This window comes from Candidatus Bathyanammoxibius amoris (assembly GCA_024451685.1).
GTDB lineage: Bacteria > Planctomycetota > Brocadiia > Brocadiales > Bathyanammoxibiaceae > Bathyanammoxibius > Bathyanammoxibius amoris.
Window position 1 is genome coordinate 1 of record JAMXCW010000003.1, and the last position, 115,343, is coordinate 115,343.

General features: G+C 52.3%; 101 protein-coding genes and 1 pseudogene (1 of these 102 running past the window's edge). 59 read left to right on the forward strand and 43 right to left on the reverse strand.

Annotated elements, in window-relative coordinates; all coding sequences use genetic code 11:
• Positions 1–462: 462 nt before the first annotated feature.
• Positions 463–2,217, reverse strand: coding sequence for a beta-1,3-glucanase family protein (locus tag NOU37_02505; GenBank protein ID MCQ4574105.1), 1,755 nt, complete (start codon positions 2,215–2,217; stop codon positions 463–465).
• A 250-nt stretch (positions 2,218–2,467) separates the two neighbouring features.
• Between NOU37_02505 and cobD the strand changes: the two genes are divergently transcribed.
• The 22 genes from cobD to NOU37_02615 all read left to right on the forward strand — a co-directional run bounded on the left by cobD (position 2,468) and on the right by NOU37_02615 (position 26,986).
• Positions 2,468–3,574: a threonine-phosphate decarboxylase CobD gene (gene cobD, locus NOU37_02510; GenBank protein MCQ4574106.1), complete on the forward strand. Its 1,107-nt coding sequence runs from the start codon at positions 2,468–2,470 to the stop codon at positions 3,572–3,574.
• The gene (locus NOU37_02515) at positions 3,571–5,109 is read left to right on the forward strand and encodes a cobyric acid synthase (GenBank protein MCQ4574107.1); all 1,539 of its coding nucleotides are present in this window, start codon (positions 3,571–3,573) and stop codon (positions 5,107–5,109) included. Before cobD ends, NOU37_02515 begins: the two co-directional genes overlap by 4 nt.
• Before the next feature lie 34 nt (positions 5,110–5,143).
• Positions 5,144–6,097, forward strand: a complete 954-nt coding sequence (gene cbiB / locus NOU37_02520) for an adenosylcobinamide-phosphate synthase CbiB (protein ID MCQ4574108.1) — start codon at positions 5,144–5,146, stop codon at positions 6,095–6,097.
• Between the two features lie 10 nt (positions 6,098–6,107).
• Positions 6,108–7,490 (forward strand): cobyrinate a,c-diamide synthase, encoded by a 1,383-nt coding sequence (locus tag NOU37_02525; protein MCQ4574109.1) that lies wholly within the window; start codon positions 6,108–6,110, stop codon positions 7,488–7,490.
• Positions 7,487–8,509 carry a precorrin-8X methylmutase gene (locus NOU37_02530; GenBank protein MCQ4574110.1) on the forward strand — a complete coding sequence of 341 codons (1,023 nt, stop codon included), beginning with the start codon at positions 7,487–7,489 and terminating at the stop codon, positions 8,507–8,509. Before NOU37_02525 ends, NOU37_02530 begins: the two co-directional genes overlap by 4 nt.
• Positions 8,510–8,520: 11 nt before the next feature.
• A complete protein-coding gene (gene cbiD / locus NOU37_02535; protein MCQ4574111.1) occupies positions 8,521–9,615 on the forward strand; it encodes a cobalt-precorrin-5B (C(1))-methyltransferase CbiD in 1,095 nt (364 codons plus the stop codon).
• A complete protein-coding gene (gene cbiE, locus NOU37_02540) occupies positions 9,588–10,241 on the forward strand; it encodes a precorrin-6y C5,15-methyltransferase (decarboxylating) subunit CbiE (GenBank protein MCQ4574112.1) in 654 nt (217 codons plus the stop codon). Before cbiD ends, cbiE begins: the two co-directional genes overlap by 28 nt.
• A gap of 3 nt (positions 10,242–10,244) precedes the next feature.
• The gene (cobI, locus tag NOU37_02545) at positions 10,245–11,018 is read left to right on the forward strand and encodes a precorrin-2 C(20)-methyltransferase (GenBank protein MCQ4574113.1); all 774 of its coding nucleotides are present in this window, start codon (positions 10,245–10,247) and stop codon (positions 11,016–11,018) included.
• Entirely contained in the window at positions 11,008–11,964 is a 957-nt protein-coding gene (locus NOU37_02550) for an ADP-ribosylglycohydrolase family protein (GenBank protein ID MCQ4574114.1), read from the forward strand. The genes cobI and NOU37_02550 overlap by 11 nt, the downstream gene beginning before the upstream one ends.
• Positions 11,965–11,976: 12 nt before the next feature.
• Complete coding sequence (cobM, locus tag NOU37_02555; protein MCQ4574115.1) at positions 11,977–12,702, forward strand: precorrin-4 C(11)-methyltransferase; 726 nt, start codon at positions 11,977–11,979, stop codon at positions 12,700–12,702.
• Positions 12,703–12,888: 186 nt separating this feature from the next.
• Positions 12,889–13,353 carry a hypothetical protein gene (locus NOU37_02560; protein MCQ4574116.1) on the forward strand — a complete coding sequence of 155 codons (465 nt, stop codon included), beginning with the start codon at positions 12,889–12,891 and terminating at the stop codon, positions 13,351–13,353.
• A gap of 7 nt (positions 13,354–13,360) precedes the next feature.
• Positions 13,361–14,488: an efflux RND transporter periplasmic adaptor subunit gene (locus NOU37_02565; GenBank protein ID MCQ4574117.1), complete on the forward strand. Its 1,128-nt coding sequence runs from the start codon at positions 13,361–13,363 to the stop codon at positions 14,486–14,488.
• A 2-nt stretch (positions 14,489–14,490) separates the two neighbouring features.
• The gene (locus NOU37_02570) at positions 14,491–17,610 is read left to right on the forward strand and encodes an efflux RND transporter permease subunit (GenBank protein MCQ4574118.1); all 3,120 of its coding nucleotides are present in this window, start codon (positions 14,491–14,493) and stop codon (positions 17,608–17,610) included.
• A gap of 3 nt (positions 17,611–17,613) precedes the next feature.
• The gene (locus tag NOU37_02575) at positions 17,614–18,396 is read left to right on the forward strand and encodes a cobalamin biosynthesis protein (protein ID MCQ4574119.1); all 783 of its coding nucleotides are present in this window, start codon (positions 17,614–17,616) and stop codon (positions 18,394–18,396) included.
• Positions 18,397–18,425: 29 nt separating this feature from the next.
• Positions 18,426–19,109, forward strand: coding sequence for a precorrin-3B C(17)-methyltransferase (gene cobJ, locus NOU37_02580; protein ID MCQ4574120.1), 684 nt, complete (start codon positions 18,426–18,428; stop codon positions 19,107–19,109).
• The gene (gene cobK, locus NOU37_02585; protein ID MCQ4574121.1) at positions 19,106–19,861 is read left to right on the forward strand and encodes a precorrin-6A reductase; all 756 of its coding nucleotides are present in this window, start codon (positions 19,106–19,108) and stop codon (positions 19,859–19,861) included. Before cobJ ends, cobK begins: the two co-directional genes overlap by 4 nt.
• A gap of 23 nt (positions 19,862–19,884) precedes the next feature.
• Positions 19,885–20,085 (forward strand): type II toxin-antitoxin system HicB family antitoxin, encoded by a 201-nt coding sequence (locus NOU37_02590; GenBank protein ID MCQ4574122.1) that lies wholly within the window; start codon positions 19,885–19,887, stop codon positions 20,083–20,085.
• 621 nt (positions 20,086–20,706) lie between these two features.
• Positions 20,707–23,433: an NB-ARC domain-containing protein gene (locus NOU37_02595; GenBank protein ID MCQ4574123.1), complete on the forward strand. Its 2,727-nt coding sequence runs from the start codon at positions 20,707–20,709 to the stop codon at positions 23,431–23,433.
• A 286-nt stretch (positions 23,434–23,719) separates the two neighbouring features.
• A complete protein-coding gene (locus tag NOU37_02600) occupies positions 23,720–24,367 on the forward strand; it encodes an FmdE family protein (GenBank protein MCQ4574124.1) in 648 nt (215 codons plus the stop codon).
• 102 nt (positions 24,368–24,469) lie between these two features.
• Positions 24,470–25,384, forward strand: a complete 915-nt coding sequence (locus NOU37_02605; protein MCQ4574125.1) for a tetratricopeptide repeat protein — start codon at positions 24,470–24,472, stop codon at positions 25,382–25,384.
• A 132-nt stretch (positions 25,385–25,516) separates the two neighbouring features.
• Positions 25,517–26,023, forward strand: coding sequence for an O-acetyl-ADP-ribose deacetylase (locus NOU37_02610; GenBank protein ID MCQ4574126.1), 507 nt, complete (start codon positions 25,517–25,519; stop codon positions 26,021–26,023).
• Between the two features lie 582 nt (positions 26,024–26,605).
• On the forward strand, positions 26,606–26,986 hold the full coding sequence (locus tag NOU37_02615) for a hypothetical protein (protein ID MCQ4574127.1): 381 nt from the start codon (positions 26,606–26,608) through the stop codon (positions 26,984–26,986).
• A 156-nt stretch (positions 26,987–27,142) separates the two neighbouring features.
• Here the strand turns inward: NOU37_02615 and ybeY are convergent, their stop codons facing one another.
• Genes ybeY through NOU37_02640 form a run of 5 tightly spaced genes read right to left on the reverse strand, consistent with a single transcriptional unit; the run spans position 27,143 to position 31,399 of the window.
• Positions 27,143–27,574, reverse strand: coding sequence for an rRNA maturation RNase YbeY (gene ybeY, locus NOU37_02620; protein ID MCQ4574128.1), 432 nt, complete (start codon positions 27,572–27,574; stop codon positions 27,143–27,145).
• On the reverse strand, positions 27,571–28,560 hold the full coding sequence (locus tag NOU37_02625; protein ID MCQ4574129.1) for a PhoH family protein: 990 nt from the start codon (positions 28,558–28,560) through the stop codon (positions 27,571–27,573). The genes ybeY and NOU37_02625 overlap by 4 nt, the downstream gene beginning before the upstream one ends.
• Positions 28,544–29,413, reverse strand: coding sequence for a phosphatidate cytidylyltransferase (locus NOU37_02630; GenBank protein MCQ4574130.1), 870 nt, complete (start codon positions 29,411–29,413; stop codon positions 28,544–28,546). The genes NOU37_02625 and NOU37_02630 overlap by 17 nt, the downstream gene beginning before the upstream one ends.
• Positions 29,410–30,123 (reverse strand): isoprenyl transferase, encoded by a 714-nt coding sequence (locus NOU37_02635; protein ID MCQ4574131.1) that lies wholly within the window; start codon positions 30,121–30,123, stop codon positions 29,410–29,412. Before NOU37_02635 ends, NOU37_02630 begins: the two co-directional genes overlap by 4 nt.
• Positions 30,116–31,399: an adenylosuccinate synthase gene (locus NOU37_02640; protein MCQ4574132.1), complete on the reverse strand. Its 1,284-nt coding sequence runs from the start codon at positions 31,397–31,399 to the stop codon at positions 30,116–30,118. The genes NOU37_02635 and NOU37_02640 overlap by 8 nt, the downstream gene beginning before the upstream one ends.
• A 223-nt stretch (positions 31,400–31,622) precedes the next feature.
• Here NOU37_02640 and NOU37_02645 point away from each other — a divergent pair, with 223 nt between their 5' ends.
• Positions 31,623–31,826 carry a hypothetical protein gene (locus tag NOU37_02645; GenBank protein MCQ4574133.1) on the forward strand — a complete coding sequence of 68 codons (204 nt, stop codon included), beginning with the start codon at positions 31,623–31,625 and terminating at the stop codon, positions 31,824–31,826.
• A 219-nt stretch (positions 31,827–32,045) separates the two neighbouring features.
• Here NOU37_02645 and NOU37_02650 read toward each other — a convergent pair whose 3' ends face one another.
• Positions 32,046–33,065, reverse strand: a complete 1,020-nt coding sequence (locus NOU37_02650; GenBank protein ID MCQ4574134.1) for a DUF362 domain-containing protein — start codon at positions 33,063–33,065, stop codon at positions 32,046–32,048.
• Between the two features lie 231 nt (positions 33,066–33,296).
• Between NOU37_02650 and NOU37_02655 the strand changes: the two genes are divergently transcribed.
• Positions 33,297–33,860: a cupin domain-containing protein gene (locus tag NOU37_02655; GenBank protein MCQ4574135.1), complete on the forward strand. Its 564-nt coding sequence runs from the start codon at positions 33,297–33,299 to the stop codon at positions 33,858–33,860.
• On the forward strand, positions 33,860–34,657 hold the full coding sequence (surE, locus tag NOU37_02660) for a 5'/3'-nucleotidase SurE (GenBank protein ID MCQ4574136.1): 798 nt from the start codon (positions 33,860–33,862) through the stop codon (positions 34,655–34,657). The genes NOU37_02655 and surE overlap by 1 nt, the downstream gene beginning before the upstream one ends.
• Before the next feature lie 79 nt (positions 34,658–34,736).
• On the opposite strand, the gene NOU37_02665 is transcribed toward surE, so the two are convergent.
• Positions 34,737–35,117, reverse strand: a complete 381-nt coding sequence (locus NOU37_02665; protein ID MCQ4574137.1) for a cytidine deaminase — start codon at positions 35,115–35,117, stop codon at positions 34,737–34,739.
• Positions 35,118–35,134: 17 nt separating this feature from the next.
• A complete protein-coding gene (locus NOU37_02670; protein ID MCQ4574138.1) occupies positions 35,135–35,971 on the reverse strand; it encodes a purine-nucleoside phosphorylase in 837 nt (278 codons plus the stop codon).
• Positions 35,972–36,102: 131 nt separating this feature from the next.
• On the opposite strand from NOU37_02670, the gene amrS reads away from it, so the two are divergent.
• The gene (gene amrS / locus NOU37_02675) at positions 36,103–37,275 is read left to right on the forward strand and encodes an AmmeMemoRadiSam system radical SAM enzyme (protein MCQ4574139.1); all 1,173 of its coding nucleotides are present in this window, start codon (positions 36,103–36,105) and stop codon (positions 37,273–37,275) included.
• Between the two features lie 67 nt (positions 37,276–37,342).
• On the opposite strand, the gene NOU37_02680 is transcribed toward amrS, so the two are convergent.
• Positions 37,343–39,682 (reverse strand): fused MFS/spermidine synthase, encoded by a 2,340-nt coding sequence (locus tag NOU37_02680; protein MCQ4574140.1) that lies wholly within the window; start codon positions 39,680–39,682, stop codon positions 37,343–37,345.
• 515 nt (positions 39,683–40,197) lie between these two features.
• Here NOU37_02680 and NOU37_02685 point away from each other — a divergent pair.
• Together NOU37_02685 and NOU37_02690 are read left to right on the forward strand one after the other, a co-directional pair.
• Positions 40,198–41,103: a hypothetical protein gene (locus NOU37_02685; GenBank protein ID MCQ4574141.1), complete on the forward strand. Its 906-nt coding sequence runs from the start codon at positions 40,198–40,200 to the stop codon at positions 41,101–41,103.
• Positions 41,104–41,121: 18 nt separating this feature from the next.
• Positions 41,122–41,658, forward strand: a complete 537-nt coding sequence (locus NOU37_02690; protein MCQ4574142.1) for an NTPase — start codon at positions 41,122–41,124, stop codon at positions 41,656–41,658.
• Between the two features lie 46 nt (positions 41,659–41,704).
• On the opposite strand, the gene NOU37_02695 is transcribed toward NOU37_02690, so the two are convergent.
• The 4 genes from NOU37_02695 to NOU37_02710 are packed head-to-tail and all read right to left on the reverse strand — an operon-like array spanning position 41,705 to position 44,600.
• Positions 41,705–42,754: a hypothetical protein gene (locus NOU37_02695; protein ID MCQ4574143.1), complete on the reverse strand. Its 1,050-nt coding sequence runs from the start codon at positions 42,752–42,754 to the stop codon at positions 41,705–41,707.
• Positions 42,755–43,528 (reverse strand): FAD-dependent thymidylate synthase, encoded by a 774-nt coding sequence (gene thyX, locus NOU37_02700; GenBank protein MCQ4574144.1) that lies wholly within the window; start codon positions 43,526–43,528, stop codon positions 42,755–42,757.
• On the reverse strand, positions 43,525–43,971 hold the full coding sequence (rpiB, locus tag NOU37_02705; GenBank protein ID MCQ4574145.1) for a ribose 5-phosphate isomerase B: 447 nt from the start codon (positions 43,969–43,971) through the stop codon (positions 43,525–43,527). The genes thyX and rpiB overlap by 4 nt, the downstream gene beginning before the upstream one ends.
• A 2-nt stretch (positions 43,972–43,973) precedes the next feature.
• Positions 43,974–44,600: an L-threonylcarbamoyladenylate synthase gene (locus NOU37_02710; GenBank protein MCQ4574146.1), complete on the reverse strand. Its 627-nt coding sequence runs from the start codon at positions 44,598–44,600 to the stop codon at positions 43,974–43,976.
• 241 nt (positions 44,601–44,841) lie between these two features.
• On the opposite strand from NOU37_02710, the gene NOU37_02715 reads away from it, so the two are divergent.
• A complete protein-coding gene (locus NOU37_02715) occupies positions 44,842–45,591 on the forward strand; it encodes a hypothetical protein (GenBank protein ID MCQ4574147.1) in 750 nt (249 codons plus the stop codon).
• A gap of 196 nt (positions 45,592–45,787) precedes the next feature.
• On the opposite strand, the gene NOU37_02720 is transcribed toward NOU37_02715, so the two are convergent.
• The 9 genes from NOU37_02720 to NOU37_02760 form a co-directional block, all read right to left on the reverse strand.
• Positions 45,788–47,209, reverse strand: coding sequence for an FAD-binding protein (locus tag NOU37_02720; protein MCQ4574148.1), 1,422 nt, complete (start codon positions 47,207–47,209; stop codon positions 45,788–45,790).
• Positions 47,210–47,471: 262 nt separating this feature from the next.
• Positions 47,472–49,061 (reverse strand): FMN-binding glutamate synthase family protein, encoded by a 1,590-nt coding sequence (locus NOU37_02725; protein ID MCQ4574149.1) that lies wholly within the window; start codon positions 49,059–49,061, stop codon positions 47,472–47,474.
• 257 nt (positions 49,062–49,318) lie between these two features.
• On the reverse strand, positions 49,319–50,032 hold the full coding sequence (locus NOU37_02730) for an iron-containing redox enzyme family protein (GenBank protein ID MCQ4574150.1): 714 nt from the start codon (positions 50,030–50,032) through the stop codon (positions 49,319–49,321).
• Positions 50,033–50,110: 78 nt separating this feature from the next.
• Positions 50,111–50,806, reverse strand: a complete 696-nt coding sequence (locus NOU37_02735; protein ID MCQ4574151.1) for an iron-containing redox enzyme family protein — start codon at positions 50,804–50,806, stop codon at positions 50,111–50,113.
• 33 nt (positions 50,807–50,839) lie between these two features.
• On the reverse strand, positions 50,840–51,529 hold the full coding sequence (locus NOU37_02740) for an iron-containing redox enzyme family protein (protein ID MCQ4574152.1): 690 nt from the start codon (positions 51,527–51,529) through the stop codon (positions 50,840–50,842).
• A gap of 198 nt (positions 51,530–51,727) precedes the next feature.
• On the reverse strand, positions 51,728–53,101 hold the full coding sequence (locus NOU37_02745; GenBank protein ID MCQ4574153.1) for a sigma-54 dependent transcriptional regulator: 1,374 nt from the start codon (positions 53,099–53,101) through the stop codon (positions 51,728–51,730).
• A complete protein-coding gene (locus tag NOU37_02750) occupies positions 53,098–54,192 on the reverse strand; it encodes an ATP-binding protein (GenBank protein ID MCQ4574154.1) in 1,095 nt (364 codons plus the stop codon). Before NOU37_02750 ends, NOU37_02745 begins: the two co-directional genes overlap by 4 nt.
• Before the next feature lie 774 nt (positions 54,193–54,966).
• Positions 54,967–55,509 (reverse strand): hypothetical protein, encoded by a 543-nt coding sequence (locus NOU37_02755; GenBank protein ID MCQ4574155.1) that lies wholly within the window; start codon positions 55,507–55,509, stop codon positions 54,967–54,969.
• A gap of 175 nt (positions 55,510–55,684) precedes the next feature.
• Positions 55,685–57,196 (reverse strand): cytochrome c family protein, encoded by a 1,512-nt coding sequence (locus tag NOU37_02760; protein MCQ4574156.1) that lies wholly within the window; start codon positions 57,194–57,196, stop codon positions 55,685–55,687.
• Between the two features lie 458 nt (positions 57,197–57,654).
• On the opposite strand from NOU37_02760, the gene NOU37_02765 reads away from it, so the two are divergent.
• The 18 genes and pseudogenes from NOU37_02765 to NOU37_02850 all read left to right on the forward strand — a co-directional run bounded on the left by NOU37_02765 (position 57,655) and on the right by NOU37_02850 (position 79,350).
• Positions 57,655–60,237, forward strand: a complete 2,583-nt coding sequence (locus NOU37_02765; protein ID MCQ4574157.1) for a methyltransferase domain-containing protein — start codon at positions 57,655–57,657, stop codon at positions 60,235–60,237.
• A 106-nt stretch (positions 60,238–60,343) separates the two neighbouring features.
• Positions 60,344–61,312, forward strand: a pseudogene (locus NOU37_02770) (DUF3179 domain-containing protein).
• 3 nt (positions 61,313–61,315) lie between these two features.
• Positions 61,316–61,939, forward strand: coding sequence for a TIGR04282 family arsenosugar biosynthesis glycosyltransferase (locus tag NOU37_02775; GenBank protein MCQ4574158.1), 624 nt, complete (start codon positions 61,316–61,318; stop codon positions 61,937–61,939).
• A gap of 15 nt (positions 61,940–61,954) precedes the next feature.
• The gene (locus NOU37_02780; protein MCQ4574159.1) at positions 61,955–62,794 is read left to right on the forward strand and encodes a phosphate ABC transporter substrate-binding protein; all 840 of its coding nucleotides are present in this window, start codon (positions 61,955–61,957) and stop codon (positions 62,792–62,794) included.
• Positions 62,795–63,544: 750 nt separating this feature from the next.
• The gene (locus NOU37_02785) at positions 63,545–64,096 is read left to right on the forward strand and encodes a cytochrome P460 family protein (GenBank protein MCQ4574160.1); all 552 of its coding nucleotides are present in this window, start codon (positions 63,545–63,547) and stop codon (positions 64,094–64,096) included.
• 38 nt (positions 64,097–64,134) lie between these two features.
• A complete protein-coding gene (locus tag NOU37_02790; GenBank protein MCQ4574161.1) occupies positions 64,135–64,656 on the forward strand; it encodes a cytochrome P460 family protein in 522 nt (173 codons plus the stop codon).
• A gap of 363 nt (positions 64,657–65,019) precedes the next feature.
• The gene (locus tag NOU37_02795; GenBank protein MCQ4574162.1) at positions 65,020–65,898 is read left to right on the forward strand and encodes a prephenate dehydrogenase/arogenate dehydrogenase family protein; all 879 of its coding nucleotides are present in this window, start codon (positions 65,020–65,022) and stop codon (positions 65,896–65,898) included.
• A 5-nt stretch (positions 65,899–65,903) separates the two neighbouring features.
• Positions 65,904–68,771, forward strand: coding sequence for a phosphoribosylformylglycinamidine synthase subunit PurL (purL, locus tag NOU37_02800; protein ID MCQ4574163.1), 2,868 nt, complete (start codon positions 65,904–65,906; stop codon positions 68,769–68,771).
• A 164-nt stretch (positions 68,772–68,935) separates the two neighbouring features.
• Positions 68,936–70,651, forward strand: coding sequence for a formate--tetrahydrofolate ligase (locus tag NOU37_02805; protein MCQ4574164.1), 1,716 nt, complete (start codon positions 68,936–68,938; stop codon positions 70,649–70,651).
• 195 nt (positions 70,652–70,846) lie between these two features.
• The gene (gene purQ, locus NOU37_02810; protein ID MCQ4574165.1) at positions 70,847–71,635 is read left to right on the forward strand and encodes a phosphoribosylformylglycinamidine synthase I; all 789 of its coding nucleotides are present in this window, start codon (positions 70,847–70,849) and stop codon (positions 71,633–71,635) included.
• A gap of 17 nt (positions 71,636–71,652) precedes the next feature.
• Positions 71,653–72,213 carry an NAD(P)H-dependent oxidoreductase subunit E gene (locus NOU37_02815; protein MCQ4574166.1) on the forward strand — a complete coding sequence of 187 codons (561 nt, stop codon included), beginning with the start codon at positions 71,653–71,655 and terminating at the stop codon, positions 72,211–72,213.
• 3 nt (positions 72,214–72,216) lie between these two features.
• On the forward strand, positions 72,217–73,911 hold the full coding sequence (locus tag NOU37_02820; GenBank protein ID MCQ4574167.1) for an SLBB domain-containing protein: 1,695 nt from the start codon (positions 72,217–72,219) through the stop codon (positions 73,909–73,911).
• 2 nt (positions 73,912–73,913) lie between these two features.
• A complete protein-coding gene (locus NOU37_02825) occupies positions 73,914–74,567 on the forward strand; it encodes a hypothetical protein (protein ID MCQ4574168.1) in 654 nt (217 codons plus the stop codon).
• 37 nt (positions 74,568–74,604) lie between these two features.
• Positions 74,605–76,332, forward strand: coding sequence for a single-stranded-DNA-specific exonuclease RecJ (recJ, locus tag NOU37_02830; protein MCQ4574169.1), 1,728 nt, complete (start codon positions 74,605–74,607; stop codon positions 76,330–76,332).
• 25 nt (positions 76,333–76,357) lie between these two features.
• Positions 76,358–76,828 carry a YbaK/EbsC family protein gene (locus NOU37_02835; GenBank protein ID MCQ4574170.1) on the forward strand — a complete coding sequence of 157 codons (471 nt, stop codon included), beginning with the start codon at positions 76,358–76,360 and terminating at the stop codon, positions 76,826–76,828.
• Between the two features lie 14 nt (positions 76,829–76,842).
• On the forward strand, positions 76,843–77,889 hold the full coding sequence (gene selD / locus NOU37_02840) for a selenide, water dikinase SelD (protein MCQ4574171.1): 1,047 nt from the start codon (positions 76,843–76,845) through the stop codon (positions 77,887–77,889).
• Positions 77,890–78,081: 192 nt separating this feature from the next.
• Positions 78,082–78,843 (forward strand): protein-L-isoaspartate(D-aspartate) O-methyltransferase, encoded by a 762-nt coding sequence (locus tag NOU37_02845; GenBank protein MCQ4574172.1) that lies wholly within the window; start codon positions 78,082–78,084, stop codon positions 78,841–78,843.
• Positions 78,844–78,951: 108 nt separating this feature from the next.
• On the forward strand, positions 78,952–79,350 hold the full coding sequence (locus NOU37_02850) for a hypothetical protein (GenBank protein MCQ4574173.1): 399 nt from the start codon (positions 78,952–78,954) through the stop codon (positions 79,348–79,350).
• A 12-nt stretch (positions 79,351–79,362) separates the two neighbouring features.
• On the opposite strand, the gene trmD is transcribed toward NOU37_02850, so the two are convergent.
• The 9 genes from trmD to ccsA form a co-directional block, all read right to left on the reverse strand.
• The gene (trmD, locus tag NOU37_02855; GenBank protein MCQ4574174.1) at positions 79,363–80,070 is read right to left on the reverse strand and encodes a tRNA (guanosine(37)-N1)-methyltransferase TrmD; all 708 of its coding nucleotides are present in this window, start codon (positions 80,068–80,070) and stop codon (positions 79,363–79,365) included.
• A 22-nt stretch (positions 80,071–80,092) separates the two neighbouring features.
• Positions 80,093–80,362 carry a 30S ribosomal protein S16 gene (gene rpsP, locus NOU37_02860; protein MCQ4574175.1) on the reverse strand — a complete coding sequence of 90 codons (270 nt, stop codon included), beginning with the start codon at positions 80,360–80,362 and terminating at the stop codon, positions 80,093–80,095.
• Between the two features lie 19 nt (positions 80,363–80,381).
• Positions 80,382–81,731, reverse strand: coding sequence for a signal recognition particle protein (ffh, locus tag NOU37_02865; protein MCQ4574176.1), 1,350 nt, complete (start codon positions 81,729–81,731; stop codon positions 80,382–80,384).
• Positions 81,732–81,881: 150 nt separating this feature from the next.
• Complete coding sequence (gene murA, locus NOU37_02870) at positions 81,882–83,171, reverse strand: UDP-N-acetylglucosamine 1-carboxyvinyltransferase (protein MCQ4574177.1); 1,290 nt, start codon at positions 83,169–83,171, stop codon at positions 81,882–81,884.
• Positions 83,155–84,072, reverse strand: coding sequence for a peptide chain release factor N(5)-glutamine methyltransferase (gene prmC, locus NOU37_02875; protein MCQ4574178.1), 918 nt, complete (start codon positions 84,070–84,072; stop codon positions 83,155–83,157). The genes murA and prmC overlap by 17 nt, the downstream gene beginning before the upstream one ends.
• A gap of 119 nt (positions 84,073–84,191) precedes the next feature.
• A complete protein-coding gene (gene prfA, locus NOU37_02880; GenBank protein ID MCQ4574179.1) occupies positions 84,192–85,283 on the reverse strand; it encodes a peptide chain release factor 1 in 1,092 nt (363 codons plus the stop codon).
• Between the two features lie 16 nt (positions 85,284–85,299).
• Positions 85,300–85,554, reverse strand: coding sequence for a 50S ribosomal protein L31 (gene rpmE, locus NOU37_02885; GenBank protein ID MCQ4574180.1), 255 nt, complete (start codon positions 85,552–85,554; stop codon positions 85,300–85,302).
• A 92-nt stretch (positions 85,555–85,646) separates the two neighbouring features.
• Positions 85,647–87,146 carry a cytochrome c biogenesis protein ResB gene (locus NOU37_02890; GenBank protein ID MCQ4574181.1) on the reverse strand — a complete coding sequence of 500 codons (1,500 nt, stop codon included), beginning with the start codon at positions 87,144–87,146 and terminating at the stop codon, positions 85,647–85,649.
• Positions 87,147–87,209: 63 nt separating this feature from the next.
• Positions 87,210–88,097 (reverse strand): cytochrome c biogenesis protein CcsA, encoded by an 888-nt coding sequence (gene ccsA, locus NOU37_02895; protein ID MCQ4574182.1) that lies wholly within the window; start codon positions 88,095–88,097, stop codon positions 87,210–87,212.
• A 511-nt stretch (positions 88,098–88,608) separates the two neighbouring features.
• Between ccsA and NOU37_02900 the strand changes: the two genes are divergently transcribed.
• Complete coding sequence (locus NOU37_02900; GenBank protein ID MCQ4574183.1) at positions 88,609–88,989, forward strand: hypothetical protein; 381 nt, start codon at positions 88,609–88,611, stop codon at positions 88,987–88,989.
• A gap of 141 nt (positions 88,990–89,130) precedes the next feature.
• Here the strand turns inward: NOU37_02900 and NOU37_02905 are convergent, their stop codons facing one another.
• Complete coding sequence (locus NOU37_02905; GenBank protein ID MCQ4574184.1) at positions 89,131–90,384, reverse strand: hypothetical protein; 1,254 nt, start codon at positions 90,382–90,384, stop codon at positions 89,131–89,133.
• 472 nt (positions 90,385–90,856) lie between these two features.
• Here NOU37_02905 and panC point away from each other — a divergent pair, with 472 nt between their 5' ends.
• The 4 genes from panC (at position 90,857) to lgt (NOU37_02925) (ending at position 93,979) form a co-directional block, all read left to right on the forward strand.
• Positions 90,857–91,753, forward strand: a complete 897-nt coding sequence (panC, locus tag NOU37_02910) for a pantoate--beta-alanine ligase (GenBank protein MCQ4574185.1) — start codon at positions 90,857–90,859, stop codon at positions 91,751–91,753.
• Positions 91,754–91,764: 11 nt separating this feature from the next.
• Positions 91,765–92,133 (forward strand): aspartate 1-decarboxylase, encoded by a 369-nt coding sequence (locus NOU37_02915; protein ID MCQ4574186.1) that lies wholly within the window; start codon positions 91,765–91,767, stop codon positions 92,131–92,133.
• A 44-nt stretch (positions 92,134–92,177) separates the two neighbouring features.
• Entirely contained in the window at positions 92,178–93,029 is an 852-nt protein-coding gene (gene lgt, locus NOU37_02920) for a prolipoprotein diacylglyceryl transferase (protein ID MCQ4574187.1), read from the forward strand.
• 98 nt (positions 93,030–93,127) lie between these two features.
• Positions 93,128–93,979, forward strand: coding sequence for a prolipoprotein diacylglyceryl transferase (gene lgt, locus NOU37_02925; GenBank protein MCQ4574188.1), 852 nt, complete (start codon positions 93,128–93,130; stop codon positions 93,977–93,979).
• Between the two features lie 450 nt (positions 93,980–94,429).
• Here lgt (NOU37_02925) and hflX read toward each other — a convergent pair whose 3' ends face one another.
• The 8 genes from hflX to nusA all read right to left on the reverse strand — a co-directional run bounded on the left by hflX (position 94,430) and on the right by nusA (position 103,285).
• Entirely contained in the window at positions 94,430–95,740 is a 1,311-nt protein-coding gene (gene hflX, locus NOU37_02930) for a GTPase HflX (protein ID MCQ4574189.1), read from the reverse strand.
• Between the two features lie 82 nt (positions 95,741–95,822).
• Complete coding sequence (locus NOU37_02935; GenBank protein ID MCQ4574190.1) at positions 95,823–96,578, reverse strand: YebC/PmpR family DNA-binding transcriptional regulator; 756 nt, start codon at positions 96,576–96,578, stop codon at positions 95,823–95,825.
• Between the two features lie 19 nt (positions 96,579–96,597).
• Positions 96,598–98,121: a tetratricopeptide repeat protein gene (locus tag NOU37_02940; GenBank protein MCQ4574191.1), complete on the reverse strand. Its 1,524-nt coding sequence runs from the start codon at positions 98,119–98,121 to the stop codon at positions 96,598–96,600.
• A gap of 22 nt (positions 98,122–98,143) precedes the next feature.
• Positions 98,144–99,016, reverse strand: a complete 873-nt coding sequence (hisG, locus tag NOU37_02945; GenBank protein ID MCQ4574192.1) for an ATP phosphoribosyltransferase — start codon at positions 99,014–99,016, stop codon at positions 98,144–98,146.
• Complete coding sequence (gene rbfA, locus NOU37_02950; protein MCQ4574193.1) at positions 99,016–99,372, reverse strand: 30S ribosome-binding factor RbfA; 357 nt, start codon at positions 99,370–99,372, stop codon at positions 99,016–99,018. Before rbfA ends, hisG begins: the two co-directional genes overlap by 1 nt.
• Positions 99,373–99,378: 6 nt before the next feature.
• Positions 99,379–99,660, reverse strand: coding sequence for a DUF503 domain-containing protein (locus tag NOU37_02955; GenBank protein MCQ4574194.1), 282 nt, complete (start codon positions 99,658–99,660; stop codon positions 99,379–99,381).
• A gap of 39 nt (positions 99,661–99,699) precedes the next feature.
• Positions 99,700–102,009 (reverse strand): translation initiation factor IF-2, encoded by a 2,310-nt coding sequence (infB, locus tag NOU37_02960; protein MCQ4574195.1) that lies wholly within the window; start codon positions 102,007–102,009, stop codon positions 99,700–99,702.
• Positions 102,010–102,037: 28 nt separating this feature from the next.
• On the reverse strand, positions 102,038–103,285 hold the full coding sequence (nusA, locus tag NOU37_02965; protein MCQ4574196.1) for a transcription termination factor NusA: 1,248 nt from the start codon (positions 103,283–103,285) through the stop codon (positions 102,038–102,040).
• A gap of 455 nt (positions 103,286–103,740) precedes the next feature.
• Here nusA and NOU37_02970 point away from each other — a divergent pair, with 455 nt between their 5' ends.
• Positions 103,741–104,334: a 1-acyl-sn-glycerol-3-phosphate acyltransferase gene (locus tag NOU37_02970; GenBank protein MCQ4574197.1), complete on the forward strand. Its 594-nt coding sequence runs from the start codon at positions 103,741–103,743 to the stop codon at positions 104,332–104,334.
• 215 nt (positions 104,335–104,549) lie between these two features.
• Here NOU37_02970 and NOU37_02975 read toward each other — a convergent pair whose 3' ends face one another.
• Positions 104,550–105,749, reverse strand: coding sequence for a PQQ-binding-like beta-propeller repeat protein (locus NOU37_02975; protein ID MCQ4574198.1), 1,200 nt, complete (start codon positions 105,747–105,749; stop codon positions 104,550–104,552).
• A gap of 50 nt (positions 105,750–105,799) precedes the next feature.
• Positions 105,800–106,927 carry a PQQ-binding-like beta-propeller repeat protein gene (locus tag NOU37_02980; GenBank protein MCQ4574199.1) on the reverse strand — a complete coding sequence of 376 codons (1,128 nt, stop codon included), beginning with the start codon at positions 106,925–106,927 and terminating at the stop codon, positions 105,800–105,802.
• Between the two features lie 163 nt (positions 106,928–107,090).
• Between NOU37_02980 and NOU37_02985 the strand changes: the two genes are divergently transcribed.
• From NOU37_02985 to NOU37_03010, 6 genes are all read left to right on the forward strand, one after another.
• Positions 107,091–108,110 (forward strand): DUF1573 domain-containing protein, encoded by a 1,020-nt coding sequence (locus NOU37_02985; protein ID MCQ4574200.1) that lies wholly within the window; start codon positions 107,091–107,093, stop codon positions 108,108–108,110.
• Positions 108,110–109,468 carry a hypothetical protein gene (locus tag NOU37_02990; GenBank protein ID MCQ4574201.1) on the forward strand — a complete coding sequence of 453 codons (1,359 nt, stop codon included), beginning with the start codon at positions 108,110–108,112 and terminating at the stop codon, positions 109,466–109,468. The genes NOU37_02985 and NOU37_02990 overlap by 1 nt, the downstream gene beginning before the upstream one ends.
• Positions 109,469–109,742: 274 nt before the next feature.
• The gene (galT, locus tag NOU37_02995; GenBank protein MCQ4574202.1) at positions 109,743–110,762 is read left to right on the forward strand and encodes a galactose-1-phosphate uridylyltransferase; all 1,020 of its coding nucleotides are present in this window, start codon (positions 109,743–109,745) and stop codon (positions 110,760–110,762) included.
• Positions 110,759–112,204, forward strand: a complete 1,446-nt coding sequence (gene glgA / locus NOU37_03000) for a glycogen synthase GlgA (GenBank protein MCQ4574203.1) — start codon at positions 110,759–110,761, stop codon at positions 112,202–112,204. Before galT ends, glgA begins: the two co-directional genes overlap by 4 nt.
• A gap of 2 nt (positions 112,205–112,206) precedes the next feature.
• Complete coding sequence (locus NOU37_03005) at positions 112,207–114,333, forward strand: DUF1926 domain-containing protein (protein MCQ4574204.1); 2,127 nt, start codon at positions 112,207–112,209, stop codon at positions 114,331–114,333.
• Between the two features lie 267 nt (positions 114,334–114,600).
• Positions 114,601–115,343, forward strand: the start of a protein-coding gene (locus NOU37_03010) for a GAF domain-containing protein (protein MCQ4574205.1). 1,855 nt of this gene lie beyond the right edge of the window; 743 of the gene's 2,598 nt are visible here — the first part of the coding sequence; the start codon lies at positions 114,601–114,603; the stop codon falls past the right edge of the window.

The window sequence follows — 115,343 nt, forward strand, 5'->3', positions numbered from 1 at the left end:
GCAGTTGGTATCAATCCATTGATTATTTTTTTAAATGTTTTATTCATTTCAGAAACAGTTAGAAGGTAGCCTCCGGCGCATAAAGAAATGCTAATTGTTATTGCACTAATCGTAAAGGAGAAACCTTTAAAAAGCCCTGAGGGCGTCCAGGCTTAAAGGAAGAACTTGCGTGTCCCCCCTACACGGAAGCAGTAATCAGGAGCTTTAGCCTTGTCTCCTATTTTTATTGATTCTTCGTGGACAACGTCCGTGTATGCTTCCGCACGACCCCTCTTGTTGTAAATGTCCCAGCCGAGGAGTTTAAATAACTGATTGATAAATTCCAGCCGAACCCGGGTTTCGTTGTACCGGCCAGATTTGTACGCTTAGATATTTCTAAAATATAAGCTGCTGGTCAAGGCTAACCAAGCAGCTTTTTTATAACTGCAAAAATTTAAAAAATTATATGCCAGCAGGAGATCCTTAAGGCCCAAAGTCTGCGGGAAATACAAGCTGGAAGAACGTTTTTGTAATAAGCACACCGGCTCCGTTTTCCCAGTCGTTTGGATTTAGAACTTTTCTATTAACTATATCGATATTTAATAATTTACCTAGATGTTTCGAAAATTGAATATCTGTAAATTGAGGTAGTCCTACAGATGGAATATTATTTACAGTATCAGGAATTACATACTCGGGTTGTTGGTTCTTATTGACATATACAAATCCTAGATTGGTTATTACTTGCGGAGGTATTCCTAATGTTGTCAGGTAGTTATGGTTTGGCCATGTTATAGGTGTTGAACCATCTGATCCTGTGAACTTCCATATATGTAAAATTACAGGTTCACCTGGAGGAATTGTTATCGATGAACTTCTCTTATAAAGATCGTCGTGGGCCAATCCGTAATTCCTTCCGTTAATACTCCATTGATGTACTGTTTCTGAATAACGGTTATACTGATTGGCATTGCTGCCTTCAATGTCCTGGTAGTAATTCCATGGAAATCCTGCAATTCCTCCAAATGTTTTGTCATTCTGGCCCCACAGTCGCGGATTATATAGAACACCTCTGTTGATTGCAGTCTCAATGAGAGCAATAAATCTTCCAGCTGCGTTATTAGGTTCTGTCATTGCAGTAGATATTACATTTATACTTGAAAAAGCATTTTTTCCTGTTCCTCCACCTATTGTAAATTTTGTACCATTAGCTTTAAATGACAGAGATCTAGAACTTGAATCCCAGCTAAAATCTGTAAATGTCCATTGGCCTGAACTAATAGAAAGGCCTTGTGAATTAGTAATAAACTGGGGAAAACCGACATCCATTGCATTATCTAGTACTGTTGTATTGCTTGGCAAATAGTTCTTATTTCCCGCTTGTGTAGGAGCTAATGCCCTTACAATAGTACCGCCATCTCTAATTATTGCCCCTGGTGAGTTGAATGGTGACGGTAGATTTACAAATTTTCCCATTATAAAGTCTCTAGGTATATCTCTCCAGCCAGTTTTTCTTGTTTTAAATTCCAGGGCCATAGGTATGCCAACGGCATCAACTGCAGAGATATCCCAGATACCGCCGGTGTTATATTCAAAAAAGTCCCAAATCTGCGTTGAAGTTAAGCTGGGTACACCTGTCGGCACGAAGGTAGTCACAAAAACATTACCAGACTTAATTCCAGGATCAATTAATGATATGGAGTCAGTTGATCCTGTGATTTTGTGTCTATTATTGGGACCAAGTGTTGTAGATCCCCATGTAGGTGGATTTGTAGAAAAATCCAGCCATTTATTATTATCAGCTCTTTTAACAGAAATATATAGAACTTTCCCTGACTGATTATCTATACTGAGTGTGTTTGATGAACTTGCCTGTGCATCATCAGCAGTGATGTTGCTGAGGGGAGTGAGTTCGCCGGGGGTAGGCGTGATGGGAGCAGCGATTTTGCCGGCGGGAGTGAGTTTGCCGGGGGTAGACGTGAGGGGAGCGATTTTGCCCTCGGCAGTGAGTTTGTCGGGGGTAGGCGTGAGGGGAGCGATTTTGCCCTCGGCAGTGAGTTTGTCGGGGGTAGGCGTGAGGGGAGCGATTTCGCCCTCGGCAGTGAGTTTGCTGGAGGGTATGTTTTGCGCTTCAACCAGTTCAACAGGTTGGGACAAGACAACGACTACAACCGCGAGAATCACCAATATAGCAGTTGGTATCAATCCATTGATTATTTTTTTAAATGTTTTATTCATTTCAGAAACAGTTAGAAGGTAGCCTCCGGCACATAAAGAAATGCTAAGTGTTATTGCACCAATTGTAAAGGAGAAACCTTTAAAAAACCCTGAGGGCGTCCAGGCTTGAAGCGAGAAGAATCATACCTGATTAGCCGGCGAAACCCCTTGCCTGATATCCGTAGCAGTAACTGCGTTGACTAACTATGACCTGCCTATATAATGTGCTGTAAGCACTTTTCGTGTATTCATGCGTGAGGGGTATGAACGGGTGACACATATTTTTGACGGCCACGGTGGCAAGATTGCCCAGGCGTGCGCGGCGTACGGGCTCAAGGCCGATGAGATTATAGATTTCAGTGCGAACATCAATCCGCTTGGTTATTCCCCTGACCTGCCGAAGAAGATTGCCCTGGAATTCGGGGCTATTCTGCATTATCCCGACATAAATGTCTCCAGCCTCAGAAGCGCAATCGCAGGGAAAATCCATCACAAAGAAGAACAGGTGCTGGTGGGGAACGGCTCGACCGAGTTTATTTATCTCATTCCGCGCGCCCTTAGACCGGATACCGGCCTGGTGTTTGAACCCACTTACAGCGACTATGCCCGCGCGCTCAGGAACTCGGGGGCGCGTGTTAAAGAAGTTATGTGTGACGAAGAGACGTTTAAATGCGACTTTAACCATCCCGCCCTCGCCGGTGCGGAGATGGGCGGAGGCACAGTTGTTACGTACCTGTGCAACCCCAACAATCCCACCGGATACCTGACAAGACGGGATGAGATATTATCACTGGCCGGGCGCCTTCCCTCAATGTATATCGTCATAGACGAGGCCTTTATGGACTTTGTGGAGGGGAATGACGACTTCAGCGTACTTCCTGACGCCGGCGGGGTGAGAAACATCATCGTCCTGCGTTCCATGACAAAGTTCCATGGGTTCCCGGGGCTCAGGCTGGGTTACATGGTGGCACATCCGGAGGTGATAGAACGAATCAAGGCGGTCAAGGAACCCTGGACGGTAAACACATTGGCGCAGGTTGCGGGACTGGCGGCCCTGGAGGATAGACGCCACATAACCAGGAGCAGGGAATTTGTATCCGCCGAAAAGGATTTTTTGTATCAGGAGCTTTTAGAAATAGACGGTCTCAAACCGCTGCGTCCAAGCGTGAACTTTATCCTCGTCAAAATAACCGATGAAGGCCTTACGGCACGGGAGCTTCAGGAGGCCCTTATCAGGATGGGGATACTCATCCGGGATTGCTCCAATTTCAAGGGGCTGGGTAACAGGCACTTTCGTGTGGCGGTCAGGAACCGTGAAGAGAATATGCGGCTGCTGTCCTGCCTTGAAACCGTCCTCAAGGGGTTAGCGGTAAAATGAGCGCCAGAGCGATAATGATACAGGGGACGGGTTCGAGCGTCGGTAAGAGCCTGATAGCAAGCGCGCTGTGCCGTATATTTAAAAGAGACGGCCACAGGGTCGCCCCCTTCAAGGCCCAGAACATGGCCCTGAATTCTTACGTGACCCGCGACGGCGGCGAGATGGGGAGGGCACAGGTGGTTCAGGCCGAGGCCGCCGGCATTGAGCCGTCAGTAGAGATGAACCCCATCCTGCTGAAGCCCACGGCCGATACGGGTTCACAGGTAATTGTTATGGGCAGGGCGATAGGGAATATGACGGCAAAGGAGTACTTCGCCGCAAGGGGAGAGATGCTCAATACGGTTACCGGGGCATATAAGACCCTGAGTGAAAGATACGACATTATAGTGATAGAAGGCGCGGGCAGCCCTGCGGAGATAAACCTGAAAAACAACGATATAGTGAATATGAAGGTGGCAGAGCTGACCGGCGCACCTGTATTGCTGGTGACGGATGTGGACAGGGGCGGCGCGTTTGCCTGGATAGTGGGCACGCTTGAACTGCTTCGGGAGGACGAGAGGGCCAGGCTAGGCGGCTTTATCTTTAACAAGTTCCGCGGTGACCCTGCGCTCATCAAAGACGGGCTGGAGATGCTCGAATCACGAACGGGCCTTCCCGTTTTAGGGCTCATACCGTACCTGAGGGATATTGGTCTGGACGAGGAAGACTCCGTCTGGCTGGATGACCGCCGTAATACCGGTAAAGGCGGACGGAACGGGGACGACGTTGACGTCGCGGTTATCAGGCTGCCCAGGCTCTCTAACTTCACAGACTTCAATATCCTGGGAAAAGAGAAAGGCGTGGGGCTAAGATACGTGGATGACCCGGCGACACTTGGCCAGCCGGATTTAATAATCCTGCCAGGCACGAAGAGCACGATTAAGGACCTTCAATATATAAGGAAAAAAGGTCTGGCACAGGCAATAACCAGCCGTGCCCGTAACGGTGCGATGGTAATGGGCATCTGCGGCGGGTATCAGATGCTCGGCACGGGTATTGAAGATGCGGGGCTTGTGGAGTCCAATCAAAACTACACCGAGGGACTTAATCTCCTCGACGTCTCTACCAGATTTTTGAAGGATAAGCAGACCTTTCAGGTCAAGGCCGTTATGGACGAGCATGGCCCCCTCCCGTTCCAGGTGGACGGTGTGCTCAGCGGTTACGAGATTCACATGGGAGACTCGGAATGCCGCAGTAAACCGCTGCTCAGGATAATAGAGCGCGGCGGCAGGCCGGTTGATATCGCTGACGGCGCGGTGTCGGCCGACGGCCGGGTGATTGGCACGTACCTGCATGGACTCTTCGATAATGACGAATTCCGCCGCCAGTTAATTAACTATCTGAGGGGCACGAACGGCGTGGCGCAAGAAGACAGCGAAATACAGTTGTCCTCACAGGCCCTGAAAGAGGAGGCGTACGACCGGTTGGCCGACGTCGTGCGGGATAATCTTAGGATGGACGTTATCTACAAGATGCTGGAGGCGAAGCGTTCCTGATGACTATCGCTACGAAGGGAACAAGGAAGAATAGATGCTAGAGGCAGCGACGCTCCCGCTACTGGTGGCCTTTATAATTGACCTGGTTATTGGAGATCCGCGTGGCATGCCCCATCCGGTCAGGGCCATCGGCAGGGTAATAGAATGGGCCGAATCTCCTCTGCGCAGGCTGCCCTCGGAGAGGCTTTCGGGTATTATCCTGACCGTCTCCGTAGTGTCGGCCACGTATTTCTTAACCTCCTGGGTGTTATCCACGTCCAGCCATTACGGTCTGATGTTGTATTTCATTGTCGCCAGCATCACGATTTATTTTACAATATCGGTGAAGTCACTTGCGGACGAGGCGAGGGCCGTCATCTCGGCGCTGGAGACGGGAGACATAATTAAGGCCCGGCAGAGGCTTTCCCGTATAGTGGGCAGGGATACAGAAGACCTTGACGAGTCACAGGTGGTCAGGGCCTGCGTGGAGAGCGTGGCAGAGGGCACCGTAGACGGGGTCATATCACCCATCTTCTACGCCGCACTCGGAGGACCCGCCGCGGCCATGGCGTATAAGGCGGTAAACACGCTTGACTCTATGGTGGGGTACCGCAACGATAGATATCTGAGATTCGGCTGGGCATCAGCCCGCCTGGATGACCTCGCAAACTACGTACCCGCACGGATTTCTCTCCGGCTGATTGCCATAAGTTCTTGTATATGCGGTAAACCGTTTTGGGACTGCATATGCATAGCCACGAGGGACGGACGCAGACATCCCAGCATAAACAGCGGCATACCTGAGGCGGCGTTCGCGGGGGCGTTGGGTGTACAGCTTGGCGGGCCGAGCACCTACGGGGGCGTAGTGTCCGATAAGCCCCTTATTGGTGAGCCGAAGAACGCGCTTAATATTGATAGGATTAAAGAGGCCGTAAACGTGGCCTATGTGGCCTCCTTTCTGGCGCTTGGGTTGGGACTTACGTTAAGTGCCATTGTCGTCATAGTCTAGAGATGAATATATGTCAAGACTCCCCCGGATACTGATAGCCGGCACGCACAGCGGGGCTGGTAAGACCACGTTCACGCTGGCCCTTATGGCGGGGTTGAGGAAGAGGGGCCTCAGTGTCCAGGGGTTCAAGACAGGGCCTGATTATATAGACCCAAGCCACCACACCGCCGTCACCGGAAGGCCGTCGCACAATCTCGACACCTGGATGATGGGTGGTGACGCCTGCCTGGAGAGCTTTTCGCGTGCGGCGTCAGATGCAGACGTATCCGTCATTGAGGGTGTTATGGGACTCTATGACGGGCACAGGGACGGCTCCGGCACGGGCAGCACGGCCGAGATGGCAAGGCTCTTGCGCGCGCCGGTTATCCTGCTGGTGGATGCCAGAGGTCTGGCGCAGAGCGTTGCCGCCCTGGTCATGGGGTATAAGGAGTTTAACCGGGAGACCCCCCTCGCCGGTGTCATACTGAACAACGTTTCCGGTAAAAAACACCTCGAATTCCTTAAGGCCCCCATTGAAGGGCACTGCGACCTGCCTGTACTCGGCTATATGGAAAGAGACAGAGGGTTGACCATACCGGAGAGACATCTTGGCCTCATACCTCACAGCGGGGGCGCGGTCGACGCCGCTTTCTACGCGGGGTTGGCGGAGCTACTGGGAGGTGTGGACGTTGAACGCATCGTGGATATCGCAGGCTCGGCCCCGGAGATACCTTCGCCTGCGGTGGAGACTCCCTGTCGTCCGGGCGACAGGGTTCCGGTTCGCATGGCCCTGGCCAGGGACCAGGCATTTAGCTTCTACTATGAGGACAACCTGAGGCTTTTGAGGCAGTTTGGGGCCGAACTCATACCGTTCAGCCCGCTCAAGGATAGGACACTTCCGCCGGACATTGACGCCATATACATAGGAGGTGGTTTTCCCGAACTCTATGCCGGAGAACTTGAATCAAACGGCGCCATGAGAGAAGCGATGCGCGCGGCCGCCGGTGACGGGGTGGTGATATACGGCGAATGTGGCGGCATGATGTACCTTCTTGAAAGACTGATTGACTTTGAGGGCAGTTCATTTAAGATGAGCGGTATACTCCCGGGCACTTCACAGATGACCAGCAGGAGACAGGACCTGGGTTATGTCAGCGTAAAATCTCGAAATGATAACATCCTCTGTAAGAGGGGGGAGACCTTCAGGGGACACGTATTCCACTGGTCAACCCTCAAAGACATACCGGAAAGCACTAAATTTGCTTATGAAATCTCTAAGCCGGGCGAGGAAGGAAAACCCGACGGGATTCTTGGAGACAATATCCTCGCGTCGTACACGCATACGCACTTCGCCGGTAGACCGGAGATGGTTCTAAGACTACTTACTTCCGCAAAGAGGGCGAACAAGGTATGAAGACGGCAGTGGTGGTTGTCGCCCACGGCAGCAGGGCAAAGGGTGCCAACAAGGAATTTTTCGGCGTAATAGAGGGGTTGAGGGCCATGGGCAGGTGGGATGAGGTGGAGCCCTCTTTCCTGCAGTTTAATGAACCAGGCCTTGCCTCCGCGGTGGAGGGAGTGATTAAACGAGGCGCAAAAAAGGTAATGGTCGTCCCCCTGTTGCTTTTCCCTGGCAACCACATGCGGAAGGACATACCCGAAGAGATAGAGAAGCAGAGGTCGAAACACCCCGGCGTAGAAATAGTAGTAACAGAACACCTGGGCATTGACGGCAGGACCACCCAGATGGTGGTTGAAAGAATAGAAGGCGCGAGCGATAACGGGAGGGCCGCCACGGGTACGAAATACACGCAACTGAAACCGCAAGAAATAGAGCAAGAAAGTTTCAGGATACTCAGTGAGCTGGTAGACCTGGAACAATTCCCCGAAGACTTCAGGCCCGTCGTACAGAGGATAATCCACACCACGGGAGACCCGGAACTGGCCAGGACGCTGGTATTTCATCCCGATGCGGTGAGTTCCGGCATTGAGGCCGTAAGGGCCGGCAGGCCGATTTTGACGGACGTCACCATGGTTCAGACGGGGATAGACAAAAAAATTCTTTCCCGTTTTGGTGTGGAAGTAATTTGCAGGATATCGGACCCCGAAGTGGTGCGGGAGGCCGAGTCCGCGGGAAGCACAAGGGCGGCCGCCGCAATGAGGGCCGCCGCCGACGCGGTCTCAGGGGGCATAATAGCCATTGGTAATGCCCCGACTGCCGTAATGGAGGTCGTAAGGCTTGTAAATGAGGGAAAGATAAACCCCGCCCTGATAGTTGGTGTGCCGGTCGGGTTTGTGGGCGCGGTGGAATCAAAGGAAGAGCTGGAGACGGTACCCGTACCTTTTATCACAAACCGTGGCAGGAGGGGCGGGAGTACTGTGGCCGTAGCCGCGGTAAACGCCATTTTGCGGATGGCCCGGGAGGAAAGACCCTGAATAAACCGCGGATTAGTCCTGGTTACGGCTTTACTACCGGCACGTGCGCCGCGGGGGCGGCACGGGCGGCGGCGCTGGGGCTGACCACGGGTTCCGTGCCCGGCAGTGTGGAAGTGGTTACCCCTTCAGGTGTAGTCGCAAGGCTGGAGGTGCTGGAAGAAGAATTTAGACCGGGAGAGTTTGTCCGGTGTGCCGTCAGGAAAGACGCGGGAGATGACCCTGACGTTACCCACGGGTGCCTTATAGTCGCCAGGGTAGAACAATGTCAGGAAGATGGTGTCGTGATAAACGGTGGCGATGGTGTGGGCAGGGTAACCAAACCCGGGCTCCGGATGCCTCCGGGAGAAGCGGCCATAAACCCTGTACCGAGAGAGATGATAAGGGCGTCGGTAAGTGAGTTCATTCCGGAAGGTATGGGCCTCAGCGTTACCATTTCCGTACCGGGCGGGGAGGGGATAGCGGAAAAGACGTTTAATCCCAGGCTGGGCATTATAGGGGGTATCTCCATAATAGGCACAACGGGCATTGTACGTCCAATGTCACAGGAGAGTTTCAAGACTTCCCTTGTATGTGCCCTGGATGTGGCCGGGGCTATGGGTTACGAGACGGTCGTACTCGTGCCCGGGAACCTGGGGGAAAAGGCGTTTCAAAAGACGTTCAAGGTGGCTCCCGAACAGGTCGTGCAGATTGGCAATTACCTGGGGTTTATGCTCATCGAGGCAAGGAAGAGGAAATTCCGGAGGATAATACTTGCGGGCCATCCCGGCAAACTTGCCAAATTCATCCGCGGCGACCTGGATACGCACAGCATGAAGTCGCCGCCGGCCATGGACGCCGTCATCAAAATTCTTGAGGAAAATGGTCTGGAGAAGTCTATTATTGAGGTTGTCAAGGACTCTCCCACCGTAGAGGGCATAATCCAGCAGTTAAAAAAATGTGATAAACTCTTTATGATGGAGCATGTTGCAAATATAATTGAAGAGAAGGCGAGAGACCTTCTTGGCCCGGGTGTGGAGACGGGGGCGGTGCTCTTCGACATGCAGATGAGACTTACAGCTATTTCGAAAGGGGCGGGGGATTGGCAAAAAAGCCTGCAAACAACGTAGCCATAATAGGCTGTGGTCCCGGCAGCATAAGCTATATGACGGTGGGGGCCCTCAAGCGCATCAAGGAGGCGGACGTGGTTGTGGGCAGCCGGAGACTCTTAAACCTGTTCCCAGAGGTGAGGGTCGAAAAACTCGTCCTTGGCAGAAATTACAGGGTCCTGCTGGGTAAGATAGAAAGACTCAGCGCCAGAAAGAAGGTTGCCGTGCTTGTCAGCGGTGACCCCGGCTTCTTTAGTTATGCGAAGCTGGTTGTTAACAGACTGGGAAAAGAACATTGCGATATAATACCCGGGATAAGCTCCGTTCAGCTTGCCTTCGCCTCAATAAGGCAGCACTGGAGCGATGCCCGTTTCATAAGCCTTCATGGCCGTAAGACGGAATTGAATAGCCTGGTAGAGGCCGTCAAGGCACATGACAAAGTGGCCGTCCTTAACGACACTGCAATGAGCCCGAAGATTGTATGCCATGCCCTGAAGAGGGGCGGTGTAAAAGACAAAAAGGTCTATTTGTGTGAAAACCTTTCGCTGGGAAACGAAAAGGTTAAAGAGTACGACCTCTCATCCCTCAGCAGGGCAAATGCAGACGGTATAAACGTGATGATTTTTGTCTCAGAAGGCTGCGCTTGATCTATGTCCTCCCCCACGCTAGGTAATTTCTACGGCATCGGTATCGGCCCCGGAGACCCGGAGTTGCTCACCCTCAAGGCCCTGCGCGTCCTCAAGGAGATAGACGTGGTGTTCGTCCCCAAGGCGGGCATCAAAGAGGAGAGTATGGCGCTGGAGATCGTACAGCCGATAATAAACGGTAAAAAAGTGGTGGAAAAGGTCTTTCCCATGATAAAGGATGCGGATAAGCTGCAGGAGTTCTGGCTTGACGCCGCCGGGGCGATTAGGGACGAGTTGTCCAAGGGAAGGAACGTGGCCTTTCTTACGATAGGCGACGCGCTGACCTTCAGCACGTATGTATATCTACTGCGGTGCCTTAGGGAGATGATCCCTGAGGACAACATCCACACCATACCGGGTATCACGTCATTTAACGCCGCGGCAAGCCTTGTGAACCTGCCCCTCGCCCAGAGAGGCGAAAAAATCGCCGTCATACCTGTGTCTGACGACGTGGAGGAATTGAGACCCGTCTTTAAGGACTTCGACACCGTAGTCCTCCTAAAAGTGGCGAAGAGGCTGGACAAGGTAATAACGCTCCTTGAGGAGACGGGCCTTGCCGGGACGTCCATATTCGCCTCGCACGTGGGGCTTGCGAATGAGTACGTTTCACGCGACGTCAGCACGCTAAAGGGCAGCGGCAAGGGCTATATGTCCGTAATAATCGTCAAGACACACCGGAAGCATAGCCACCGTGAAAATACAGGTTCTACAAGAGCTGCGAAAGGCAATGGTGACTGATTCCATCGAAACAGAAGACAGGTTTATCGGTTCCGTACTGGGGGTGGCCATTGGCGATGCCATGGGGATGCCCTTCGAAGGCTGGTCCCCTGACAAGATAAGGGAGCACTGGAAGGATAAGGTCTTCCTGTCGGCATCACCGCGCAGGGGGCTGGGACCCGGCCAGTATACAGACGACACGCACATGACCATCTGCCACCTGAAGAGCCTTATAGATTCGGGTGGGTTAGAGCCGGAGGACGCCGCGCGAAAATTCCTTGAGTGGTTTGATTCGGGTGACCTCAGGGGAATAGGCGCGGCTACCGCGTTGTCAATGAAAAGACTGAAACAGGGCCGCTCCTGGCAGAAAAGCGGGGCAACGGGGGAGTACGCCGCGGGCAACGGCGGTGCCATGAGAATCGCCCCGGTGGGGCTGTTTTACTATAACGATATATCCGCACTGAAAGAGTCTGTCCGGCAGGCAGTAGTGATAACACATGATAACACGGAGGCCGTGGCCGGCGCGACGGCGGTGGCCTATATCGTGGCAAGGGCGGCCAAAGGGGACCTTGACCTTGACCTGGACACCCTTATAACTGACACAAGGGAATTTATCGGGGACTCAACAGTATCAGAAAACCTGGCCAGGGCGGAGGCACTCTTAAAGGATAATGCCACTAACGAAAAGGCGCTGCAGGTGCTGGGCACGTCCGGCTATGTTGTGGAGACCGTGGCAAGCGCGGTGTTTTGTTTCCTGTCCTCACCCCGCGATTTCAAGAGCACAGTGGTTAATGCCGTCCTGGGTGGACTGGACACCGACACAACTGCCGCCGTTGCCGGCAGCATGAGCGGGGCCTTTAACGGAAAGGACGGGATCCCCCGGGACTGGGTCGATGGTGTTGAGGACGACGAGCGGCTTACTTCTATGGCCAGGAAACTCTATAAGGTCTCCAGAAAAAACCAGTGAAGGGAGGGATGCATGAAGGTCTACTTTATAGGCGCTGGCCCCGGAGACCCTGAACTGCTCACCGTGAGGGGGAAAAAGATACTTGGCAAGGTCGGCTATTGCCTCTACGCGGGCTCCCTGGTTAATGAAGAGATATTAGGGTACACAGGGCCGGGCGCGAGGCACTATAACACACACGGCATGGGCCTCGAGGAGCAGCTAAAGGTGATAAAGGAGGCGCAGGAAAGGGACGAGGACGTAGCCCGGCTGCACACGGGTGACCCGTCTATTTACGGGGCCATCCAGGAACAGATGAAGGCGCTGGACGATATGGGTATTGCTTATGAGGTGGTGCCGGGGGTCAGCTCCTTTGTGGCCGCGGCAGCCAGCCTGAAACAGGAGTTAACACTCCCCGGTGTCTCGCAGACCGTAATTATTACCAGGGTGGAGGGTGAGACACCCGTGCCTGCAAAGGAATCCCTTAAAGTGCTCGCGCAGTCAAAGTCCACACTGTGTATCTTCTTGAGCGCAGGCCACGTAGAAAAAATAGTTGAAGAACTCCTCCCGTCATATGGCCCGGACTGCCCCGTCGCCGTGGTCTATAAATCCACGTGGAAGGAAGAAAAGATAGTGCGCACCTCTCTTTCAAGGCTGGCGGAAGACGTAGAACGTGAAGGCATAAAAAAGACGGCCCTCATCATAGTCGGGGAAGTGCTGTCGAGGGACTTCGAGAGGTCCCGGGTCTACCAGTCCCCCTAAGAAATCCCCCCTCCCAAATACCTGAATCCTTGTGCCACCCGTCACGTATATTGCACCCGGATAAATAGTTGCATATTATGCAACTATTTGTTATGATTTAACTAAATAAAGCCCGCCGCTTGAGGGGTTCCCGGGCGGATTTTCAGACCAATAAATGTCCTCTATCAGGACACGGGGGTGCCGCTTGTGAAACAAGAAACCAAAACCAAACGGAAGACCAGCCTGGACAGCTTTGTAGAGGAGATAAACCTGCTCATCCTGGAGTTGGGAAGAGATCCGGAATCCTCATCCATCCTTACCTTTGACCAGGAGGCCCTTCTGGCCTTACTCAGGTGGAAGGACAAGATGTCGCTCAAAGACATAAAGACCCAGCTAAACATAAACACCTTTCAGGCGTCACGCCTGCTGTCCTCGCTGGAGAACTATATTGAGGGGAAAAGCAGGGCACCGTTGATTATTCGCGAGGTAAATGAGCAGGACAAGAGGCAGTGGGATATATCCATGTCTGACATCGGCCGGCAGGTGCTTATGGAAGAACTCCACAGGAGGAAGCTCAGGGTCAAAAAGCTTCTCAACCCTCTGACCCAGGAAGAGAAGACCGACTTTATGTCAATAATCGAAAAGATGCTTGCCTCCATGAGACAAGGGTAGACACAAAATGCCGAATACCAAATATTTCATTACAACTTCGAGCAAATTATTCCAACCGGGCGCAATAGTGCTTGTGATTGTCTTTGCCATAGTTCTGCCGGCTGTGGCCGTGGGGGAAAAGAACGGAAGAGTATACCCTGTAGAGGTGTTTAAGGCGATAACACAGGACATAGTATATATGGAAGAGACAACGGGGTCGTTTTACGCCGAGGCCGACGTGGACATACGGAGCGAGGTGGACGGAATTGTAAAGGAAATACTCTTTGAAGAAGGCAGCAAGGTAAAGAAGGGCAAACTCCTCATTACGATTGGGGACGAGAGGTACCGTTTTAAGGAAGAGGAGCACAAGGGCAGGGTCCGGGAGGCGGAAGCAGACCTGGTACTGGCCAGAAAGACGCTTAAAAGGATAAAACAGCTCTATGAGGAAGGGGTCGTATCCGGCCAGGAATATGACGAGGCGGTTAGCGGCGTGAAGCTAAAAGAGGCCAACCTGAAAGCCACCCGTGCAGCCCTTTCCCTGGCGGAAGACGAGCTTGGCGATACCAGAATTTATGCCCCGATATCCGGAACAGTGAGCAAGAAGTTTATTGACGTCGGAGAATACGTTAGCGAGGGTAATACCGACCTGCTGAACATAGTGGACATCAATCCCATAAAACTCGAGTTTACCGTCCCCGCAAAATACTACTCTTATGTGAAGACCGGTCAGGAGGTAAGCGTTTCTGTAGAGGCCTATCCCGGTGAAGAATTTGTGGGCACGGTATATTATATCAATCCCAAGACCGTAGTAGAGACAAGACGGTTTCAATGTTACGCAAAGATACCGAATCCCGACGACAGGCTGATTCCGGGGTTTTTTGTACTTGTCAAGCTGCCGGTTGCCTTACATCCGGACGCGGTGGTGGTCCTGGAGGAGGCCCTGCTCAGTGAGGAGGGCATCAGATATTGCTTTGTGGTGGAGGACGGGCGCGCCGTAAAGGTCGTTGTTACTCCCGGAATCAGGTTAAAAGGGGGTATGGTGGAAATATTAAAGGGGCTGAAGGCCGGTGACAGTGTGGTAGTAAGGGGGCAGTATGTGTTGTCTGCTGGAGACAGCGTTGAGCCGAAGCCGTTCAAGGCCAATGAAGGAGCATAGCGGTGTTTTTACCCGACCTCTGTATAAGAAGACCCGTATTCACCGTAATGATAGTCTCTGCGATAGGCGTCTTTGGAGCAATCGCCTATTTCATGCTCGGTGTGGACCAGTATCCCAAGATAGATTATCCCTATGTGGTGGTACAGACCAAACTGAGAGGCGCCAGCCCGGACGTCATGGAGCTGGACGTCACCGATCCCCTTGAAGAAGAGATAAACACTATACAGGGGATAAGAAACCTCACGTCCAAGAGTTCTGAGGGCTTCTCGGAGATAACGGTAGAGTTCAGACTGGACAGGGACATAGACGTTGCGGCGCAGGACGTGCGCGACAAGGTCGCCATAGCCCTGGAGAAGCTTCCGAAGGACGTTGAGCACCCGATAGTAGACAAACTGGACCCCTCCGCAAGCCCCATCATGTGGATAGCCGTACAGGGCAACATGCCGATTAAAGAGATAAGCGACTACGCCCACTACGTCCTGAAACCCAAGTTTCAGGTCCTCCCCGGCGTGGGCCTGATTATTGAGGGTGCCTCCCGCAGGAAGGCAATGCGAATCTGGCTCGACCCCAACCGCCTGAAGGCCCGGCAGATAACCGTAGAGGACGTCATTGACGCCCTGCGCAGGAAACACAGCGAGGTGCCCGGCGGGAAGATAGAAAGAGGGTCTGTGGAACTTTACATAAGGACCCTGGGGGAGTTCAAGGACGCGGAGGATTTTAATAACCTTATAATAGACTACCGTTCGGGCGCCCCCATAAAGTTAAAAGACGTCGGCTTTGCCGAGTTTGGAATGGAAGACCGGAGTATGGTAGGCCGGTACCGTTATGCCCCGGGGGCCATAGAGCCGGCTGTGGGCCTTGGCGTAAAGAAACAGTCGGGCGCGAATACCGTAGCCGTCTCCAGAGAGGTAATGAGGGTTTTTAAGGAGGCCAGAAAACACATGCCCGAGGGCATGTCTATGAACATTGCGGTGAACCGCGGCGACTTCATCGTTGCGTCCATAAATGACGTGCAGTATGCCATCCTTTTTGCGATATTAATAACCGGACTTGTGGTGCTGTTTTTCCTGCGAAATCCCGTTGGCACATTCATAGTCTTCCTGGCCATACCGGTTTCGTTCTTGGGCACCTTTACCGTGATGTATTTCCTGGGTTTTACGCTCAACAATATGACCCTGCTGGCGTTGAGCCTCGCCGTTGGTGTGGTGATAGACGACGCGATAGTGGTTCTGGAGAGCATATTCCGGCACAAGGAAAAAGGCCTGGAGCGTTTTGAAGCTGCCAGCAGAGGGGCGGGGCTGGTGGCCTTTGCGGTTATTTCCACAACGATAGTGATGGCGGCGATGTTCATTCCGGTGGCCTTCCTGGGCGGTATAGTGGGGAGATTCCTTTATGAGTTTGGAATTACCGTTTCGGTGGCCGTATTTGTCTCGACGTTTGTCGCGCTCACACTGACCCCGATGCTCTGCTCGCGCTGGCTGAAGGTCGGGGGCAAGCGAAACAAGGTATTTGTCTTCTTTGAGCGCATGTTCCTGGCGCTTGAGCGCGTTTACGTAAAGGCGCTTGGCTGGTCCTTACGGTGGAGGTTTATCATATGCATAATTGCTGCCGCAAGCCTGACGGTCGGCATATTTTTTGCGGGTCTTGTTGGGAGGGAGCTGGTGCCCTCGTCGGATACGGGGCAGTTTATGGTAAGCGTGAAGACGCCGGTAGGCTCGTCACTGGACTATACCGACAGTATGATGAAAAAGATCGGATATGTCCTTGACGAGACGCCGGAGGTAAAGTCGTTCTTCTCCGCGGGTGGTTTTGGCGGGGGGAACAAGGGTATCTTCTTTGTGCATCTTGTGCCAAAGTATGACCGTACGCGTTCACAGGGTGAGATTATCGCCGGACTGAGAAGACAATTTGCCGGGGTCCCGGGTGTCTTCGCGTTTCCTCTGGAGTTTGAGCGAAGCTTCGGTGCCGGGAGGGGCGCGGCGCTGGAGTTTTCCGTTTCCGGTCCGGAACTCACGGAACTGGAAAAGCTGGATGTGGAGTTTCAGGAAAGGCTTAGCAAGATACCCGGCATCGTTGACGTGGATTCTGACCTGGAACTGGGCCGGCCCATGGTTTACGTAAACATAGACCGCGAGAAGGCCGCGGACCTGGGTGTGGACGTAACCGGAATAGGTAACGCTATCAGGGCCATGATGGGCGGCGTAGAGGTAGTGGAAGCCAAATACAAACACGCAGGCAAACGATACAACACAATCGTAAGGCTCGCCGAACAATACCGGGACCTGCCACAGCACATAGGCGAGCTGCACCTGAGAAACAAAGAAGGACGTATTGTCGGGTTAAAGGACCTTGTGAGTATAGAAGAAGCAACCGGGTTCAACGTTATAAACAGAAGGAACCGGCAGCGCTCTTTTGTGATATCCGCGAATCTCGTTAAGGATGAAAAGACCCTGGGGGAAGCGGTCAAAGACGTTAATGAGATTGCCAAAGAAATACTGCCGGAGCAGTACATCATGGCCTTTTCGGGAAAGGCGGAGACGTTTAAGGAGTCTTTGCGTACTATAATATTTGTGCTCGTGCTGTCTATGGTTATAACCTATATGGTGCTTGCGTCCCTCTTTGACAGCTTTATCCACCCTTTAACCGTAATGGTGGCGTTACCCCTCAGCTTTGCGGGCGGGTTCGGCCTGCTGCTGGTCACCGGGAACACCATCAATGCATACAGTGTAATAGGTCTAATTCTGTTGTTCGGACTGGTTTCAAAGAATTCAATATTACTTGTGGACTACACCAATAGGCTGCGGCGCGCGGGCAAGGACGTCAGGGAGGCCATACTGGAGGCCGCGGAGACAAGAATGCGCCCTATCCTCATGACGGCCTTTTCGACTATGTTCGGGATGCTGCCAATTGCCATCGGTCTAGGCTACGGCGCGGAGGCGCGGGCCGGCATGGGTGTGGTAGCCGCGGGCGGGATGTTCTCTTCTATGTGCCTTACACTGCTTGTGGTGCCGGTATTTTATTCCCTGCTTGATGAACTTGTACAGATTACAAGACGTTCGAAACGCAAAAAACCTAAAAAACTAAAAAAGGCCGCCGCGGCCGCGTCTACTGCAAAGGAATAATAAATGTCCCTGGCGCTTATAACACTCTCGGAAGAAGGCCTGGAAGTCGCAGAGCGGCTGAGACCGGCCCTGGGAGAAGATGTTGACCTGTTCGTAACGGAAAGATTCAGCAAGGACAAGCCGCGCACAAAATCTTTCTCCAAGGGTATTCGTGCCCTTGTAGCCGAAATCTTTGATAAATACGACGGCCTGGTATTTATTATGGCCCTGGGCATAGTGGTAAGGGCAATTGCCCCGCACGTGAAGGACAAGCTCACGGACCCCGCGGTGGTAGTGGTGGACGACGCCGGACGCTACGCCGTCAGTGTGCTGTCGGGACACGAAGGCGGCGCAAACGACCTCGCCCTGAAGGTGTCCAATGTCCTCCACGCGGAGGCGGTTATAACAACGGGTACCGAGGCGAAAAAGGACCTGGTAGTCGGGGTGGGTTGCAAGGCCGACGTCTCTTCGGAGGCCGTTAAAGAGGCCATAGTGTCCGCGTTACAGTTTTGCCATATGCCGCTTGAGCGGGTGAGACTTGCGGCTACTATAGACGAGAGGGCGCGCGTGCCCGGCCTGGCCGAGGGCGTTCGAGAACTGGGAATACCCTTGAAGATAATCTCAAAAGAAGAGATAAATACGTGTGCGAAGGAGTTCAGCAGGTCTGAGTTCGTTAAGGAAAAAATCGGCGTCTGGGGCGTCTGTGAACCCGTGGCGCTGCTGGCGGGGAGGAGGACGAAATTAATACTGAAAAAACAGAAGTATCCGGGGGTAACCGTAGCCGTGGCCCAGGAAAACTTTTCGTAGTAGGCATCGGTCCCGGCTCAGCGGACGATATGACCCCCAGGGCAATTGAGGCGCTCAGGGCGTCTGACGTCATCGCCGGGTACAAGACATACCTGAAGCTGATAAAGGACGTGATAGGTGATAAACCCGTGCTGAGTTCAGGCATGGGAGAAGAACGGCAGAGGTGTGAGGCCGCGCTCAAGGAGGCCGCGGAGGGCAAGGTAGTGTCCATCGTGAGTAGCGGCGACCCTGGGGTCTACGGCATGGCCGGACTTGTGCTGGAGCTGGCCGGGCGTGTGAACCCCAAAATCCCCGTTGAAATAATCCCCGGTATCCCCGCGTCCTCTGCCGCGGCCGCGCTCTTAGGGGCGCCGGTCATGCACGACCACGCCGTTATCAGCCTGAGCGACCTGCTCACCCCCTGGGATTTGATAGAAAAGAGGCTGCGGCTTGCGGTCGAGGGGGACTATGTCATTGTGCTATACAACCCCAGGAGCTCACAGCGGACCTCTCAGATAGAGAAGGCGCAGCAGATAATTATGGAGAAGAGGCCGGGGTCACTGCCCGTTGGCATCGTGAAAAATGCCGGAAGAACGGGACAGGAGATAGCTGTGACCACCATCTCCGAGATGCTTAACCATACGATAGACATGACTACTATAATCATAATCGGCAACTCCACCACGTTTGTCTCAGATAATTTCATGGTAACAAAGCGAGGCTATAAGCTGTGATACTGGTAATGTCAGGCACTGCCGACGGCAGGGAGATAGTCCGCAGGCTGCACGATGCAAAGGTAAAAGTCATTACCACCGTTGCCACACCGTACGGCGAGGAGATTTTTGCGGGGATGGGACTCGGCCACCTCTGTGTGAAGGGCAGGATGGACGGGGACGAGCTGGTCCGATTCATCGATGATAACGGCGTGGACACCGTCATAGACGCCACACACCCCTACGCCGCCAACGCCTCCCTGAACGCAATGCGGGCCTGCGGGGAAAAGGGCATCAGGTATATCAGGTTCCAGAGAGAGGCCACGCCACTACCGGAATCCCCCCTCATACACGGAGTAGACGGCGTAAATGAGGCCGTGGAGGCGGCGGGTAAGCTGGGCGGCAGGATACTCCTCACCACCGGGTTTAACAGTGTAAAGGATTTTATCAGGCTGCGGGACGGTGGCAGTCACGAGATAATCGTCCGCATCCTCCCCATGCCGGAACATATCAGCAGGTGCGTCGAGATGGGAATCTTACCAAAAAACATCCTGGCCATTCAGGGCCCGTTTTCCAGGGAATTTAATATAGTAAACATCCGCGACTTCAGCATAGACGTCGTCGTCACCAAAGACGGCGGCAGAGAGGCCCGGACCCGGGAGAAACTCGACGCCTGCCTTGAGTGTGAAATTCCAATAGTAATCATCCACCGCCCTGTGCTAGACTATCCCTGTACATGCTCAAGTATAGAAGAAGTTATGGAGCTTGTTTAGGAGATTATCGGGAGGTATATCTTATGAAACTCCATGTAGTGTTGGAGAAAGACGAAGCGGGTTACTATGTGGTGGAGGTACCTGCGCTGCCGGGTTGTTTATCGCAGGGCAAGACGAGTGAAGAGGCCCTGGAAAACGTAAAGGAAGCTATCGATGGCTGGCTGGAGGTAATGGAGTCCAAACATACCTTTGACACGTCTAAGGCGATAGAGGTTGTTGTTTAATACCGCTCAGACTGTGCTCCGGCCAGGAGGCTGTTAAAAACGTAGGGACAGGGCTTGTCCCTGTCCGTTCTCGGACAGCCACGAGGGCTGTCCCTACACAAAAGCTTTTCCCTCAAATTGTTACTTTAAAGTCATTAGTGGGTGAACAATAATGACACTTGAGTTTCCCATTATGATTTGTGTAGGTAACCCCGTCGATAAGACCCCTACCTCGAGACCAACGCCCCCCTTGATAATCATCCACCGCCCCCGGCTGGACTATTCTATAACGTTTTGAATCTACATTAGCTTGTAAACTGTATTTAAGCCATGAACATGTTTTGCTGGAAAACCCATGTTGTTACCGCAGTAACATCCCGGAATTGTGTTGCAAACAAATAGAGCTACATGCCTATAAAAAGCTTCTTCTTTTCTCATTGACATTGCGAAAGCACATTGTATAGAATCAACCCGCATATACCAGAACAACGTAAGTGTGTGTATATGATACGAATGTAGTATAAGTAGTGTGTTTTGTGTGGCAGAAGAATATTTAGGCGGTGATACATGAGTATACAATTTAATCGTAGAGATATTGGGTATACAGTCATTTCACGGTTTGAAGAATCTTTTAGATGCTTCTTGTCAGAGAAGCTTCCTATTCATAATGTAAATTACGTAGAGGGTATTCCACCTGGAGTTATAAGTAAAATCAAGGATCGAATATCAAGTGCTGATTATGAGGAAATAGGTGATTTGCTTGCAGAGACAGATTTTCCAGACTTAAAGGAAATCGTATGCTACAAAGACATGTATCGAAAACACTTTCCAAATACTGGCTTCTCAGCAAAAGAATTCTCTAATGTAATGGATGAGCTGTACGGTTTGCGATGCAAGATTGCTCATGTTAGAGGGTACTTTACAAGTTTAGACTTGGACAAATTATTAGAAAACACAAGAAAAATAGCTCGTTATTTAGGTTCTGAAAAGACGGCATTTGCTAACTTTGTTCGAGACATAGAGGAACATCCAGAAAAGGTTGTAATTAGGATACCACCGGGATTTACCATTGATTATTTGTGTAATATCGGAATACCTAATAATGTTCCCACGCCAGATTACGAATATGAAGGTGGATTTATTGGAAGAGAAGAGGACATTAAAAAGGTAATGCAATTATTAGAAGGGAGTCTCCATCGAGTAATTACAATCTCTGGAGCTGGAGGAGTTGGCAAGACAGCTCTCGCTTTACGGGTTATTTATTCACTTGTTCAACAGCCAGTTCACAAGTTTGATGGTATTATCTGGATGAGTGCAAAAGAAGAATCATTATCTTATCTAGGAATTGAAGATATAGAGCCGACAATAAAAAACTACGAACAGCTATTAGACACGATCTTTTGTGTTATGGGCTTTGGGGAGCCGAGCGATTCTGTAGAAAAGAAGGGAGAGGATATTCAGGCAATCTTTGATATGCATAATTGCATATTAGTTGTTATCGATAATTTGGAAACCATTACTGATGAGCGTACAATAAACTTTGTCCTTGACCCACACCCAAAAACAAAGGTTCTTATTACAAGCAGAAAAGGATTAGGTCAGGTTGAGAGGCGTTATGAACTTAGACAACTTAAAGAAAAAGAAGCTATTCACTTATTCCGTCAAATTTCTAAAGACAAAGGATTGGGTAGTCTAACAAGGCTCGATGATAAAACTATTAGAGCGTACGTGAATAAAGTATGTTGCTATCCGCTGGCTATCAAGTGGGTGATTGGGCATGTAGCAATGGGGAAGGATATTTCTAGTATAATTGATGCTGTCGGAGAAACAACTAGTGAAATTTCTCGTTTTTGTTTTGACCATATTTATGGCGAGCTTTCATATTCCTCAAAAAAAATACTTTGTGCTTTAAGTTCTTTCGACGAACCTCCTCAAGCCGGAGTGTTGAAGTATGTGACAAATATCGAACAGAGAGATTTTGAAGATGGAATCCAAGAATTAATACTAGTGTCCTTAATTGTACCAGAACCATATAAGGGTGAACAAAATCAGATTTTGACACGATATGTCTTGTTATCTCTAACTCGTAGATACATACGAAAGCAAATAGATAGGGATTCTTCTCTGAAAAGGGAAATTGAGGAGAAGTTGCAAGAAGTTCAAGCAACTGTTGAAGAAGCAGAACGCGCGAAAAAACAATATCGCTTCAGTTTGTCAAACTTGGGGGCTATTTCAGAAGAAGAAAAGGTTGCCGCAATGATTGTACAAACTGCTTTCCAAAAATACCAAGCAGGGAGATATGCTGATGCTGTTGATGATTACAAAAGAGCTCTGGGCATTGCTCCTGGCTTTGCTTCTTTATACAGAAACTGGGGGGTAATGGAATCTCAGGAAGGCCATTCCGTTGAAGCGGATAGACTGATGAAGAAAGCAGCACAACTTAATCCTAATGACCCGCAGATTTGGCTTACGTGGGGCAACATGAAAAGAAAGGGGGATAGAATAAAAGAGGCATTAAGCTATTATGAAAAGGCATACAAATTATCTCCCGATGACTATGTAATACTTAATGCCTTGGGGCAAGCTAAATGTCGCTTAGGTGAACATTCGGAAGCGGATAAATTGTTTGGGCGAGCTTTAAAGAAGGAAACTACAGGCTCAGCTAGACGTCATGAAATAATAAACCGCACAAGTATGGCTGAAAACCTTAAGCGATGGTCTGAGGAGCTAAAAAAAGACCGAAAGCATACGGAAGCCGAAAAGAAGTTGAAGGAGTCCTTACAACAGATTGAAGCAGCCGTAAAACTAGATGACAGTGATTATAGATCATTAGATATGCGCCGCGAGATTCTAATAGAGCTAGGCTACTTCTATAAAGTAAACAACACAAATTTAGCGCTACAATATTTTAAACAGGCTATTGTTAATAAACCTTCAACGTATAAAGAAAAAAAGTGTACCGTCATGGCGAGTTTCCAGGCATCACAAATATATTTCAGAAAAGGAGAACTTGATAAGGCAAAAGAGATGCTTCCAGCAAAGTTGCTTAAATATGTTAGAGACAAATCAGATAAAGATCGTGAACTTAAAGATAAACTCGAGGACTTCTACGCTAAACTATACGAAGTACATAATGTGTTGAGAGGCAAAATAATATCAGTAGATGAAACCAGAGGTTTTGCCATAATTGAGTTGCTTCATGTTCCTGGTAATACATATTTAGCTCATATTGAGGAATTTTTACCAAGGATTTGTGATCTTACGGAAGAGGCCTGTGGTAAAATTGTAACTTTTATTCCGGAAGAAGTTAGACAGGGAGATAGTGTAAAGAAAACTGCTAGCAACATTAGATTCATAAAGGAAGAATAGGAAAGCATTTTTCAACATTGAAAAGAATCTTATTGTATTTCATTCTATACTTACTCATAATTGTTAAGGTAGTTCCCAGACGTATGACTACGTATTACACTCCATAACCTTTCCTTGACCAAATAACCCGCCCGTGTTAGAATCTTTAACTCTTCTGGCCTCGTTGGGCCTGTACCTCTGTAGAGAAAGGATTTCCGCCCCGATGGCAAGCTTCCGCAGTGTGAAGATAGTTGTGTTAAGTCTTTTAGTCATCTTGACTTCTACGTGGCACCCGGGAGGTGTGTTAATGGCCGTTGAAACCACGAAGTTTAATAAAGATTTCTTTGATGAAGTAGAGCCCATAAAATTAGAAGACCCCCTCGCGGTAGTGCTCGGGGCGATAGATAAAGGCGAGCCGCTGGTCTATACATACGGTGACGCCGTAAAGATGGCGGGCCACTCATGCCCTGCCATTTCCGGGACGTACAAGATGACACAGCTGGCGCTCAAGAAGCTTTACCCGGACAAGAACCCGGTCAGGGGCGAGATAAAGGTCAAGTTCAAGGGCGGCGTTGAGGATAAGGTGAACGGCCCGGTGTCCCAGGTGGTGACTTTTATAACCGGCGCAGCGCCGGAAAGCGGTTTCAGCGGGCTTGGCGGCGGCCGCTACAACAGGAAGAACCTCCTCACCTTCGACGCGAGCCAGGAACCCCCTGCGGACTGTATATGCTCGGTGGAATTTGAGCGGATGGACACGGGTAAGAAGATAGAGATAACGTATTCAAATTACATGCTAGGCGGCAACCCAAAGATGGGTGCGCTTATGCCGAAGGCCGTGACCGGGAAGGCCACGGACGAAGAGCAGAAGGAGTTCGGAGAACTCTGGCACGAGAGGATAAAGACCATCCTCTTTGACCCGCCGGAGGGTATGTTCGTTATAAAGGAGCTGAATTAGTTTTCCACCACAGGAGCAAGTCAATAACGCGACGCTGGCGGTTTTCCTGGACCTGCGGGAATCTTGAGCGGGCCCGGCCACCACAATAAAACGGATATGAACATGAACACGAGAAGAGTTACTATATTAGCTGTCATCGCCGCTCTGCTTCTGGGGCTAATCGAGCCCTGTTATGCCGAGGTTGGTGCGGTGGACAATTTCCGCGTCGGGCTTGAACTGCTGAAAGAGAAGAAGTATGGCGAGGCAATCACGCAGTTTAAGACGGCAACTGAGAAGGATCCCTCAAAGGCGGAATACTATCGAAGGCTGGGCCAGGCCTACGCCAAGAACAGTATGTGGGAGGAGTCCATAGGGGCTTACACAAAGTGCATCGAGCTCGACCCGAAGAACGTGCAGGTCTATAACAATCTCGGGGTCGTGTATGCCACGCTGGGAAAGCCGAACGACGCGATTACGATGTATGAGAAGGCCATGGCGCTGGACCCGAACTACGTTGAGGCGTACAATAATAAAGCCGTTGCGCTGATGAGCGGGGCACGTATGGAACGGGCGCAGAAAGAGCTTGAGAAGGCGCTGAAGATAGACCCAAACCACCCGCAGGCCCATTATAATATGGGGATCATTCAAGCCAGGAAAGGTTGGCCTGATAAGGCAATGGAGGAGTACAGAAAGGCCATTGAGCTTAACCCGGAGTACGCGGAAGCCTACAACAACCTGGGCATACTACTGGAAGACATGGGAAAAGAAGAAGAGGCCGCAGCACAGTGGAAGAAGGCGATAGAGGTCAGGCCTGATCACGTCGACGGTTATTACAACCTGGGCGCGTTCTATTTCAACCGGCAGATGTATGCGGAGGTACTGCCTGTATGGCAGAGTCTAGTGGAACTGCAGCCGGATAACCCGTGGGCACATTGGCGGCTGGCCGCGGCATACGGCAGGCTGGGAATGGTTGAAGAAGCGAAGAAAGAGATAGAGATATTTAACAAAACTGCGCCGCCGGCGGACCAAATAAGATAACTCACCGGAGATGGACAGGGGAAGTCAGGAGTCCATCCTATTTCTTTATAAATCCTATCGCAGGGACATTACACATTAGCCACTGACTATGGTTATTGTCCGTATTAATAACGATACGGGAGTGGTAAAGACATGACGGAAATTACGATTAAACAGGGGGATATAACGAAGGAGGCGGTGGACGCGATAGTGAATGCGGCCAATAAGCCGCTTCTTGGCGGTGGAGGCGTGGACGGGGCCATACATCGTGCTGCGGGGCCGGAGTTGCTTGAGGAGTGCAGACCGCTTGGTGGTTGTCAAACGGGTGAGGCGAAAATCACAAAAGGCTACCGCCTGCCCGCGAAACACGTGATACACACCGTTGGCCCGGTTTACGGGCGGTCTGGAGGTAATGACGCGGAACTCCTGGGTAATTGCTATACGAACAGCCTCCTTTTGGCCAGGAAGCATGGTCTTAAAACCATTGCCTTTCCCGCCATATCTACCGGAGTTTACGGCTACCCGAAGGAAGACGCGGCGCAAGTCGTTTATGATGCCATCAACAACTTTATTTCCAAAGACGATTCTCTGGATGAGATTAGTTTTGTACTGTTCTCAGGCGATGATTTGAAGTTGTACGAGAAGGTCTTCAAAAAATGAGTAAGCAGGGTAACTGCTGTCATACCACTTGATTAGGAAAAGCAGGCACTCTGTTTCCAGAGTAACCGGAATAATAAGGGTGTTGTGTTGTCTTCGCAAGGTTTCTAATTTTTCTGACCTGCCCAGCAGAATTTCTTTCATTTTCCGCTTCCAGGGTGGTCGTGGTCAGGCCACTTGAGCGCCAGTCAAGGCCGGGAATGCGGTGGAACGACTGGAACCAGAAGGATTTAGAAAATCTAGCCAGCCTCTCGTCCGGGCCCGTTTACCCTGCTTCAACGGTAGATATCCAGACTGAAATGCGGCTGCGGGCATTGCAGTTAATGGGAAAACCGCCCAATTCCCTCTTTTTAATAAAAACATATATGTTCTTGACATTTTTGACAATTCATAGTAGTTTTCCTGAGTTGCAATCTCTGAGGGTCTATACCGCATTTGGCAAATAGGAAACACCGTGCGGCAACAACGATATACAATTTTCAATACCTGGTGTCATGAGTATTACATGCTGCAAGGCAAGGTCCGGGGCAGCGTTCCGGCGCCGGTGGACATAGCAAGATTTCTAACTTAAGGAAGGGGAAGTAAATGGCAAAGAGTACGAAGTTGCAGATCGGCGGCTGGAAGCTTGTGTTTATGCTTCTCATTACGTGGCTTACCCCGTTTTCGGGGCTTGGCAACCTGATCTTCTGCTGGCGCGATCGGCATTATAGAGATAGGGCGGTGATAGCTCTCGCTGTCGCCGTTGTTGCCAGTTTAATTCCGCACGCTGTGCTGGGAGGCATGGGATGGACGTTCAGCCATATCTTCCGGGTCGTCTGGGTTGGTATGAGCGTATGGATGACATTTGACGCCATCAAAGTATACAAGCTGTGCCATGCGCAAAGAGGCGTTACCGGAAAGACTGCCGCAACAAAACCCACTGTGTCAAAGTCCAAGAAGAAGGCAAAGAAATCCAGGACAAGATAACCCGTTGCCGGTAGATTAGGAAGTATATTGGCGGGACGCGCTTAACGTTGCCGGGAACGTTGGGGCAGTATTAACAGAAACTACGGTTGTATACCGTTGAGATAATGTGCCGCAGGGTGCATGTCTTACAGTGCAGGACTCTATTTAAGGCATGTGTTAAACGGCTGCAACTGTATATCCCAGCCCTGAGAGTATGTCCCTCTCCAGAAGGTGCATCGTCCTGGCGTTTTTTTTGTCCTGGTCGTCATAACCCAACAGGTGAAGTACCCCGTGGACTACGTACAGCATGACCTCCCCCTCAACATCAGTTTCTGCCCCGGCGGCGTACTCAACGGCTACGGGCACACAGACGGCTATCTCGCCGTTTATGCCTTTTGCGCCCGTGTCGAGGAGAAAGGACAGGACGTCGGTGGGCTCTTTGTGGCCGAGAAATCTTTTGTTGAGCTTTGTCATCTCGTCTTTATCTACGAAGGCGATGTTGAGCTCAGCGTCCATGTTTTCACGACGCAGGACCTCCTTCACCACTTCCCTCACCCGCCGTTTCTTTATGGGATGGGCGTCTTGCAGGTTGGTTACAGTTATTTTCATGAGGTCTCTTCATGCGAGCCGTATGCGTCTACTATATCCTGCACAAGCCTGTGGCGTACTATGTCTCTTCGCGTCAGGTAGACAAAATCTACACCGTTAACGCCCTTCAGTCTTTGCTGCACGTCAATAAGGCCGGAGGGCTCACCGGGCGGCAGGTCTACCTGGGTGATATCGCCGGTGGCCACCACCTTCCCTTTCACCCCAAGCCTGGTCAGGAAGGTCTTCATCTGCCTTATCGTGCAGTTCTGTGCCTCGTCGAGTATTATGAAGGAATCGTTGAGCGTCCGGCCCCTCATGAAGGCGAGTGGAAGGATTTCTATTATCTCGTTTTCTATGTATTTCCTTACCTGTGCGGGTGCCATCATGTCCTCGAGTGCATCGTAAAGGGGCTTGAGAAAGGGGTTCACCTTCGCCTGTATGTCGCCGGGCAGATAGCCCAGCTTTTCACCGGCCTCGATGGCAGGTCTGGCCAGCACGATCCTTTTCAGGGCACCCATCTTGATGGCTGAAAGGGCCATGGCAACGGCCATATAGGTCTTCCCCGTACCGGCAGGACCGATACAGAATACCAGGTCGTTGACCCCTATCGCCTCAACGTATTTGGCCTGGCCCTCAGTTTTCGGCCTTACAGAAACACCCGTTATAGACACCTCTAGAGGCTTTCTGGCGGAAATGGGCGGTCTTCCGCTTTCGACGGTGTCTATTACCTCCGCAACAGTTTTTGACTCAAGCACACCTTGCCGGCGTACTATATCTATCAGAAGACCGAACACCTCTCCGGCCTTTTTCACCTGCGCCTCTTCGCCGTCTATCTTAAGAAGGTCGTTTCTGGCGGAAATCTTTAGACCCAGCGCGCTTCGTATCAGGCGAAGATGTTTATCGTGGCTTCCAAACAGGATTGCGGCCTGTTCAACGTCCTCCAGTTCTATAGTCTTTTGGATGGACTTATCTTCTTTACCCGGCTTTAGGCTACTGGAGTTTTGCAAGGTGTTGATTCCAACTATAAAACAACAGGAGGAAATAATAACCCGCGGGCAAGCTTACCAGAACACCGTCTATCACGTCTAGAGTGCCGCCAAACGATGGTACAAGATTTCCGGAGTCCTTTACGCCCGCGTCTCTCTTCAGCATGGACTCTGCCAGGTCTCCACCTATTGAGGCGACGGCTATCAATAACCCGAACGGGACGGCCCACGCCAGCGGTAAGATGCTGATCTGTGGGACCAGATTCCAGGCCACGGCGATTACTATGCAGGAGAGTATACCGCCAATAACGCCTTCCAAGGTCTTATTGGGGCTGATGGTTGGGAAAAGCCTGTGCTTGCCGAATTCTTTACCTATAAAATAGGCCCCAATGTCCGTACACTTGGACATGAGAATGATGCCAAATAGTATAATCAGCCCCTTACCTCCCGGCAGGTAGCGGATGGCCATGGAAAAGGACAGGAAGAAGAATACGTACAGCGTCCCAAAGATGGTAATGGACACGTTTTCTATGATGTGTTTCAGGTCTCTCTTTACGCCTTGCCAGAGAAACAGCCAGCAGACGAAAGCAAACATGAGAGTAAGATTTAGAGAGATACTACCGCGGGTTCTTGCTTCGTACCAGCAGGTTGCAAAGATAAGTATACCGCCCACAACACCGGAACGTCTAAACGGGTCGAACCCTTTATTAGCGGCAATTCCGTATAATTCAAGTAACCCTACGGTGCCAATCACAATAGTGAGGCATCCAAGGCCGATGTCTGTGTCAAAAACGAAGTCCAGGTACAGGATGCCGACGAGTGCCGCCATCATGGCTGTGCCGAATACTATTCTCGTTCCGTGTGAGGAGCTCACTCTATAAGGCCGCCGAAGCGTCTCTCCCTCTTACAGTAGTCTCTAATGGCTTCTTCCAGGTTCTCCTTCCTGAAGTCCGGCCAGCACACCGGGGTTACCCAGAGTTCGGCGTAGGAGATTTCCCATAGAAGGAAATTACTGACTCTCATATCTCCACCCGTCCTTATGAGCAGGTCCGGGTCTCTCATGTCTGACGTGTACAGATGATGCTTGAGGCACTTCTCGTCTATATCGTCCAGGGACAGCTTGCCGTTTGCCACGTCGCGGGCAATATCCCTGGCGGCGTCTACGATCTCCGCCCTGCCTCCATAGTTAAGGGCGAGGCACAAGATAGTACCGGTGTTCGATGTACTCTCTTCTATATTTATGGAGATCTCTTTCCGTATGTCCTTTGGGAGGCCTTCGATCTGACCTATTACCGTGAAGCGGATATTATTCTCCAGAATGGTTGGACGCTCACGAATCAGGTAACGCTTGAGAAGCCGCATCAGTATGGCGACCTCGTATCTCGGGCGTGACCAGTTTTCTTTAGAGAAGGCATATAAAGTAAGTTGTTCTATATGCTTCTTGGCGCATTCGGTTGTTATCTCTCTAACCGATTCAACCCCCCGGATATGACCTTTTATCCTTGTGAACCCGCGGCGTTGAGCCCAGCGGCCGTTGCCGTCCATGATTATAGCAATGTGCCTGGGCTGGTTATTTTCAATCATGGGAGATGCGTATGATTTGTTTACGTTCCGGTCCTACCGAGACCATTCTTATTCTAAGTCCGACAATTTTCTCAAGAAAGCGTATGTATTCCCTGGCCCTTTCCGGCAGCTTGTCCGCTTCGGTAATTTTCGAGGTGTCTTCCAACCAGCCCGGTATTTCTTCGTATACCGGTTTACAATCGGGCAGGAGTGTAAGGTCAGAGGGAAACGTATCATAGGTATGTTTGTTGATCTTATATGCCACGCATACCTTTATGCTTTCCAGGCTGTCGAGTACGTCCAGTTTTGTGAGTACTGTGGAGTCCGCAGCGTTGATGGTTACGGCATAACGCACGGCCACGGCGTCAAACCATCCGCAGCGTCTTGGCCTTCCCGTAGTGGCCCCATATTCCGTACCCCTTTCCCTTAGCGCCTCACTCAGTTCCTTTTCCGCCTCTGTGGGGAACGGACCGCTTCCCACCCTCGTGGTGTAGGCCTTCATAACGCCGTATATGTCGTTTATATACCTTGGAGAAATGCCTGTCCCGGAAGACACACCGCACACACTCGGGTTGGATGACGTGACGTAAGGATAGGTGCCGAAGTCTACGTCCAGCATGGTTCCCTGGGCTCCCTCAAAGAGTATCCGTTTAGACTGTTTTATGGCCGCGTTCAAGAAAACAACGGTGTCGCAGATGTAAGGTTTTAGTTCTTCTGCATACTTGACATACTCCTTGTATATTTCCTTCCAGGACAGTGGTCCCGCTTCGTAGAAAGTCTGCAGTATAACGTTCTTCTCTGCGACAATTTCTTTGAGTCTATTCTTGAAATGTTTGGGATGATAGAGGTCTACTATTCTCATACCCGTCCGTGACATCTTATCTGCATAGCAGGGGCCGATTCCACGCCCGGTCGTGCCTATTTTTTCGTCCCTCTTTCCGGACTCCGACTCAAGGTCAAGAAGCTTATGGTACGGAAAGACCACGTGCGCACGGTCGCTAACAAACAACTTATCTTCAATAGGGATGTTGTGCTTTTTGAACTCTTCGAGTTCCACAAGGAGCTGGGCCGGGTCTAAAGCTACCCCGTTAGCTATTACGCACTGCTTGTTGTGGTGCAAGATGCCAGAGGGCAGCAAGTGAAATATGAACTTGGTCCTGTCCAGCACGACAGTATGGCCGGCATTACTGCCGCCCTGGTACCTGACAATAATATCGTAGGCATCGGCAAGGATGTCAATAATCTTACCCTTGCCTTCGTCGCCCCACTGGAGACCAATCACACAGGTGTTGGACATTTAGACGGCCCGCCTATTAGTTGTAACGTTAAGTATTGTAAGCCCTTACATGTAATATATCAAAATTATAGAATAACTACTCTGAATTGTCAATAATAAACACAGTTGGCTTTTCGTTGAAGTGGCAGCAGAGAGCGTGTATGGTGTTATGTTGGAACAAGGGAACGTACTCGCAAAAAGGGGAATAACTATGGAGTCTGGAGAACTACTGAGGAGAGAAAGGATGCGAGAACTACAGCGGATGGCCGACCGGGTATGTTCACTCATAGTTGGTTCAGACTACCCGAGGATAGACATAGAGATAGAGAAGGCCAGGGTAAGGGACAGATGCGAAGAACTATATCCCGACAGGATGGACCTTTACGATATGATTTACGAGAGCCGTTTTGAACGCCTGTGGTACCAGTTTAGAGAGGCAAGGGAGTAACACGGATGGGAGGGATACCGGCTAAATGCAGTGCCCTTAAGGTGGCAAACTCCCCGCTGTTCGGGTGGTGGTGCAACTGGATATGTGGAGGCCTGACGGGGGGTAGGCTCTGCAGCCCGTGGTGCTTAGTAGCAGAAAGGTACGGTATGTGGACACTGGTCTTTACCTTACCCATACCGGTGGTAGCGTTTTATCTGATGTATCGTCTTCTAATGTAGTTCAGGTCTGGATAAGCTCTATCTTTTCGGGATCATCTTCCCCAAGGCCTAAGGCGGCAGCGGTGTTGATATACTTGGGCTCGCGTTTCACCTGTTTCAGGGTGGGAAGCCCCACCTCTTTCCTCCTGTCTTCAATGATGTTGGCACTGATGCGGTCCAGGGCCACCGGGTCTCTGCCCATCAGTATACCGCCGAAAGGCCATGACCAACGACGTTTAAACGCCGGCCCGCCGTTACACTGGGCCACGAGAGCGTCACAGATGATAAGTCTTGACTTATCTCTTATGTAGGGGTGGGTATTCAGCTCGGCAATGTAAGGGTTGCAGTTGTTATCGTGGTATTTATTGGGGTTGTGGATTACGCCGTAAAAATTCTTCATTGAGACTGATACGCCTGAGAGGTCGTGGTCCTTGAGAATGGGTACGTTTATGATGGCGTCGCAAAGCCTGGATACTATCTTGCTGAAGCAACTGCCGACGCTGCCGGCCATCTGGAGCCGCGGGTCATAGCCGCCACCCGCAAGCGCGTCCGTGCCAAAACTTTTGAGCCCGCCGCCCTTTCTTATTGTGAACCCTGCCGCCGCCAGTTCTTTGTTGGTCCTGTCAAAGATGATAATGCGGTCATCCCTTATACCGGCTGATTTCAGGCCCTCCACAATGGCCTCCACCAGGGCTACGTGAGGGGAAAAGGGCTTCTTGCCCAGGCAGTTGAGTTTTATGCCTATCATCTCTTTTGGCTTGAAGAGGGTTGACCAGGCTTCAGGCGCGGTACGCACCCCGGTAATCCTCATCACGCCGTCGTCTACGGCCTTCCGGAGCAGTTCCGCATTTGCCCTGCCGCCGCTGCCCAGGAACTTATTGGAACGGCACAGGATCACCTCCGGTTTTAGTATGGAAGACGTTCCCGCGGTATCGAGGCTTGAGGCGTAAACGTGGCCGGGTAGGAAGTGGTTGAGAGAACAGGCAATACCCACGCCAAGCGCGTCTCGCAGAAATTCCCTTCGGGTCTTCTCGCAGTTCAACAGCCCGTCCTCGCATTCAAACTGGCTTAATCATGTTGAGGCTTGATAGATACGTCGTGTTCAGCCTTCGCGGATTATTGCCTGAAAATATTATAAATGCGCGTTTAAGAACTGTCAACAACACTATACCCGGTCCCACATTGTAAACGGGAGTTGTTTTCTGTTGACCGTGTTGGGTGTTCCTGCTAGAATCCGCAAAACACGGATTCTCTTCAAGGAAAGCAACCAACCGTGACCCCTATTGTTTACCTTCTCTGCTTGGTTTTACTGTGCGGGTGTGCTCATTACGTTGGAGATCTTGAGATTATCGAGGAGTTGAGACACCCGACAAAGTTCCCGGACATCAACAAGCCCGAAGTGCTGAACATCACACAAGTGCTGGCAACGAACCGGCTTGGGGAAGGTGACAAGATAAAGCTGGTACCACTGGGAGAGACAAAATACACAAGCGTCCAACTGATGCTGGTGCGAAGCGGTGTCTCGGTGCCGCCCCATCTGCACAAGGACCACGACGTGGTCATACATGTAAAGGGGGGGAGCGCTATAATAATAATGAACGGCACGCATTACTTTGTGAAGGAGGGAGACATAATCCTTGTGCCCCGGAAGACATGGCACGAGGTCAGGAACACGGGCGAAGAACCTTTTGCAATGGTAGACGTCTTTTATCCGCCCTACCAGGGAGAGGACATAAAGTTCTTTAAAACGAGAGAGAAAGATAAGAAGAAAATAAAGAGGGAGTTGGAGCCTAGAGAGGTGCCTTCAAGTGCGAGTGGACAGGGGCACGGTCATTAATGCGGATATTACTGACAAACGATGACGGGATTTACGCAACGGGCATAGCGGCCATAAACAAGACGCTTAGGGAGATAGGCGACGTGGTGACGGTAGCGCCGGAGGCGGAACAGAGTGGGACGGGTCATTCCATAACCTGGGCCCATCCGCTGCGGTACCGCAAGGTCTATGCGAAGAATAAGTTCTTCGGATATGCCATCAGCGGTTCACCCGCCGACTGTGTTAAGCTGGGAGTTATGGGCATTATGAAGGAATTGCCTGACCTCGTTGTCTCAGGGATAAACCTGGGGGCGAACGTGGGGATACACGTGCTTTACTCCGGGACTGTTGCTTCCGCCATCGAGGGCGCGATACTGGGCATCCCGTCCGTGGCCGTGTCGGTTGATGTTTCAGGATACACGGATCTCGAGTACGCGGCTGTTGTTGCTAGGGACATCATAAAGGAAATAATGAAGAACAAGCTCCCGAAGTGTACGCTCATAAACGTGAATATCCCGTCTTTAAGACGGGAAGAAATTAAGGGGATCAGGTTTACCCGTCAGTGCACACACGGTTTTGAGGAGAGTGTTGATGAACGCAAGGACCCCGGGGGCAGGACGTACTACTGGCTGGTGGGCGGTATGGAAGTGGCCGTGGAAGAAGAGGGTACGGATATACAGTCGATTAATGACGGCTACATATCCATCACGCCCCTGCGCTATGACCTGACGGACCATAATCTGCTTAAGAGCATAAGCTCATGGAACTGGAAGGCTGTGGAAGAAGACGTTTGTAAATTTAAGGGGATAACTAAATAGCAGTAAGAAGCTTTTATCAGAAAAGACATTTCTGCTATATGTCAAGTGGCGTATGCACGTTTAGAGCGTCAGGGTGAGGCTAGAAACTCTGCCTGTTAAACGGCATTGGCAAGAGTTCGGAGAGTTTCAGTTCTTTCTGTTCCCCGGGGTTTGCAAGGATGATGACTAAATCCCGGGAAAATTCCGAAAGCACCTGTCTGCACGCCCCGCAGGGCGGTGTCAGCTCCCCGGCCTCGGTAAATATGGCCAGTGCCTCGAAGTCCGTTGCCCCGTCCGCGACGGCGTTGTAGATGGCCGTTCTCTCCGCACATACGGTAAGGCCGTAGGAACAGTTCTCGATGTTGCACCCCAGGTAAACCTTGCCGGACCCTGTCCTGACGGCGGCACCCACCGCGAAGCGGCTGTACGGGCTGTAGGAACGCGTCCTTGCCTCCCGTGCCTGTTTTACCAGCTCATTCATGTTTTTCCTGCCTGTCTCTAGTCGAAAACGTCTGTGCTTGAAATGATCATCTCCCTGAGCAGTTGGAATGCCCCGGTCTGTACTTCGTTCATGACGACGTGAACCTCTTCCTCCGTCAGTTTCTGTGGCCCGAGTCCCGCGGCCTTGTTTGTTATGCAGGAGAGGCCACAGACCCTTACGCCCATCTGTCTGGCAGCGATGACGTCTGTCACGGTTGACATACCGACCGCGTCTGCCCCCATCTTCCCGAACATCGCTATCTCTGCGGGTGTCTCAAAGCTGGGACCGCACACGCCCAAATATACACCCTTCTTGACCTTCATCCTGAGGGCCTTTGCGGCGTTTGTCGCCATTTTTATGAGTACGGGGTCATAGGCCCTCGTCATATCAGTAAATTGGTCCCCAATCCTGTCATCCTCCACGCCTGTTGCGGGACTTTGCATAGTCATGTTTATATGATCAGTAATCAGCATTAAATCGCCTTTTTTGAACCCTCGCTTTATACCACCGGCGGCGTTGGTCACAAAGAGCGTCTTTATCCCCAGATGGCATAACACCCTTACCGGATGGGCCACATCCCGGGCTGAAAGCCCCTGGTAGAGGTGAAACCTCTCGTTCAGGCAGGCCAGCGGCATTTCACCAAGCTTTCCTGTTATCAGCGCCCCGTTCTCTTTTTTGCGGTGTTGAGGCAGGAGGTGCGGTATGTCACGATATCTTATTGTAGTGGACGGACTTAGCTGTTTCGTAAATTCCTGCCACCCGGTGCCGAGTATAACCCCCACTTTTGGCCTGTCGGAGGACCGGGATCGAATATACCTAATGGATTCCTGTAGTTGTTCATAGAGATCTGTCATATTGCCGGCAGATTGTACTCCGCGTGAACTGGAAGTAAAGAGAGAAATAAATGTTGCCTTTCAGCCAGACAGCGATAATAATAGAGTGGTAGATTTCTGGCGTAGTACTGAGGTTGTGGAAGGAAATAATAATGAAGAGAAGTAGCTCGGTCTCAAGAAGGGATTTTCTCAAGGCCGGGATAACCGCGGCGGGCGCGATGTGTATGGGTTGCCCAGGGGTGGCCCTGGCGGCCTCGGAATCAGCCGCCGGCGCCATAATAACCGGCCAGAAGGACGGCGAGTTCCCGCTCTACGAGGCGATGTACTATAAGAAGCTGGAGGACGACCGGGTAGAGTGCGAGCTTTGTCCCAAGGCGTGTCAGGTGGCTGACCTGGAGAGGGGCTACTGCGGCGTTAGAGAGAACCGCGGCGGCACGTACCACACGCTCGTCCACTCGCGCGTCTGCGCGTTACATATTGACCCTATCGAAAAGAAACCGTTTTTCCACTATCTGCCAGGCACCGATGCGGTTTCAGTCGCTACCGCGGGCTGCAACGTGGAGTGCAGGTTCTGTCAGAACTGGCAGATTTCACAGTTCCGGCCCGAACAGGTGGACAGCATAAAACTCACCCCGGAAGACGTCGTGGAACATGCAAAAATGCGCCACTCTCCCACCATCGCATACACATACACGGAACCGGTCATCTTCTATGAGTTTATGTACGACACGGCAAGGGTGGGGAGAGAACAAGGGATTACCAGTGTGGTGGTGTCAAACGGTTATATAAAAGAAGAACCCCTCATCGAGCTGTGTAAGTACCTTGACGCGGTCAAGATTGACCTCAAGGCTTTTAGCGAGAAATTCTACAAAGAGACCTGCAGCGGGGAGCTTAAACCCGTGCTGGAGACCCTGGTGACATTGAAAAAACTTGGGATGTGGTTCGAGATAGTGGTACTCATCGTGCCCACCCTGAACGACAGTGAGGAAGAAATAAAGAATATGTGCGCGTGGGTATATGCGGAACTGGGACCTGACGTACCCATCCATTTCTCGCGCTTCCATCCCACCTACAAGATAAAGAACCTTCCGCCCACCCCCGTACCCACGCTGGTCAGGGCACGGGGCATTGCCCAGGAGGCCGGTCTGAACTATCCGTATATCGGCAATGTATCGGGTCACCATGGCGAGAGCACTTATTGCCCCGATTGCAAAGAAGTAGTCATCAAGAGAGTGGGCTACACCATCATCCGCAACACCATAACGGACGGCAAGTGCGGCAACTGCCGTCATCCCATCGCCGGCGTGTGGGAGCTCAAGGGCTAACGCTTCATCTGTGGATTCTACAAACTCGGCATACGCCTCAAGCGGATCACTCCGCGGACATGGAGTATCAGGACGGCTTACGGGCAGTCCCCATTTTAATAACCAGCGCGGAAAGCAGAACGAGACTGGCGACGTTGAGGGCTGCGACGATTACACACGAGCCAGTTACACCCATGATGGGTACCAGGACTATTCCCGTTAGCGCCGCCCCGGCAAACGCCCCCAGGTGGTCGGCGCCGTCTATCAACCCCGCCGTCCGCCCGGAATCCCTGTCTTCATCCAGATATATACGGCTCGCTATGGGAAACTCAAGGCCGGTAATGACGCCGGGGATTATTATGAGTACCATAAAAAGAACGGCGGATTCGGCATGCAGAAAGGGGTACCACTTGATAAACGGAATAATAACCAGGGAGTACGCCACCATACCACCCACGATATACATAAGAATCCTGAGCCAGTCGCGCTGTTTTTTGAGTATCACGGTATTGCTGATATAAGCGCCGATGGCGAGGCCCATCATAAACAATGCCACAATAAGACCTATCATCTCGTAGACGTAGCCATAGATGTTCTGAAAGGCGAATATCAATATGATTTCGAGGGCTATTGCGGCGAACCCGGTTGTGGCGATGGCAAAGATGCTGTTGAACTTTTTCTCTCTTGAGATATTGCCGTGCGTAAACTTTGTGGTGGAAAGTCTTATCACAAGGAACACCCCAATGGCGGCCAGGAAGTACCACAGCTTCAGCATGCCCAGAGACCTCAGGACCCCCTGCAGCTGCCCGCCGGAAAACTGGTCCCACAGCAGCAGGTTGTAGAAGTAGGTGACGGGTTTTGAGTCGGTGTTTATTGGCAAGACATCTTTTCTGCTGTCCAGGCGTTCTTTCATGAACTTGACCTGCCCGGGTTCCAGATAGGGCAGGAAGTGATATTGAGAGAACACGGTCGTCTCTATGTTACGCCCGTTATACCTTGCGATTAGCGTATCCAGGTCTGTAGTTATCACGTCCGGCTCCGAGGAGGCAAAATAGTAGTTTGTCTGGCCGGGTGTTACTATCACGTACGGAAAGACCTCCAGGAGGGTTTTATATATAGAACCCGTATAGCTCCCCACCACCTCGCCAAGATATACTACGGCGGAGCCGATAGAGGCTACCAGTACGCCGTCCGGTTCAAGCAGCTCTTTCACCTCCTCAAAAAATTCTCGCGTATAAAAGCGGTTCAGTGCGGCGGTCGAGGGGTCGGGGACGTTAATGAATACGAGGTCGTATTTGTATTTACCCTTGGCGGTTTTCACGAAATAGCGTCCGTCTACCGGGAATACCGTCACCCTCTCGTCGGCCAGCGCGGCCCTGTCCTCCCCGGAGAGATACGGTCTTGTAATCTCCAGGAGTTTTGGGTCCAGTTCTATATAATGGACCTCCTCAAGGGGATATTTGAGCATCTCGCTTATCAGACCACCGATGCCGCCGCTGATAAGGAGTATGCGTTTGGGGGATGGATGCTCTGAAAGTATCAGGTGGGCCATGGGCCCGTACTCATACAGGTTCGGAAACGCGAACGCGTACTGCCCGTTGTTGTATACACTGTACTGGTCATGCTCCTTGCCGAGTACGATATTCTGGTACCTGGAATCCACGGACTCAATCAACTTTATGTTCGGGTTAAACGACTCCCACCTCTTTTCAACAAAGAACGACTCCAGCCGGCTAACGCCGCCGGAGAGGATAAGGGACAGCGAGACGGCCAGGAGTGAGATGGTCGTTCCCAGCAACACCTTTCTGGACGGGAAGGTCCGGGTAAGGAATGTGAGTATGAGCAGGTTTGTCAGGACCACGGCGATGAAAATTGCCATAATCTCATACGAAGCGGCCCTGGGAGCCAGTACAAAGGTAAACACAACCCCTCCTATGAGACTGCCGATGGATTCCAGTATATACACCGCCCCGATGTCCGTAGCTCCGCCGCGGGTAAACCCCTTGAAGACGGACACGGAAAATGGAAAGATAAACCCGATGACAAAACTGAACGGCATGATGATGAGCGGTGAGGACCATATAAGCGACAGGATGGAGATCTGCTGGCCGTAGGGCACGTGGATTATGTATCTAAGCAGCCTGATAATCGACACCTGCACCGGCAAAAGTAGGCACAGTGCAAGCAGGAGGAACAGGAAAACGACAAGGCTGTTCTCGACCTTCCTTGTCAGTTTTGCGCCTATGCCCGCCCCGATGGCCACACCGAGGAGCCAGGCACCGAATATCACCCCGAGGCAGAGCTCGTTTCCGTAGAATACTACCAGTAGCTCCCTTACCAGCAGCACCTGTGCGATAGTGGCATGGGCGCCGATGAGGACTACCGCCGCTATCAGCGGAAACAAGGTCTTTTTGCCATGAGACGACATTGTATCTTTATACCAGGTATTCCAAGAAACGCTTGTGGCGGGTGAAACCCAGGATGGAAATTTCTGCCCTTTTGGGTCCGGGAACTGCAGGTGCATTCATATTGCGGGGTGCGGCCTTATGGATGAGAATGTACAGACATTACTGTTGCCCCAGGTTTCCTTTTGCCCCCTGCGGTTCCTGCGGGCCTTTTATTAAATTAGGCCACTCCATGGTTTCGGTCCTGAAGTTGAGACCCTCCTCCTCTTCAGATCCTTGAATACAGCCCCCGGAGGCGAGCAACAGGAACAGGCTTAATATCATTGTGAGTTTGTACATTTTCTTGTGTTCTTAAGGCCAGAAAGTATCACATTTCATACCTAAGTCAAATGAAATCTATTTACGTCTTGAATTTGTATAATATGGTGCCTATTCTAAAAGTATGCAGTGCCTTTGAACGTGCATGCACCTCTGACAACGCGTGTACGAGGTACAGGCAGGCACACAGGACAAATTCCACCTGATAAAGGGGAAACCGTTGCCACCCGTTAAAGTGCCTTCATGTTGGAAAGAACTTGTAGAGGATATCCACCGGGTAAAGGGTGTGGTGGTAATACTGGGGGCTTCCGATACGGGCAAGACCACACTGGCCTTCTACCTTGCCGGAGAACTCCTTAAGAGGCGTAACAGGGTCTCCATAGTCTCTGCCGACGTGGGTCAGTGTGCGTTTGGACCGCCGGCCACGATTAGCATGGCCATGCTGGAGCCGGGCGCAAAATTCCTGCAAGAGGTTCCCGCGCACTCGATGTACTTTGTGGGTTCGACGTCGCCTGTGGGCCACTTCCTGCAGACGGTGGTGGGTGTAAAAAAGCAGGTGGAGCGGTCGCTCCGGGAGGGTGCTGAGGTTGTGGTCGTTGACACGAGCGGGCTTGTATCGGGGGGCGCGGCCTGGGAACTGAAATCCCACAAGATAGAACTTGCCGGGGCCAGGTGTGTGGTGGCTATCCAAAAAGAGCGGCGGGAACTGGAGGACATCCTGCTTCCTCTTGAACGCAGGGGTGGCATCAAATTACATCGCCTTCCGGTATCAGAGCACGCGAAGGCCCGGTCGTACGAGCAGCGCCGTGAGTATCGGCGCCAGAGATATGAGGAATATTTCAGGGACGCGGGGATGAAGTCCCTGTCGCTCAAAGACGTAAGTCTTGTTAACCCTTACGACATGGCAATACAAGAGGGGGACAGTAATACCCTTAGAAGGCGGCTGGTGGGTCTCAACGATTGTGACAATTTTTCCATAGCCCTTGGTATCATCGAAGACGTAGATTTACAGGGTGGTACTATCAGGCTGGAGACACCACTCCGGGCGGCAAGGGATGATGTTGGATTGATAAGACTCGGCTCTGTCGTTATAGAAGACGGCTGGTATGACCGTATGGTCAGGTAATAATCTGAGAGACATAGTATGCTGGTCAAAAACATACTGATAACCGGCAGGCCGGGTGTGGGAAAGACGATGGCGATTAAAAGGATACTATCCGGCTGCAACGTTAAACCGGGCGGATTTTACACAGAGGAGATAAGGGTAGGCGGGGAACGCAAGGGTTTTACGGTAAAGACGTTTGACGGGAAGAGCGGCATCCTTGCGCATAAAGACAACAAGAACGGTCCCAGGGTGGGAAGATACGGCGTGGACCTGGAAAGCTTCGAGTCTACGGCCCTCCCGGGGCTGGAAGACGCAATCAATAGTAGAAGGCTTGTGATCATAGACGAAATAGGCAAGATGGAACTGTTTTCCCGCAGGTTTAAGGGCCTGGTGTTGGAGGCACTGGATGGGCCTGCGCCCGTCCTGGGGGTCATTACCGAGTCCGGAAACGGGTTCATCAGAGACATCAGGCAAAGAAAGGACGTCAGACTCTACAGGATTACCCCGGCGAACAGAGACGGCATAATCCCGGACATACTAAAATGTCTGGAGGAGCTTATGGAGACCGGGGAATAATGAGGATGTTTTCGCGGCAACTGTCCCTGCGGTATACGTCTCTTTGTTAAAGGCCGTATCTTTCCTTCAAGGTGGTGGACACCTCATGGGTGAGAGACATGGCCTTCTCGGACTCTGCAACGGTGAGGGTGCCCGTGCCGCAGCTGGGTGTTATGAGCGAGTTCTGCAGTACGGTCTGTTTATCAATCCCCTTTTGGGAAAGATAGTCCAGCCCCTTCTCCATCCTGGCGACAAGGCTGTCGGAGTTTATGTCCTGCAGGGCGTCTGCGGTGGTGGGGGCGATTCCCCATGCGAGTATGCCGCCACGCCCCACGAATTCCTGGATGTTAGCGGAGTACGCAAGGACCTTGTCCATAAAGATAAAGGCGTCAAAGCTGAGTATGTCGAGCTCCGTACCGAGTACCATGTCCCAGTCCGTATTCCCGCAGCAGTGTATGGCCGCCATCGCGCCCCGCGACTTAACGGCCCTGAATACCTCGTTGAATGAGCTGGTGACCGTATCCCGGCTGACAGTCGCGAACGCCGAGCCCATGCAGCTCAGAAACGGTTCGTCGGCGAATATTATAAGGGGCAGCTTGAACCTTGAGAGGAAGTCTATCTGCCATCGTGCCTTGAGGCACAGGAGCTTTATGACGGCGTCGTTGAAGGTCGGGTCAAAGAGTGCCGCCGTTCCCTCTGCGTCCTTCAGGTTGGCTGCCAGTGTGATAGGCCCGACGATTTGCCCCTTGAGGGCCTTGATATGCTTAAATTCCGGGAGATGTTTTTCCAGCGCGTAAATGCCGGCTGCATAGTCCGGCGATATGCTGAAACCGCTCGCGTCGTTGCTGGAGAACTTCTCGTGAAGATTCTCCAACTCAGCGACGTCATCGTGAACCTCAAGATAGAACCGCTTCTCCTCCGGAACCAGATGGAAGAACGGCATCCCCTCGGTGTACTGTACGCACATCTCTTCCTGTATGCCCCTTTTCGGAAGTTGCGGCCAGCACGGGATTTCGGGGAGGGTCTTTAGGATAAGCCCGAAGGCGGCGTCCGGGTCGGCATGGGGGAAACTCCCTATGGCTGTGGCGGCACAGTTGGCTCTAAAGATGTCGGTCATTTACTGAAGGTTCCTAAATTCCTCTCTTACTTCATCGATTTTGCCGCAGGTGAGCGGGCCTTCACCGCACGGGCCCCGCACGCAGGACGGGCCGGCATTGCCAAAGATGGATGGCGCAATCCCCCTGACAATGCGCAACATCTCTATGGCCATTTCTCTTATCTCCCATTGGGCACGGTTACAGCACCGGACCTTAAAAAAGTGAAGCAGTTCGCGTGCGTTCATGGTGATAATGATCTTTGTCTCAGCCGCGTTGGGAAGGAGGAAGCGCGCGTCCTCATATGTAGACTCCCCCCGGTCACCCAATGCCTCTAACAGCTCATCGTACCATGCCTGAAGCTCTGCCATTTTTTCCTCAAACCACTCCTTTTTCCCCGCCTCGATTACGCTGGGAGGCACGATGAAATCGAACGACCCGCCGCCTTTTTTGGAGTGTTTGCCCACGTAACGCTGGCTCTGCTGTGAATAGGAGGCCAGTCTGTGCCTTACGAGTTGATGTGTGCATGCGCGGGATATACCCTCTACGCCGAAGCTGAATGCTATGTGCTCTATGGGTGACATATGTCCCATGGAGATCAGTTTCGCGACGAATTTGTGTTGGTCCCTTTTCTCGATTTTCTCCCTTAATTCTTCGACGGTAGACGGGCTGTAGCAGAGTTTTGCCGCCTGCGCGACAAGTTTTTCCGGCTCGGGGGTGTGTGTAAGCAGAACTACTTTGAGCTGGGCGCCTTTTTGAAGGGCGGGACTGGCTTTAGAGGTTGTAGACGGGGTCATGACCCCTCCAGGTCTGTTATCTTTTGTACCCTTCTGGCATGCCTCTCTCCCTCAAACTCCGTGTCGAGCCATACCTGGACTATCTTTGTCGCCATAGCGGCCGGCGCAATCAGGTCGGCGCCAAGGCATAAGACGTTGGAGTCGTTATGCCTGCGGCTCATCTCTGCGCTGTAGAGGTCGTGAGCCACTACGGCCCGAACACCGTTAATCTTGTTGGCGGCAAGTGACATGCCTATACCCGACCCGCATACCAGGATGCCGCGGTCACATTCCTTACGTGATACGGCCCTGGCCGCCTTGGAGGCAAAGTCAGGATAGTCGACCGATTCTGAGGCGCTGTTCGTGCCGTAATCGACTACGGTATGATTATGTTGTGACAACAGCTGGCATAACATCGTCTTAAACTCATATCCCCTGTGGTCTGATGCGACCGCTATCTTCACCGTTAATTTACCTCAACCTTTGTACTAAGACAGTTTATGATTCGCTCTTCCGGGATAGCGCCTTCACGGAGCACAACGCAGGAATCCTGGGAGACCTTAACTACGGTGGACGGGGTCTTTATTGTGCTTGGGCCGCCGTCCAGAATTATTGCCACCTTGCCGCTGAAATATTCCCGGACCTTTTGTGCGTCCGTTGCGGGCGGGTTGCCGGACACGTTTGCGCTGGTGGCGACCAGGGGGACCCCTGCCTGTCTCACCAGGTCTTGCGCGACTTTGTGTCCCGGGAACCGTATGCCTATGTCACTTTTACCTGTGTTGGAGAATACGATAGTGAGTGGTCCGGGCCAGAATTCCTTCATCAGGATTGTGGCATAAACGGGCACGTTTTCCACAAGGTTCCGGATATCATCCGGACTTGAGATGAGATGTGCAAACTCTTTCCCGCGTGGCCTATGCTTGACGTCGTACAGCGTCGCTACGGCGTCACGGTCCCGGGCATTGGCCCCGATGCCGTAGACTGTCTCTGTGGGAAAGGCAACCAGTTCGCCTTTCCTCAGGGCCGCGGCGGCCTTATTAATGTTGTCTCTGTAATGAGTTATATCTTTTGTGTCAAATAATTTAGTATGCATCTTAAAAAAATTATATCACCTTCAGCGGGCAATATCAACCTTTCTTGAAGAAGGACACCGGTACAGTTGACGTGTGGGATGTTATTTGTTAGACTTGCCTTGGATTAGGGATTTGTCAATGATTTTTGGTGGATACAGTGTTACGTATGCGGTAAGACCATTTCCTTCTGTTTCTTTTTTAGTTATTTATCCTCATGTTTAGAGTGTTGGAAGGAAGAAACCTTCCTGTGCGGCCCGTAGGATGCCTGATACCTTCAACCCCGATTACAACTGGCTAAAGACATGGAAAGAAAACACCTCACCCCCGACCATCTTTTACGGTAGTACTCCAGGGCTTGTGCCTGAGATAAAAAAGGCGGGTTTGGTGCCCTTCAATGAAGGAGACGGTCTCTTTATGGGTGGTGTTCAAGATGCCCTCTCCATGGCAAAAAAGCTCAGAGACGGGCGCTGTATAGAATTTGCGGAGATTCTCCTTTTGGAACATTCAGAGAGGCCCAGACCCCTTCAACTCACCTTTAACTATTACCTTGCGCTGCAACAGCTCGAAAGACGGGCACGCAAGCTCAAGGCCCTTCAGTGGCTCTATGAACTCCTGTTTGAGCAATTGAAAAAGAACGCCCCGTTTCGACCCACGGAAACGGAAATCAAGAAACTGAATAAGAATGCTGAGGAACTAAACTCAGTTCAGTCAGACAATCGGGGTGTTATAGTCTATCTTGGTACAGACCTTAAGAAATGCGACACCCTGCCCCCGATAATGAAGGACAAAAAGGAACTCCGCCGCGCGATAAAGGGCAAGAACCCCTTGTGCAGCATCTGCGGGCCCAAGGATAAAAAGTGGCGAAAGCTCTCAAAAGACGAACTTGAGACCTGCATAGAGACGATGGTGAGAGGGAGTGAAGATTTCGAAGGTCTGGGGAGTGAGATAACAACCTCGGAGACCATCCCGCCGTCTGACATTCTCGAGCTTAAGTACGTCCAGCTCCAGTAAGCCTATTCCGATACGTGAATTCAGTGCCATGTGTCATTCTGACCTGTTTTTGTAGCGGTCGAGCTTGCTCGACAATTCGTAGGGGTGATCCACCTCAGGTTGGAAATCCGCCATTTTTGGGGCGGGCGGACGGTCGCCCAAACAGGGCAGGCGCAAGACCTGCCCCTACTCTGCCACTACAAAAAACTCTCTGCCCTTAAGACTCAAAGATTTTTCCGGGGTTCATGATGTTCTTGGGGTCTATCAGCTTTTTCAGCGACTTCATCAGCTCCAGTTCTACGCGTGGAATCTCCCACGGGAGGTGCTTTGCCTTTGCCGTGCCGATTCCGTGTTCCCCGGTGATGGTGCCGCCCAGAGAGATTACCTTCTCCATGATGCGGTCCAGCATCTCATCCACCTTGGCCTGCTGTTCGTCCCCCTCCCCGTAGAGGAAGTTGATGTGAACGTTGCCGTCGCCTATGTGGCCGAAGCATGCCGTATCTATAGAGAACTCTTTGGCCAGGGCGTAGGCGGCCTCGGAGACCTCCTTTACCTTGCTCCTCGGGACACAGACGTCTTCATTGAGCTTTCTGCCGGAGACCTTGAACAGGGCCGGCGATATGACCCTCCTGACGGCCCACAGGGCCTCACGCTGCTCCATGTCTTCAGTAACGACCGTATGGAACGCGTTGTTCTTCTTACACGCCTCTTCTACGCGAAGGCGCTGCTTCCTTACTACCTGGGAGTCACCGTCTACGTCCACAAGGAGCAGGGCCCTGGCTTTCTCTGGTATCTCTACTCCGCCGTAACCTCTGATGGAATTGATGCATATGGTGTCCACGAACTCAAGGGTCTTTGGGATTACGCCTTGTTCCAGTATTATCCCGTCGGCCGCGTCCATGGCGTCGCCCGTAGAGTGGAAATAGGCCAACACGGTCTCCAGCTTTTCCGGAAGAGGTATGAGCTTAACCGTTATCCCGGTAAAGATGCCGAGGGTGCCTTCTGAGCCGACAAACAGCCTTGTAAGGTCGTATCCGGCCACGGTCCTCCAGGTCTTCTTGCCAGTGTTTATGACCCTCCCGTCCGGCAGGACAACTTTGAGCGAAAGTACGTAGTCGCGGGTAACCCCGTATTTTATACCCGCCATACCACCTGAGCACTCCGCCACATTGCCGCCCAGTGTGGAGAATTCGGCGCTGCCCGGGTCCGGCGGATAGAACAGCTTATGCTTTGCAACCTCATCCTGGAACCGCCTGGTTATCACGCCTGGCTCCACGGTGGCGATGAGGTCCTTCTCGTTTATCTCCAGGATGCGGTCCATTCTTGTTGTGTCCAGCGCTATTCCGCCATAGACGGGTATAGACCCGCCAGAAAGCCCCGAACGCGCCCCGCACGGGTAAATCGGTATGGTATTCTTATCGGCCACCTTGACTACGGCCGACACCTCTTCCGTGGAGGAAGCCTTGACAACGACGTTGGGCAGGGCCCTCTGCCGGGTTGCGGTTGCGTCATAGGAGTAGCACACGAGTGTCTCTATGTTGGTGAGCACGTGCTCCTTACCCACCGCGCGTATGAGCTCGCCCAGGACGTCCTGTGACAGCGTTCGTTCCTTTAGTTTTGGCATAGACTCTTTTATCATCTCCAGGGACTCTCCTCGCATGATATCAAATTTCACGTCCCGTGGAAACTACCTTAAACGAATAACGTGAGGCTTCGGCTCCTGCGGTTATGTGGAACGGAAACGATGTACCCTGACCTTATACGGGTATAACATAAAAAGGGGGGGGCAACGTGGCCGGCACCAAATAATGTAACGTTCCGGTGTCTTGAAAAAAAAGATGTGCGCGGGACTCTCTATCCCGCACACATCTTCATTTGTAAAAAGGAAGAAGTCGGATTCCCTAAGCGCCCAGGATTCTGGTTGCCGCTTCCTTATCGTAGTCCATTACAAACGGGATTCCTGATACGTCAGCGGCCTCCATTGTCAGGGCGAATATGTCGTCACGGGTAATATTTTCGAGGGAGAGGCGCCGTGAGCCCGCCATGAGCTGCCGGAGCCCCGTGGCAAGCCTCTGATAGTAGGAGTATACGCCCAGGCCGGAAGCGGGTATCTGGTCGCCGTTCCCGCCGAATTCCTTCTGAACGGAGTGATGATAGTAGAACACCTCTTCAACGCTCTTTCCGTACGGCTCAGAGTTCTTGGGCTGCTTCCCGGTCCCTATGAGCTCACCCTGAGTCTTGCCCACCATGGCGGCGCAGATAGTTGACCTGGACATGCCCACGGCCTTTATATATGGAGAACAGAGCGCAAAGGCCTTGTAAATCTGATCTTCCATGGTAATGCCGCCGGCGAGAATTACGTCGGGGACGTACTTATTTTTCTTGGTAAGCCTGTCGCAGTACTCGTGGAGAAGCGAGGCAAGATACACGGTAGGCACTCCCCACTCATTCATCATGCGCCACGGACTCATACCGGTGCCGCCGCCGGCCCCGTCTACGGTCAGCACGTCTATCTCGGCCTCTGAGCAGAACCTCAGGGCCCTTGCCAGGTCAGCCGGGCGGTAGGCGCCCGTCTTTAGGAATACGTACTTTGCCCCCTTATTTCTCAGGTCTTCCACGGTTTTAATGAACGTCTCAATAGATTTATCAATGTCTTCGGAGATGGTCCCTATTCTCGTGTGCCTTTCAAATCCCTCGAAGGCGCCCTGCTGAAAGGATTCTATGGCGATGGGGTCTTCCGGGTCCGGTATGACTACGTAGCCGCGCTTCTTTAGAAGCCGTGCCTTTTTAAGGTTTGTTATCTTTACCTCTCCACCGATGGATTTGGCGCCCTGTCCCCACTTTAGCTCGACGGCGTCGGCGCCGAGCTTGCTCATGGCATACTCAAACACTCCGAGACGAATGTCCTCGTCGTTGGCCTGGACACAGAAAAAGCCGTAGCCGTCTCTCTGCCATCGCTTGAAGATGTCTATCCTCCGTTGGAGTTCCGGGCAATGTGTGACCTTCTCGTTGCTGTCGAACTCCGTGGTTGAGTCCATGGCGCAGACGTTTTCGCCGATCACCACGCCCGTACCGCACATTCCGGGCCCAGAGCCAATCCCCTCAAAGTGCTCGGCGGCTATCTTTGTGGAACCCACTCCTGTTACCACAAACGGCAGTTTCATTTTGAGGCCCTTGTCTCTGCCGAGTCTTGTCTCCAGGTTTACATTGGTAAACTTTTCGAATCTTGGGTCGGCCGGTCCGGCTATCGTGCCGGTTATATTGAAGTGATGAAAATCAACGGGATATTCTTTTTGTGCGGCAGTGGTCATCTTGCCGAACGGCATAGGATATATAACCTCTGGACCCCTGAACGATGATTTCCCTATCTCACAGTAGCCTGGACAACCGTCAAGACAAATCGTGCACATACCACTGGTAGGAGTAACATCGTTGGGCGTCCTATTCCTCGTACCCGTAGCTATCGCTCTGTTGGGCAACGATATGGCCATACTTTAATTCCTCCTTTTATTCATAGACAGAATTAGGCAAGTGTCTGTATATGAAAGCTAAGTTGCCATCAAAATATTGGTACATATAACAGTATAGGCCTCCCTACCAGCTATACAAGAAACATTTGCAAGTGACGTAAACAGCTTAGCGCCACGTCTTTGCATAGTTAACCCAGAAGTAACGGGACGTTAGAATCTAGCATAAAAACAAAAAAAGGCAAGAGGAAAATACGTTTCCCCTTGCCTCCCACCAACCTTCATGTTTGACCTGTAAGTGCTTGTGTACAGCATACCTTCTCGAGCCCATCCCATAATATGGTCCTGATGTCCAGTATTTTCTTTGCTCCGCGGGAGATGAGCTGCTGGCCCTCTTCGGTGTTGGCATAGGGTTTTATAGCCCTTTCCATGTTTTTTCCGTGCTCCACGTCCAGCTCGATATGGGCCTCGAAGAAAAAGAGGTCGTCCTTGCCGAATTTTCCGCTCTTCTTCAGACCCGTAAATATCGGCTTGTAGAAGTATGGCACTACGGCCTCCGTCCCCGGTCCCAGAGTTCCCATGGATTCAAGGTAGTGACCGAGCCTGCAGGTGAAGAGATACTCGTCAATAAACGCCCTTGTGCAGGGCAACGCATCGGTTTCTTCCAGGCTCTCCATGTCAACACCCGCAGCCGCTGCAAACCTCCTGAAGAGGTTAGGGTGGCTGCCTTCGCTCCAGTCGAGTCCGACCTCATCCCAGAGGTTTTGGACTAACGGCCTTCTGGCCTCCTCATAAGGGATGTTAGAGACAACGGCGGCCAGGTATCTTGTGAACCACCTGGAGAAAAGGTAATACTGCTCGGCAAACGTCTTTATACCCTGTGGGGTGACGTCGCCTGCGGCAAACTTCTTCAGGAACGGATGTCCTTTTACCGCCACATGGTTCTGGCATTCAGCATTCAGTTCCTTGAAGAATTGCTCAGGTGTTCTGGCCATTAAGGTGCTGCCTCTTCTTACCAGTTGTTTCTACACACAGATTGAACAACCAACGGGCAAACGGGTGCTCCCCGGGGGTTACAGGCAGCAAGCCCTTTCCAGGCCGCTCCAGAAGACCTGCCTGGCGTCCAGCATGTACTTTGTCCCGCGCCTCATCAGTTCCTGGTGTTCCGGGTTATCGGCATATGGCTCCATCGATTCCCATATGTTTTCGCTGTGTTCCACGTCCAGGGTGATGTGCGCGTCAAAAAACAGGAGGTCTTCTTTTTTGTACCCTAACTTTATAAGGCCGTCGAGGATGGGTCTGTAGATATAGGGCACTATGTACTCGGTACCGGGGCCGAGTGCGGCTATGGCCTCGATATAATGTAACTTGGGGAGGTTAAAGTATCTCTCCACGAAGAGTGACGTCTCTGGAAGCGGCACCACGTGCCCGAGATCGGCCCCAACGGCGTTACAGAAACTCCTGAATATGTTGGCGTGCACAAGTTCCAGGTCCATGTCACGCTGCTCTTCACTCCTGCCCCCATATTCCTCATAAAGGTTTTTTATGAGGGGTTTTCTGGCAGGCTCGTCAGGTATTATGCTAATAAGCATGGCCAGGTACATAGAGAAATTCCGTGAATACTGATAATATTGCTCCGCAAAAATTCTCGGACCTTCCGGTTTGAGCTTTCCTTCACCAAATTTTTTGAGGAAAGGGTGGTTCATGGCTGGATGAGCATGAACTTCTTTCTTTAAAGACTCTAGAAACGCATTTGCAACTTTAACCATAAATCAACTCTCCTTTTCATAAAAGGCTAAAACCTATCCACAACAAGCTCTCTCCAGGCCGTTCCACAAAACGGTTCGTGCACTGAGGACGGTCATAGCGCCCTGCCTTATCAGTGCTTGATTCCGTTCGCTCCTGGCGTATTCAAGAAGGGCCTCTTTTATGTTTGCGCTGTGTTCAACGTCCAGGGTTATGTGGAGGGCGAAGAATTCTATGTCCTCCTCCTTCAGGGAGGGTTCCTTCTTTAGGCCCTCGTAAATGGGCCGGTAGATATACGGGACGATGGATTCCGTGCCGGGGCCTATAGCGCCCAGCGCCTTTAGGAAATGTCCTCCCTGACAGATATAGAGGTATTCGTGTATGAAGAGGTGCATTTCCGGAAGTGGCTCGCATTCTTCAACCTCCCGCGAATCCAGGCGCAGGGCCTTCATAAACCTGCGAAATATGGCGGGGTGACTATTATTCGTGTTTCCCTCGCCATACTCTTGATAGAGATTTTTTATAAGAAGGGTTCGCGGACGTTCATCCGGAATGTTCGCCACTATGGCGGAAAGGTATCGGCCGAACCAACGGGAATACAGGTAATATTGCCGGGCAAATATCCTTATCCTGTCCAGAGAAAGCTTGCCTTGTCTGAACTTCTCGAGAAAGGGGTGATTGAGGGCCGGATGTTCCCTTATTTCCTCTTCCAGCGTCTCAAAATAATCTAATGCAGTTGATTCCATAAGCTTCATTGTCCTTAATCATTAAGCTATTGCCGTGCCAAAGTTTTCGCCGAAGGTATAACTATTGCTGTTACAATATGTTAGTGATGCTTTTGGAAAAGACGGGAAAGATGGAAAAGTGATGGTCTGGCGGTAGAATAGAAAAAATTTCGCCTTTTTCGGCCTGGACGGCAAGATTCGCAGGAAAAATTTGCGGAATCAGTCCTTATCCTCCTCCTTCTTCTCCCACTCTTTTACCTTATAGTCCACCTTGCGGGCAGAGACCCCAAGGAGCTTGGCCGCATCGGTCTTATTGCCGCCGGTTAGCTCCAGCGTCTTCAAGATAACCCTTTTTTCCACGTCCTTTAAAGGGGTGCCTATGTTGACCTGCAGAACCGGGGCGGTTGCGGGGCCGCTAGTTACGAGGTTGGGGGGCAGGTGTTCGGGTCCTATGATATCTTTCTTGCACAGTACGACCCCCCTTTCGATGGTATTTTCAAGCTCGCGCACGTTACCGGGCCAGCTGTAGGCCGCCAGGAGCTTCATCGCCTCGGGTGATACGCCCTTAATTTGTTTGTTGTTTTTTTGCGCGTAGCGTATTACGAAGTAGTCTGCGAGTAACGGTATGTCGGCCTTTCTTTCTCTGAGAGGCGGTATACTCAGGTTGATTACGTTGATTCTGTAATACAGGTCTTCTCTAAATCTGCCTTCCGCAACTTCTTTACTAAGGTCCTTGTTGGTTGCCGCGACGAGTCTGACGTCTACCGCACGTGTTTCTTGTCCCCCGACCCTTTCAAATTGACCCGTCTCTGTTACCCGCAGGAGCTTTGTCTGCATATGGGTACTCATTTCTGAGAGTTCGTCAAGAAAGAGGGTGCCCTGGTGTGCCAGCTCGAAGCGTCCCTTACGGGTATAGAGTGCCCCCGTAAAGGAGCCCTTATCATGCCCGAAGAGTTCACTCTCAAGCACGCCCTCTGCAAGTGCCGCGCAATGCAAGACCACAAATGGCTTATCCTTTCGTGTGCTGGACCGGTGAATGGCCTGTGCCACCATTTCCTTGCCGACCCCGGTCTCACCGTAAATCAGCACTGTGGCGGTTGAGGTAGCGACATCACGGATTGTCCGAAATACCTGCTGCATTTCCGGGGTTTTACCCACGAACTCCGGGAAAGGTAATTTCTTTTCCAGATGCGCCTTCAGCTCCTCATTATGTCTTAGAAGCTCCTGCCTTTCTCTGATTTTATTAAGCGTTTGTTTCAACGTGTTAATGTTCAGCGGCTTTGTCAGGTAATCCTCCGCCCCCTTTTTTATGGTGGTGACGGCGTTCTCAATGGAACTGTAGGCGGTCATGACCACTACGGGCAGGTCACCATCCTTCTTCTTAATCTCGTCAATAAGTGAAAGGGCCCCCATTCCGGGAAGCTTCATGTCGGCGAGGACAATGTCATATTGCTGTGTATCAAGCAGGGCCAGGGCCTCATAGGCGGAAATGGCCCCGCTGGCCTCAAAGCCTTCTTTTTGCAATAGCTTCAGAAGACCGCTTAAGGAATTCTTGTCGTCTTCTACTACCAGTATTCTTGAACCTGGTGTCATCCTGGCGTATTCTCCAGAGGCAATTCTATCACGAACTCGGTACCTCTACCATCAGAGTTGCATGAAAGAGTGCCTCCGTGGGACTGAATTATATTATATGAGAGTGGCAGGCCGATGCCAGTACCGCCCTTCTTGGTGGTAAAGAACAGCTCAAATATATTGTCTTTCACGTCTTCAGGGACACCGCGCCCCGTGTCCTTGCATATCATCTTGACCGCGTTGCCGTCCCTGGCGGCCCGAATCGTCAACGTGCCACCGTCCGGCATCGCCTCGAAGGCATTAATGACTATGTTAAGCAGTGCCTGCCTGAGTTTCTCCTTATCAACCATTACCGCTGGAAGGTCCTGTTCTACGTCCAGGCGAATTTTGACGCCAATAAGGTCGGCCTGTGGCATTACCAGTTGTACCAGGTCCTCCAGCAAGGGTTCCAAGGCCTCCTTCTTGATTACAAGGTTGCCCGACCGGGAGAATTTGAGGCAGTTGTCTACCAGCCCTGTCAGCCGCGCCACCTCTTCCTTTACTTTAGAGACCATTTCAGGTATCTCGCCCCGGGAGGCCTCCTTATGTGACGATATTTCCTGTTCGAGGAGCTGCATCTGTATCTGGATGGCGTTAAGAGGATTTTTCACCTCATGGGCAAGTTCCGAGGCAAGTTGTCCCAGTGAGGCAAGGGTCTTGGTGTGCAGGAGTTCTTTAGAATATCTTTTCTTCTCGCTTGTGTTCTGGAAGGTGGTGACGATGTATTCTACCCTACCTTCATCGTCCTTTATGGGGAAGACCGTAGCCTCTACCCAGCACTCCCCTCCGTCGTCCAGATTTATCAAAAACTCCCTGGTTACCCTCGGCACCTCTCCATTTATTACCCGGAAGCCAGGGCAGTCTTCATCCTGTATACATTTTCCGCTGGACGTATGACATCCAAAGATCAGGTCGCATCTCTTTCCCCCTATATCTCTCCAGTGCCAGCCGGTAATCTGTTCAAAGGAGGGATTTACGGCGACAATCTGCCGGTCGCTGTCCTGTACCATCAGGCCAACCCCCGCGTTTAGCCATACCGCCCTCAGCAGGTTGACATCCCAGCCGCTCGCCATAGATACTCCTTATTGAAAAGCGCATTATAGCCTATATATGAAAGGACTTGCAACAGAAACATAGCGTAATCCCTGGGCCTGTGAATCTTACTGGCAGGCGACGAACTTCTCGCCCAATCCGTCGTATTAAGGGGTTTTCCATTTTAGTGGAGGCAGGTCTGCCCACCCGAAGTGGAAATGATTTGTATCGCGCGTATGGTTGCTCTTGTCATTGCGAGGGGCGTAGCCCCGAAGCAATCTCATGAAGATTGCGGACAGGTTTAAAAACCTGTCCCTACGTCGGTTTCACCGCCTCAGTGTAATTCTTCGCAATTTAGTGTGTAGCGTGGCAGCTTGCTGCCACGTTAAAACGTTGGAGCAAGCTCCAACGCTACATTAAATCAACGACCATATCGAAGACTCGCCACGTTGTTGGGCCAGAAGGTCGTTGTCCACCCTCTTCCCCCCGTCAAGGGGGAGGGTAAATGCATACGGGAATACAGGATGCAGGGGCGTGATCCACCAGAGGCGAAACGTGCCCCTACAGTGCGGTACCTTTATTGTCATTTATTTGACGCGGTGATGCCGTATCTTGTGTGCATGCGGCACGCCAGCGGTTACGCGGAATCCGTCGTTGATGGAAGGGTTGTATTGGCCGGACGCGGACTTACGGAATTCCCAGCGGGGCAGTAGAAGAGGCCAACGCATCAACCGCGCGGCCCCCCGCCGTTTAGATGACGAAATCTCTCCGGCCGGGGTTTTTGGTTACAAAGGGAATGTTTAGATATATTTACCTCAGTCCATAACCTCGAAGCCGAAGGTATAGACCTTGATGTGTTCTCCAATCTCCAACGGCAGGGTTAACTTGATCCTTGATCCCCCCGCATATTTCAAGGGGTATATAAGGACGTCCTGAAATCCGGAAGGGAAGGGTTTAATGTAGTCATTATATGAGGCACCCGCAGGAATTGTGGAGGGGTCTATATGGGGGTGTGTCGTAGTTGCATGGGCCGTCTTGGTGCGCACCGTATCCTGGTCCTCTGCGCTGTTGATTACCCAGTGTGTGGCGCCCTCCGGGTCTCTCAAGATAATCTCGTCCCAGATTATAGCGATAGGCCCCTGCGTCTTATTCGTTAGGCCGAAGTCTATCCTTCTCTGCTGGACAATGAAGTAGATATCAATATTGTCGTCGCTGAATTCAAGCTCATCGCTGTGTATGGGTTTGGTAAGTCTTATGGTTTGTTTGCCCGGGGCCTTTTCTATTCCCGTGCAACCCGACGTGAAAGGTAAGGACAGTAGGAAGAGAAGAAGGGCAAAGGTTACGCGTTGGTTTTTCATATCCGTTGGCATTCCATATCTACAAGCCATGCCACCCCTTCGCAGAAGAGGATACCAAAGTTGTGCCGAAAAGCAAGCGAAATCCTGCCACGGTCCCGCAGGCCATGCGAAATCGTGCGTGGGACTATTGTCCGCGCTTACACGGTTTTGCGTGGAGAACGGACAACGGCCCTGTTCAATTCGCGGTGGCTTTTGCCTCGGCCACTGTGGCAGTGGCCTCCGCCATGTCAACAACAGGGATTACGGGCGCCTTGTCCCCCAACAGTTCCACCGCCAGCCATTGAGGCGCGCTCCTGTAATGAAGCACTGCCTTTACCTGTAAGGGCAGTTTTGCATCACTGGGCGCCAGGAAGGCGTATTTCTCAACCATCTCTCCTTTCGGGGGGATTCGGTAGTCGGAGATGATGTGGTCGGCCTCCCAGACCTTGTAGGTGGGTTTTCCGTCCTTGTTGCCGAAGACGGTGTGATATAGAACCGCGTCTTCATCAATCTTGCCGTTCTCGTCCAGCTTACCGGAGTGATAGACGTTTTTTCCGCCGGCGTCCGTCACAGCCACCTCAAGCCATACCTGCCGCACCTCTGTGAGCCCGGTAGGGATGTAGTGGCCCGCACCCACGTTCTTCACCATGACCCGGAGTTTCAACAGCTCGCCCGGCTTTATGTCGGAGGGTGGTAAAATTTCCACTGTGGCGGCGTTTTTGAGCCTGTCCTCTGCCATCTTCTGTCTCTCCGGGTCCTGGGCGGGCGGGCCGAGGATGAGGCTGGTACCGCCGACGTAATAGTGTGTCCATATATGCGGCCTCTCTATACCCCCCACGTGCTTTGCTGCGGCAAACCCCGGGTTGTCCGGCCTCTCGGTAGCACCCGTGGCGGGCACCCCCGGTCTCTGCCGCATGTGGCAGTCCTGACAGTGCACGGCAGTCTCAGGGTCGCCTGTATTGTAGGGACCGAGCCGCCACTCCGTGTAGGTCTGTTCCACGGCCAGCCTGGTTCCCGCGTGAGAGACGTCGTGGCATGAGCCGCAGAATTCCGACCGTGTATGCAGCTCGGAAAATTCCGTCTTATGCTGTGTCTCGGGGCAGTTCTTGAAGGGTCCGCGCTTTGTCCCGAAGTCCATCTTCGCCGCGTCTCCGGGGTCAACTATAAAAGGGGCGTTGCCTATGCCGGTGGTGGCCTTTATGGAATGGCAGAAGTCGCAAAATATGTTTTCCTTACTTGCCTCAGCCGGCATTGCCGGTTGGCCGGTCTTCCACTCCCCGGAGGTGAAACCCACAGGATTGTGACAACGGACACAGGAGTCCAATGCCGCCTTCTCCATCTCGCCCTTGGCCTCCTTGAGGCCCTTTTGGTACAGGGCCTGAAACAGGGGGTCATACCACGCGTATGCGTGTGTTGAACCCTTCCACTGCGCGAATATGTCCGTGTGACATGTCCCGCATATCATTGGCACAAAGAACCTGCTCCCCGGCATTTCCCCCCGGCCTGTGATGGAACCGTCAGTAAGATTAGCCGGACGGTCACGTTTGGGCAGCTGCCAGCTCGGCGACCATTCCTGCGCGCAGAGTTTTGCCGTGAGACCCGCTAACACAAGCCCCGCAAGCACAAAATAAAGAACAGGTCTTCCCTTTATCTCAAACAGATTTCTAAGACGCCGCATAGTTTGTTGACCCTCACGTTTGTTCTTCATAAGCTGCAATCTGTGATAGACCCTAAAGAATCATTTTTATAACAAACTGCATGTAATTGCAACTTTTAATGATAACGAGGTTTCCGGGGAAGTAGCAAAAGAATACATAACGACGCCACGGATTGTCATTGCGAGCGAAGCGAAGCAATCCCGTATTTTCTTGTGGAATCGAATTATGAGATTGCCGCGTCGCTTTCGCTCCTCGCAATGACAGCTTTCTCTCCCATTTTTCAGCGGTGTCGTAATATATATAGCTGGAGCCCATCGTGCTTCATGGGCCTGTTGCGGGCCTATAACACCTCTTTCGCAGCCCCCTATATTTCATTTGAAATCCAGGAACAAAATGTTAGATACTATACATACTTTATTCATCTAACAACTTCAGTCTGGCCGGGAAGTATGGTTTGTATAGTGGAAACGTATAAGCGGCTACTGTGTGTCAAGTGGGCAGGTATAATATGAGTAATTCGATTTCGATAAAGGTACTGGGTACGGAAACCGTCTTACACGCACCCGCGTTCTACCGCACGCAGACGGGTTCAAACGGGGACGCGGTGCTTATAGACCCGGAGGGGCCGAACTGGATGGTGACAGGCGCGGCCGGGGCAGAGATTTTGGCGTCGTTTGACGGAACGAAGACGTTTGGTCAGGTCGTCGGCGAATATTCCGCCGGAAACGGCGTGGACATGGCGAAGGCGTGGCTTGACGTCCACACACTTACAAGAGACGCCCTCCGGCACGGATTCCTGTCCGGCTCCGTGTTTGACGTGACATCGTATGGGGGCAGGTATGCCCACCTTTCTTTAGACCGGCTGAGAGAGCTGTGGATACATACCAACAATTCATGCAATCTTTCGTGCACCCACTGCCTGGTCGATTCCTCACCCTCAGGGGATAAGGGACTTTCAACCGGGACGATAATGCGCGTCATGGACGAGGCCCGTGAACTTGGCGTCAGACAATTCTATTTCACCGGAGGTGAACCCTTTCTAAGACAGGACATTTTTGAACTCATTGAACACGTACTTGGACATGACGATTCCACGCTCACCATACTCACAAACGGGACGGTACTCGATGAGAGGAAACTGAAAAGACTCCAAAAATTCCCGGTCTCCCGCCTGCGTTTGCAGGTCAGTCTCGACGGCTCATGCCCGGAGATAAACGACCCCATCAGGGGCGAGGGCAGTTTTCACAGGATTATTGATAATATCAAGCGGACGGTTGAGAGCGGCCTGAGTATCACGGTCTCGACGGTAATAGCGCCGAGCAACGCGGAGGACGTCTGGCAGGTCACAAAGCTGCTGGCGGAGCTGGGCGTGCGCAATCACCACCTGCTGTTCATGCATCACAGGGGACGGGTGTTGGAAGACATGGATACTTCCCGACCGGTACCCGCATCAAAACTCATCGAATCCATAAGAAAGGCCAAAAAGGTTGCACTTGAGACCGGGATAATAATTGATAACCTGTCTTTTATTCGAATGCGAGTGGATTCGCCGGCCTTTACCCGTTACGACCTGAGTAACGCATGCTGGGATAGTCTCTGCCTGTACTCCGATGGAGAGGTGTATCCGTCCGCCGCCCTTGCGGGTTACCGTGGCCTGTCATGTGGAGATATAAACGAAAATACCTTAAAGGAGATATGGAAAAAATCCCTCATTTGTAGGCAGTTCAGGCAGGCTACCCTGCGTGATAAACCCGTCTGCGCAGAATGCCACCTGAGATTTATATGCGGGGGCGGCGACATAGAACATTCATATCTCTACTCCGGCCGGAACGGGGACAGAGACAGCCTTTCCATTTCTCTTTCAAAAATGGACCCCTACTGTGAGCTGTACAAGGCGCTGATACTCGATACCATGCACGACCTTTCAGACGCAGCCAGGGCGACGGCTGTTAATGACAAGTCCGGCTTTAACGCGCCTGTTGTGTTCAGGGGTATGGGGGAAGGCGCGGCCTCGTGCAATGAAGGCGGGTGCGAGGGAAATGATAATGATGATGGTAACAGTGGCAGCGGCGGGGGCAGCGGCAAAAAATTTCAGGTGAGGACGCTCAGTTCAAATTGCGTGCTTTCTATAGGCCCTGACGCGCCAAGACATGCGGTGCGCGAGTTCTACGCGCGTGCCGCTACGGACCCGGACGAGGGGCTCTGCTGTGCCCAGGTTTTTTCCGCCGATGACGTGGCTCATATACCGAAGGGGGTACTTGAACGGGCCTATGGATGCGGAGGCCCGGTCGGCGTGGCAGGGATAGCCGGGGGGGAGAAGGTCCTGGACCTCGGTTCAGGGGCCGGCATAGACTGCTTCATGGCGGCAAAACAGGTTGGGCGGAGCGGAAAGGTAATCGGCGTGGACATGACAGACGAGATGCTGGATACCGCCAACAGTTTCAAGGCTGAAGTGGCAAGGAATCTGGGTTATGACGTGATAGAGTTCAGGAAGGGGTTTTTGGAAGAAATCCCCGTCGAGTCAGGGTACGTGGACGTAATACTCTCGAACTGTGTGATAAACCTCTCGCCGGATAAAAAGCAGGTCTTCCGCGAGATGTGGAGGGTGCTCAGGGACCATGGCCGGATTGTGGTGTCGGACATAGTTTGCGACAGGAAAATCCCCGAACGCCTGCGCGCAGACAGGCTGTTGTGGGGACAGTGTCTTAGCGGGGCCCTTACGGAGGAAGAATTTCTGTGCTTTCTCGAACAGGCCGGTTTCTATGGCACCCAGATACTTTCCAAGACCTTTTGGAAGGAGGTGGAGGGTTACAGGTTCTTCTCTGTGACGGCAAGGGGCTACAAATACGAAAAGCGGGCGGAGTGCGCGTATCAGGGCCATAGGGCCGTTTACCTCGGCCCCCAGAAGGCGGTCATAGATGAAGAGGGCCATCTCTTTCCCAGGGGTGAGGAGGTAGCGGTCTGCACGGATACCGCGGAGAAACTCAGGCAGCCCCCGTACTCAGGCCGTTTCGTTATTATTGATCCAACGGACAATGCCCCCCTCGATTTTGTCTGCGAACAAGATTCGGATAGCAAGTGCTGTGGATAAAAAAGACACAAAAATCCCTTACGTGTGTATTCTGGGCCTATGTGCGGCATTTCTAGGCGGCCTGCAGTTGTATCAGGCCGTGGCCCGGGGCGTCGAGGTAGACCCCATGGAGATACTTTCAGTCTTGCCTGAAGACGCTATTAGGTCGATAGATAACCCCAAATTCGTCTCTGGTGAAAAGGCAGATAAGCAGATGAGAGAAGACGAGCCGGTAATCGGCCTGAAGATGAACAGTGAGATGAAGGCGTATCCCCTCTACGTCTTGAGTGCTCACGAGATAGTAAATGATGTTATTGCAGAGAAACATATTGCCGTCACCTGGTGACCGCTGTGCTTTACGGGTGTGGTCTACATCCGTGACAGAGTAAATGGTGAACCCCTTGAGTTTGGTGTCTCTGGCAAACTCTGGATGAATGCACTGCTCATGTACGACCGGCAGACCCACTCCCTGTGGAGCCATATTACAGGCGAGGCCATCGATGGCACATTAAAAGGAGAGGTCTTGAAATCATTGCCATCTACACATACCACCTGGAGGGAGTGGAAACAGGCAAATCCCTCAACGGTAGTGTTGTCAAAAGGCGGCTTTTTGGGGAGAAAATATGATATCGACCCCTACCAGGACTATTATGCCGATGATAAGAGGGTCGGAATGGTACCCCTGCGGCATCCAGATGAGAGAATACACCCTAAGGAACACGTGGTGGGGGTCAAGATTGGTCCAGCGGCCAGGGCCTATCCATTTTCATACCTGGATAAATCCCCAGTGGTCAACGATGAGGTATATGACAGGAGGCTTGTAGTAGTCTTTTCGAGGAAAAGCAAGACAGCCACCGTCTTCGATAGAACACTAGGAGAAGAAATCCTAACCTTCAAAGAGAGGGGAAATTCAGCTTCAGGCGAGTTGTTAATTGCGGATAACGAAACGAGCAGCCTATGGCATGGCCTTACGGGGGAGGCGGTAGAGGGTGAACTCAAGGGTCAAAGGCTGGAGCGGATACCCAATATGGTATCTTTCTGGTTTGCGTGGAAGGACTATTTCCCAAATACAACAATATTTCAGGATGAGAGATAGGCGATGGCGATAGGAAATGTCCTTATGATATTTGTGAAATACCCGGAGCCCGGAAAGGTGAAAACCCGCCTTGCCGGGACACTCGGCAAGGAAGCGGCCGCCCGCCTGTACAGGCGCATGGCCGGGGATATTATCCATCGCCTCAAAGGGTGCGGACAATATGAGACGGTTATATTCTTTGACCCGCCCGAAAGGGCCTCAGACGTGCGGGACTGGCTGGGCGACGACCAATGCTATATTCAACAGTCGGGAGGAGATTTGGGTGAGAGGCTATCTAACGCCTTTCGTACCGTCTTCAACTCTGGTGCCGGACGGGCCGTAGTGGTCGGCACTGACTGCCCGGACGTCACACAGGACATTGTTACCAGAGCCCTTCAGCATCTTCGGGAAAAAGACGTGGTAATCGGCCCGGCCGAAGACGGCGGATATTACCTGCTGGGGCTTTCGAGTCATGCACCCGGAACATTCGACTCGATAGACTGGAGTACCGGCAGGGTCTTTCAACAAACAACGGAAAAGATAAAACAACAGGGCCTGTCGTTCGTAACCCTGGAGCCGCTGAAGGACCTGGATGAGTTCTCGGACATATCCCCAGCTCATCTTCATCTGTTGAAACAAAGGACGTAAGAGAGAAAAACCTTGATGGTAATTCTCCTTAGAAATATTGTTGCCGCGCTGCTTTTTACGTCCTGTTGCTATGGTGAACCAGGTAGTTCAGGGGGCACTATATCCATCTCCGGTTCCACAACCTGCCTCCCGGTTGTCAGTAGGGCCGCCGAGGAGTTTATGCAAAAACACCCACAGGTAACGATAACGGTATCTCCTGGTGGCTCTGGGGTTGGCGTAAGCGCTTTGGCCAAGGGGGCAGTCGACATCGGTATGACATCCAGAGACATTAGTGAAAAGGAGCAAAGAGAATACCGGGAAGTAGACTTCTTTCTCACACCCTTTGCCCGTGATGCGGTGGTCCCGGTAGTATCCTCAGAGGTCTATGAGGCGGGGATAACCCATCTATCCGTATCCCAAATCGGGGATATTTACAGTGGACAGTTAAAGAACTGGAAAGACCTTGGAGGCCCTGACAGGGGAATCCTGGTAGTGGACAAGGAGTCTGATAGGGGGACCAGACACGTCTTTATGCAGGCCATCTTTGGCGATAAATATGCAGCCCCAGGAGCTACTATAGTAACAGGCCCTAACGATGATATGCAGATGGCCGTTGCCACTAGCGGTGCGGCAATCGGGTTTCTTTCCCACGCATGGATAAACGCCAACGTAAGAGGTCTGGGAATCAAAGTGGGGGAAGAGGTAATCTATCCCACAACTGCCGATGTCAGAGGCGGACATTTCCCCATATCCCGAAATCTCTCCTTTGTTACAGATGGCCCGCCAAAGGGAATGGCCAAAGAATTCATGGACTTTGTTCTAAGCCCTAAGGGGTTTAGGATAATCGTCGGTGCGAATCTTGTACCTCTAGAATAAAACCTCTCTCCGGTACAACACACTCCAGATTAAGACAGCATATAGACGCTGCATTCTTGTATTGCACTGTTGCAATTTTCAAAAAGTGCAATATTAAGTCCTCATGAAGAAATATAAATTGTGATTGGCATAATGGAATAAAGGGGTGGTTGCATGGACAACAAGGCACAGCTTCTACATAGGAAAAGGTACGGGATAAGGACAAATAGAAGGGTCCGTACATGTCTGATGTGCGGAAAGGGATTTAGGAGTGAAAGCCCTCATAATCGTAGGTGTTACCACTGTAATAACCGCGTAGAGCAAGCCAGGGAGAGTTCGTATTATGAGCCGAACATTTATTCTATTGAAGGAGATAAGAGAATAGATTCTTTCAGTACTGACCAGGGGTGAGGTCGCTTCTCTGCGAATGGTCTTTTGTGATTGTTGCAAAACTTGATTTTGTTGAGTCCATGTCCTCTCACCGGCCTTACCGCCCGGCCCTCGGTATAGACAAGGCATTGGAGGAAATCCAGCAAAACAGGGGAGTTCTTTATGACTCTAATGTGGTGGATGCCTGCGTGAGACTTTTTACCATGAAAGGGTTTAGGTTCGAATAAGAGACCTCTGTAAAAGCATTTAAGCTGCTACGTGTTTCTTGCATTTGTAATGGCCTGGATAATTTCCTTATAGAAGGGAGAGTTGAATTGCATTAAGTACAAAAAGGCTGTCCCGTGATGTCGGATTTAACAATCTTTTACTAGGAGACTAATCATGAAGCTAAAACCTTTATTTATTCCAATTTTACTTCTGGGTTTTTTCTTTCTTTTTGTCCTATCCTGTGCTAAACGTGAGGAGCCAAGAGCGGTTTTTGTTGCACCACGTGCCCCAGCAGCGGACGGAAAGGCACTGTGGAGTTACATCACAAAAGACTCGCCTTACACTGAATATCAGTTCTGGCCCGGCAAGACGGCACTTTATAAGGGTACTATGCCCCATGGGGCCCTGTTAAACCTCTATGTAAATAACAAGGCTCTTAGGGCAATAAATAGGGCCATAAAGAGGAAGGCTGGAGTCATAGCCATGCCCAATGGCTCCATCATAGTCAAAGAGAACTACAAGCCTGACAAGACCCTTGCCGCTATTACTGTGATGTACAAGGTGGCCGGCTACAATCCTGAGGCCAGCAACTGGTTCTGGGCCAAATACTCCCCGAAGGGTGAGATAGCGATGGGGGGAAAGGCAGCAGGCAAGGTGCCCATGTGTATCGAGTGCCACGGAATGAAAAAGGCAAACGGTTACATAATGACTGAACATCCGGGATGAGGAAAACAAAGGACTTACTATTACTGGGAGACTAACATATGAAACCAAGGTCATTGTTCATGTCATTTCTGCTTCTGGGGTTTTTATTTCTTCTTGTAACCTCTTGCGCCGTTAAAGGTGTACAGAAAAAGGTTGTGGTTGCACCCGGCGCTCCGGCGCCCAACGCGGAGGCGCTCTGGAAGTACATCACGAAGGACTCACCTTATACGACGTGGCAGTTCTGGCCGGGTAAGGAGGCGTTTTATAATGGTACCGCGCCTCATGGGGCCCTTCTGACCCTGTACGTCAATTTTGAGGCGCTCGATTCGGCAATACGGCAGGCCAAAATCATGGCTAACGGCTCCATCCTGGTCAAGGAGAACTATCTGCCCAACAAGAAGTTATTATCCATTACGGTAATGTACAAGGTAGAGGGCTGTGATGCTGATTGTGGCGACTGGTTCTGGGCGAAATACACCCCGAAGGGCAGGGCATTGATCTCAGGCTCCCCTCCCATGTGCATAAAATGCCATAGAGAGAGGAAACACAACGACTATATAATGACCGAGAATACCGGGTAAGTTGAAGGACGCGCCTGTGTATCGGTAAAATGATACCGGGCGCCCTGTCCGCGCGAATCTCAGAAAGGAAGGTCGATAAGCAGGAGGCCGTGAAGTAAACAGAAGAAACATTTGAGAAAGAGACAGTAAAACTGCCGGAACGTCGCTCAGGGGGCGCAGACGACTGGTTTGAGTGGGTGCCGCGCTGAGGTCCCGCGGCACGAGTCCTGTCGCAGAAGCGGTCTCCCAAATTATCAACCTGCCGGAAAGCATGCCGAATTGACCTGAAGTACGCTAAAGTTATTGACAAAAGGCCGTTTGTGTAGTATTTGATGGGGCTTTTTCGTAATCGTAATAAACGCTTTATTTGTATGTGTAGTAGCTATGGCAAGAAAGACGACAAAGACGACAAAGAAACTCGGTACGGTTTGCATCGTAGGGCCCGGCCTGATAGGCGGCTCTATTGGGCTCGGCCTCAAGAAAAGGAGGCTTGCCGGAACCGTAATAGGTGTAGGCCATCGACGGGTATCCCTGACGAAGGCCGTAAAGATGGGCGCCGTTGACCGTACCACGCAGGATATAGGGAAGGGCGTATGTGATGCGGACATAGTAATCCTGTGTACGTCAGTACGGCTGATTCCCGAGATGGCCGCTGCGGCCATCCCTGCCATGAAGCACGGGGCCGTTTTAACAGATGTGGGCAGCACGAAGGGACAGATAGTAGAGCTAATCGAGGGTATGGCAGAAGAAGAAGGCGTAGAGTTCATCGGCGGCCACCCTGTCGCCGGCTCTGAGCAGAGGGGAGTGGCGGCGGCAAGAGCCGGCCTGTTCGAGGGGGCCGTCTGCATACTGACGCCCACCGGCCAGCACGCACGCGCCCTCCGGAAGATAAAATCCCTGTGGCGCGGGCTGGGTGCCAGGGTACACGTTATGACCCCGGACGAACACGACCGCACGCTTGCAGCGACGAGCCACCTGCCGCTTCTCCTGGCCGCCTCCCTGGCTAACACGGTGGATGAAAAGAAATTACCATACTGCGGGCCCGGAGTCCGCGACATGACGAGGATTGCGTCAAGCGACCCCGAGCTGTGGCGCGACATATTACTCCAGAACCGCCATGAGGTTTTGGGCGTATTGAACGTGTTCCAAAAGGAGCTGGACTCTCTAAAATCCGCAATAGACGGAAGATGGTCACGGGTACTGTCCGCCAAGCTTATGCGTGCCAAACGCCTGAGAGATAAGATCGCGCATAAGGTTAAATAACTCTAATGACACATACCAGGATAGAGATATTTCAGAAACCGGAACTGCCGGACCACGCGGGCGAAGAAATCCTCGCTGAAATTCACTCGCTGGGCATCCAGACAATAGAGCAGGTGAGGACAAAGGACATATATCTTATTGAAGGCGAGCTTTCTGATAGAGACATAGAGAAGATATGTACGGAATTGCTCGCCGACGTTGTTGTCCAGGACTACGCCTTCAATTCACACCGCCCGTCACCCGGGAAGGAAGCCGGGCACACCATTGAGGTGGTCAGAAAGCCGGGGGTTATGGACCCCGTCGAGTTTACGGCCATAAGGGGAATAAAGGACCTGGGACTTGAGGTTAAATCCCTGAAGAGGACCAGGCAGTATGGGCTCAAGGGCAGGCTGACCGGAGAGGAATTGAGTGATATAGCTGCCAGGATACTCTCGAACAGCACTATCGAGGACGTGTTCATTGATTCAAAGGAGATACCACATACCAGACCGCCCCGCGATTATGTGTTTAAGAAGATAAGCGTTCCGTTGCTCGGCGCCTCTCCTGAGGCGCTGGTTGAGATGAGTAGACAAAGACAGCTGTATCTGAGTCTTGAAGAGATGTTGTCTGTTCAGGAATATTTTAAAGAAGCCGGCAGGGAACCCACCGACATTGAACTGGAGACCATCGCGCAGACCTGGTCCGAGCACTGCATGCACAAGACCCTTCGCGGGCTGGTGGAGTATAACGGTGAAATTATAGACAATCTGCTTAAAGAGACCATAATGAAGGCCACACGTGAGCTGCGCAAGCCCTGGTGCATGAGCGTGTTTGAGGACAACGCGGGTATCATAGAGTTCAACAAGGATTATGGTGTTTGTTTTAAGGTGGAGACCCACAATCATCCGTCAGCCATAGAACCTTATGGCGGGGCAAGCACGGGTATAGGCGGGGTTATACGGGACATACTGGGCTGCGGCCTTGGTGCTAAACCCATTATGAATACGGACGTTTTTTGCTTTGGACCGCCGGACATGCCTTACGACCGGGTACCCGGAGGCGCCCTGCATCCAAGGCGTGTCTTTAAGGGCGTAGTCCGGGGTGTCAGGGATTACGGGAACCGGATGGGCATCCCTACGGCAAACGGAGCCATCTTCTTTGACGAAAGGTATGTTGGCAATCCACTGGTCTTCTGTGGCAATGTGGGTCTCATACCCAGGGAAAGGTGCGAAAAAAGGGTGCTGGCGGGCGACCTGATAGTGCTGGTAGGCGGCCGGACCGGCAGAGACGGCATACACGGCGCCACTTTCTCCTCTGTAGAGCTTACAGATGAATCCGACACCGTCTCAAGCGGTGCTGTTCAGATAGGTAACCCGATTACGGAAAAGAAGACAACCGATTTGCTGCTTGAGGCGCGAGACAGGGGTCTCTTCCGTTCCATAACCGACTGTGGCGCGGGCGGCCTGTCGTCTGCGGTAGGAGAGATGGGTAAAGACCTGGGTGCGGTCGTTGACCTTGACACGGTCCCGATTAAGTACCGGGGGCTTTCGTACTGGGAGATATGGGTCTCAGAGGCGCAGGAGAGGATGGTGCTTGCCGTACCGCCACAGAACGCCGAGAGGCTTATCAGCCTTTTTGATTCGGAAGACGTGGAAGCCACCGTGATTGGAAGCTTTTCCAGCGATATGACGCTTACACTCAGGTATGAGGGTAAGGTCGTGGGAGAACTGGATATGGAATTCCTGCACGAGGGGCTTCCTCGTGTGGTACGAAAGGCTGAGTGGACGCCGGAACGTCATCCGGAACCTGACCTGCCTGAGAAAAACGACTATACGGAAGATCTTTTAAAGATATTGTCCTCGTGGAACGTTTGCAGTAAGGAGTCTGTTATCAGAGAGTACGACCACGAGGTGCAGGGGGGGTGTGTGCTTAAACCCCTTCAGGGTGTCAGGAACGACGGGCCGGGAGACGCCACCATCGTTACGCCCATTCTGGGTTCAAATCGCGGCGTAATTGTCTCTTGCGGCATGAACCCTAAATACGGCGACATAGACCCCTACCACATGGCCGCCTGTGCGATAGACGAGGCCCTGAGACAGATAATATCTGTGGGCGGCGACCTCAAGACGACAGCCCTGCTGGACAATTTCTGCTGGGGTAATACCCAGCTGCCCGATAGACTTGGAGGGCTTGTAAGAGCGGCACAAGCCTGTTATCATATGGCCCTTTATTTCGGGACGCCGTTTATCTCAGGAAAGGACAGCTTAAACAACGAGTTCAGCGCGGGTGGTGATACTATCTGCATACCGCCGACATTACTCATATCGGCCATATCCGTAATGGAAGACGTGAGGAAGGCGGTATCTATGGACGCGAAGACGCCCGGCGACCTTATAATTATGGTTGGGCCGACGAGGGCGGAACTGGGCGGTTCCCACTATTACCACATACACGGCCATGTTGGTAACGAAGTTCCGCGTGTAGACACGCACAAGGCGAAGAATATCATGGACGCCCTTTCAAAGGCGTCCGGGAAGGGACTTGTCAGGGCGTGCCATGACTGTTCAGAGGGAGGTCTTGCGGTTGCGGCGGCGGAGATGAGCTTCGCTGGCGGGCTTGGCATGGAACTGAACGTAAAAGGGGTGCCTGCGGAGGGTGGTGCGATGAGAGATGATACCATCCTCTTTTCCGAGTCACCCTCGCGGTTCGTGGTAGAGGTGAGTCCGGAGAACTATGAGGCCTTTAAGCGTGTTATGAAGGCCGTGCCCTGCGGTTTCATAGGCAAGGTAAGGGGCGATACGGTCTTTATTGTAAGAGGTTCGCGCGGAAGGCCAGTAATCTATACCGACATACATCGTCTTAAGGAGGCGTGGCAGGCGCCGCTGAGACGGTAATCAATAAATGGTAAGGTTTTTGTAAAGGTCTGTTTGATTTGCAGGTGACGATAGAGACGGTTTTTTGCCTGACAGGCGCGGTATCGGAGGTGCCTGTCCGGCGGCCGGAGTAGTTAAGTAAGGTGTTTTCAAAGGTTACAAGGCGATCAACTGATGGAGAAAAAATGGCAAACAAAGTCCCAAGCGACATAGAGATAGCACAGGCGGCAAAGCTTAAGCCCATTCAAGAGATAGCCGGTTCACTGGGGATACAAGATGACGAGCTGGAGTTCTACGGGAAGTATAAGGCCAAGATAAATCTGAGTATCCTGAAAAGGCTGGAAAAGAAACCCAACGGGAAGTATATAGACGTAACCGCTATAACGCCCACGCCGCTGGGCGAGGGCAAGACTACCACCACTGTCGGCCTGGGCATGGCCATGAACAGGATAGGCAAAAAGACCATAATCGCCATAAGGCAGCCTTCACTGGGACCCGTCTTTGGAATAAAAGGCGGTGCCGCCGGTGGCGGTTATTCTCAGATAGTGCCCATGGAGGATTTCAACCTCCATCTGACGGGCGATAATCACGCCGTATCCGTCTCTCACAACCTCCTCAGCGCCTTTATTGACAATCACCTGATGCACGGCAATAAGATGGGCATAGACCCGTATAGCATAACCTGGCCCAGGGTGGTTGACATAAGTGACCGCGCGCTCAGGCACATAATAATAGGCCTCGGCGGCAAGCTGAACGGCGTGCCCAGGGAGGCAGGTTTCGAGATCTGTGTCGCATCCGAGGTGATGGCCATACTGGCCCTTGCCACTGACCTCAAAGACCTGAGGCAGAGGATGGGCAGGATAGTCATCGGGAGCACCCGTGACGGAAAACCCGTTTCGGCGGAAGACCTGAAGTGCGCCGGAGCGATGACTGTGTTGATGAAGGACGCGCTTAACCCCAACCTGCTCCAGACCGTCGAGAACACGCCCGCGTTCGTACACAGCGGCCCGTTCGGCAACATCGCACACGGCAACAGTTCCATCGTGGCCGACCAGGTGGCGCTCAAGTGCGCCGATTATGTGGTGACCGAAAGCGGGTTTGGCGCCGACCTCGGCGCGGAGAAGTTTATGAACATAAAGTGCCGCTATTCGGGCCTCACGCCGAACGCCGCCGTTATCGTGGTTACCATCCGGGCGATGAAGATGCACGGCGGTGTGGGCAAGATAGTGGCCGGAAAACCCCTGCCGGACGAACTCCTCAGGGAAAACGTGCCGGCGGTCGAGAAGGGCTGCGAGAACCTTGTCAAGATGATAGAGACCATGAAGGGCTTCGGGGTGCCCGTAGTGGTGGCGGTAAACGCATTCCACACGGATAAAAAGTCGGAGATAGAGGCCGTGAAGGCGATATCGAGGGAGCACGGTGCCGAAGACGCCGTTGAGTCAAACCACTGGGCGGAGGGCGGAGCCGGCGCGGAGGAACTGGCCAAGGCAGTAGTCGCCGCCGCTGAAAAACCCTCGAATTTCAAGTTCCTCTACCCCCTGGACGCGAGCATTGAGGAGAAGATGGAGACCATCGCCACAAAGGTATACGGTGCTGACGGTATAGACATTATGCCCGCGGCGAAGAAGAAGATAAAACTGTATAACGGGTGGGGAACGGAGTATACCCATATGCCCATATGTATGGCAAAGACCCACCTGTCGCTGTCACATAATCCGGCGCTCCTTGGCAGGCCCAACGGCTTCCGCGTGCCTATCCGTGACATAAAGGCCTCCGTCGGCGCGGGCTTCCTCTACGCGCTTCTTGGCGATATGAGGACCATGCCCGGTCTCCCGTCCAAACCAGCCGGAGAGAACGTCGACATCGACCTGAAAACTGGCAAGATAACCGGCCTGTTCTAGACCATTCATACACAAACCATCCGTTGTTGATTAACGGCAGGGGCGGAGTTACCCCGCCCCTGCGTCATTGCCGGTACCACCTGTATACCCGATAAACCCTCAAGAAGAAATTCGTTTGAAAAAATGGCGGTTCATGGTATATTTAAGATTTAACGTACCGCCCTGAAAGGGCTGTCAGAAAAGGTCTTACGTTGCATGTCAAAGGTAAAGGCCCTGGTACTTCGCGCGGCCGGAACTAACTGCGATCTGGAAACGGAGCACGCCCTTAAGAAAGCCGGGGCAGAGACCCAGCGTGTCCATATAAATAGGATCCTTGAGAAGAAGGACGAGATACTCCGCGACTACCATATATTAGTCCTGCCGGGCGGGTTTACCTACGGCGACGATATAGCAGCGGGAAAGATTTTGGCCAATCTCCTCCGGTTCCACCTGGAGGAGAACGTGAAGGAGTTTGTCCGGGACGGGAAACTTATCCTGGGCATCTGCAACGGATTTCAGGCCCTTGTGAAAGGTCGCCTGCTGCCTGCCCTGGATGGCGGCGGCGCACAGGAAGCGACCCTTACGTTTAACGATTCAAACAAGTTTGAGACCCGGTGGATATACCTCAGGGCCTGCTCCGGGAAATCGGTGTACGTAGAGGAGGGAGAGGTACTCTACCTCCCCGTTGCCCATGCGGAAGGCAAGTTTGTCACAAGGGATGATGAGACGCTTGAGAGATTGAAGGGTTCCTCTCAGATAATCTTTAAGTATGTAAATGAAAAAGGGGAGAGTGCAGGGTACCCCTGCAACCCTAACGGGTCTGTGGATTGTATAGCAGGGGTGTGTGACCCGACCGGGCGCATAATGGGGATGATGCCCCATCCGGAGCGGTACGTAGAACCCGCACAACATCCCCACTGGCAGAGAGTGGGCCTTGAGAAGGAGCCTCACGGAACGCAGATATTTAGAAACGCGGTAAAATACGTCAGAAAAAACATTCTATAAAGGAAAAGCACGCAAGGATGAAGAAGGAGATACTAACCAAGGAACCACCGATTGTCCTGGAGACGCTCCAGAAAGAACTTGCCTCTTATGACCGCAAGATTACGTCCGGGGACCTGATAAACCTTCTGCAGAAGACGCAGGACGCTTACGGCTATCTCCCCAGAGAGGCCCTTGAGTACATGTCCGGAGAGACCGCCATCCCCATGGCGCGGATGTTCGGGGTAGCGACGTTTTACACCCAGTTCTCGTTCACACCCAAGGGTAAGTATACCGTCAAGGTCTGTACGGGTACGGCCTGTCACGTCCGGGGTTCTGACAAGGTTTTGGAGGAAATGGAGCGCAGCCTCGAAGTAAAGGAAGGTGAAACCAGCAAAGACTTGAAATTCACCTTGCAGTCTGTTGCCTGCGTCGGCACCTGTGCCGTGGGGCCGGTGGTGGTAGTGGGTACCAGCGTCAAAAGCGGAGGGTCATGTTGTGATTCGCCGCTTGGACAAAAGGTGGCGCTCGGCGATAAGTTCTACGGGCAGGTTGCACCTGAAAAGGTGGAAGAGATACTGGAGAACTACAGAGAGGCGTAGCAGATGGAAAGACTTGATTCCATAGAAGCACTCCAACAATTAAGGGACAGACTCAAGAAGGAAGAAGAAGCCGACAAGAGGCCCACGGTGGTAGTCTGCGGCGGGACGGGTTGTGAAACCTTCGGCGGTCACGCCCTCTTTAGCGCCTTCGAAGACCTGGTCGAGAAGCGCCAGCTCCACGACAGGGTCAGGGTGAAAAAGACAGGATGTCAGGGCCTCTGCGAGAGGGGTCCTCTGGTTAATGTCTGGCCTAACAACATATTCTACCAGAAGGTAAAGGAGCAGGACGCCACCCGGATACTTGAAGAGACGGTCCTTGAGGGTGGTGTTATTCAGAAACTACTTTATACCGACCCCGACACAGGCCAGAAGGTCGTATATCAACAAGACATACCTTTCTACAAGAAGCAGGTACGGATAGTATTGAAACTTAACGGCGTTGTCGACCCCACGAATATTGAGGACTACATCCTCTTAGGCGGCTACGCCTCATTGGCAAAGGCGCTGACAAAGTGTTCGCCGGATGAAGTGATTAAAGAGATAACGGATTCCGGCCTCAAGGGCAGGGGCGGTGCCGGGTTCAGTACCGGAACGAAATGGGGATTCGTCCGAAACGCCCCCGGAGACAAGAAGTATATTATATGCAACGGTGACGAGGGTGACCCCGGGGCCTTCATGGACAGGTCTGTACTGGAAGGCAATCCGCATTCCGTAATCGAGGGGATGCTGATAGCGGCCCACGCCATCGGCGCGCAGGAGGGCTTCTTCTACGTACGCGCCGAGTATCCACTCGCGGTTAACAACATTGGAATAGCCATACAACAGGCCAATGAGCTGGGCCTGCTGGGCAAGAATATACTTGGCTCAGAGCTGAGCGTCGACTTAAAGATAAAGAAAGGCGCCGGTGCGTTTGTCTGTGGTGAGGAAACGGCACTGATAGCCTCTATAGAGGGCAAGAGAGGCATGCCTCGCACGCGCCCGCCCTTCCCGGCGGTCTCGGGGCTGTGGGGAAGGCCCACCTGCATAAACAACGTGGAGACGCTTGCCAACATCCCTGCAATAATTGAAAACGGTGCGCAATGGTTTAGCGGCATCGGGACGGAAGGCAGCAAAGGTACGAAGATATTTGCCATGGCGGGTAACGTGAGAAACACAGGTTTGGTGGAGGTCCCCATGGGCACCACCTTGAGGGAGATTATCTTTGACATAGGCGGCGGCATCGCCCGCAAGAGGGGTTTCAAGGCCGCGCAGATTGGCGGTCCGTCGGGCGGATGTATACCCATGGAGCATCTGGACACACCGATTGATTACGGTTCCCTTCAAAAGGTGGGGGCCATAATGGGCTCAGGGGGCCTGATTGTCATGGATGAAAAGATGTCCATGCCGGGGATGGCCAGATATTTTATGAATTTCATACAGGACGAGTCCTGCGGAAAATGTGTACCCTGCAGAGTGGGCACCAGAAGGATGCTGGAAATCCTTAACCGTATTAACGATGGAAACGGAAGGGATGGAGACGTGGAGTTACTGGAAGAACTCGGTACTCAGGTAAAAGACACGTCCCTGTGCGGTCTGGGACAGACCGGCCCGAACCCCGTCCTGGCGACGATAAGGTATTTCAGGCATGAGTATGACGCCTTGATTAAGGGTGAGGATCTTGAGAAGGCCGAAAAAGCGCCGGTAGTCTCAAAGGAATAGCGATGAAGACCATTTCAATAGCGGGTACCGGCAGTGAAGCCGGCAAGACGACCGTTGGAGTCTTTATTATAAAAGCGTTAGAGAACGTCTGCGCGCTGAAGGTCACCGTCCGGCATGAAGGCTCATGTCCCATAGAAAAAGACAGTTCCTGCAACGGTTGTTCTTCCGAGGAAGGCTCGCTGTTTACGATAATTACCGACGAAGAGGTTCTTGGAGAGCCGGGCAAGGACACAGCCAGGTATATTGAGGCGGGGGCCAAAAAGGTAGTATGGCTTCAGACCGAGTTGGATTGTGCCGGAGAGGGTATACGAAAGTCCCTGAACGTATTTGATAACGGAGACAGCATACTGATAGAGGGGAACAGATTTGCCGCCGTCGGAGAGGCGGACCTGGCGATAATGGTTGTCCCTTCCGATTTGAGAAAGATAAAGCGCTCGGCGAGTGAAGTGTTAGAGAAGATAGACGTCTTCGTTATAAACAGGCGGCGCGGCACCCCGGAAGAGACCATTAAATCCACAAAGTCGCGCTTGGTGTCCATGGGATGCAAGGCGCCTGTAATAGTTCTTGACCCGCATGAGCCGGAGCCGGGCGCACGTGACACGTTACTGGCCATGGTCAGAGGGGTCATTAGCCCGCCGGCCGGCGTGGCTGTGTAAGAGCCTTTTGTTCTTACACACATAAGCCGAGGGTGAGATGAAAAAGAGATGGACATACGATCCTCCTGACGGCGAACTTCTGGACCGTCTTGTCTACAACCTCCGCATCTCACCACTGCTTGCACGGCTGTTGGTCAACAGGGGGATAAACGACCCTGATTCAGCGCACGCCTTTCTTCAACCGAAGATGACCCACCTTTCAAACCCGCTCGAATGTCCGGAGATGGAAAAGGCTGCCAGGCGGCTGGTAAAGGCCGTGAAAGCGGGTGAGAAGATAGCCGTATACGGCGACTATGACGTGGACGGCGTTACCGGTACCGCACAGCTCCTGCTGTTTTTTGGTCTCCTCAAGGCCAATACGACCTGGTACATACCTCAAAGGATAGACGAAGGCTACGGGCTTAACCATGACGCGATAGAGAGATTGAAATCGGAAGGGGTTGACATAATAGTTACCGTGGATTGCGGTATTACATCCATAGCTGAGGCGGACAAAATTAGGGCTGAGGGTATAGACCTTATAATCACCGACCACCATGAGCCGGGAAGCGAACTTCCCGTTGCACTGGCCATAGTAAACCCAAAAGTGCCTGACTCCGGCTATGCGTTTAAGGAGTTTTCGGGCGCGGGTCTGGCCTTCAGGCTGTGCTGGGCCCTGGCGGAGGTTTTATCGCGTCAGAGAAAGGTTGCGCCGCAGTTCAGGGAGTTCTTGCTGGAGGCTATGGGATTGGCGGCGCTTGGCACCGTGGCGGATTCGGTCCCGCTTATGGGTGAAAACCGCGTCATCGTGAAGCATGGCCTTGAATTCCTTAGCAAATCCGCTCAGCCCGGAATCCAGGCGCTTAAGGAGGTTTCAAACCTCAGGGGCCCCAGGCTTACCACGAAGGACGTGGGGTTTATACTGGGCCCCAGACTGAACGCGGCGGGCAGGATGTGGGACGCCGCCTTCAGCCTGGAGTTGCTGACCACAGAGCATTCTGAGAAGGCAAAGAGGCTTGCGGTACACCTGGAAAGATACAACCGTGAGAGACAGAAGATACAGGCGGAGATGCTTGACTCTACCAGGGAGAAGATTGAAAACGAGATAGACCTTGACTCGACCAGAGTAATCGTCCTGGAGAGTGAATCCTGGCATCCGGGGGTAATCGGGATTGTCGCGTCGCGTTTGGTAGATGAGTTTTACAGGCCCGCGATTATGATAGCCATACGCGGGGACGAGGGGCTTGGCTCCGCCCGTTCAGTGCCTGGATTTCACCTTCCGGTGGCGCTGGAGGCGTCCAGGAGCAAACTTATATCTTTTGGTGGACATTCACAGGCCGCTGGGCTTAAAATAAAGAGAGAAGACGTGGGCGACTTTAGACACCTTGTGAACAAATATGCCTTTGCAGATATGAAGGAGGAAGACCTTCAACCCACGCTTCATACAGACGGCGAGCTGGCGTTCAGAGGTATTTCGGTTTCAGGAGTTAGGGAACTGGAACTCCTCGCGCCACACGGCGTGGGCAATCCTGAACCCGTTTTTGTAGCCAGAGACCTGCGGATAGTTGGTGAACCGTGCAGGGTAGGCGGCCAGTCCGGCCGGCACCTGAGCTTCTATCTGCGGCAGGGAGACGTTTCGTTCAGGGCCATAGCTTTCTCTATGGGAGAGATGCTGGCTCAGGCTAAGCAACATCCCGGGCCGGTATCTATCGTTTTTGCTCCTAAGATTTCATATTGGAGAGACGAGGCCGTGGAGCTTGAGATAAAAGACATTCGGTTCGATTAGCCTGTTGGGAAGGGGGTGAAACAAGATGACTATTGCACGGAAACTGAAGGACTACCTGGGTGAGAATAAGACAGAGTATAAGGTGAGCACGCACCAGGAGGTGTATACGGCTCAAGAAGTGGCGGCGAGCCTCCACGTCCCGGGTAAAGACGTTGTCAAGGTAGTGATAATCAAGACCGGGGACAAGTGCGTCATGGTGGTACTGCAGGCCGACCATAAAGTAAACGTTGACAGGGTGCGTACGGCGCTAAATGACCCGGAAGCACGGCTGGCGACGGAGGGGGAATTTAAGAACCTGTTCCCTGACTGTGACGTCGGGGCAATGCCGCCGTTCGGGAATCTGTATGACGTGGGAGTGTACGTGGACAAGTCCCTTGCCGAGGACGAGGATGTAATCTTCCAAGCTGGCAGTCACGTCGAGACTATCACAATGAAGTACGCCGATTTTGAGCGTCTGGTCGGTCCGGAGGTGGTTGATTTCGGAAAACATCTATAGGAGGATAAAATCTTATGGCGGAGAAGAAGCGCCTGACGGATTATGCCACCTGCGGGGGCTGAGCGGGCAAGATATCCATGGAATGCATGGAGGGTATACTGGCCGGCCTGCCGGATTTCTCCGGCGGTAAGTTACTTGTAGGCCCTAAAACCCTTGATGATGCCGGAGTGTTTCAGGTAAGCGGCGAGCTGGCGCTTGTACAGACACTCGATTTCTTCACACCCATAGTTGACGACCCCTACGACTACGGTCAGATAGCGGCCGCCAACGCCCTTAGCGATGTCTACGCCATGGGAGGGAAGCCTCTCACGGCCATGAACATCCTGACCTTTCCCGTGCGGGAGGTAGACACCTCTACCGTTGCGCGGATATTGAAAGGCGGGGCGGATAAGGTGCGCGAGGCGGGCGCCGTGATCGTCGGTGGTCATACCCTGCAGGATTCTGAGATAAAGTACGGACTCTCAGTCACCGGAACGGTCCATCCTGAAGGGATAGTGAAAAACTCCGGTGTGAGGCCGGGCGACGCAATCATCCTGACAAAACCCCTTGGGAGCGGGCTTATCATATCCGCCCTTAAGGCCGGTGAGGCCGATGACGCGGAAGTGGCGAAGATGGTTGCGGTGATGAAGAGCCTTAACGGGGCCGCCTCCGAGGTGATGGTTGAGGTGGGTGCGAGTGCCTGTACCGATATCACGGGCTTTGGCTTCATGGGCCATGCCTATGAGATGGCCACGATGAGCGGCGCGACGCTGTGCTTTTGGGCCAGTAAGGCCCCGTTGCTGCCGGGCTGCCAGCGACATGCAGAAATGGGTCTGATGCCGGGTGCATCAGTGCTTAACAAGGGATACCTTTCGGATAAATGCAAGCTTGAGGGGGACGTCTCGGAAGACCTGCTTGAGGTGCTCTTCGACTCCCAGACCTCGGGCGGCCTGCTGATAGCACTCCCCGCAAACAGGGCGGAGCTGTGCCTCAAGAGACTTAAGGAAGAGGGCGTTGAAGACGCCGCCGTGGTCGGTGAGGCGGTGGAAAAGGGGCAGCACCCGCTTGTAGTAAGACCTTGAAGGTCCCTCTGTGCACATTATGGTCATGGTTACGGTCATGATGATTATGGACGACAGACACCCATGCCATATCATGCCCCGCGCAGGGCATGCTCCGACGTACCGTGCCACTACTGAGGCCCTCGAAACCGAAGGCTCGACTACTACAAAAATAAGATATTTGAGTTGAGATTCTTGCGGAGGTCCGGCCCCGTGAAAAACGTATTAATGCGAAACGAGCTCAAGGTAATACCGTACATATTTATAACAGTCGTTTTTTTGTTCACCTGTCTGGAAACGGCATGCGGGGTCAGGGAAGACCTAAGTGGTTACAATGATGAGACGTATGCGCGGGAACGGACCAGGATGGTGGAGAGACAGATCAAGGCCAGGGGCGTTATTGACCCCCGTGTGATAAAGGCCATGCTGTTTGTACCCAGACATCAGTTTGTCCCCGAGAGACGCAGGGCGTACAGTTACCAGGACAGGCCCCTCCCCATAGGTTCCAGCCAGACCATCTCCCAGCCTTATATCGTGGCCTTGATGACAGAACTACTCGAGCTGGACGGTGCGGACGTTGTGTTAGAGATTGGCACGGGCTCCGGCTACCAGGCGGCCGTGCTCGCCGAGATAGTGAACAAGGTGTACACTATCGAAATAAAGGAGGAACTGGGACTCTTGGCCAGAGAGAGGCTTGCGGAGATGGGGTATACCAATATAGACGTCCGCATCGGGGACGGCTACAACGGACTCCCAGAGGAGGCCCCGTTTGACGGTATCATCGTTACTGCCGCGCCCGACCATATTCCCGCAGCCCTTACCAGACAGTTGAAGCCGGGGGGACGGATGGTCATTCCTGTCGGCACGGCGTACGAGGGCCAGTATTTGATACTGATAACAAGGAAAGAAGACGGGCAGCTGCAGAAAAAAATGATTATCCCCGTACTGTTTGTGCCGCTGTTAAGGGAGGAGTGATCAGGTTCACTTCCGGTACAAAACGGGATAAGATATTGTTAGGGAAGCATGCATGTGCCGGTGGCCCTGCCGGGCATGTCAGTATAAAATCTGTGTATCGTGAGTACGATGAAGTTATATTTTGTCTATTCTCTTCAATTTACGGCCATCCTCTTATGGGGTGTCTTCCTGTCGTCCTGCAGCCAGTACGTGGTCCCCAGAGACGTTGTAGGCCCCGCGTACATCGAGGTGAGCCCGCATGAGATTATAGCAAGCGGTGGGTCGTTCCAGACCATATGGGTTAAGGTGCTGGACGCTGGGCGTAATCCAGTTCCTGAGGTACAGGTTCATGCAAGAAGTGACACGCCGGCCCGGGTTATGGTAAGCCCGGAACGTTTATTGACAAACGGGGAAGGAGTAGCGGTGTTCACCGCGAGCGGAATAAGCCGTTTTCCGGGTACGGCTCACATCATCTTTGATGCTGAGGGGCTCTCTGCCAGCGTGAAAACTGATTTTCTTGTGTGGTAGATGGCTGGCCGGTTATCGCGATGTAGTTTCCCGGTTCAAGTCTTTTCGGAATAAATCAGGTCTCTTTGTGCGCGTACGTTCTCTGGCCTGCTCCTCACGCCAGCGCTGTATCTTCTCATGATGTCCTGAAAAAAGCACGTCAGGCACCTTCTGGCCCCTGAACTCTCTCGGTCTGGTGTATTGCGGGTGCTCCAGCAGATTATCGTTAAATGATTCAATCTCAGGCGAGTCTTCGTCGCCCAGTACCCCGGGTATCAGCCGTACCACCGAGTCAATCACTGCCATCGCGGGAACTTCGCCCCCGCTCAGTATATAATCACCGATAGATATCTCCAGGAAGTCAAAGCCCTGCCTTATCCTCTCGTCAAACCCCTCGTAGTGTCCGCAGACCAGCATGAGCCGGGTTTCTTCGGAGAGTGCTTTTGCATCAGGCTGAGAGAATTTTTTACCCTGGGGTGTAAGCAACACCTTTCTGGCAGGTTCGCTGGACGCCTGTTCCACCGCCTCGATAGCCCTGAAAACAGGCTCGGGCATCATCACCATACCGGGCCCTCCCCCGTACGGCCTGTCGTCCACCTTCTTGTGTTTATCCAGCGTGTAGTCCCTGATGTTCCAGAGATGATAACTTACCAGGCCATTTTCCTGTGCGAGCCTGAGTATACTGTGCCCCAGGACACCACGAAACATCTCCGGAAACAGGGTTAAAATGTCAATGCGCATTTTAGAACCGGCGTTTGTGGTTTTAGGAGCCGAGCTTTATTTTGCTGCGGGAGATACCGTGCCTCTTCAGGATGACGGCAACCTTCTCCGTGGGTTGCGCCCCCACGCTCAGCCAGTACTCAATCCGCTCCTTTTTGAGTACTTCCCTCTTCTCGATGTCCTTTTCCAGTGGGTCGTAATGGCCCACTTCTTCAATGGCCCTTCCGTCCCTCTCTTCGCGGGCATCAAAGATGCCTATCCTGAAAAAGGGCCTGTTCCTGCGGCCCATCCTCTTCATCCTGATTCTTACCACTTCGTTCCTCCTTGGTTAATTATCCCTTTTTACCTCTTCCAAAGACTGTTGGAAGACCCATCTTGGGCATGCCCATCCGCATTGGGCCGCCGGTGACCTGCTTCAGCATCTTCTTCACGAACTTGAACTGTTTGAGGAGCTGGTTCACGTCTTGAATGGTGGTGCCGCTGCCCCGGGCGATTCTCGCCCTGCGGTTCCCCCCGATGATGTCGGGTTTCAGCCTTTCCGGCCGGGTCATGGAACGCATTATCGCCTCTATCCTGTTCATCTGGCGGTCATCTACGTCAAGTCCGTCGAGCTTACCGCCCATCCCCGGTATCATGCCGATAATCTCCTGCAGCGGGCCCATTTTTTTTATCTGCTGAAGCTGGTCCATAAAGTCCTCAATCGTGAGGGCGTCGTCCTTTATCTTTCTGGCAAAGTCCTTTGCCTTTTCCTCGTCCGTCACCGCCTGGGCCTTTTCGACCAGGGTTACCACGTCACCCATGCCGAGGATCCTGGAGGCCATGCGGTCCGGGTAAAACTCTTCCAACCTGTCAAGTTTTTCACCGACGCCCACAAACTTTATAGGCTTCCCGGTGACGGCCTTGATGGAGAGCGCCGCCCCGCCGCGCGTGTCGCCGTCGAGCTTTGTCAGTATGACGCCGTCAAACTCGAGGCTAGAGTCGAACTCCTTGGCGCTGTTGACTGCGTCCTGACCCGTCATGGCGTCACACACGAAGTAGATATGGTCGGGCTCAAGCCTGTCTCTGATTTCCTGCAGTTCGTCCATCAGCTCCTCGTCTATGTGGAGCCGGCCGGCGGTATCCACCAAGATTACGTCCAGGGAGTTGTCTCTGGCATAATCAACCGCCTTCTGGCATATTGCTATTGGCTGCGCGGAGTCCTCGGAATACACGGGTACGCCCAACTGCTTTCCCAGCACCTTTAATTGTTTTATGGCGGCGGGTCTTTTCACGTCGGCGGCCACCATAAGCGGTTTTCTGCCCCTGGACGTTACCAGTTGCGCCAGTTTCGCCGTGGTTGTGGTCTTACCGCCGCCCTGAAGGCCCACCAGCATCACCACCGTCGGGCCGCCTTCCTTAAAGGTCAGCGTGGGGCCCACGGGACCCATTATGTTCACAAGCTCGTTATGGATTATCTTTACTATCTGCTGACCGGGCGTGACGCTCCGTATGACCTCCTCACCCTCGGCCTTCTCAGAGACGCGTTTAATGAAATCTTTTACCACGCGGTAGTTGACGTCGGCCTCAAGCAGGGCCGTTCTTACTTCACGGAGGCCGTCCCTGATATTTTCCTTTGACAACCGCCCCCTTCCGCGGAGCTTGTCAAATATACTCCCTAATGTGTTGTTGATAGATTCAAACATGATATACCTGTTACCCCTGCAAAATCTCAATACCTGCCTGTACACAGGTCACAACGCTAACCCATTATACATAACCGACTTGTGTGGCACAACCCTAAAAGACTTGCTTTAGCGCAGACACTACTTTTAGCAGCATAATTGCAGTATTTGCTAATATTGCTTACTGTCTGCTACGCGTTTGATTTTTGCCCCCAGTGTGGTGAGGCGTTCTTCGAGACGTTCGTAGCCGCGGTCGAGGTGGTAGATGCTGAGTACCTCTGTGGTGCCGCCCGCTGCAAGCCCTGCCACAACTAGACTGGCGGCGGCCCTCAGGTCTGAGGGTACGACCTGTGCCGCGGAAAGATGGGGAACCCCGTGCACGATTGCGCTGGGGCCTTCCTTCTGGATGTTGGCGCCCATCCTGTTAAGCTCGGCTATGTGCATGAACCTGTCCGGGAACACCTTCTCGGTGATAACGCTCGTTCCCTTCGCAATACTAAGCAGCGACATAAACTGGGGCTGCAGGTCTGTGGGGATTCCGGGGTAGGCCGAGGTAGTGACGACCGACGCCGCCAGGGACCCGCCTTTCACGCGGCAGCTGCTGGAATCCGTACTGGCATCCACGCCTATCTCTCTCAGTTTGTCCATCACTGCGCTTAGATGGTCGGGCTGGAGGTTCTCTACGGTTACGTCTCCTCCGGTGATGGCGCCGGCGATAAGGAGTGTGCCAGCCTCTATCCTGTCGGGTATGATATGATGCTTGACGGGTTTCAGCTCTTTTACGCCGTCTATCACTATGCGGTTTGTGCCCACACCGTGTATCTTTGCGCCGGCCTGCACCAGGAACTTTGCCAGGTCCTGTACCTCCGGCTCGCGGGCGGCACTCTCTATGATCGTCGTACCCTCTGCCAGTGTGGCGGCCATCATGACGTTGCAGGTGCCAAGTACGGTGGGGCCGTTGGGTCCGCCCAGATATATTTCCGTCCCTTTGAGCCGCGAGGTATATGCCACGACATAGCCGTCTTTTAAGGATATTTCAGCGCCCATGGCACGAAGGCCCTTGAGGTGGAGGTCTATGGGCCGCTGTCCTATGACACAGCCTCCGGGGAGTGCGACCCTTGCGGCACCGCGCCGGGTAAGAAGCGGGCCCAGGACGCAGATCGAGCCCCGCATCTCGTTCACAAGTTCGTAAGGGGCGGTTACCCTGTCGACCTCTACCGTGCCTACCTCTACAGAACCATCTTTATGATGCTCTACCTTGAGGCCCAGATGGGGCAGTATCTGCTCCATAATGCCGACGTCTGTCAGCTTGGGGACGGCCTTTATGTGGGAGGCTCCCTTCGTCAATATACAGGCCGCCAGGATCGGCAGGGCCGCGTTCTTCGCCCCGTTAACGCCTATATTGCCCTCGAGACGATGCCCGCCTTCGATTACTATCTTTTCGCTAACTAGATCTAGCAATTATTACACGCTCTGTATGATTGAGGTCCTTAACGGTATTCATGTCCCTGAAATGTCCGTTCTTGTATATAAGGTCTTTTACCGGGGCGGCCTGACCTTCTCCCAGTTCCATAATGAGCCAGCCGCCGGGCCTTAGCCACCTGTGGGCGCCGGCTGCTATTGCCCGGTAGCACTGAAGCCCGTCTGCGCCCGCGACCAGTGCCCCCGGGTCTTCATAATCCCTTATCTCCGGCTGGAGTCCTTCAAACTCGCCTTCGGGCACGTAGGGCGGATTGGATACAAGAAAATCAACCTGCCCCTCCAGCCCGAGTCTTTGAAAGGCGTCGTAGAGCGAGCCTCTATGAAAAGATATCCTGTCCTCCACGGCGTGTCTCCTGGCGTTGAGCCTTGCCAGCTTCAGGGCCTTGGGAGATATGTCGGACGCATAGACCAACAGGTCCGCGGCATCCCGGAGGCCTGCGGCGATGGATACGGCTATGTTGCCGGAGCCCGTACCGATGTCAATTATCCTCAGCTTCTGCCGGGTGTCAGCCCTTTCCAGGACGGCCTCTACGAGCAGTTCAGTCTCTGGCCTTGGGACTAATATACCCTTTTTTATCAGAAAATCCAGGGACATGAATTCCACATGTCCGGTAATGTATTGTAGTGGTATACGGCGAGCCCTTCGGGCGAGGAGTTTGCGGAAGCGCTTCAGGTCTCCGGTCTCAACGGGTTCTGTTAGCCTTGTATAGAGTTGGGAACGGGAGACGTCCAATATCGTCGCCAGCAGCACCTCGGCGTCCAGGCGGGGTGAATCCACACCTGAATTGCGCAGCACAGTCGTGGCGTCAGCAAGGACATTTTGAAGGCTTGTTGACGGCTTTTCAGTCTTTTTCTTCTGAATAAGCAGAGGATGGCCCACGTTGACAGAACTGTACAGGGTGATAAAAAGATTGCCGGGAAAACGGGTACAACAACTTTATTCCGGGTGGGTTGAGGGTTTTATTTTCCACGTGTTACGCTGGGATTACTTGCCGGAGTTTATATGGTGGTTGCCAACTGCCTTAGCTGTTCCTCCTTTTCGTACGCCAGGAGTTTCTCTACAAGTTCGCCCATCTGGCCGAGCATCACGTTCTCAAGGTCGTAGAGCGTGAAATTTATCCTGTGGTCAGTGACCCTGTTCTGGGGATAATTATAGGTCCTTATCTTTTCGCTCCTGTCGCCGGTACCTATCTGCACCCGGCGGGTCTGTTCCCTGGCGGACCTCTGTTGTTCCTCGGTGTGCTCGTGGAGACGGCTTCTCAGGATGCGGAGGGCCTTTGCCCTGTTCTTATGCTGGGACTTTTCGTCCTGGCATCTGACGGTTATGCCCGTGGGGATATGGGTCATCCTGACGGCAGAGCTGGTCTTGTTTACCTTCTGGCCGCCGGGCCCGGACGACCTCATGGTCTCAACCTTCAGGTCTTTCGGGTCTATGTTTATCTCCACGTCCTCTACCTCGGGCAATACGGCCACCGTGGCCGCAGATGTGTGAACCCTTCCCTGTGTCTCTGTTGTGGGCACCCTCTGGACGCGATGTGTCCCGCTCTCGTGGCGCAGCTTCTGGTAAACCCCCGGACCGGTTACTGAAAAAATTATTTCTTTGAAACCGCCTAAATCAGTGGGACTGCTGTCAAACACCTCTACCTTCCAGCCGGAGACCTCGGCGTATCTGGAGTACATTTTGAACAGGTCCGCGGCGAACAGTGCGGCCTCGTCACCGCCGGTGCCGGCGCGGACCTCCACTATCACCCCCTTGTGGCTGGTACTCTCCTGAGAAAGAAGAAGTTTCTTTATCTCCTCAACCAGCCTTTCTTCCTCCGTTTCAAGCGTTTTTAGCTCGTCTTCAGCCAGGAGCTTCAGCTCTGCGTCGCCTGCGTTTTCGGACAGGACCTTTCCGGCCTCTTCTTTACGTTTGAGGGTCTCCTGCCACTGGACGTACTTTCCAACTATCCTGGAGAGGCTCCCGCGCTCCTTCATGTAGGCGCTGTATTTAGCCGGATTCGACATGACGGCCGGGTCTGACACCAGTTCCTCCAGGTGCTTAAACCTGTCGTGCATGGAGCTTAATTTTTGCAGTAATACTTCGTACATGATGTTCGGTCTTTATTTATGTTGCTTCTGCTTTGCCTGTTTCCGCGGCCTCCGGGGCTGCCTCGGCCTTCTCCTTTATTTTATACCTGCGCTTGAACCTCTCCACCTTGCCCGTGGTGTCTACCAGCTTCTGTTTACCGGTGTAAAAGGGATGGCATTTGGAGCAGATCTCTACCACTATTTTGGGCTTCGTAGAGCGGGTCTTAAACGTTTCGCCGCAGCCACAGAGTACGGTTGTCTCTATGTACTCTGGATGAATATTTTCCTTCATCTGTCTTTCCTCAGGTCAAAAGTTCATTTTAGCAAAATATACTATACCGGGCAATATGCAAATGGCGCAAATTGTCTTTGGTCTTGTGTTTGTCATAGTGTGCCCTGCGACAAGTGGCTTTTCAGCCTCTCAAGCATAGCTTCTTCGCCTCCCCAGACCCCGAACATTTGCAGGTGTACCAGGAGCCGGCTGCCTGTCGGCCTCTTTTCCACGACGTAGCTGGCCCGGCACCACCTGCCCCACGCGCGGAACAACATCGCAAAGAAGAGTACGGGGACCGCTATCCAGAGTAAGGGGACGCCCGGGTCGTGGCGGTAGCTGAGCACGGTTCCCGCACGGATGTTTTCAATTCTAAGTCTCGTGCCCTTTACGTCCACGCCTCTGCCCTGTATGAGCTTAAAGACTTCCGGCATGGGTTTCTCCTCTTTTGTCTCACCTTCCTCTTGTTCCGGCTCGGTCGGCGTGTATGCAAACTTGACAAAAGGTTCAAGTAAACACTTGCTCCCGTCGTTGAGGTACAGACTACCGGCAATGACCTGCATAGTCTCAAACTCACCTTCTATACCGGGAATGGTGTATTTGCCCTCATCATCCCCCTGCTCTTCTATTTTTTCATCGCCGGCGTAGAGGTCAAACTTGTAGTCATATGCACTCTGGTATAAGACCAGTCCCCTGTAATGCAGTGGCGTGTTTACCTTGATAAGCGGCTCCTGTACGGGTACACCATGTTCAGATATGACTAAATGACTTGAGTATTCTATCGGGAAGTACCGGCCTTCCTTGTTGACAATGGACAGTCCCCCGGGACTGTAGACCTTCTTGAGTCTGGGTATAAGTCCCCTTCTGGGGAAACCCGTGGCAGACGGCCTCTGGACGTATTGTATAGAAAATTCTTTGAGGCCGAGCTCAAACTTTTCGTCCTCGGATATGATAAAGTCCTCTCCCCCTCCATACCATTCGTTCCACCAGGTGTCGGTGGAGACCGTGGCTACTTTAACGGGTGCACCGGGAAAGATGGTCAACTCGCTTTCAAAGGCGAAAAGAAAGGTTATGACAGCCCCGATGATTGTCAGAAGCACTGAGACGTGAAAGGCGAGGGAGAGCCAGATGTAGTGGATAAACCCCTGTTCGCAGACCCCTCCGGAGTATACGTCTTCACCGCGGATAGTGGAGGGTTTCTTGAGAAACATGCGATGACGGAAGAAGGTTTCGACCTTTGTGGAGGTCTCTTCTGGCGAGCAGGGCAGTTCCAGGTCAAGGGCGTTCCTGTGGGCGGCTAAGGTGGTGGGCGCCAGTTGGGCGGGCCGCCTTGTCCTCATCATCCATTTCAGACGCTTGTAGGTGCACAGACCGAGGCTGAGGAAGAAGAGCCCTACCGTGGTGAGAAACCAGGGTCCTGAATATACGTTTAAAAGGTCAAAGGTTACGATAATCTGACGGACAACGCCGGTGACCTTTATCTGCTCATAATCCCCGCCGTAGGGGAGGACGTTACCCACAAAGAAAAACAGCATCAGCATACCAAAGAGCACGACGGTGGTCTTTGTAGACGTCAGTACACCATAAAGATATTCAAGGATTTTTGTAACCATAAGTGTGTTAATTGAGCCTTTATTGCAGAGTGACAGGCTTAAACAGGATAGTCTGGCAGACCCCTAATAGGCGTGCATACTGTAAAGCCCGAAGAGCCGGGTCAGAAACCCTGAACCCATGAAGGTAATAAGCATGGAGACAAAACCCATCAGACAAAAGGCGGAGCCCCAGCCCTCGCGCCATTTCGGTATAGACATGGCATGCAGATACATCCCGAAGGCCGTCCAGGTGATAAGCGACAGTATCTCAAACGGGTCCCATGACCAGTATCTCCCCCAGGCGGCGCCGGCCCAGGCCGCGCCGGAGATTATGCCGAAGGTAAGGAGCGGGAACCCCAGGAGTATCAGCTTGTAGGACAGCCCGTGAAACCTCGGCACGTCCCGCGTGGGCAGCCCGAAATTCTCCCACGACCTTTTCTCAGAGCTTAGGCGCTTTATAATGACATACGAAAGTTCTACCGAGCAGCCCACCACGAACACGGCATATGCGCCAAAGGCGATAAGGACGTGCCAGAAGTACCAGGGGCTCTGAAGCGCGGGCGGTAGAGGCGTTATTACGGGGTTGTATTTGTTTATGGCCAGGAATAGGGCGGCTATCGAGAGTATTGTTACGAATATGCCCGGCATCGAAAGTTCTTGCCACCTGCGTCTTATGTAAAGATAGGTGATGGTGTTGCACCAGGCGAACCAGGACAGGCACTCGTATTTGTTTTGTACAGGTGGTTTGCCCTGTTCGACCCATCGTATGAGTATGAGCAGGGTGTGGCCAAGGACGGCCAGGTAGAGAAGGCTGGTGGCCATCCTGCCGATGCTGAAATTTTTGTAGAATACGCTGACGCCGAACTGGGCTATATGCAGCAGGCAGCTCAGCACGTAAAGCGTTATGACTACAAAGAATATCCTCAGTTCCATGGTGAGGAGGGTGCTCTCGGTGGTAAGTACCTGTTCCATCTCTTTTACTACTCCGCAGCGCTGTAAAAGGCCAGAAAAATCTCTCTATCTATCTGTGAATGATAACCTTGGAATGGCTGGAAACATCGGTCGCACACTGACAAATGTACTCTATACAGCCAAAGGCCTTCATGCCGGCACGTCCGCATGGCTGAAGGCCGATAAAAAAATTCTATCAGTAAAGACTTGTGAATGCAACGGCAAATTATCGGGTGTTTTACGGAGGTTTTATTCCAGACTGGCGGGGACGTGTTATTTGCGGCGTGTGTGGACATCAGGCAACGGTTTTAGGGCCTCTCTTTACCTCCTCAAAGAAGATTAGCCTTCGTTATCCCCCCGGAATGGCTAATTTTTTGGCTTGCATGTTAAATCACGTTGAATCCAGCCATTTACATTTTTGGATAAGGTGGTAAATTCCAGGATAGATAGGTAATGGGCGGGGATAATATCTGTTTTTTATACTTAGACCTTTTGAAATCCGCCGAAGCGGCGGTAGCCGGGAGAAAGAGTGATGCAGTTGGAAGAAAGAGAGAGCGAAATAATCCTTGAGAAATTAGAGCGTATGGAAGACTTTTTGAAATCATTCATCGCCAGCCTGGGAGAAGAAAGCAAGAGGTTGGAAATAAAATTTGTGCCAATCTACTCCCGTGCAGAAGGCACAATCCACAAATGGAACTTTCGCACCGGTAACCGTGTAGGCAGGAACGACAAAGTCTGTTTTATCAACCCTGATGAAGAACGAAATCCAAACCCAAAATTGTGGGAGCTTATTCCAGTCCTATCCCCTGCCATGGGCATGCTTAGTATTAACACATTCTACAAAGACAAGGGCTCTACAGTCCGTTCGTCAAGAGGCATTTTAGGCCATATAGAGCCAAGGGAGAACTATTAAACGGGCAGGCTATGCCGGGCTGCACGCTTGTACTGGTGTGACACTCCCGTATTGAGGCGAAGCGGATTTCAACACTATGTTCCGGTGTTATATGGAAGCCTGCGTAAAGGAGTAACTTTTGTCCAGTCTCTCCTCCGAGGTTCACTCAACCGTAGCTGAAGAACACAAGACGTTTACCGAGACGTCTGTATCCTGAACCGTTGCCGAAGAGTCCTGTGGCTCTGCGTCAGTATCATTGACGGCCGCACTACTGGCCTTGACGATGGCATTACTGTCTCTCCCGGAGACGTCGGTATTCCTGATAAGGTCACAGGAGGGGCCTATAGAGCCGTCAGGCCTGAGCTTTAAGACCCAAATGTCAGGAATATCTTCAACACCGGCACCGACGGACATTGTCCCGCCAGTCATTACGTATCCACCGTCATTGGTCTGCTGGATGGAGCATGCCCAATCCCAATGAGCTCCCCCACAGGACTTCTGCCACTCCACGGTCCCCTCCGGACTCAGCTTCAAGACCCATGCGTCAATGCTCTCGGTACCAAAAGACCGTGTCTCACCGGCCACTATGTACCCCCCGTCAGTGGTCTGTTGGATGGAAAGGGCCGTATCCCAACTTTCCCCACCATAGGTCTTCTGCCACTCTATGGTGCCATTGGGCTTTAGTTTCAAGACCCAAAGGTCTCTTTGTCCTGCGCCAAAGGACTTGGTCTCACCGGCCACTATATACCCGCCGTCATCGGTTTGATGGATGGAGCCGGCCTTGTCCGGGTCTTCACCCCCATAGGTCTTCTGCCACTCTATGACACCATTGGGCTTTAGTTTCAAGACCCAAAGATCTCCTTGTCCTGCGCCAAAGGACTCTGTACGGCCGGCTACTATGTACCCACCGTCATTGGTCTGACGGACGGAGTCGGCCAGGTCTGAACCTTCACCCCCATAGGTCTTCTGCCACTCTACAGTACCGTCAGGACCGAGCTTCAAGACCCAAGAGTCCATCTCTATTTGGCCGAAGGACATTGTCCCGCCAGCCACAATATACCCCCCGTCACCGGTCTGCTGGATGGAGTAGGCCGCATCACCGTAATACCCCCCATAAGTCTTCTGCCACTCGACGTTGCCGTCAGCACCTAGTTTTAGGACCCAAAGTTCTTGAGGCCTGATACCGAAGGACCATGTCGCACCGGCTACAATGTATCCCCCGTCTATTGTCTGCTGGATGGAGCGGGCCTGTTCCGAGTATTTTCCCCCATAAGTCTTCTGCCACTCCACACTCCCATCAGGACTCAGCTTCAAGACCAAAAACTCGATTGTTATCTTACCCCCGGCACTTGGGTAGGCTATCTTGCCGGCTAGAATGTATCCCCCGTCATCGGTCTGCTTGATTGAATAGGCCAAATCATCCGAATCAGCTCCACCATACGTGGCGGCCCACCCGGCCGAGCCAGCTGAGACAGGAGCGGTTGTCAGGTCAGACGGAGTTCCTCTGGAGCAAGAGAGAGTGAGCGTGGTGAAGATAAACGCAAAAAATAGGATGCGGAACACAGCGTACAATGTAAACGTTTGATTTTCCGGGGGAAATCTTCCTCCAGAGTGAAACCGTCTTTGACAGGTCATATTCCTGATTGTCCCCCCATATCTTTAAACCCTGCCTCAGCCCGACAGGGACTCTTTATCCTGGTTGTCGTAAAGTAACATTTTCATATGAAAGGTTCAATACAATAGAAGACAGGCAAGGAGAAACCCTCGCTAACGTTTTGTTGCCTGTCTACGTGTTTCCATGTAAGATACATCGTCCGGTGCAATTTGAATTGACAAAGATTTGGTGAGTTGATAACATTTCGTATTAAAGGAACGTTACGGTGGGGATATGGCAGAAGTTATTAAAAAAACAGAAGATATGAAGGCCCGTGCGGGGATTCTAAAGGCCCGGGGACGGTCCATCGGGTTTGTGCCCACTATGGGGGCCCTGCACGAGGGACATCTGAGCCTTATAAGAAGGGCCGGGGCCGATAACGACGCCGTAGTGTTGAGTATATTTGTGAACCCCATCCAGTTCGACCGGCGAAAGGATTTTCAGAGCTATCCCAGGCAGTTTGAAAGTGACCTTGAGATGGCTTCCGGGGAAGGGGTAGACGTCGTTTTTGCGCCCGACGAAATAGAGATGTATCCGGAGGGTTTTATGGCCTCGATTGTTGAGGTGAACGGCAGCCTGACCAGGGGTCTCTGTGGTGACGTGCGGCCGGGTCATTTTCGCGGGGTGACCACTGTCGTGAGCAGGCTGTTTGACATAGTAAGCCCCGACAGGGCCTACTTCGGCCAAAAGGACCTTCAGCAGGCGGCCGTTATAAAGAAGATGGTGAAAGGTCTTGGGATGGACATAGATATTGTGACATTGCCCACGGTGCGTGATGCCGACGGCCTTGCCGTAAGTTCCCGCAACCGGCATCTAACCGGTGAGGAGAGGCGGATGGCCGCATCCATCCACAGGGCGCTCGAAAGGGCGGCAGGACTTTTTGCCTCCGGTGAGAGGGACGTGAAGGTCTTTGTCCGGGAGATGCGTGATATCATGAACAGTGCCGGTATATCCAGGATAGATTATATATCTATAGTTGACCCGGAGACACTTGAAGAGGTCGCCGGAACGCGGGCCGGAGTGGTTGCGGCCGTTGCCGCGTGGGTGGGCGGTACCAGGTTGATAGACAATATGACCCTGGGCGCAGGCGCCGGGCAGGAGTCAGTTTTACATAAAGCACAGACTGTATAAGGACGATCAAGATGTATCGAGAAATGTGTAAGTCAAAGATTCAGCCGGCAACGGTGACGGACGCCAATCTCCATTACCATGGGAGTATAACCATAGACGCCGCGCTGCTTGAGGCCAGCGACATCTTAGAGTATGAGAAGGTGCATGTGCTGAACCTGAACAACGGACAGAGGATAGAGACCTACGCCATAGAGGGAGAAAGGGACTCAGGCACAATCTGCCTGAACGGCGCCGCTGCACGCTGGGCGCATCCCGGTGACAAGGTCATTATAATCTCTTACTGTCAGGTTGAAGACGTTAAGGCAAAAAACTGGAAGCCGAAGATAGTGCTGGTTGATGAGGCCAACAGGCCGCTAAAGGCCGTTTACTCCGGTGGATAACGGCTCGCTTACCGAACCCGCCGGGTCTTTCTCTATAAAACGACATGCGACGAACGCTTCTTGAGATCCCCATCCCGTTCCTAGACATCAGTATACCGATATATTCGTACGGGTTCATGATGATGATAGGTTTTCTCTTCGCCGTGCTGGTCGCGAGGAGAAAGGCAAGCTACGAGGGAATAGACCCACACCAGATAACTGATCTGGGGATTTATACCCTGTTGGCGAGCATAGTGGGTGCGAGAGCGCTTTACGTTACACACCACATTGCTGACTATGCAAGACACCCTCTGGACATATTATTGATACATAAAGGGGGTTTGTCCTTTTATGGGGGCGTGGTTGGCGGTGTTATTGTTGCGGTTATGTTCTGCAGAAGGCGTGGGCTGTCGCCTCTTAAATGTCTGGACATGATCGCCGTTGGCGGCGCGATAGCACTTGCGTTTGGCAGGATAGGCTGTTTCCTGAACGGATGCTGCTACGGGCACAGGGTATCGGACGATTTTCTGTTCAGGGTATATTTCTGGAAGACCAAAGACGCCGCCGACAACGTAAACGGCAGTCCTGTCTTCTTACACCACCTTGAGGAGGGTTGGGTAGGTTTTGCCGATCCGATTTCACGGGCTGTCCACCCCACGCAACTCTACTCCGCACTCGGCGCCTTCGTGTTATTTCTCATACTAGGCAACCTCTACAAGTACAAGAAGCGAGACGGCGAGATATTCTTGCTGTTTGCCATACTCTATGCACCGATGCGCTTCTACTGGGAGGCACTGAGGGATGACAGCGCGCCCGTGCTATTCGGGCTTACAGTCTCACAGCTTATAGGCATACCGGCGTTTGTGCTGGCCCTGGGGGTGTTTGTCTACGGAAGGCGGCAACAGGCCAGGGCATAGCGTCATACCGCGCCTGGCTGACAAAAAATGCCGGGCTGCGACTTGTGATGAATCGGTAACTATACAAATTAAGGATTCAGCTTATCTTTTAAAATAACATGCGTCCCACGCTTCTCGAGATACCTATCCCATTTCTTGACTTAACCGTTCCTGTATATTCGTACGGGTTTATGATGCTGTTTGCCTTTGCTGTTGGCGTATTCATAGCGCGGAGGAAGGCCAACTTTGAGGGGGTAGACCCTGACGATATGAGCGTTCTTTGTGTCTTCGCCCTGCTGGCAGGTATATTGGGCGCAAAAGTCTTCCATGTCACGCACCAGATTGCCGGCTACGCAAGATCCCCGCTGGAAACATCCATGATACAAGGGGGGGGATTGTCGCTTTATGGCGGTGCGATTGCCGGTTTTATAGTATGGGTGATAGTTTGCAGGAGACGGGGGGTGCCAGTGCTTAAGAGTATGGACTTAGGGGCTGTTGGATTCGCACTGGGACTGGTGTTTGGCAGGATAGGATGCTTCCTGAACGGATGCTGTTACGGCCACAGGGTGGCGGACGATTTTATATTCAGGGTTTATTTCCCAAAGATCACGGATACAAGCGGCAACATTGACGGCAGTATCGTATTCTTACATCATCTTAAAGAGGGTTGGGTAAATCTTACCGATACTACAGCACTTCCGGTTCATCCGACCCAGCTATACTCCGCGCTTGGGGCCTTTGTGTTGTTCCTCATTTTGAGCAACGTTTATGAATACAAGAGGCGGGACGGTGAGGTTGCCTTGCTGCTGGCCCTCCTGTACGCGCCGATGCGCTTCTACTGGGAGATGCTGAGGGATGACAGCGCGCCAGTTATGTTCGGGCTGACGGTCTCGCAACTTGTAGGCATACCGGTATTCCTGCTGGCCCTGTGGTTGCTTGTTGACGGGAGGCGGCGGCTAAGGAATGCCTAGTGCTGGATGTAGCGTCATGTCTCCACGCCAGACGAGACATTGCGCCCCAGAATAGCCTGGTTGCTTGTCATTGCAGGCGAAGCGAAGTCATGCCAGAGGCAGATTCGCCTGAGGCGCGACTTCAGCCCTGCACAATAGATAAATCAGGTAGGGGCGGGGTCACCCCGCCCCTACAGTAAGATTCCCGGCAACGACGAAAATCAACGGCCATATCGAAGACTCGCCTCCACCCAAGGCGGATTGGGCAAGAAGGTTGTTGTCTATCAAAAAAATCTAACGGCCAGGAATAGACAACAAAGTTTACTTCGTTGATGCCCGTCAGCCATCTATTCACCCCCACCCCACCCTCCCCCCTTAAGGGGGAGGGTGGAGGCAAAAAACTCCCCCGTCAAGGGAGAGGGATGACGCGGGCGGCAGGCAGTAGAGGGTGTGTCTGGACGCACGAACGGGCTACAGCTTCAGGGGCTCGCGTTCAGGGTATGATACCTCCGCGCCGCTGGAGAGTTTTTTGATTATTGGGATGTATTTTTCTTCGATGAGTACGTGGAAGTGCAGTTTGTTGTGTACTGTCCGCTTGCTGAGGACGCAGCCCTTCTCGTATAGATAGGCCGAGAGCCTTCCGTCTGCGGTACCGCAGGTGAGTTTAAGGTCTACGCACTTCTCGTCGATGAATTCCACGATCTTTCCCCTCAGCTCGTCAAGTCCCCATCCCGTTAATGCTGATACGGAAATGGCATGTGGGTATTTCGCCCTGAAGAGGGTGGTGATGGTGTCGTCCGAGATGATGTCTGTCTTGTTGAGGACGAGGATAGTAGGCTTTTTCTCTGATTCCAGTTCCCTCAGTGCTTCGTCTGCCGCCGCTACCTGCTCAAGGACCGACGGCGAGCTTACGTCGACGACATGGAGCAGGAGGTCTGCCTGTCTCACCTCTTCCAGGGTGGCGTGGAACGACGCCACCAGGTGATGCGGTAATTTCTTGATAAACCCGATTGTGTCGCTTAACAGGGCCTCTCGTCCATGACCCAGCCGGAGCAGCCGCGTCTTTGTATCCAGGGTAGAGAACAGCTTGTCCTCTACCGGTACGGCCGCCTCTGTCAGGGCGTTCATCAAGGTAGACTTGCCGGTATTGGTGTAGCCGACCAGGGAGACCTTAAAACATTCCTTCCTGGAGGCCACCTCCTGGCGCCTGTGACCTTCTATCTCCTTTAGTTTCTTTTTGAGTTCGTGTATTTTCTTGGAAACGATACGGCGGTCAGTTTCAAGCTGCTTTTCGCCGGGACCCCGCGTGCCTATCCCCCCTTCATACCGGTCAAGGTGGGTCCACATTCGTTTAAGCCTGGGCTGGGTATATTCAAGCTGGGCCAGTTCTACCTGCATCTGGGCCTGTCTGGTTCTGGCGCGGTGGGCGAATATGTCCAGGATAAGCTCGCTTCTGTCCACGACCTTGGCGTTGAGGGTCGTTTCCAGGTTTTTAACCTGCGCGGGTGCCAGGTCGTCGTCACATATGACCACGTCGATTTTCCGGTCCCTGCAGAGTGAGGCCAGTTCGAGCGCCTTGCCTTTACCGATGTAGTATGTAGGGTCTTTCCTGCTTTTCTTCTGGACCGTTCCGTCAACAATAAAGGCCCCGGCAGTTTTTGCAAGCCTCGCGAGTTCCTCTAAAGATTCTTTGTTGCAGCCCCTGCTTCTTGAGGATACTACGCCTATCAAAAAGGCCCTTTCGGCCCTCACCGAGAGGTCTATTTTCTTTAACTCTGTCACTTATCTCCCGTTGAAAACGTATGTGGCGGGGTTCTCTTTTTCAGCTTTGGCACCTCGAGGTATCATTCCTCCTTCAGGGGCGCTAGCGCTCCTCTTGCATCTCCAGGAGCAGCTCTTTGGGGAGGTTGAAATTTGCATATACGTCTTGAACGTCGTCATGGTCCTCTAAGGCGTCCATGAACTTAACTACCTTTTTCCCTGCCTTTTCGTCTAATTCTATAAGACTCTTGGGGACCCAGCTGATTTCTGCCGACTCAAAAGGGATGTCTTGTTCGGTCAGGGTCGTTCTTATACTCTCAAAATCTGACGGGGCGCATATTACCTGGTATACATGCTCCACCCTGACGACGTCTTCTGCGCCTGCCTCCAGGGCTGTCATCATGAGTTTGTCCTCATCCACGTTCTCGCTGTTGACAACAACCATGCCCCTCTTTTCAAACATCCAGGATACACTGCCGGATACCCCCAGACTGCCGCCGTACATGTCAAATATCTTTCTGATTTCCGAAGCAGTACGGTTCTTATTGCCTGTAACAATCTCGAGCATGACGGCCACGCCACCGGGGCCATAACCCTCGTACAGGCATTCAAAAAGTTCTTCACCGGATGACCCCCCGGCGCCCTTTTTAATGGCCCTTTCTATGTTGTCTTTGGGCATATTGGCCGCCTTGGCCTTCTCAATGGCGTATTGAAGTCTAAGGTTGAGTTTCAGGTCTCCCCCGCCTGTTTTCGCCGCGACCGTTATGTTTCTTGCGAGCTTGGAGAACGTCTTGCCCCGTTTGGCGTCCGCAGCGCCTTTCTTTCTTTTTATAGTTGCCCAGTGTGAGTGTCCGGACATTTCCGTATCCTGGTTTTGGTTATTGAGTTATCGTTTGTTCCTGGTAAAGTTCGCTTTCAGGTGGTTGTAAGGCATCAAGCCTTTCTAATTGCTTCTTTATCCATGTCATGTTCGGGTCATCCTCGTAGTCTTGAAACTCTTCGAGGGCGGTTTCCCATTGCTTCCGAGCCATTTCCCAGCGGCCCAGGCCATAGTATATTATTCCTATGTGTTTATATATCTCAGGGTCCGGAGACGCCTTTACCGCTTCCATAAGTTTTTCCATGGCAAGGTCCATTCTCTCATCATTGTCTGACTCGGTGGCCTGTTTGTAGTACACCCATCCCAGACTGTCCAGGTATGCGCCGTTTTCAGGTTCTGTCTCAAGGGCGCTCTCTATAAGCCCCAGGGCTTCGTCCAGGTCTTCACCTCTTTCCGCGTAGAAGTAACCGAGAAAGTTGCTGGCCTCGTGGGAATTGGGATCTATACTTAACACCTCTCTGAGTTCTCTTTCAACCTGTTCCGGGCGGTTGGCCTCGTAGTACAGGTTGGCGAGAAAGAAGTGTACTTCAGTAGATTCCTTATCGGTCTTTGACTTGTTGGCCGCCAATTCGACAACCCTCAAAGCGGCGTTTTTCTCGTTTTCGGCGACAAGCAGTCTGGCCAGGGTTATGTCTTCTCTTATGTTGCTGGTACCTTGAGCAACCCGCACCTGGAGTAACGCGATTGCCTTTTTACGGTGGAGGTCTGACTGTTCAGTGTCCTCGGCCTTTGCGTATAACCCCGACAGGAAGGCGTGGGCAAGCCATGCGTTGGGGAATGCCTGCAAGAAGTTATTGGCTTCGACGATGGCGGTGTCCAGTTGCCCCGTTTCATCATACGCAATCGCCAGATACAACCTTGTTTGCGGTAAATCCGGGTTTAGTTTCTTTGATGTCTCCAGCGCCTCTCTGGCCTTGTCGTATTCTTCAGATTCAATATATGCCATGCCCATCTCGGCGTAAAAACTGCTGAGATCGATGGGCGGGGCCAGTTTTATAATGTCTTTTAGACACGTGACGGCCTTGGCGGGCTCGTTGTTAGCGAAGTAGAGATGTGCCAGGTGATAAAGGGTGTTGACTAACAAAGGCATGTCTATCTGCTTTATGTTACTCCTGGCGGCACGTTCATATTCAGTAATGGCCTCGTCTATTCTGCCTTCGCTCTCATGGATGTTGGCAAGGGTATAGTGAATGGTGAAATCTTCTCTGTTTATATCTGAGAGTGTCGCCATGTACGATAACGCCTTGTCTTCTTCGTTCAACTGCACATAACAGGCGATAAGGTATCTGAGAATTCTTTGTGACTTTGGGTTGCCCTCAAGGGCTCTTTCGTAGAATTCTGCAGCCAGTTTCCACTCCTGCCCGGCCATGGCGTAGTAACCTGCACAGAAGTTGGCCATGGCGGATAGCGAGACCTCCTTCTTCTCGGCAGGTTTTGAGACTACCGGCTTGCCTTCCTTGAGTTGCTCCCGGGCTGTACACCCGCAAAGAACAAGTAATAAGAGGGTAAGTGCCCTAATCATATCTGCTGGTTACCGCCTGTTTTTATGGAATTACCTTGTTAAGGGGGTACTCTATTATTCCCTCTGCGCCGGCCCTTTTAAGTTCAGGGATAATACTTCGTGCCACGATTTCATCCGTTATCGTTTCTACGGCGTATCCCGAGCCCTCGGCAAGGTTGGAGACCGTCGGGTTTCTCATCGCCGGGAGCTTCTTAAGGACCGCCTCCAGACAGTCACTGGGGACGTTCATTTTCAGTCCGACCTTCTGCCGGGCTGTAATGGCTCCGGAAAAGAGCATGGCGAGGTTTTCTGCCTTTTCTCTCTTCCAGGGGTCCTTCCATGAGTCGTTGTTAATAATGAATTGTGTGGCAGATTCTATGACGGTATCGACGATACGCAGCTTATTTGCCCTTAAGCTGGAGCCCGTCTCCGTAAGCTCCACGATGGCGTCTACAAGATAGGGGGCCTTTGCCTCGGTAGCGCCGTGAGAGAATTCCACCTCCGCGCTTATTCCTCTCTCTTTCAGGTATTTATTGGTAACGTTGACCAGCTCCGTGGCAATCCGTTTTCCTTTGAGGTCGTTTGGGGTTTGAATGGCTGAGTCTTCCGGCACGGCGACTACCCAGCGTACCTTGGTAAGCTGTTGTTTGGCATAGACGAGGTTTGTTACGACCGTCACGTTCGAGTCGTTTTCTGCGACCCAGTCGGCACCGGTCAGCCCTGCGTCGATGACACCCTTTTCGACGTATCGAGACATGTCCTGGGGGCGGACAAGCCTGCCCTGAAGCTCGTCATCGTTTATGGCGGGATAATAGGACCTGCTGCTCGTCCGTACTATGAACCCGGCCCGCGCCATCATTTCGCAGGTGGACTGCTGTAAACTTCCTTTGGGTATTCCTAGAATAAGTTTAGGCATTATACTGTATTATCTCCGCGCAGTGTGTCGTCTATAAGTTTGGACAGGTGTACGCTCTTTCCGGCCGAGTCGTCCAGGAGAAATCTAAGGACCGGTGTGTACCGGAGTTCGAGTTGTTTACCTATAATGGACTGGATGTATCCTCGCGCGTGCTTAAGGGCGTTAAGGGTAGTCCTTTTTTTTGTCTCATCGCCGATAACGGATACGTAGACCTTTGCCATGCGCAGGTCGTCCGAGGGTTCCGTCTTTGTTACGGTAACAAGATTTATCCTGGGGTCCTTAAGCTCGTAGAAGATAACCTTGCTTATCTCACGCTTTAATGCCTCAGCTATTTTTTCAAGCCTTCTTGTACGCACAGTATTCTATATTAATTCGAGGCTGTAATCTATGAGTTCCACCCTGGGGAATTGCCTGAAGGAGTTCACCAGGCTTGAGAGCACACTGTTAACGTATTGCCTCTCGTTACCAACCATTGCTACTGCCAGGACACATTGTTTGTGGTTGTTCTGGGCCCCAATCTCTGACAGGGAGACGTTGTATTTCTGCCGTATCCTGTCCTTCAGACTCTTGATGACGCGGCGCTTATCCTTAAGTGAATGAGAATCCCTTATCATCAGCTTAATATTTAATATTCCAACGACCATGAAACAGGACTAAGGGGAAAGAGGCCCGGGATTTGGTGTCTAGCTAAGGGTGCGGGCAATTTGTTGGATTTCATATGCCTCTATGGTGTCACCTACCTTGAGGTCATCAAAGCCAGCAACCTTCATACCACACTCCAGCCCCAGGCGCACTTCTTTCACGTCATCCTTTACAATCTTAAGGGAGGAGAGCTTACCCTCGTGGATCACGTTCCCGTCTCTCTGTACCCTTATGAGTGAGTTCCTGGTAATCTTGCCGTTCCGGACGATGCAGCCCGCAATGTTACCCAGTTTAGAGACCTTGAATATCTGTTGTATCTCAGCGTTACCCAATACGACTTCCCGTTGCTCGGGCTCCAAGAGCCCTTCCATAGCAGATTTAACGTCTTTGGCAACGTCGTAAATGACCTGGTAAAGTCTGATCTCCACACCGTCTGCTTCAGCAAGGTTGGCGGCGCCCTCTTCGGGCGTGGTGTGGAACCCGATAATGATTGCGTCAGAGGCATCCGCCAGGATGACGTCAGACTCGGTTATGCTTCCCACGCCACTGTGGAGCATCCTAATCTTGATTTCCTCGGTAGAAAGCTCTGCTAACATATTTTTCAGGACCTCTACAGAACCCATTACGTCTGCCTTGAGGATCAATTTGAGTTCTTTAGTCTTTCCGCGTTCTATATTTGAATAGAGGTTCTCCAGGGTTACGTGTTCACGCGCCTGGAGTCCTGCCTCACGCAGGTTTTCTTGTCTTTTTATCGCTACCTGCCTGGCCTTCTGAATGTCGTCAATGGCGTAAAACTTTGCTCCCACATCCGGCACTACGGAGAGGTCTGATACGGAGACCGGTTGGGAGGGACCCGCATGTTCAATGGCAGTTCCTTTGTCATCGTACATGGCACGGACCCTTCCATATGCGTGACCGCACAGCATTACGTCTCCCAGGTGCAGGGTGCCGTCCTGGACGATTACTTTCGCCACTACGCCCCTGCCTTCATGCACTTGTGCTTCCAGGACTACGCCGCTGGCAGGGTTCTTGGGGTTCGCCTTAAGCTCGAGGATATCCGCCTCGAGCAGGAGCTTTTCAAGTAGTTCATCTAACCCCTTGTTGCTGGTGGCGGAAGTCTCTACGAATTGTGTCTTTCCGCCCCATTCCTCCGGTGAGAGGTCGAGTTTTGACAGCTGTTGTTTCACCATCATAGGGTTGGCGTCTGGTTTGTCTATCTTGTTAATGGCTACTACGATGGGTACGTTAGCCGCCAGCGCGTGGTTTATGGCCTCTTGTGTCTGCGGCATGACACCATCGTCGGCGGCTACTACCAACACGGTAACATCGGTGGTTTGAGAACCCCTGGCACGCATCGCGGTAAATGCCTCATGGCCCGGCGTGTCAAGAAATATCACCGACCGGCCGTTGGTATCCACACGGTAGGCGCCTATGTGTTGAGTGATGCCACCTGCCTCTGCCCCTGCTACGTTGGCCTTTCTTATGGCGTCGAGCAGTGAGGTCTTGCCGTGGTCAACGTGTCCCATGAAGGTAACTATGGGTGGTCTGGGTATCATGTCCTCGGGGCTGCCGAGCATTCTTTCAAACTCTTTTTCTATCGCTTGTTCTGCCCCCGGCGGTTTCTTCAGCTCTATATCAGCGCCGTACTCCATACCCAGTATCATGACCACGTCGTCATCCAGTGTTTGGTTCATGGTCGCACGGACGTTGTGTTCCATCAGGAGTTTTGTGATGATGCTGCTTGCTTTTATACCTAATGTGGCAGAGAGTTCTTTAACCGTGACCGGCGGTTCCAGAGTGGCCTTGAGTCCTTGAGCCATCACTCTGGGTGCACTTACGACGTCTCTGGAAGGCCCTCTCCCCCTCCTGGGCGGGCCTTGCCTGCCCCGAAATCCTGGCCTTCCGTGTCTCCTAAATGGAGGGCGCCTGCGCACCTCGATATATTTAGGCGGGCGGATGAGTTTCTTCATAATGCCGGCTGCGGCGGTTTTGCTCTCACCTGTGCCGGTTTTATCCCTGGCCGCAGGGGTGACGGCTTTTATCGTGGCTGTCTTTGCCTCCACCTTCTTAGGTATTGCGGTTTTCCCTGGCGAAATCTTCTGTTTTACCGGCCGGGAGACTTCCCTGGGCTTGGCCACCTTTTGGGTCGTTGTTTCTTTGGCTCCCTTCCTTTCAGCGGGAATGGCGGAAGGTTTAAAAAAGCTGCGTATAAGAGCGGCCTCTTTATCATTGATGGCGTTGGCATGGTGTGTAATATGCTTGAGCCCGTGTTCCTTGCACTTTTCAATGATGGGGCCGCTTTTTACACCCATCTCTTTTGCCAGTGTACTTATCCTGATTTTTTTAACCAACTCGCGTCACCTTCTCTGTTTTTACACGTTATTCATTATCGGGAGTAGAGGCTGCAAGTTCCTCCTTGTCATTCCCGAAAGGCGTTTGGTCCGTGGTTTCGCTTCCCTTTGTCTGGGTCTCTTTCTTAGACAATTTTTCTTCATCGGGAGCAGAGGCTGCAGGTTCTTCCTTGTCATTCTCGGAAGGCGTTTGGTCCGTGGTTTCGCTTCCCTCTGTCTCTATCTCTTTCTTAGACAATTCTTCTTCATCGGGAGCAGAGGCTGCAGGTTCTTCCTTGTCGTTCTCGGAAGGCGTTTGGTCCGTGGTTTCGCTTCCCTCTGTCTCGATCTCTTTCTGAGACAATTCTTCTTCGGTAAGTATGTCTATGTCCCAGGTCGTGAGTTTAGAGGCCAGCCGAACATTTTGGCCTCGCTTCCCAATGGCCAGTGAGAGCTGGTCGTTAGGCACCACTACCGTTGCCTGGCGTGTCTCCGGGGACAGCATAATCCCGGTAATCTCCGCCGGTTTGAGGGTATTGGGTATTAGCGCCTCAGGGGCCTCATCCCATCGGATAATGTCTATCTTCTCTCCGACCAGTTCGTCAACTATGTTCTTAATCCTTGAGCCGCGAACTCCGACACACGCGCCTACACAGTCCACATGCGGGTCTTGCGACAGCACGGCAATCTTGGTCCTGTATCCCGCCTCTCTCGCGATAGCCTTGATTTCGATTACATTTTCTGATATCTCGGGTACCTCTAATTCGAAGAGTTTTTTCACGAAGCTGGGATGGCTTCTCGACAGTACCAGCTTTACCCTCTGCGTGACCTTTCTCACATCAAGGAGCATTGCGCGCACCCTGTCACCCTGGTGGTAGACCTCGTCTACAATTTGCTCTGATTTGGGCAACAGCGCCTCGACCCTCCCCAGATGTACAACGATGTTAGGGCCGTCGAACCGCTGCACGTTACCGGTGACGATAGTGCCTTTTCTCTTTACAAACTCCTCGTAGATGGCGTCTCTTTCCGCCTCCCTTATCTTCTGTATCATGACCTGCTTGGCTGTTTGGGCACTTATTCGCCCCAGTTCCGAGGGGTCAATCCTCCTGTCTCCTTCCTGGGCGATGAGTTCTCCGGTTGTTCTGTCTATTGTTATGGTGATGTCTTCCCTGTGGGCAAAGTGCTTCCTGGCGGCAGACATAAGTGCAGACTCTATGCCCTGGAATACTATCTCTTTGTCTATATCCTTTTCCCTGTGCAGGGCTTCGACCAATCTGAGAAGTTCTTCTTTGTCCACTTATACCCCTCCTAAAAGGGCAAAATAAAAGAGTGGACAGACCCACTCTCTAAGAACGCTAGACTCTTCTGCAAGCCAAAATAGTATATATTCTTAAATCATTTCGAGACTGTCCTCAACATAGTTTGTAACGCTTCCAAGAAATTTTGTCAAGCCCTCTTTTCGGCGGCTGAGAAAATAGTTGAAGAGTGGAATTGCGAGCGCTATAATTGCCGAAATTAAAAGTACTTCTGTAAATGCCAATAATGTTTTTGTGACGCTCTTGTGGCGTCCCGTTGTGGATGTTTCATGCCTGAAAATATTTCTAAGGTCTGTCTGGTTCACTAGATGTGTTAAAGCTCACCAGGGAGTGGAGATAGATGCCTTCGGAAGGGTCTAAAAGAGGACTAAAGACACAGTTTATGAGGGTTGGTGCCTCAATTTGCGACTTTTTTGGGTATGTCTCTTACAAGGTTTTGGCACTAATATCTCTGGTTGTGCTAAAGCTGTTTTTCAGGCTTGATGTAAAGGGCAGGCAGAATATACCTAGTGAGGGGCCCATCATCCTGGCCGCCAATCACTTTAGCATAATAGACCCCTGGGTTCTGCAGGTATCCTGCCCACGAAGGATAATCTACATGGTTGAAGACGAGTACTACCAGAGCTGGGGGTGGTGGTTTTATCGAATGCATCGGGCCATACCTGTAAAGACCGGGGGTTTCAACAAGGAAGCTGTGGTTACAGGGTTGAAGGCCTTAAAAAATAACAGTGTACTGGGTATCTTCCCCGAAGGATGGGGGGAAGAGGTGGATGGTAAGGTTGGACAAGGAAGCGCTGGCGTGGCAATGCTGTCTTGCAAAAGCCGCGCGCCTGTGTTGCCCATATATATAGACGGGGTATATGAGGCCTTGCCCAAGGGCGCAATCCTCCCGCGTTTCACGAGAGTGACCGTCAAATATGGAAAACCCATTAGATGTGACACCGCCAAGAAACCCGACAAAGAAACACTGCGCAGGATGACAGACGAGATAATGGATAAGATTAGAGAGCTGGCGAAAAATGGAGAGTAGTGTCATGGAGCACAGTCCGCCTGAGGCGGATGCCGTACCCGGCCGGTATTTTGTAGACAACGATCTTCTCGCTCAATAACGTGGCGAGTTTTCGATATGGTTGTTTATTTTGATGTAGGGACAGATTTTTAAACCTGTCCGCAACTGGACAGACCCGAAGGCCCGCCAGAGGCGGATTCGCTTAGGCAAAAATTGCCTCTACAGAGTAACAACCTCTATTTAGCAGAGGAAGGCCCGATGGCGTAGAGGTTATGGTCGTTAGAGCCGACGTAGATGACGCCGCCCGGCCCGATTGCCGGAGAGGACTCGATCCAATCCTCTGTCTCAAAAGCCCACAGTAACTTACCGTCAGGGTCGAGGGCGAGCAGTCTTCCAGCCCTCCCGTTGGCCCCCCTCAATTCACCCGTACCAAAGTAGACATTCCCGTCCGCGTCCAGGGCCGGGGAAGATTCGATTATACCGCCGGTCTTGTAAGACCATTTGAGGCGCCCGTCCCTGGTTATTACGTAAAAGTTGCCGTCGTAGGAGCCAAAATACAGGGTGCCATCCGAGTCGATGGCCGGCGAGGCATGTATCTCTCTACCCGCCTGTGCCCGGAAGGCGATTTTGCCGTCCGTATTCAGCCCGTAAAGGCGGCCGGTCTCAGAGCCGATGAACACGTTTTCGTCCGGAGCAATGGCAGGAGAAGAGTACGATGCATATATGGACCTCCCCAACCTCTTCTTCCACTTGAATGTGCCCTCGGCGGCCAGGGCGAATACTACTCCGCCATTCGTTCCGAAATACACGGAACCATCCAGCCCGATACCGGGACTCGCGCTAATGGAGCTCGGCGCCGCGTAGATCCATTTAGGCCAGCCGTCCTCATTTATTACGTAGAGCTTATTGTCACTGGAACCTATGTATATCGTTCCGTCAGGTGTCAGGGTAGGAGAAGAGTAGATGCTCCCGCCCGTCTCGAAGACCCACTTCAAGGAGCCGTCCCTATTGACGGCATAGAGTCTCTTGTCCCGGGAACCCACGTATATTGTCCCGTCCGGGGCTATTGCGGGGGATGAGGTGATTCCTGCCTCAGTATGAAAACCCCACTTCTTCTTGCCTTCGGGGGTAACCGCATAGAGCACGCCGTCTTCAGAACCCACATAGACTGTGCCGTCAGGGCCCACCGCGGGAGAAGACGTCACGTTGCCTGAGGTATGGAATTTCCACTTAAGGACGCCCGCCCTTGCGCCCGGATATGGACTCTGTCCGGTGTGGAGCGGATTATTTCTGAACATCTGCCAGGGTATTGTGGAATCCTCTCCAGCGGCGCTAACGACCGGGCTGCCGTACGTCATTACAAGAATCAATAACAGGCAGAAGGGGAGGAGGGAACTCCTGGATATCCCGTGGTGTTTTTCTATTATCATCATCATTGTTAGACCTCTGCAAAGACGTTCAAAAAACTACGCAAAGGGGTATCGGGCTATTCTCCAACTGCATAAAGCCCGCCGTCGGCGGAGCCAAAGTATATGGTGCCGTCGTCTCCGATGGCAGGGGATGAACGCACCGGCCCGTCTGTATGCAGTCTCCACAAGAACATCCCGTCATTGTCTACGGCGTAGAGGTTTCCATCCCACGAACCAAAATACACGTTGCCTTCCCTGTCCACCGCCGGCGAAGACGTAATATCGCCGCGTGTACGGTACGTCCACATCGGGGCGCCCCCGCCGCTGACCGCCAGCAGTGTGCCATCGTTTGAGCCGAAGTAAATGCCGCCCTGAGGACCGATAGCGGGAGAAGAGTCTATCCAGTGTGGAGCCTTAAAGCTCCACTTGAGCTTGCCGTCATCCCCCAGGGCATACAGGGCGCGACTGCTGGAACCCACATATATAGTGCCGTCACTCCCAACTGCCGGGGTAGAGGTTACTGTGCCTGACGTGTCATACCTCCACTTCAGTGTACCGTCGGGACCAATGGCATAAAGGAAGCGGTCGTTAGAGCCCACATAAACCGTGCCGTCAGGTCCGATTGCGGGAGATGAATCTACGTACTTCCTGGTGTTAAAGGCCCATCTCATCTTTCCGTCCCCGCCGATTGCGTATAGCCGATAATCATCGGAGCCTACGTAAAGGACCTTGTCACCTTTACCGCCGCCCGTCTCTGAAATTACCGGCGAGGAGCTGATCCTGCCGTGTATCTGTATCTTCCACCTGGGCCTGCCTTCAGTGTCCAGGGCAACAACCCTTCCTGCCCACGAACAGACGTATACATTCCCGTCACTGTCCAGGGCGGGGGAAGAATATATCTTGTTATCCATGGAATAACTCCACTTTACTTTACCCTCCGGCGTGAGAGCATATATATTGCCGTCGAGCGAACCAAAGTAGATGGTGCCGCCGGCCCCTATTACGGGTGACGAACTTACCTCGTCCTTCGTCTTGAAACACCACTTAAGGGTTCCCTTCCTGCTTCCCGCGTACTGGCTCTGCCCCGTACGTTGTGGGTCATGGCGGAACATGGGCCATGACTGGCTGGTGCCGGACAGGGAAGTTTTCCCTGAAAAAAGCAGCAATAGAATTACCAAAAGGCAGTGCCACACAGGGTGTGTCATCTTAACCCCTCTTATGGACATAGGAGCTTATCGAGAGGGAATATTACAAGACCTCAACCGCTAATTCAACAACATTCTCTTTGCCCTTGACCGCCTGCGATAACAGAGGTATCATATCTAATCATAGTAACTTATAGAAATTCGCAGGCATTTGGGTCTGACCATGAAGATGAATCCTGAGCGTCTCTTTTTATGTCTTTTTGCGGTACTCGTAGTCCTGGTGTTGGGAGGGAAGCTGCCCCTCGCGGCAGATACCGAAACCGAAAAAACACCCCGCATAGTTTTTGAAGAGGACTCACACGACTTTGGCGTGGTCTACAAGGGAGAAAAGGCTACCCACAGCTTTAGATTCACTAACGCGGGCGCCGGTGACCTGGTAATAGAAAGGGTCAAGACGTCCTGCGGCTGCACGGCGGCCGCGCCTTCTAACAAGACGATTCCACCGGGAAATCGGGCGGAGATAGAGGTGGCCTTCAAGTCGGGCGTCTTCAGGGGCAACATCCGTAAGACTGTGACCGTTACCACGAATGACCCGGAGACACCGAGCTATGTCCTTACCATTAAGGCAAACGTCCTTGAAGAGGTTGTTGCCGAACCGCGGCAGCTATTTTTTGAACCTGTAAAGCAGGGGCAGTCCGTTACCATGAAGGTGGAGATAAAACCCGTTACAGACCTGGAGCTGAAAATAAAAAGGGTTAGAGCGGCCAGTCCTGTCTTAAAGCTGCGTCACAAGAAGAAGGGCGAGGAAAACACCTACATCCTTGAGGTGTCCACCAGGAAAGACGCCCCTCTGGGCAGGTTTGCAGGCGACATTCAGGTGTTTACAAATAGTAAGAGGCAGGGCGTGCTTGTCATACCGTTCTTTGGAGAGATAATAAGTGACGTGTCCGTCTTCCCGGCCAAGGTCTCTTACGGTGTGGTGCGGAAGGGCAAGGAGACTATGAGACAAATACTTATCACCGTACACAAAAAGGACGTGAAACTTAAGAGCTTTGACGTTGAACCCGACTACCTCTCCCTGCACCTCATACCTGACACGAACAATTACTTCCACCGACTGGAGATAACGGTTGGCAAGGACGTCCCCGTGGGAAGAATCGAGGGCAAGCTGAAGATACACACTACCAGTAAGGACCAGCCACTCCTGACCGTACCGATCTACGGCGTAGTTAAGGAAGGCTGATGAGACCAGTGGGCCCCATAATTTTCTTCTTTTGCCTCCTTACACCTCTCTACATAAATTGCGCATACGGTACTTCTGAGAGACTACATGATAATGATACGGAGATTACCATCGCTTTTACCGGCGAAGAAAATGGCTATCTGGAACCCTGCGGCTGCGAGCAGAGACGCACAGGCGGTATAGCGAAGAGGCAGAGCTTGCTTGCGGTCCTGCGGCTGGCCGGTAAGACAGTCCTACCCCTGAGCCTGGGCGACCTTGCCGGTCACCGGAAGAGACAGGATGAGATTAAGATAGAGACGCTGGCGCAGGCCCTTGCAGACATGCAGTACACAGTCCACAACCTCGGCGAAAAGGACCTGCAGATGGGCCTGAAAGTAATTAGCTACACCTTTTTCCCGGATCGTGTCAAACTGCTTTCCTCAAACGTAGCGCTGACCGATTCGCTGGGTATTGAGGTGCACCCATATGTCGTCGAGGAGTTCCTGATTGATGACAGGAAGGTAAGGGTGGGCATCCTGGGTATACTCTCCCCGGAGCTTATCGAGACCGCACCGCATGGAGTGGAAGTAACCCCTCCTTCAGAGGCCGTTGGCCGTCTAATTGAAGAACTAAAGGACGTGGACCTTTTGGTCCTCATGGCTCACGCAGGGTTTGAGGAGGCGGTCAGGCTGGCCGGGGAGTTCCCGGAGTTCCAACTCGTTATTTCAGGCCATAACGAAGACGAACCTGTAATTGAGCAGATTGGCGATACGGTGGTAGCCGCGTGCGGCAGTAAGGGAAAGTATGTGGGGCTGTTTCACTACCGGCCCGGGGACGAGGAGACAGACCTCGAGATGGTTGAGTTAGATGAGCGTTATGAGGATTCTAGTCAGATGGCAGGGCTCCTCAAGGGCTATCAGCAGAGGCTGAGGGACGAAGACCTCCTGGGCAGGGTGGAAAAGTTCCCATATGACGACGGGGCTGCCTACGCCGGTAACGCCGTCTGTGGTGCGTGTCACCCGGCAATCTTCGAACACTGGAAGACGACCCCGCACGCCTCGGCCCATGAGACCCTGGTAAAGGCGGAACATGACTACGATCCGGAATGTGTGGCCTGTCATGTTACAGGTCTTTATTACCGGGGTGGCTTTACGTCTGTAGAGAAGACCCCGGAGCTAAAGGACGTCGGGTGTGAAGAGTGTCATGGACCGGGAAGTCAACACGTGGAAGCGGCCCGGAACGGGCTCAAGACGAAGGACTACGGTAAAACGGGACCCCGCGGCTGTGAGACATGCCACGATGTGGACCATAGCTCACAATTCCAATACGAGAACTACTGGCTGAGAATGGCCCACCCCAAGGAACAACCCAAGAACTGAGTATACAGGGCACGCCCCTTTGTACTTGATTTTGGTGTGTGTGGATTCTAAAATCAGTGTCTGATATTTTACATCGCTACGCATAAGTAGTGTGATTACTTATAGTTATACTCAAGAGGAAGCTGTAGAGAGGGACGGGAAGGGGCTGGCAGTTGCCGGCTCAGGCAAAGAAGTCTGCTTTACCGCTGCGCGACCTCAAACCTAGTGTGCTTGCCCGGATAATTTTAGGGGTACATTTTAGGGGTACAATGGATAGGTATAAAAAGGAGCCCACATGCCAGAACTAAGAAAAGAACCGGTGTCGGGACGTTGGGTGATTATTGCCACGGAGAGGGCCCTCAGGCCCACAGACTTTAAAGCCTCGTCGCACAGCATAAAGGCCGGAGGGTTCTGTCCGTTCTGTAGCGGTAACGAGGATAAGACCCCGCCGGAGATTATGGCCTACAGGGAAAAAGGAACTGAACCCAATAGCAGAGGCTGGAGGGTAAGGGTAGTGCCCAATAAATTCCCCGCCCTGGTAATAGAAGGCAGTCTGGACAAGCGAGGTGACGGCATTTATGACGTGATGAACGGGATAGGCGCCCATGAGGTGATAGTAGAATGCCCGCAGCATGAGATATCACTCACCGCCCTTGAACCCGCTCATGTGCAGGAAATACTCTGGACGTACAGGGACAGGCTGGTAGACCTGAAAAAGGACAAGAGGTATGTCTATGGGATGCTGTTTAAGAATGTGGGTGCGGCCGCGGGGGCAAGCCTCGAGCACACCCATACCCAGCTTATTGTCACCCCGATAGTGCCGCAGATTGTGGCGGCTGAGATGGAGGGCTCGCTGACGTTTTACAAATACAGGGGCAGGTGCCTGTTCTGCGACATGATTGCTCAGGAGAGCGCGGGCAAGGTCAGGGTGTTAATGGAGGGGGAACACTTTATCACGTTCGCGCCCTTTGCCTCGCGGTTTCCGTTTGAGCTATGGATCCTTCCGAGGAATCATTCCTCCCATTTCGAGAATATACAGAAGTCCGAGGTCGAGGAACTTGCGGTGACGTTGAGGTCCGCCCTGTGCAGCCTTGAAAGTATACTGGAAGACCCACCCTATAACTTTATCGTACACACGAGCCCGTTTGACCAGCCGGAACTGGAACATTACCACTGGCACATAGAGGTCATACCCAGACTGACGCGAATGGCCGGTTTTGAGTGGGGCACAGGCTTCTACATAAATCCGGTGCCGCCGGAGAGCGCGGTCGAGGACCTGCGGAAGGCGGAATGTTTGAAGAAGGTAACGGAATGAAGATAGTGTTCGTTTCCTCGGAGGTTGCGCCATTTGCCAGGACGGGCGGGCTGGGAGACGTGGCGGGCTCTCTACCGAAAGGCCTGCAAAAGCTTGGTCATGAGGTCTCTGTATTTATACCCCTCTATGGACGAATCCGGCGTGACGGGTTCAAGCTCACTGCCACGGGCGAGAGCGCGACTGTGCCGGTTCGTGACAAGTCAGTTACCGGTACTGTATACAGTGCATGCCTGCCGGAGACAGAGATACCCGTCTACTTTATAGAGAATGACGGGTATTACGACAGGGAGGAGTTGTACGTCGACCCCTCTACCGGAAAAGATTATGTAGACAACTGCGAGCGGTTCTCCTTCTTTTCTCGTGCCGTATTGGAGACGGTGAAATCAAGAGGTGTCAGGCCCGACGTCATCCATTGTAATGACTGGCAGTCAGCAATGATTCCCGCCTACCTGAAGAGCATTTACAGGGATGACGACTTCTTCACGGGGATACTTTCAGTGTTGACCATTCATAACCTCGGCTACCAGGGTCTTTTCCCCAGAGAAGATTTACAGGCCACGGGGCTAGATGCCGGTTACTATAATAAGAGGCAACTGGAGTACTATGGAAATGTTAATTTGTTGAAGGCCGGTATAGTTTTCTCGGACATAATTACGACGGTAAGTGAGAAATATGCAGAGGAGATACAAACGGAAGAATTTGGAGCGGGTCTTGATGGGGTGCTCAGGGACAGGGGCGGGGACCTGTACGGCATAATAAACGGGATAGACTACTCGGTGTGGAGTCCGGAGGTGGACGGGCTTATTCCCGCCAGATATGGCCCGGATGACCTGAAAGGGAAGAATGAATGTAAGAAGCATCTCCTGAGAAAGGCAGGCCTCATAAATCAAGGGGATGCGCCTTTGATAGGAATGATTACAAGACTTGCAGAGCAGAAGGGAATAGAGCTGTTGATTGAGTGCTGGGAGGAGTTGATGAAGCTGGATATAAGGTTAGCCCTGCTCGGTAGCGGCGAGAAGCGGTACCAGGAGGCCCTGAAGGATTTAACGGGCAGATATCCGGGCAAGGCGTATGTTTATATTGGGTTTGACAACCGGCTTTCGCATGAGATAGAGGCGGGCGCCGACATGTTCCTGATGCCCTCCAGGTACGAACCGTGCGGGCTTAATCAGATGTATAGTCTCAAATACGGGACGGTGCCTATAGTACGTAAAACAGGGGGACTCGCCGACACGATAAATCCTTCCGTGGGGTTCGTATTTGAACCCTACTCCTCAGGAGAGATGCTGAAGTCTATCCGGGAGGCCGTAGCGGCCTATGGTGACAGGGCTGGATGGGCGGGGCTTATGAAGACGGGCATGAGCCAGGACTGGTCATGGGATAAGAGTGCCCGGCAGTATTCAGACCTCTACCGTGACGCCCTCAAGGCGACAGGGTGTTAGAAATGGGCAAGGTTCATTTCGTCTTCGTCCTGCATAACCACCAGCCTGTGGGTAACTTTGACGGCATCTTCAAGAGGGGGTGTAGCAAGGCCTATGAGCCGTTCATCAGGCTGCTTGGCAGACACCCTGAGGTGCCCGTTGTACTGCACTACTCGGGGAGCCTGCTGGAATGGATTGAGGCCCACCGCCCGGAACTATTCGAAAGGATAAAAATACTGGTAAACAGGGGGCAGGTTGAGTTGCTTGGAAGCGGATTTTATGAACCTATCCTGGGGATGCTTCCCGAGATTGATTGTGTCGGACAGGTCCGTGAATACGGCGACTGGCTCAACTCGCGTTTCGGCACGCGTGCCCGTGGATTATGGCTGACTGAACGTTTCTGGGAACAAACACTGGTGAAAACCCTGAAGAAGGCGGGTGTGGAATACACGGTGGTGGACGATTCCCACTTTAAACATGCGGGGCTTGCCGAATCCGAACTTTACGGTTACTTTCTGACGAACAACAGTGGAAAGAAATTGGGGGTGTTTCCCTGCAGCGAGCGGCTTCGCTATTTGATGCCGTTTAAACGTGTGGAGGAGACAATCGAATATCTACGCCGCGCCGCCGATACGTGTGAGGATGCCGTTGTGGTGTATGCCGATGACGGTGAGAAGTTTGGGCTCTGGCCAAATACGTTCAGGCGTGTCTACCGGGACGGCTGGCTGGAGGACTTTTTTGGCGCACTGCACGAGAACAGGGACTGGATAAGGCCCACCACACTGGGCCGGGTTGTTGATAACGTTAAGCCGAGGGGAGAGGTGTCTCTGCCCAACGTCTCCTACCGTGAGATGATGGGGTGGGCCGTTCCCGCGAGGGACGTCCCGTCGAAGAGGGGCGTTGCGAAGGGCAGTAAGCAACCTTCACAAGACGACCTGGCTGCGAGATTTGCGAAAGGCGGCTCCTGGAGAAATTTTCTCACAAAATACCCTGAGGCCAACCAGATGTACCTCAGGATGCTGGAGGTAAGTAAAGAGGTCTCATCAAACAAGAATGCGAGGTCAAAGAAGGTAGTCAGGGCAAGACGTGAACTATACAAGGGTCAATGTAACGACGCCTACTGGCACGGTATGTTTGGAGGGCTCTATCTGCCCCATCTGCGCGCGGCGGTGTACAGGCACCTGCTGGCGGCCGAGGAGATGACCGATTCCCGAAGGGGCGTATGCCTGGAGACGCACGACTACGACCTTGACGGGACGGATGAATTCAAGGTGATAGGACCCAAACTAAACGCCTATTTCAAACCCTCGCGAGGGGGCCACCTGTATGAACTTGATTACAGGCCAAAATGCGTAAACCTCATGAATACGCTGACAAGACGTGAAGAGGCGTATCACAGAAAACTCCGGCATAAAAAGAAACCGGCACGTGAAGAAGGGGCGAAGAGTATACACAAGCTTACACAGAAGACAAAAAAAGGCGTGGGGAAGGAGCTTGTTTACGACAGATATCAAAAAGAGGGTCTCATAGACCACTTCTTTGCCCCCGGCACGAGGCTGGTGGATTTTGTAAAGGGAAAGGCGGTTGAACTGGGTGACTTTGTTGCATCGCCCTATCGTTCAAGCATGAAGAGGTCCGGGGGAAAGATGACGCTGCGAATGTCGCGTACGGGCATTTTGAAAGCTGACGGAAAAGAACTCCCCCTGACGGTGACAAAGATAGTAGAACCGGTGTCTTCTCCGCCCTCACTCCATATCAGATATCTCCTGGAGAACCTGTCTGATGACGAGATGGAATTCACGTTTGGTGTGGAGTTTAATCTGTCTATGTCCGCGGGCAGGGCCCCCGGAAGGTACTATCTGTCTGAAGATGGTACCAGGGCGGGAAACCTGGCCATGAAGGGCTGCCTTTCGTCACAGTCAGAGTTAACAGTGGTGGATGAAGGTGTCGGCCTGATGGTCTCGTTTGGGTTATCCCCCGATGCGGACGTATGGGTATGCCCGGTTGAAACTGTCTCGCAGAGTGAGTCAGGGCTTGAAAAGGTGTATCAATGCTCGACGGTGCTGCCCAACTGGGGCCTGACGCTAGAGCCCGGAGGAAAGTGGGAGGCAGAGATAAAGAAACATATAACAGAAACCAGGCCCGTTTAGTACGTGCGGGAAGATCACAATATTATCGGAGTCCAGTCTGCGCCCCCCCCAAAAATGGTGGATTTCCAACCTGAGGCGGATCGCTGGTGTAATCCACTGACACAGTCAGTGGACTCCAAAAATTATATAAGTAGTTAGCGGAAATGCGGATTTTTGTAGAGGTATGTAGCAAGAAACTTAAGGAATTTCCAGGTTTTATCGGGTAAAATATATTTTTGAGAAGGGAAGTTTAAAGTATTGGTTGTGCAAGGCCATGAAGGTGTGGATATGAAGACCGTAGAAACAGGTCAACTGGAAAGAGAAGTTGTTGACAATATACACAGGGTAATTGCAACAACGCTCGACATAAAGGACGTCTACACCGGAATAGTAGCTGAGCTGAGGAAACTGGTTGATTTTGACAGGGCAAGCATCGCACTTCTTGGAGATGAGAAGGACACAGCCGTTACTTATGTAATATCAGCTGAATATAACGGTGTGGCTCTAAAAGAAGGAGAACCCTATCCGCTGAAGGGAAGCGTTCTGGAGAAGGTAATCACCACCGGGGGGCCCGTAATCGTAGAGGATACCGAAAATGACGAGTTCTCTACCGATAGCCTGCTGTTAAAGGAAGAGGGGATAAGGTCCCGGTTAAGTGTACCACTCAGGGCTAAGGAAAACGTTCTTGGAAGCATTAACCTCGGCAGTAAGAGGCCTGACAACTTCAGTATCACACATGCGAACCTATTGGAACAGGTCTCGCCTCAATTGGCCCTGGCCACTGAGAACACGATACTGTTCCGAAAAATAAGAGATTCAGAAGAAAAATATAAAGACCTTTATGATAACGCCCCGGTGTTATACTGTACTTATAGCATGGACGGCACCATACTTGATTGCAATCAGACTGCCGCCAGGTTGCTTGGTTACACAAAAGAATCCATTGTTGGTGAGAAAATAAGCCGTTTTATATTCCCTGAGGACCGGGAAAAGGCCGAAAAGACCCTGGTAGAGGGTCACGTGGACGATTT

Coding starts and splice junctions, on each gene's coding strand:
- NOU37_02815 (MCQ4574166.1), top strand. CDS start 71,653: ATGAAGAAGGAGATACTAACCAAGGAACCACCGATTGTCCTGGAGACG.
- galT (MCQ4574202.1), top strand. CDS start 109,743: ATGCCAGAACTAAGAAAAGAACCGGTGTCGGGACGTTGGGTGATTATT.
- NOU37_02980 (MCQ4574199.1), bottom strand. CDS start 106,927: ATGACACACCCTGTGTGGCACTGCCTTTTGGTAATTCTATTGCTGCTT.
- NOU37_02790 (MCQ4574161.1), top strand. CDS start 64,135: ATGAAACCAAGGTCATTGTTCATGTCATTTCTGCTTCTGGGGTTTTTA.
- NOU37_02565 (MCQ4574117.1), top strand. CDS start 13,361: ATGCCGAATACCAAATATTTCATTACAACTTCGAGCAAATTATTCCAA.
- NOU37_02975 (MCQ4574198.1), bottom strand. CDS start 105,749: ATGATGATGATAATAGAAAAACACCACGGGATATCCAGGAGTTCCCTC.
- cobI (MCQ4574113.1), top strand. CDS start 10,245: ATGTCCTCCCCCACGCTAGGTAATTTCTACGGCATCGGTATCGGCCCC.
- NOU37_02710 (MCQ4574146.1), bottom strand. CDS start 44,600: ATGCATACTAAATTATTTGACACAAAAGATATAACTCATTACAGAGAC.
- NOU37_02750 (MCQ4574154.1), bottom strand. CDS start 54,192: ATGGCGAGCGGCTGGGATGTCAACCTGCTGAGGGCGGTATGGCTAAAC.
- NOU37_02610 (MCQ4574126.1), top strand. CDS start 25,517: ATGACGGAAATTACGATTAAACAGGGGGATATAACGAAGGAGGCGGTG.
- amrS (MCQ4574139.1), top strand. CDS start 36,103: ATGAAGAGAAGTAGCTCGGTCTCAAGAAGGGATTTTCTCAAGGCCGGG.
- NOU37_02745 (MCQ4574153.1), bottom strand. CDS start 53,101: ATGACACCAGGTTCAAGAATACTGGTAGTAGAAGACGACAAGAATTCC.
- NOU37_02645 (MCQ4574133.1), top strand. CDS start 31,623: ATGCGAGAACTACAGCGGATGGCCGACCGGGTATGTTCACTCATAGTT.
- NOU37_02605 (MCQ4574125.1), top strand. CDS start 24,470: ATGAACACGAGAAGAGTTACTATATTAGCTGTCATCGCCGCTCTGCTT.
- NOU37_02590 (MCQ4574122.1), top strand. CDS start 19,885: ATGAAACTCCATGTAGTGTTGGAGAAAGACGAAGCGGGTTACTATGTG.
- NOU37_02695 (MCQ4574143.1), bottom strand. CDS start 42,754: ATGACCGACATCTTTAGAGCCAACTGTGCCGCCACAGCCATAGGGAGT.
- glgA (MCQ4574203.1), top strand. CDS start 110,759: ATGAAGATAGTGTTCGTTTCCTCGGAGGTTGCGCCATTTGCCAGGACG.
- NOU37_02720 (MCQ4574148.1), bottom strand. CDS start 47,209: ATGATAAAAGAGTCTATGCCAAAACTAAAGGAACGAACGCTGTCACAG.
- NOU37_02765 (MCQ4574157.1), top strand. CDS start 57,655: ATGAGTAATTCGATTTCGATAAAGGTACTGGGTACGGAAACCGTCTTA.
- ccsA (MCQ4574182.1), bottom strand. CDS start 88,097: ATGGAACAGGTACTTACCACCGAGAGCACCCTCCTCACCATGGAACTG.
- thyX (MCQ4574144.1), bottom strand. CDS start 43,528: ATGACCCCGTCTACAACCTCTAAAGCCAGTCCCGCCCTTCAAAAAGGC.
- NOU37_02530 (MCQ4574110.1), top strand. CDS start 7,487: ATGAAGACGGCAGTGGTGGTTGTCGCCCACGGCAGCAGGGCAAAGGGT.
- NOU37_02690 (MCQ4574142.1), top strand. CDS start 41,122: ATGCTGGTCAAAAACATACTGATAACCGGCAGGCCGGGTGTGGGAAAG.
- NOU37_02575 (MCQ4574119.1), top strand. CDS start 17,614: ATGTCCCTGGCGCTTATAACACTCTCGGAAGAAGGCCTGGAAGTCGCA.
- NOU37_02755 (MCQ4574155.1), bottom strand. CDS start 55,509: ATGAAAAACCAACGCGTAACCTTTGCCCTTCTTCTCTTCCTACTGTCC.
- NOU37_02730 (MCQ4574150.1), bottom strand. CDS start 50,032: ATGGCCAGAACACCTGAGCAATTCTTCAAGGAACTGAATGCTGAATGC.
- NOU37_02955 (MCQ4574194.1), bottom strand. CDS start 99,660: ATGGTCGTTGGAATATTAAATATTAAGCTGATGATAAGGGATTCTCAT.
- NOU37_02550 (MCQ4574114.1), top strand. CDS start 11,008: ATGGTGACTGATTCCATCGAAACAGAAGACAGGTTTATCGGTTCCGTA.
- NOU37_02825 (MCQ4574168.1), top strand. CDS start 73,914: ATGAAGACCATTTCAATAGCGGGTACCGGCAGTGAAGCCGGCAAGACG.
- NOU37_02600 (MCQ4574124.1), top strand. CDS start 23,720: ATGGCCGTTGAAACCACGAAGTTTAATAAAGATTTCTTTGATGAAGTA.
- lgt (MCQ4574188.1), top strand. CDS start 93,128: ATGCGTCCCACGCTTCTCGAGATACCTATCCCATTTCTTGACTTAACC.
- recJ (MCQ4574169.1), top strand. CDS start 74,605: ATGAAAAAGAGATGGACATACGATCCTCCTGACGGCGAACTTCTGGAC.
- trmD (MCQ4574174.1), bottom strand. CDS start 80,070: ATGCGCATTGACATTTTAACCCTGTTTCCGGAGATGTTTCGTGGTGTC.
- NOU37_02735 (MCQ4574151.1), bottom strand. CDS start 50,806: ATGGTTAAAGTTGCAAATGCGTTTCTAGAGTCTTTAAAGAAAGAAGTT.
- hisG (MCQ4574192.1), bottom strand. CDS start 99,016: ATGCCTAAACTTATTCTAGGAATACCCAAAGGAAGTTTACAGCAGTCC.
- NOU37_02775 (MCQ4574158.1), top strand. CDS start 61,316: ATGGCGATAGGAAATGTCCTTATGATATTTGTGAAATACCCGGAGCCC.
- NOU37_02985 (MCQ4574200.1), top strand. CDS start 107,091: ATGAAGATGAATCCTGAGCGTCTCTTTTTATGTCTTTTTGCGGTACTC.
- NOU37_02505 (MCQ4574105.1), bottom strand. CDS start 2,217: ATGAATAAAACATTTAAAAAAATAATCAATGGATTGATACCAACTGCT.
- panC (MCQ4574185.1), top strand. CDS start 90,857: ATGGCAGAAGTTATTAAAAAAACAGAAGATATGAAGGCCCGTGCGGGG.
- NOU37_02525 (MCQ4574109.1), top strand. CDS start 6,108: ATGTCAAGACTCCCCCGGATACTGATAGCCGGCACGCACAGCGGGGCT.
- NOU37_02785 (MCQ4574160.1), top strand. CDS start 63,545: ATGAAGCTAAAACCTTTATTTATTCCAATTTTACTTCTGGGTTTTTTC.
- NOU37_02515 (MCQ4574107.1), top strand. CDS start 3,571: ATGAGCGCCAGAGCGATAATGATACAGGGGACGGGTTCGAGCGTCGGT.
- lgt (MCQ4574187.1), top strand. CDS start 92,178: ATGCGACGAACGCTTCTTGAGATCCCCATCCCGTTCCTAGACATCAGT.
- cobM (MCQ4574115.1), top strand. CDS start 11,977: ATGAAGGTCTACTTTATAGGCGCTGGCCCCGGAGACCCTGAACTGCTC.
- rpmE (MCQ4574180.1), bottom strand. CDS start 85,554: ATGAAGGAAAATATTCATCCAGAGTACATAGAGACAACCGTACTCTGT.
- surE (MCQ4574136.1), top strand. CDS start 33,860: ATGCGGATATTACTGACAAACGATGACGGGATTTACGCAACGGGCATA.
- ffh (MCQ4574176.1), bottom strand. CDS start 81,731: ATGTTTGAATCTATCAACAACACATTAGGGAGTATATTTGACAAGCTC.
- NOU37_02740 (MCQ4574152.1), bottom strand. CDS start 51,529: ATGGAATCAACTGCATTAGATTATTTTGAGACGCTGGAAGAGGAAATA.
- NOU37_02665 (MCQ4574137.1), bottom strand. CDS start 35,117: ATGAATGAGCTGGTAAAACAGGCACGGGAGGCAAGGACGCGTTCCTAC.
- ybeY (MCQ4574128.1), bottom strand. CDS start 27,574: ATGAAAATAACTGTAACCAACCTGCAAGACGCCCATCCCATAAAGAAA.
- NOU37_03005 (MCQ4574204.1), top strand. CDS start 112,207: ATGGGCAAGGTTCATTTCGTCTTCGTCCTGCATAACCACCAGCCTGTG.
- cbiB (MCQ4574108.1), top strand. CDS start 5,144: ATGCTAGAGGCAGCGACGCTCCCGCTACTGGTGGCCTTTATAATTGAC.
- NOU37_02850 (MCQ4574173.1), top strand. CDS start 78,952: ATGAAGTTATATTTTGTCTATTCTCTTCAATTTACGGCCATCCTCTTA.
- NOU37_02795 (MCQ4574162.1), top strand. CDS start 65,020: ATGGCAAGAAAGACGACAAAGACGACAAAGAAACTCGGTACGGTTTGC.
- NOU37_02990 (MCQ4574201.1), top strand. CDS start 108,110: ATGAGACCAGTGGGCCCCATAATTTTCTTCTTTTGCCTCCTTACACCT.
- NOU37_02670 (MCQ4574138.1), bottom strand. CDS start 35,971: ATGACAGATCTCTATGAACAACTACAGGAATCCATTAGGTATATTCGA.
- NOU37_02780 (MCQ4574159.1), top strand. CDS start 61,955: ATGGTAATTCTCCTTAGAAATATTGTTGCCGCGCTGCTTTTTACGTCC.
- NOU37_02835 (MCQ4574170.1), top strand. CDS start 76,358: ATGACTATTGCACGGAAACTGAAGGACTACCTGGGTGAGAATAAGACA.
- NOU37_02940 (MCQ4574191.1), bottom strand. CDS start 98,121: ATGATTAGGGCACTTACCCTCTTATTACTTGTTCTTTGCGGGTGTACA.
- purQ (MCQ4574165.1), top strand. CDS start 70,847: ATGTCAAAGGTAAAGGCCCTGGTACTTCGCGCGGCCGGAACTAACTGC.
- NOU37_02820 (MCQ4574167.1), top strand. CDS start 72,217: ATGGAAAGACTTGATTCCATAGAAGCACTCCAACAATTAAGGGACAGA.
- NOU37_02805 (MCQ4574164.1), top strand. CDS start 68,936: ATGGCAAACAAAGTCCCAAGCGACATAGAGATAGCACAGGCGGCAAAG.
- NOU37_02680 (MCQ4574140.1), bottom strand. CDS start 39,682: ATGTCGTCTCATGGCAAAAAGACCTTGTTTCCGCTGATAGCGGCGGTA.
- NOU37_02640 (MCQ4574132.1), bottom strand. CDS start 31,399: ATGTCCAACACCTGTGTGATTGGTCTCCAGTGGGGCGACGAAGGCAAG.
- NOU37_02715 (MCQ4574147.1), top strand. CDS start 44,842: ATGCCTGATACCTTCAACCCCGATTACAACTGGCTAAAGACATGGAAA.
- NOU37_02615 (MCQ4574127.1), top strand. CDS start 26,606: ATGGCAAAGAGTACGAAGTTGCAGATCGGCGGCTGGAAGCTTGTGTTT.
- NOU37_02635 (MCQ4574131.1), bottom strand. CDS start 30,123: ATGATTGAAAATAACCAGCCCAGGCACATTGCTATAATCATGGACGGC.
- NOU37_02915 (MCQ4574186.1), top strand. CDS start 91,765: ATGTATCGAGAAATGTGTAAGTCAAAGATTCAGCCGGCAACGGTGACG.
- prfA (MCQ4574179.1), bottom strand. CDS start 85,283: ATGTACGAAGTATTACTGCAAAAATTAAGCTCCATGCACGACAGGTTT.
- NOU37_02890 (MCQ4574181.1), bottom strand. CDS start 87,146: ATGGTTACAAAAATCCTTGAATATCTTTATGGTGTACTGACGTCTACA.
- NOU37_02760 (MCQ4574156.1), bottom strand. CDS start 57,196: ATGAAGAACAAACGTGAGGGTCAACAAACTATGCGGCGTCTTAGAAAT.
- NOU37_02935 (MCQ4574190.1), bottom strand. CDS start 96,578: ATGTCCGGACACTCACACTGGGCAACTATAAAAAGAAAGAAAGGCGCT.
- purL (MCQ4574163.1), top strand. CDS start 65,904: ATGACACATACCAGGATAGAGATATTTCAGAAACCGGAACTGCCGGAC.
- cobJ (MCQ4574120.1), top strand. CDS start 18,426: ATGACCCCCAGGGCAATTGAGGCGCTCAGGGCGTCTGACGTCATCGCC.
- NOU37_02900 (MCQ4574183.1), top strand. CDS start 88,609: ATGCAGTTGGAAGAAAGAGAGAGCGAAATAATCCTTGAGAAATTAGAG.
- NOU37_02725 (MCQ4574149.1), bottom strand. CDS start 49,061: ATGGCCATATCGTTGCCCAACAGAGCGATAGCTACGGGTACGAGGAAT.